Genomic DNA, 113,426 nt, shown 5'->3' with positions numbered 1-113,426 from the left:
TGTCCTTCGTCCAGGGGAAGCCGAACCCCGGGTCCCTCCGGGTGTTCCGGCGCCCTCGGTGTGAGAGCGATGGCGGCCCTTGGCGTTGTCACACTCTAACGCGTATTGCCGGTAGGTGTTCGACAATGCCGACCGATGGACGGGAGTCTCGCTTCGGCGTCACGCGTGCGTCAAGAGTTCCGTTATCGAAAGCACGATCGTTATTGATCGCCACGGGTTATCGGTCTCCGCGCGGGAGGACCGGCGGACCGCAGGGGTGAATGTCCGTTTCAGGGTAGAGCGAGGGCCGGAACGCCACCCGGCGTCCCGGCCCCGTCCGCGTCTTCGCGTCTTCGCGTTCCCGCGCCTCCGTGCCTCAGAACCGCCCGGCGCCCAGGTCCCGCGACACCGCACGGGCGCAGTCCCGCACCGCCGCGATCAGCTCCGGCCGCAGCGCTCCCTCTTCGTCGGACCGGCACAGCCGCTCCACGGCGCCGGTGATGCCGACCGCGCCGACCGGCATGCGGCGCCGGTCGTGGATGGGGGCGGCGATGGACGCGACGCCCTCCCAGGTCTCCTCCACGTCGGCCGCGTAGCCACGCGCGCGCGTGATGTCGAGGACGTGCTCGAACCCGTCCGGCTCGCAGACGGTCCGGTCGGTGAACGCCTTGCGCTCGGCCTCCAGTGCCTCGCTGTGCGCGACCGGGTCGTACGCCGACAGGACCTTGCCCAGGGCGGTGGAGTGCAGCGGCTGCATGGCCCCGATCTCCAGGACCTGCCGGCTGTCGTCGGGCCGGAAGACGTGGTGGACGATCAGCACGCCCTGCTGGTGCAGGACGCCGAGGTGGACGCTCTCGCCGCTGGAGCGGGCGAGGTCGTCCGTCCATACCAGGGCGCGCGCCCGCAGCTCGTGCACGTCGAGGTAGGTCGTGCCCAGGCGCAGCAGCTCGGCGCCCAGCTGGTAGCGCCCCGAGGTCTCGTCCTGCTCCACGAAGCCCTCCTGCTGGAGGGTGCGCAGGATGCCGTGGGCGGTGCCCTTGGCCAGGCCCAGCGACGAGGCGATGTCCGACAGGCCGAGCCGCCGCTCGCCGCCCGCGAGCAGGCGCAGCATCGCGGCCGCCCGCTCGAGCGACTGGATGTTCCGTGCCATCGACGTACTGCCTCCGTCCCCTTCGACTGCCGACCTCGGCGTCGCTGACGTCGTTCGGCAATGCCGAACACTACCGGTCCATGCCGACCTCCCGCTAATGGTCGGCGGGCAACTGTTGCACTCGGACCGCGTCCCGCAGGGACCCAGGGCGCCCCTCCGCCCCGCCGGTCCCGGCGGCGGACGGGGTCACGGGGTTCGCCCCTTCGGACGCCGGCGTCACCCCCTGGGGGAGGGCATCCGGCCCTCCGTCCCCGTCCGTCTCGTGGACGCCCGGGCCGCCGGTCCCGACTCCCGGCTACCCTGGCGGCGTGCGTTCTCTCCGGGGACGTCCTCGACGAGGGCACCGGGAAACGCAAAGCCGACAGCCGTCGCATCCTAGGGAGCCCCTTCATGGCCTCGTCGCCGTCCACCCCGTCCGCCGACACCCGGACCCGCGTGTCCGCCCTCCGCGAGGCGCTCGCCACCCGTGTGGTGGTCGCCGACGGGGCGATGGGCACCATGCTCCAGGCGCAGAACCCCTCGCTCGACGACTTCCAGCAGCTGGAAGGGTGCAACGAGGTCCTGAACCTGACCCGGCCCGACATCGTCCGCTCGGTGCACGAGGAGTACTTCGCCGCCGGCGTCGACTGCGTGGAGACCAACACCTTCGGCGCGAACCACTCCGCCCTCGGCGAGTACGACATCCCCGAGCGCGTCCACGAGCTGTCCGAGGCCGGCGCCCGGGTCGCCCGCGAGGTCGCCGACGAGTTCGCCGCCCGCGACGGCCGGCAGCGCTGGGTGCTGGGCTCCATGGGACCCGGCACCAAGCTCCCCACCCTCGGCCACGCCCCGTACACCACCCTGCGCGACGCCTACCAGCGCAACGCCGAGGGCCTGGTCGCCGGCGGCGCCGACGCCCTGCTGGTGGAGACCACCCAGGACCTGCTGCAGACCAAGGCCTCCGTGCTCGGCGCCCGGCGCGCGCTGGACGCCCTGGGCCTCGACCTGCCCGTGATCGTGTCGGTGACCGTCGAGACCACCGGCACCATGCTCCTCGGCTCGGAGATCGGCGCCGCGCTCACCGCGCTGGAGCCGCTCGGCATCGACATGATCGGCCTGAACTGCGCCACCGGCCCGGCCGAGATGAGCGAGCACCTGCGCTACCTGGCCCGGCACTCCCGCATCCCGCTGTCCTGCATGCCCAACGCCGGCCTGCCCGTCCTCGGCAAGGACGGCGCCCACTACCCGCTGAGCGCCCCCGAGCTGGCCGACGCGCAGGAGACCTTCGTCCGCGAGTACGGCCTGTCCCTGGTCGGCGGCTGCTGCGGCACCACCCCCGAGCACCTGCGGCAGGTCGTCGAGCGCGTCCGCGGCCTCGCCCCGGCCGAGCGCGACCCGCGCCCCGAGCCCGGCGCCGCCTCCCTCTACCAGACCGTGCCCTTCCGCCAGGACACCTCCTACCTGGCCATCGGCGAGCGCACCAACGCCAACGGCTCGAAGAAGTTCCGCGAGGCCATGCTGGCCGGCCGCTGGGACGACTGCGTGGAGATGGCCCGCGACCAGATCCGCGAGGGCGCGCACATGCTCGACCTGTGCGTGGACTACGTCGGCCGGGACGGCGTCGCCGACATGGAGGAGCTGGCCGGACGGTTCGCGACCGCCTCGACGCTGCCGATCGTGCTGGACTCCACCGAGGTCGACGTCCTGCGGGCCGGGCTGGAGAAGCTCGGCGGCCGCGCGGTGATCAACTCGGTGAACTACGAGGACGGCGCCGGACCCGATTCCCGCTTCGCCAAGGTCGCGCGGCTGGCCCGGGAGCACGGCGCCGCGCTCATCGCGCTGACCATCGACGAGGAGGGCCAGGCCCGCACCGCCGAGAAGAAGGTCGAGATCGCCGAGCGGCTGATCGAGGACCTGACGACGAACTGGGGCATCCACGAGTCGGACATCCTCGTCGACTGCCTCACCTTCACCATCTGTACCGGCCAGGAGGAGTCCCGCAAGGACGGTGTGGCCACCATCGAGGGCATCCGCGAGCTGAAGAAGCGGCACCCGGACGTGCAGACCACGCTCGGCCTGTCCAACATCTCCTTCGGTCTCAACCCGGCCGCACGCATCCTGCTCAACTCCGTCTTCCTGGACGAGTGCGTCAAGGCGGGCCTGGACTCGGCGATCGTGCACGCCTCCAAGATCCTGCCGATCGCCCGCTTCGACGAGGAGCAGGTCACCACCGCCCTCGACCTGATCTACGACCGCCGACGCGAGGGCTACGACCCGCTGCAGAAGCTGATGCAGCTCTTCGAGGGCGCCACCGCCAAGTCGCTGAAGGCGTCCAAGGCCGAGGAACTGGCCGCCCTCCCGCTGGAGGAGCGCCTCAAGCGCCGCATCATCGACGGTGAGAAGAACGGCCTCGAACAGGACCTGGACGACGCCCTGAAGGAGCGCCCGGCCCTCGACATCGTCAACGAGACCCTCCTGGACGGCATGAAGGTCGTCGGCGAGCTCTTCGGCTCCGGCCAGATGCAGCTGCCGTTCGTCCTCCAGTCCGCCGAGGTCATGAAGACCGCGGTGGCCCACCTGGAGCCGCACATGGAGAAGACCGACGACGAGGGCAAGGGCACGATCGTGCTGGCCACCGTGCGCGGCGACGTCCACGACATCGGCAAGAACCTCGTCGACATCATCCTGTCCAACAACGGCTACACCGTCGTCAACCTCGGCATCAAGCAGCCGGTCTCCGCGATCCTGGAGGCCGCCGACGAGCACAAGGCCGACGTCATCGGCATGTCCGGGCTCCTGGTCAAGTCCACGGTGATCATGAAGGAGAACCTGGAGGAGCTCAACCAGCGGGGTCTGGCCGCCGACTATCCCGTCATCCTCGGCGGCGCCGCCCTCACCAGGGCGTACGTCGAGCAGGACCTGCACGAGATCTACGACGGCGAGGTCCGCTACGCCCGCGACGCCTTCGAGGGCCTGCGCCTGATGGACGCCCTGATCGGCATCAAGCGGGGCGTGCCCGGCGCCAAGCTGCCCGAGCTGCGGCAGCGCCGCGTGCGGGCCGCCGCCGTCGAGATCGAGGAGCGGCCCGAGGAGGGCCACGTCCGCTCCGACGTCGCCACCGACAACCCCGTCCCCACCCCGCCCTTCCAGGGCACCCGCGTCGTCAAGGGCATCCAGCTCAAGGAGTACGCCTCCTGGCTCGACGAGGGCGCCCTCTTCAAGGGCCAGTGGGGGCTGAAGCAGGCCCGCACCGGCGAGGGACCCTCGTACGAGGAGCTCGTCGAGACCGAGGGCCGGCCCCGGCTGCGCGGTCTGCTGGACCGGCTCCAGACGGAGAACCTGCTGGAGGCGGCCGTGGTCTACGGCTACTTCCCGTGCGTCTCCAAGGACGACGACCTGATCGTCCTGGACGAGGCCGGCAACGAGCGCACCCGCTTCACCTTCCCCCGCCAGCGGCGCGGCCGGGGCCTGTGCCTGGCCGACTTCTTCCGTCCGGAGGAGTCCGGCGAGACCGACGTCGTCGGCTTCCAGGTCGTCACCGTCGGCTCCCGCATCGGCGAGGAGACGGCCCGGATGTTCCAGGCCAACGCCTACCGCGACTACCTGGAGCTGCACGGCCTGTCCGTCCAGCTCGCCGAGGCCCTCGCCGAGTACTGGCACGCGCGCGTGCGCTCCGAACTCGGCTTCGCGGGCGAGGACCCGGCCGAGATGGAGGACATGTTCGCCCTGAAGTACCGGGGCGCCCGCTTCTCCCTCGGTTACGGGGCCTGCCCCGACCTGGAGGACCGCGCCAAGATCGCCGACCTGCTCCGGCCGGAGCGCATCGGCGTCCACCTGTCGGAGGAGTTCCAGCTCCACCCCGAGCAGTCCACCGACGCCATCGTCATCCACCACCCGGAGGCCAAGTACTTCAACGCCCGCTGAGGCCGGTACGGACCCCGCCCGAACCGCTTCGAGCGCCACACCAGGCGTTCTGATCCCGTGCGACGTACACTGGTCGGTCCACTGCAGGCCGGTTCCCTTCGTGGGAACCGGCCTGATCGTCCCTCAAGGAGGTACGTGGATGACCAGTACGGTCCCCGCGCTCGGAACCCGTACGGCCGAAGGCTCCGCCCTGCAGGCGGTGCTCCTCGACATGGACGGCACCCTGGTGGACACCGAGGGTTTCTGGTGGGACGTCGAGAAGGAGGTCTTCGCCTCCCTCGGCCACCCCCTCGACGACTCCTGGCGCCACGTGGTGGTCGGCGGTCCCATGACCCGCAGTGCGGGCTTCCTCATCGAGGCCACCGGTGCCGACATCTCGCTCGCCGAACTCAGCGTGCTGCTCAACGACGGCTTCGAGGAGCGCATCGGACGCACCCTGCCGCTCATGCCGGGCGCGGCCCGGCTGCTCGCGGAGCTGTCCGAGCACGAGGTCCCGGCCGCCCTGGTCTCCGCCTCGCACCGGCGCATCATCGACCGCGTCCTGGCCTCGCTCGGCCGTGACCACTTCGCGCTCACCGTCGCCGGCGACGAGGTGCCGCGCACCAAGCCCCACCCCGACCCCTACCTGGCCGCCGCCGCCGGACTCGGCGTGGACCCGGCCCGGTGCGCCGTCGTCGAGGACACCGCGACCGGAGTCGCCGCCGCGGAGGCCGCCGGCTGCCACGTCGTGGCCGTCCCCTCGGTCGCCCCCATCACCCCGGCCGCCCGGCGCACCGTGGTGCGGTCGCTGGAAGAGGTCGACCTGGCCTTCCTGCGCGGCCTGATCACGTACGTGGGCTGAGCCCCCCGCGCAGCGTGCGGAGCCGTCACCCGGGACGACGTGCCGGAGTGTCCCCCCGGCCGGGGCCGGGAGCCGCACACCGGGCGGGAAGCGGCCGCCGCGACGACCGGATCCCGGCAGCCGCCGAACCCGCCCACCTGTGACGTTCGCCACCTCGACAGGGGTCGACAGGCGGGTGCGGCTGTGCTGAAGCATGCCGGGAGAACGTTGTCGGCGCGCCCATGTGTCCCGATTGGTGAAGCGCTGCACTAATCCTTCCACTGTCGGGTTTTCGGTGTGTCCACGCCCGGTTTCGCTCTGTGATGAGCACTCAACTCCGGGGGCTGCGGGCCCCCCTGCGGGCGCGGACTAATCTCGTCGCGAGAACCTCAGCCACTACCCCGTGATCGGCCTGCGACACCCCTGTATGCCGCATGCACGGACCCGACAGCTCTGGAGAAACTCGAGCATGAACCGCAAGACTTTGGTGCTGCCGGCCGTCGTCGGCCTGCTCGCCCCGGTACTCGTCGCCTGCGGCGGGTCCGACGGCGGCAGCGGCGGCGGGGACGCGGTCGTCGTCGGCACCACGGACCGGTTCACCGCCTCGAAGGAGGCTCCCGCGCCCCTCGACCCGGCGTACGCCTACGACGTCGGCGCCTGGAACATCCTGCGTCAGACCGTGCAGACCCTGATGGTCCAGCCGCGCGGCGACGGCGAACCCGTCCCCGAGGCGGCGGAGAAGTGCGGATTCACCGACACCGGCAACGAGCGCTACGCCTGCACCCTGCGTGACGGCCTCACGTTCGCCAACGGCGACCCGGTCACCGCGGCCGACGTGAAGTACTCGATCGAACGCGCGCTCTCCCTCAAGGCCGCCACCGGCGTGTTCTCGCTGCTGTCCACCGTCGACACCGTGGAGACCCAGGGCGACCGCGAGGTCATCTTCCACCTCAACAGCGCCGACGCCACCTTCCCGTTCAAGCTGTCGACCCCGGTCGCCGGCATCGTCAACCCGGACGACTACGAGAAGGGCAGCCTGCGCGACGGCTTCGAGGTGGACGGCTCCGGCCCGTACACCATGAAGCCCGAGGTCAAGGACGGCGAACTGGCCAAGGCCGTGTTCACCAAGAACCCCCGTTACAAGGGGAGTCTCAAGGTGAACAACGACAAGGCCGAGATAGTCTCCTTCGCCGACGCCGAGACCATGGGCGCCGCGCTGGAGAAGGGCGACATCGACCTGATGACCCGCGCGATGACGCCGGACCAGGTCCGGAAGCTCACCAACGAGACGGGCGGCGACGTCGACATCGTCGAGGTGGCCGGTCTCGAGATCCGCTACCTGGGCTTCAACACCGACGCCCCGACCGTGAAGGACAAGGCCGTCCGCAAGGCGATGGCCCAGCTCGTCAACCGCAGCGAGCTCGTCTCCGCGGTCTACGGCTCCCAGGCCGAGCCGCTGTACTCGATGGTTCCGGCCAGCATCACCGGCCACTCCAACTCGTTCTTCAACAGGTACGGCGAGCCGAGCGTGAGCAAGGCCAAGGCGCTGCTGGAGTCCGCGGACATCAGCACGCCGGTGAAGCTGACGATGCACTACACCACCGACCACTACGGTGCCGCGACCAAGCAGGAGTTCGAACAGCTGCAGAAGCAGCTGAACGACAGCGGGCTGTTCGACGTCGACATCGAGGGCACCCCCTGGAAGGTGTTCAACCCGGCCGAACTGAAGGGCGAGTACGACGTCTTCGGCATGGGCTGGTTCCCGGACTTCCCGGACGCCGACAGCTTCCTGGCACCGTTCCTCGACAAGGACAACGCCCTCAACTCGCCGTACACGAACGCCGAGATCATCAACAACCTGATCCCGAAGTCCCGGCGTGAGGCCGACCGCCTGTCCGCCGTCGACAGCCTGACCCGGATGCAGGACATCATCGCCGACGACGTCCCGCTGATCCCCCTGTGGCAGGGCAAGCAGTACGTCGCCTCCCGCGACGACGTCACCGGCATCGCCTACGCCCTCAACTCCGCCTCCTCGCTGCAGCTGTGGGAGCTGGCCCGCGGTGTGAGCGGCTGACGCACCCGGCGGCCGACCGCCGTACGACACGAAGGGCGCCCTCTTCCCGGGAAGAGGGCGCCCTTCGTGTCGCGGTGGCGGACGGACCGGGGCCTACTGCGCGCCGGGGCGCACCAGTCCGCTCTCGTACGCGTACACCGCGGCCTGCACCCGGTCGCGCAGCCCGAGCTTGGTCAGCACGTGCCCGACGTGCGTCTTGACGGTGGTCTCGCTGACGAACAGGTCGGCGGCGATCTCCGCGTTGGACAGACCACGCGCCACCAGCTTCAGGACCTCCACCTCGCGGTCGGTCAGCGTGTGCAGCGTGTCCGGCACCGGCTCGTCACCGGAGGGCAGGTGGGTGGCGTACTTGTCGAGCAGCCGCCTGGTGATGCTCGGCGCGAGCATCGCCTCGCCGTTCGCCACCACGCGGATCGCCTGCACCAGTTCGTTGGCCGGGGCGTCCTTCAGCAGGAACCCGCTGGCACCCGCCTTCAGCGCCTCCACCACGTACTCGTCGAGGTCGAAGGTGGTCAGCACCAGCACCTTGGCCGGACCGTCCCGCTCCGGGCCGGTGATCTGCCGGGTCGCCTCCACGCCGTCCATCCGCGGCATGCGGATGTCCATCAGCACCACGTCGGGCTGCAACGCCCGCACCTGGTCGAGGGCCTGGAGGCCGTCTCCGGCCTCGCCGACGACCGCGAGGTCCTGCTCCGCCTCCAGGATCATCCGGAAGCCCGTGCGCAGCAGCGGCTGGTCGTCGACCAGTAGGACACGGATGGCCACGTAAGTCTCCTTCGCTAGTCCGGCCCCATTCTGCCCTGCTCGGTGGTGCCCGGTCCGGCCGCCCTCACCGGCAGCGGGTAGGGCGGGGGAGTGCCGCCGAACTCCGGGCAGCGCGCCTGGTGGTCGCACCAGCCGCACAGCTTGCTGGGACGCGGCCGCCAGTCACCGGTCTCGGTCGCCAGCCGGATGGCCTCCCACAGGGCCAGCAGCTTGCGCTCGACCCGCTCCAGGTCGGCGAGGACCGGGTCGTACGTGAGCACGTCACCGCTGCCGAGGTAGACGAGCTGAAGGCGCCGCGGGACGACCTTCTTCAGCCGCCACACCACCAGCGCGTAGAACTTCATCTGGAACAACGCGTCCTCGGCGTACTGCGGCCGGGGCGCCTTGCCCGTCTTGTAGTCGACGATCCGCACCTCGCCGGTGGGGGCCACGTCGACCCGGTCGATGATGCCGCGCAGCCGCAGCCCGGAGTCCAGCTCGGCCTCGACGAACAGTTCCCGCTCGGCGGGCTCCAGCCGGCTCGGGTCCTCCAGGGTGAACCACCGCTCGACGAGCCGCTCCGCCTCGGCGAGCCACTGCGCCATCCGCTCGCCCTCCGGGTCGTCCGCGAACAGCTCCCCGAGCTCGGGCCTGGTCTCCCGCAGCCGGTCCCACTGCCCGGGGAGCAGCGCCTTGGCCCGCGGCGGCGTGCGCTCGGCCGCCGGCGCGTCGAAGAGCCGCTCGAGCACCGCGTGCACCAAGGTGCCCCTGGTCGCCGCCTCGCTGGGCTTCTCCGGCAGCCGGTCGATCACCCGGAACCGGTACAGCAGCGGGCACCGCATGAAGTCGCCGGCCCGTGACGGCGACAGCGAGGCGGGGGCCACGGCGGCGGGCACGGGCGGCGGTGAGCCGGTGGTGCCCGGCGCGTCCCCGGCCGCTCCTGCTGCCTCCGCCGCGGCCGCCGGCGCCGGGGCGCGGCCGCCGGCGTCCTCCGCGGCGCCCTCGATGCTCGTCTCCATGCCCACAGACCTTACGGCCCGCCACTGACAGTGACCCGGTCGCGGCCGTGGCCCGTGCGACGGACGGGGAAGCACAGGGTGCCGGGGCGGAACGGGCCGCGACGGCCGCATACCATCGACATCAGACCCTCCCGCACGACAGGCGCGGGAAACGCTTCGAACGAGGGGACACCGTGGACGTGAGCGGCGGGAGCGGGCACCCGCGGTCCGGCAACGACGAGTCGGCCGATCCCCACGCGGGATCCCCGCCCCCGGACCCCGGACACCCGGAGCCCACGGCTGCCGACACGCCCGGGGAACAACCCGCGGGACAGCCCCGGAGCACGGAGGAAGGCCCCGCGGGGCGGTCACCGACGGTGAGCGAGGACAGCGGGGGGCAAGCGGACCCCTCGGGGGCGGAGCCCCGGGAGCGGCTCCCCGCCGAGGACGCCGCCGCGCGCGACGAGTCGGGGGACGGGACGGGGAAGGGCACCCCGCACGAGCCCGCACCGCAGCCCCCGCCGCCCGGTCACCACGGCCACGCCCGGACCGGGGCCCGCACCGGCGGCAGCCCGGGGCGGCCGCCCCGGCGCCCCCCTGAGCCCGGGGGCGGACTGCTGATGGGGCGGCCCTTCGGCGTGCCCGTGTACGTCGCGCCCAGCTGGTTCCTCGTGGCCGCCCTGATCACCTGGGTGTTCGGCGGCCAGCTCGACCGGGTCCTGCCCGAGCTCGGCGCCGCGCGCTACCTGGTCTCCCTCTTCTTCGCGGTCGCCTTCTACGCCTCCGTCCTCGTCCACGAACTGGCCCACACCGTCGCCGCCCTCCGCTTCAAGCTCCCGGTCCGCCGCATCCAGCTCCAGTTCTTCGGGGGCGTCTCCGAGATCGAGAAGGAGGCCGAGACCCCCGGCCGCGAGTTCGTGCTGGCCTTCGTCGGCCCACTGCTCTCCCTCGTCCTCGCCGGCGTCTTCTACCTCGCCCTGCTCCCCGTCGAGCCGGGCACCGTCCCCGGCGTCCTGCTGGCCGGCCTGATGATCTCCAACCTCATCGTGGCCGTCTTCAACCTCCTCCCCGGCCTCCCCCTGGACGGCGGCCGGATGCTCCGCGCCGTCGTCTGGAAGATCACCGGCAAGCCCATGAGCGGCACGGTCGCCGCCGCCTGGATCGGCCGGGCGCTCGCCGTCTCGGTCCTGATCGGACTGCCGTGGCTCACCCAGTCCGGAGCGCTCGGCTCCGAGGCCGTGGACAACGTCGGCATGGACACCGTGATGGACGCCCTGCTCGCCGCCATCCTGGCCGCGATCATCTGGACCGGCGCCGGCAACAGCCTGCGCATGGCCCGCCTGCGCGAGCACCTGCCCGAGCTGCGCGCCCGCGCCCTCACCCGGCGCGCGGTCCCCGTCCCCCCCGACACCCCGCTCTCCGAGGCCCTGCGCCGCGCCAACGCCTCCGGAGCCCGCGCCCTGGTCGTCGTCGACACCGAGGGCAGGCCGGTCTCCCTGGTCCGCGAGGCCGCCATCGTCGGCGTACCCGAGCACCGCCGCCCCTGGGTCCCGGTCAGCGGGCTCGCGCAGGACCTCACCGACGGCATGCGCGTCTCGGCCGAGCTGTCGGGCGAGGAACTCCTCGACGCGCTGCGGGCGGCCCCGGCCACCGAGTACCTGGTGGTCGAGGAGACCGGCGAGATCTACGGCGTCCTGTCCGCGGCCGACGTCGAGCGCGCCTTCGTCAAAGCCATGGCCCGGCCCAGCTGACCGCGCCCCGGACGGGCGCGGGGGACCGCGCCGGCGACCGCACACGGCCCGCACCGCCGCCCCCTCACGCCGCCGGTAAAGCGCCCGGCGGGGAACCGGTAGGCTGGTCACATGTCCGAACCGACCGGTGCCGCCCGCAGGCGCGGGCCCTTCAAGGTCGGGGACCAGGTTCAGCTGACCGACCCCAAGGGCCGCCACTACACGTTCACGCTCGAGGCCGGGAAGAACTTCCACACCCACAAGGGTTCCTTCCCGCACGACGAACTGATCGGTGCTCCCGAGGGCAGCGTTGTCCGCACCACCGGTAACGTCGCCTACCTCGCGCTGCGCCCCCTGCTCCCCGACTACGTCCTGTCCATGCCCCGCGGGGCAGCCGTCGTCTACCCGAAGGACGCGGGGCAGATCCTCGCCTTCGCCGACATCTTCCCCGGCGCGCGCGTCGTCGAGGCCGGCGTCGGCTCCGGCTCGCTCAGCAGCTTCCTGCTCCGCGCCATCGGCGACCAGGGGATGCTGCACTCCTACGAGCGCCGCGAGGACTTCGCGGAGATCGCCCGCCAGAACGTGGAGCGCTACTTCGGCGGCCCGCACCCCGCCTGGCAGCTCACCGTCGGCGACCTCCAGGACAACCTGTCCGACACCGACGTCGACCGGGTCATCCTCGACATGCTCGCCCCCTGGGAGTGCCTGGAGGCCGTCTCCAAGGCGCTCGTGCCCGGCGGCATCCTGTGCTGCTACGTCGCGACCACCACCCAGCTCGCGCGGACCGTCGAGTCCATCCGTGAGATCGGCTGCTTCAACGAGCCGACCTCCTGGGAGACGATGATCCGCAACTGGCACGTCGAGGGCCTGGCCGTCCGCCCGGACCACCGGATGATCGGCCACACCGGCTTCCTGCTCACCGCCCGCCGTCTCGCCGACGGCGTCGAGCCGCCCATGCGCCGCCGCCGCCCCGCCAAGGGCGCCTACGGCGAGGACTACGACGGCCCCAACGCCGGCGGAGGCGCCGGCCGCTGAGGCTGTTCGTACCGCCCGCAACGCACAGGCGCCGTGGTGGAGTTCCCGGGCATCCTGGGGAACTCCACCACGGCGCCGCCGCGTTGACGGATCACCGGCCGGAACCGTGACCCGGAACCGTGACCCGGGACCATGATCGGGGCCGTGGTCCGGGGCCGCGGCCCGGCGCGGAGCCAGGACGAGTACCCACCCCGCCGTTCCCCCGCACTGTGACGTGTGGCACGATGCTGGCCACCCCCACCGGCACAGCCCTCACAGGAGACACTCCTCGTGCAGCACCCCGCCGTTCCGGACCTGTCGCACACGCACACCCGGCCCATCCACTGGGTCGCCACCGCCACCGCTCTCGCCGGAGTCGTGGCCCTCTCCTCGGTCCTGCAGCCGGACGCCGCGACAGCGGCCCAGGCCGCCGGGCCCGGAACGAGGACCGCCCCGGCGCACGGCGCGCCGCCCGACCCGGCGGCCGTCGCGTTCCCCCTGGAATGCGGTCCGGTCGAGGCCGTGGTGAAGAAGAAGGCGTCCGGCGACCTCGACGGCGACGGCCGGCCCGAGACGGTGGCCGTCGTGCACTGCGACGCGCCCATGGGCACCCCGCCCGACGGTGTCTACGTCATCACCCGGGACACCGGCAGCGGCAAGTCCCGTGTGGTGGCCACCCTGGTGGACCCTGGGGAACGCCGGAACGTCACCGACTTCGCGGTGCGCGGCGGCGCCGTCCTCGCCACGCTCCTCGGCTACTCGTCGGCCGACGTGCCCAGTTGCTGCCCGGACGTCACCGACGACGTGAAGTGGCAGTGGAAGAACGGCGCGTTCGTCCGCGACACGCCGTCCCAGGCCCGAACCGTCTGAACGACGACCCGGCGAGGGGTGTGTCCCGGCACACATCGGTCACTGTGCGTCCCGTTCACATCACAGTTCGGTCACTCTGCGTCCGGACCGTAGATCTCGGTCCTGTCCGAAACGCGACGTACATGGATGCACTCGCCCGGACACTCCTTCGCCGAGTCGACCACGTCCGTCAGGAGCGGCAGGGGCACGGGCGTTGTCGCGCCCCTGGCCTGCAGGAGCTCGTCGTCCGCGCCCTTGACGTAGGCCAGACCGTCGATGTCCAGCTCGAACACCTCGGGCGCGTACTGCGCGCAGATGCCGTCGCCGGTACACAGGTCCTGGTCGATCCAGACCTCGAGGGCCTCGCCGTCGACTCCGGCCTCCTGCTGCACACTCATTGCTTCCTGCCGTTTCCTGCGTCGAACCGGTCGGGAATCCGGCCAGCTCTGACGGGTGTTGAACGCTTCGACCCTACCCCCGCCGGGGTTCCCGTCACGTTCGATGGGTATTCCCCTGGCGTGAGGGAGAGCGCAAGGGTGAAGATCGGACACACCCCGACAGTCTTTGTGATCTAGGGGTTTCAATCGACACCCACCCAGGTAGGGTCTGGAAGCGTCCAGCTCCCCTTGGAGGAGGTGAGGACCGTGGCAGCCAATGACGACGACATGAACCGCGGCATCCGCCCGGGACGCGGGTCCGAGGACCCGGCCGGGCAGGTGGCCTATCTTGAGCAGGAGATCGCCGTCCTGCGACGCAAGCTCGCCGACTCTCCGCGGCACACGAGAATTCTCGAAGAGCGGATCGTCGAGCTGCAGACCAACCTGGCCGGCGTGTCCGCCCAGAACGAGCGACTCGCCAGCACGCTCCGCGAGGCCCGCGACCAGATCGTGGCCCTCAAGGAGGAGGTCGACCGGCTGGCGCAGCCACCGGCCGGCTTCGGCGTCTTCCTGCAGGCCAACGAGGACGGCACCGCCGACATCTTCACCGGCGGCCGTAAGCTCCGGGTGAACGTCAGCCCGAGCGTCGAGCTCGACGAGCTCCGGCGTGGCCAGGAAGTGATGCTCAACGAAGCCCTCAACGTGGTCGAGGCCATGGAGTACGAGAGCGTCGGCGACATCGTCACCCTCAAGGAGATCCTCGAGGACGGCGAGCGCGCCCTCGTGCTCGGGCACACCGACGAGGAACGCGTGGTCCGGCTCGCCGAGCCACTGCGGGGCGTCACCATCCGGCCCGGCGACGCCCTCCTGCTCGAACCCCGCTCCGGATACGTCTACGAGGTCGTGCCCAAGAGCGAGGTCGAGGAACTCGTCCTCGAAGAGGTCCCCGACATCGGCTACGAGCAGATCGGCGGCCTCGGCGGACAGATCGAGGCCATCCGCGACGCGGTCGAGCTCCCTTATCTCTACCCCGACCTGTTCCGGGAGCACGAGCTGCGTCCGCCCAAGGGCGTCCTGCTCTACGGGCCCCCCGGATGCGGAAAGACGCTCATCGCCAAGGCCGTCGCCAATTCTCTGGCGAAGAAGGTCGCCGAGGTGACCGGCCAGGCCGCCGGCAAGAGCTTCTTCCTCAACATCAAGGGCCCCGAGCTCCTCAACAAGTACGTCGGTGAGACCGAGCGGCAGATCCGCCTCGTCTTCCAGCGTGCACGGGAGAAGGCCAGCGAGGGCACCCCCGTCATCGTCTTCTTCGACGAGATGGAGTCCCTCTTCCGCACCCGCGGCTCAGGTGTCAGCTCGGACGTGGAGAACACCATCGTCCCGCAGCTGCTCGCCGAGATCGACGGCGTGGAGGGCCTGCAGAACGTGGTCGTGATCGGCGCCTCCAACCGCGAGGACATGATCGACCCCGCCATCCTGCGGCCCGGCCGGCTCGACGTGAAGATCAAGATCGAACGTCCGGACGCCGAAGCGGCCAAGGACATCTTCGGCAAGTACCTCACCGAGCGCCTCCCGCTCCACGAGGACGACCTCAGGGAGCACGACAAGGACAAGGCGGCCACCGTCCAGAGCATGATCCAGACGGCGGTGGAACAGATGTACGCCGAATCCGAGGAGAACCGCTTCCTGGAAGTCACCTACGCCAACGGCGACAAGGAAGTCCTCTATTTCAAGGACTTCAATTCCGGCGCCATGATCGAGAACATCGTCGGACGCGCCAAGAAGATGGCGATCAAGGACTTCCTGGAGAAGAACCAGAAGGGCCTTCGCGTCTCCCACCTCCTCCAGGCATGCGTGGACGAGTTCAAGGAGAACGAGGACCTGCCCAACACCACCAACCCGGACGACTGGGCCCGCATCTCCGGAAAGAAGGGCGAGCGGATCGTCTACATCCGTACGCTGGTCACCGGAAAGCAGGGCGCGGACACCGGACGCTCCATCGACACGGTGGCGAACACCGGTCAGTACCTGTAAAAGGCAGGGCGGCTGCGGGTGCCCTCAGTGGGTACCCGCAGCCGACTGTTTTTCGGGGCCACGGCTGGAGCAAGGCAATGACGCAAATGATCTCCCCACCAGCGCAAAGGCGTTCTAGGCTCTTCCGTACCGCCGAGTCGCGCAGTGCGGGGACGGGCACCGCACACGCACCGGAGCGCCACGTGAGCGGCGCCCACGACCGAGGGCGCCGCCGGGCAAGGAGGGCCGCATGACCGTACGGCGAGTAATGGGCATCGAGACGGAGTACGGGATCTCCGTCCCCGGTCACCCCAACGCCAATGCCATGCTCACCTCGTCCCAGATCGTCAACGCCTACGCGGCGGCGATGCACCGGGCCCGCCGGGCCCGCTGGGACTTCGAGGAGGAGAACCCGCTGCGGGACGCGCGAGGCTTCGACCTCGCCCGCGAGGCAGCGGACTCCAGCCAGCTCACCGACGAGGACATCGGTCTGGCCAACGTCATCCTCACCAACGGAGCACGGCTCTACGTCGACCACGCCCACCCCGAGTACAGCGCTCCCGAGGTCACCAACCCGCGGGACGCCGTGCTGTGGGACAAGGCCGGCGAGCGCATCATGGCCGAGGCCGCCGAGCGGGCAGCCCAGCTGCCCGGCGCCCAGCCGATCCACCTCTACAAGAACAACACCGACAACAAGGGCGCCTCCTACGGCACGCACGAGAACTACCTGATGAAGCGGGAGACCGCCTTCTCGGACATCGTGCGCCACCTGACGCCCTTCTTCGTCTCCCGCCAGGTCGTCACCGGCGCCGGCCGCGTCGGCATCGGCCAGGACGGACACGAACACGGCTTCCAGCTCAGCCAGCGCGCCGACTACTTCGAGGTCGAGGTCGGCCTGGAGACGACGCTGAAGCGGCCCATCATCAACACGCGCGACGAGCCGCACGCGGACGCGGAGAAGTGGCGTCGGCTGCACGTGATCATCGGCGACGCGAACCTGTCGGAGATCTCGACGTACCTCAAGCTGGGCACCACCGCCCTGGTCCTGTCGATGATCGAGGACGGCTTCATCGCCGTCGACCTCGCCGTCGACCAGCCCGTACGCACCCTCCACCAGGTCTCGCACGACCCGACGCTGAAGCGGCTGGTCACGTTGCGCAGCGGCCGGACACTGACCGCGGTGCAGCTCCAGATGGAGTACTACGAGCTGGCCCGCAAGTACGTCGAGGAGCGGTACGGGGCGGACGCCGACGAGCAGACCAAGGACGTCCTGGGCCGCTGGGAGGACACCCTCAACCGGCTCGAGAACGACCCGATGAGCCTCGCGGGCGAGCTGGACTGGGTCGCCAAGCGGGAGCTCATGGAGGGCTACCGGCGCAGGGACGACCTGGACTGGGACGCGGCCCGGCTGCACCTCGTCGACCTCCAGTACGCCGACGTACGGCCCGACAAGGGCCTGTACAACCGCCTCGTGGACCGCGGCCGCATCAAGCGGCTGCTGGACGAGACGGAGGTCGAGCGGGCCCGTACGAAGCCTCCGGAGGACACCCGGGCGTACTTCCGCGGGCGCTGCCTGGAGCAGTACGCGGACGACGTCGCGGCGGCCTCCTGGGACTCGGTGATCTTCGACCTGCCGGGGCGGGACTCCCTCCAGCGGGTGCCGACCCTGGAACCGCTTCGCGGAACGCGTAATCACGTCAAGGAGCTCCTGGACCGCTGCCGCACCGCGGACGACCTGGTCAGGGTCCTGTCCGGCGGGTGACGGCGCGGAGCGGGTACACGGAGAGGACCGCCGGACGGGGTGAAAGCCACCCGGTCCGGGAACCATCGAGATGGCCCTCGCACGTTGGAGAAACTGCGGGGCCGATGTCGGACCCGGCTTGTAGGGTCTGATCTTGACCGAGCAACTGTGTCGGGCGAACCGAGCGGGGTGAGGGTTATGGCGACCAAGGACACCGGCGGCGGGCAGCAGAAGGCCACGCGTTCCACCGAGGAGGTCGAGGAGCAGGCGCAGGACGCGCAGGCATCCGAGGACCTCAAGGAGCGCCAGGAGAAGCTGAGCGACGACGTGGACTCCGTCCTGGACGAGATCGACGACGTCCTCGAGGAGAACGCCGAGGACTTCGTGCGCTCCTTCGTGCAGAAGGGCGGCCAGTAGGCCTGGGCCTGTCCCTCCCCTCGTCGCGCAGGCCCGGGGGACGGACGAGCAGAACGTGAGATGTCGCGCGCGGTGCGGGTCACGCCCGTGCCGCGCGCGGCTCGCAACGGGGGGCCAAGGTGTTCGTTCCGTGGTTCCCGCCGAGTATGTGGATCACCGCCGCAGGGCGGGTAGGGTCCGTGGCATAGCTGACGCATACGTGGAAGGAATCGCGTGGAAGCCAACACTCGTAGCACCGGGCGTCTACCAGCTGCCTTCCTGACGCCTGGGTCCTCTTCGTTCATGGACTTCCTGGGAGAGCACCAGCCCGAGCTGCTCCCGGGCAACCGGCAGCTGCCGCCGGTGCAGGGTGTGGTCGAGGCGCCGCACGGCACCACGATCGTGGCCGTGACGTTCCCCGGCGGTGTCGTGCTCGCCGGTGACCGGCGGGCCACCATGGGCAACATGATCGCGCAGCGCGACATCGAGAAGGTCTTCCCGGCGGACGAGTACTCGGCGGTGGGGATCGCCGGCACGGCGGGGCTGGCCGTGGAGATGGTGAAGCTGTTCCAGCTGGAGCTGGAGCACTTCGAGAAGGTCGAGGGCGCGCAGCTGTCCCTGGAGGGCAAGGCGAACCGCCTGTCGACGATGATCCGCTCGAATCTGGGCATGGCGATGCAGGGGCTGGCCGTGGTGCCGCTGTTCGCCGGGTACGACGTGGACCGCGGCACGGGGCGCATCTTCTCCTACGACGTGACGGGCGGCCGTTCCGAGGAGCGGTACTTCGCGGCCACGGGATCCGGGTCGATCTTCGCGCGCGGAGCGATGAAGAAGCTCTTCCGCGAGGACCTGACCGAGGACGAGGCCACGACGCTCGTGGTCCAGGCGCTGTACGACGCGGCGGACGACGACTCGGCGACCGGTGGTCCCGACGTCGCGCGCCGGATCTATCCGATCATCACTGTGATCACCGAGGACGGCTTCCGCCGGCTGACCGAGGACGAGAGTTCGCGGCTGGCCCGCTCGGTCCTGGACCGACGGCTCGAGCAGCCCGACGGCCCGCGGGCCGCGCTGCTGTAGCGGAGGCGTTCGTGTTGTCAGGCGGTCCAGTGACTTCGACAGAAAGGGACGGATAACCGGTGTCGACGCCGTTCTATGTCTCACCTCAGCAGGCGATGGCCGACCGGGCGGAGTACGCCCGCAAGGGCATCGCGCGTGGCCGCAGCCTGGTCGTGCTGCAGTACGCCGACGGCATTGTGTTCGTCGGCGAGAACCCGTCCCGTGCGCTGCACAAGTTCAGCGAGATCTACGACCGGATCGGCTTCGCCGCGGCCGGTAAGTACAACGAGTACGAGAACCTGCGCATCGGCGGTGTGCGCTATGCCGACCTGCGTGGTTACACGTACGACCGGGACGACGTGACGGCCCGAGGGCTGGCCAACGTCTACGCCCAGACCCTGGGCACGATCTTCTCCAGCTCGGCCGAGAAGCCGTACGAGGTGGAGCTGGTCGTCGCCGAGGTCGGGGAGAGTCCCGAGGGCGACCAGATCTACCGGCTGCCGCACGACGGCTCGATCGTGGACGAGCACGGCTCGGTCGCGGTCGGGGGCAACGCGGAGCAGATCAGCGGGTACCTGGACCAGCGGCACCGGGACGGCATGACGCTGGCCGAGGCGCTGAAGCTGGCGGTGCAGGCGCTGTCCCGCGACACGAACGGCAGCGAGCGGGAGATTCCGGCGGAGCGGCTGGAGGTCGCTGTCCTGGACCGTACGCGGCCGCAGAAGCGGAAGTTCAAGCGCATCGTGGGCGGCCAGCTGTCGCGGCTCCTGGACGGGGGAGCGAGCGGGGCCGCGTCCGCGGTGGCGACCGAGGACGAGGACGGGGCGGAGGAGTAGGTTCGCGGCCTCGTCGCCGTCGGCCGCCGCGGGATGTCAGACGCCTGCGGCGGCCTGTGCGGCTTCGGTGGGGGTGCGGGGTGCCTGCGGCGCCCGTGCGGGTTCGGTGGGGGTGCGCGTAGCGCCTTCGGTGGTCTTGTGGGTCGGGGCCGCGCCGGGGGGTGTCCGTCCTCGGAACGGCGCGGAATCGGGTACTGACCAGCAGACGGGGCGTTGACGCGCCAACCGCTGCGGGCGGACACCCCCCGACACGTCCCCTTCCCGCCGTACGCGACTGACCCGCCGTCCCCACTCAGCTACGGGCAGCCGCCATCCGCCGCCGTCCCGGCTGCGGGCAGTCGCCATGCGCTGCCGTCCCGACTGCGGGCAGCCGCCATACGCCGCCGTTCCGGCTGCGGGCAGTCGTGCCTCCCCCAGTGGCTGAACGGTCTGGGCGGTACCCCCGGGGCGGCACGGGTGGGCGGTGGGGGTCCCCCCGCTCGAGCGAAGCCGAGAGTGGGGGAGGCACCCCGAAAGCGCCGGGTGCGTGAACCCACCCCCGGCCCACACCCACGCCGGGTGACCTGGTGGCGCCAGACCGCGCCCGCGCGCCGGGCGTGCTGGTGAAGCCGGGCCGCGTGGCCGATCCGCGCCGCTCACCGCGGTGGCGCCGTGGAGCCCCGCACGACCAGGTTCACCGGGATGTCGCCGCCCTCGGGCTCCCGGCCCTCCAGCACCGCCAGCAGCGCCCGCATCCCCCGTTCGCCGAACAGCTCCGCGTCCAGGCGGACCGTCGTCAGCTCGGGGTCGACGGCGGTGGCCAGGCCGAGGTCGTCCAGGCCCGTGACCGAGAGGTCGTCGGGGATGCGGAGCCCCGCGCGGCGGGCCGCCTTGTACGCGCCGACCGCCAGCTTGTCGTCGTCGCAGACCAGCGCCGTCGGGCGGGGGCCGGGGGCCGCGAGCGCCGCCTCCGTGGCGGTCAGCGCGTCCTCGATCGAGATCGCCGCCCTCGTGGTGCGCAGTGTGGTGCCGGGGACGGCGTCCAGCCGTGCCGCGAGCTCGCGTGCGCGGACCTCGAACGTCCAGGACGGGACGTCCGCCGCGAGGTGGAGGAAGTGGCGATGGCCCAGCAGCAGAAGGTGCTCCGCGATCTGGCGGACGGCGTCCGCGATGTCCAGGTTGACCGTCGCCGCGCCCAGGCTGCCCTCCGGGTCGCTGTCCAGCATGACCAGCGGGAGCTGGTCGCCGCGGATGGCGGTGAGCGCGTCGGCCGCCATGGAGGACGCGATGACGCCGTCCAGGGCGGCCTGGGCGGAGGCGAAGGGGTCCCGGGCGGGCCCGATGCCCTCGGGGGAGGGGTAGAGGACCACTCCGAAGCCGTGCTCGGCGGCGACGCGTGCGGCGCCGGTGTAGACGCCGGCGAAGAACTCGGTGGTCAGCGCGGGGACGACCAGCAGGACCGTGCGGGTGCGGCCCAGGCGGAGGTTGCGGGCGGCGAGGTTGGGGCGATAGCCGAGCGCGTGGGCGGCCTCGCGGACGCGCTGGGCGGTGGGTTCCGACACCCGGCCGCGCCACTTGTCGCCGAGGACCAGGGAGACCGCGGCCTGGGAGACGCCGGCGGCCTGGGCTACGTCCCGGCTGGTGGGGCGGGTACTGCCTCGTGCCACCGTTCGCCTGCGCTTTCGTCTGGACTCGTGAACAGGCGACATGGTACGTATGACCATGGAAGTTATACGTAAAACCTCACCGAGGTCTCATGCGAAGGGGGTGGGTCGTGGTCGCCGGTTACCTGGACATCCTCCGGGCGCGGCATGCCGTACGGCTGCTCGTCGGCACGCTCGTGGGGCGGTTGCCCAACGCCACCGCGGCGATCGCGATCGTGCTGTTCGTACGGGCCGAGGGCGGCTCGTACAGCCTCGCGGGCGCCCTGGCCGCCGTGTACGGCGTCGCCAACGCCGTCGGGCAGCCCGTACTGGGACGACTCGTCGATCTGTACGGGCAGCCCCGGGTGCAGCTGCCGGCCGCCGTGCTGTCGGGGCTGGCCATGACGGTCTTCGCGTTCGCCGGTACCGGACCGGCGGCGCTCGCGTACGGGTCCGTGGGGGCCGCGGGGCTGTTCACGCCCCCGCTGGAGGGCGGGCTGCGGGCGCTGTGGCCGAGTGTGCTCCGCGAGGAGGGCCAGGTGCACACGGCGTACGCCATGGACGCCGTGGCGCAGGAGGTCATGTTCACCGTCGGGCCGCTGCTCGTGACGGTGTGCGTGTCGCTGTGGTCGCCGCTGGTCGCGCTGCTCGTGCTGAACGCGGTGGGTGTGCTGGGCGCCCTGTCCGTGGTCGTGTCGCCCCCCTCGCGCGCGTGGCGGTCCGCCCCGCGCGAGGCGCACTGGCTGGGCGCGCTGCGTTCGCCCGGGCTGCTGGCGCTGCTGGGGGCGTTCCTGTTCATCGGGATGGCGCTCGGCTCCATCACCGTGGCCTCCGTGCCCTACGCGGACGACCACGGCGGCGACGCCGTCTACGGCTGGCTGATGGCCGCCCTCGGGCTCGGCGCGCTGGTCGGCGGGACCGTCTACGGAGCCCGGCAGTGGGCCGGTGACCCCGCGCGGCGACTGCGGTCCCTGGTGGCGCTTCTGGCGGTCTGTTACCTGCCGCTGATGCTGATGCCGGGTGCGTTCGCCATGGTGGTGCTGACCGCGGTCGCGGGTGTCTTCCTGGCGCCGTGCATCGCCTGCGCGTTCGTCCTGGTGGACCGGCACGCGCCGCGGGGCACGGTGACGGAGGCGTTCTCCTGGCTGGTGACGACGTTCACCGTGGGTGCCTCGGTGGGTACGGGTCTCGCCGGGCCGGTCGTCGAGGCGGGCGGGGCGCTGTGGGGCTTCGCCGTGCCCGGGGCGGCAGGCGTCGTGTCGCTGCTCGTGCTGGCGTGCACGGGACGGGTCCTCGCAGTTCCCGCCCCGGCGGCGGTGGTTGCGGCTTCATCGGAAAATGATCCGAACCGTGCCGTCGAACCCCGTTTCAGTTCGGGTCATCAGGCGTAATGTTCAGTCATGGACCGCCGCATTTTCGGGCTGGAGAACGAGTACGGCGTCACGTGCACGTTCAGGGGACAGCGCCGCCTGTCGCCTGACGAGGTGGCGCGGTACCTCTTCCGCCGTGTCGTGTCATGGGGCCGCAGCAGCAATGTCTTTCTGCGCAACGGGGCCCGCCTCTATCTCGACGTGGGATCACATCCGGAATACGCGACACCCGAATGTGACAACGTGATCGAACTCGTCACCCACGACAAGGCGGGCGAGCGCATTCTCGAAGGACTCCTGGTGGACGCCGAACGACGCCTGCACGAGGAGGGAATCGCGGGCGACGTCTACCTCTTCAAGAACAACACCGACTCCGCGGGAAACTCCTACGGCTGCCACGAGAACTACCTGGTGGCCCGGCACGGGGAGTTCTCCCGGCTCGCGGACATCCTCATCCCGTTCCTGGTGACGAGGCAGCTGCTCTGCGGCGCCGGCAAGGTGCTGCAGACGCCGCGCGGAGCCGTGTACTGCGTCAGTCAGCGGGCCGAGCACATCTGGGAGGGGGTCTCCTCGGCGACCACCCGTTCGCGGCCGATCATCAACACCCGCGACGAGCCGCACGCCGACGCCGAGCGCTACCGGCGTCTGCACGTCATCGTGGGCGACTCCAACATGTCCGAGACGACCATGCTGCTCAAGGTCGGCGCCACCGACCTGGTGCTGCGCATGATCGAGGCGGGCACGGTGATGCGCGACCTCACCCTGGAGAATCCGATCCGGGCGATCCGCGAGGTCAGCCACGACATCACCGGGCGGCGCAAGGTGCGCCTGGCCAGCGGCCGGGAGGCGTCCGCGCTGGAGGTGCAGCGGGAGTACTACGAGAAGGCCGTGGACTTCTGCGAGCGCCGCGGCATCCGCACCGGCACCGTCGAGCGGGTGCTGGAGCTGTGGGGCCGCACGCTGGACGCGATCGAGACCGAGGACCTCGACCGCATCGGCACCGAGATCGACTGGGTCATGAAGTACAAGCTCCTGGAGCGCTACCGGGCCAAGCACAACATGACCATGTCCCACCCCCGGGTCGCGCAGATAGACCTCGCCTACCACGACATCCACCGTCGTCGTGGCCTGTACTACCTGCTCGAGAAGAAGGGCCAGGCCGCCCGGGTCGCCAACGACTTGAAGATCTTCGAGGGCAAGTCCGTTCCGCCGCAGACCACTCGGGCCCGGCTGCGCGGCGACTTCATCCGGCGGGCCCAGGAGCAGCGCCGGGACTTCACCGTCGACTGGGTCCACCTCAAGCTCAACGACCAGGCGCAGCGCACCGTGTTGTGCAAGGACCCCTTCCGTTCGGTGGACGACCGGGTGGAGAAGCTGATCGCCGGAATGTGATCCGGACGACCGAGAAGGCGTTCCGCACCCCGAGGGGTGTGGAACGCCACACGGGCACCGTACGTTATCCGTACGGTGCCCTTCTCACGCCGTAGAGTTGCGCGCACGCCAGCAGACAAGATCGACCGATACCGATTACGAGGCCCCCACCGTGCGCCGACGCTCACTCCTCATCGCTGTTCCCGCCGGACTGGTCACACTCGCCGCGTGCGGCGACGAGGACTCCGGCTCGAGCAAGGCCAGCGACAGCGCGACGCCCCAGGCGTCGGCCACGTCCACGCCGCCGGCCCCGAAGATCGTCGACGGCCCGCTGCCGGCGATCACGGCGGGCACGAAGTTCGGTGAGAAGCCGACGGTGGCCAAGGGCAGCGGCGAGCCTTCCAAGGACCTCGCGGTGAAGACGGTGATCGCCGGCGGCGGCAGGGCGGTCGCCGAGAACGACTTCCTGGTGGCGGACTACCTGGGCCAGATCTGGGACAGCGCGAAGGTCTTCGACAACTCCTACGACCGCAAGACCCCGATCGTCATCCAGCTGGCGCAGGGCAGCATCATCGACGGCTGGCGGTACGCGCTCACGGGCAAGAAGGCCGGCAGCCGCGTCGAGTTCTCCGTCCCGCCCAAGTGGGGGTACGGCGAGCAGGGCAACGAGCAGGGGGGCATCAAGGGCACCGACACCCTGGTGTTCGTGGTCGACGTGAAGGACACCTTCAACGCCAAGAGCTCCGCCAAGGGCAAGGAGGTCCCGCAGGACGACGCGGCGCTGCCCAAGGTCGGCACCGGCACCGACGGCTCCGCCCCGTCCATCGAGGTGCCCGACGCCGACGCGCCGAAGAAGCTCGTGGCGACCTACGTCATCGAGGGCGACGGGCCCGAGGTGGGCGCGCAGGACACCGTGCTCGTCCAGTACAAGGGCGTGCTGTGGAAGGGCGGCAAGGAGTTCGACTCGACGTACAGCAGGAAGCAGCTGACGTCCTTCTCGCTCCAGCAGGTCGTCAAGGGCTGGGCGCAGGGCCTGACCGGCAAGAAGGTCGGCAGCCGCGTCCTGATCGTCATCCCGCCGGACCTGGGGTACGGCGACAACCCGCCGCAGGGCAGCGGCATCGAGAAGGACTCCACGCTGGTCTTCTCGGTCGACATCCTCGCGACGATGTGACCCGCGGGGATGTAAGACTTGGACGTTGCCTTCCGACAGACAAGCAGGAGCTAGACACGTGAGCATCGACAAGCCCGAGATCGACTTCCCGGGCGGCGAGCCCCCGGCGGACCTCGAGATCAAGGACATCTGGGAGGGCGACGGCCCGGTCGCCGAGGCCGGTCAGACCGTGACCGTCCACTACGTGGGCGTGGCCTTCAGCACGGGCGAGGAGTTCGACGCCAGCTGGAACCGCGGTACGCCGTTCCGCTTCCCGCTCGGTGGCGGCCGTGTCATCAAGGGCTGGGACCAGGGCGTGCAGGGCATGAAGGTCGGCGGCCGCCGCCAGCTGACCATCCCCGCCCACCTCGCCTACGGCAACCAGAGCCCGACCCCGGCCATCCAGCCCGGCGAGACGCTGATCTTCGTGGTCGACCTTCTCGGGGTCTGATCGCAGTCCGACCGGAATCCGTTGGAAGCCGGTCACCTGGGGTCCATGCCCGTCCGGGCATGGACCCTCGGCTTTTGCCGCGCCACCGCGGGGCGGTACGGTCATCCGTCGTAAGCACCATAGGGAGAAGGGCGTCGATGGCCATTGCCAAGGCCGAGCGGCTGATGAACCTGGCACTGTGTCTGCTCGGGACACGGCGGCCACTCAGCAAGCGCGAGCTGCGTGACTCCATCGAGGCCTACCTCGAGGCGGGGTCCGACGACTCCTTCAACCGCATGTTCGAACGGGACAAGGACGACCTGCGGGAACTCGGCCTGGTGATCGAGACCGTCGAGGGCCTCGACGGCGAGATCGGCTACCTGGCCCGCCGTGACAGCAACCGGCTGCCGCCCATCACCCTGGACGCCGAGGAGGCCGCCGCTCTCGGGCTCGCCGCCAAGGTCTGGCAGCAGGCCAGGCTCGCCGGCGCCGCCAGCGGCGCGCTGCAGAAGCTGCGGGCGGCCGGGCTGCCCGAGGACGTCGACCCCTACGAGGCGCACAGCGCGCTCGAGCCGCGCATCCCCGTGCACGAGGCCGCCTTCGAACCGCTGATGCTGGCCTGCCGCGACCGCCGCCCGGTCCTCTTCGAGTACCGCAAGGCCAACGCCGCGCAGCCCGAGCCCCGGCACGTCGAGCCGTGGGCCCTGGAGTGCTGGCGCGGCCACTGGTACCTGGCCGGGTTCGACCGCGACCGCGGCGCGGAGCGGGTCTTCCGGCTGTCGCGGATCACCGGCAAGGTGCGCTCGCGCGGAGCGCGGTTCACCGCGCCCGTGCCCGACGTCGTCACCGTCCGTGAGACGGTGGCGAGCTGGGCGGGGGAGACCGCCGACCGCTCCGCGCTGATCCGGCTGCGTGCGGGCGCGGGCTACCCCCTTCGGGCGAAGGCCACCGCCGTGCGGGAACACGGTGACGGCTGGGACGAGTTGGAGATTCCGTACGGGCACGGCCTGGACGCCTGGCTGGTGGAGTTCGGACCGGACGTGGTGGTCCTGGAGCCCGCGGAGCTGCGTGCGGACGTGGTGGACCGGCTGCGCGCCGTGGCCAAGGGCTGAGGGGGAACGGACAACACAGTGGCAGGCAAACCGGTCAGGACCGTGAACGCCATCGACCAGACCCGACGGATGCTGTCCCTGGTGACGTATCTGCGCGAGCGTCCCGGCGCCCGTGTCGAGGACGTCGCGCGCGCCTTCGGCATCACCGAGGACGAGCTGGTCTCCGACCTCGACGTGCTGCCCATGTGCGGCACCAGCTTCCGCGGCGGCGATCTGCTCGACATCGACACCGACGGCGAGCGCATCTGGTGGCACAACCCCGCGGCCCTGGGCGCGGACGCGGCCGAGCCGCTGCGGCTCGCCGCCGACGAGGCCACCGCGCTGCTCGTCGCCGCCCGTGCCGTGGCGACCCTGCCCGGGCTGCGCGAGGGTGACCGGCAAGCGCTGCTGAGGGCGACCGCCAAGGTGGAGGCCGCGGCCGGCGAGGCGGCGGGCGCCAGCTCGCGCCTGTCCGTCACCTTCGAGTCCGAGGGCGGTGTCTTCGCCGACGTCGACCGGGCGATCTCCGAGCGCCGGCGCCTGTGGATCCGCTACTACTCGCCGGCGCGCGACGAGCTCACCGAGCGCGAGATCGACCCCATCCGCCTCGTCAGCGTCGGGCACACCTACGTGGAGGCCTGGTGCCGCCGCTCCGAGGCGCGGCGCACCTTCCGGCTCGACCGGGTCGCCGAGATCCGGATCCTGGACGAGCCGGCCGCGCCGCCGGAGGTGGAGCTGCGGGACCTGTCCGAGGCGCTGGTGCAGCCGGCCGCCGAGGACCCCGAGGTCGTCGTGGAGGTCGGCCCGGGCGGACGCTGGGTCGCCGAGTACTACCCGCACGACAGCGCGCAGGAGCTGCCGGAGGGCGGCCTGCGCATCACCCTGCGCACGCCCGACCCGGCGTCCCTGCGGCGGCTGGCGCTCCGGCTCGGGCGCGACGGCCGGATCGTGTCCCCGCCCGAGCTCGCCGACAGCGCCCGGCAGGCCGCCCGCGAGGCGCTCGCGGCGTACGAGGGGACCGGGGCCGACGCGGCGCCGGCGCAGGGGCCCGCGGTGCCCGACGCGCCGGGCGCCGGGTCCGACGGGCGGGGGCGGGGACGGTGAGCGAGGCGGCCGGGCCCGGCCGGCAGGGCATGACGGCGGCGTCCGCGTTCGCCGGTATGAGACGCGTCTCCCCGGTCGTCTTCAGGGCCGGCTGCCCCGACTGCCGGGGCCGCTTCGAACTCTCGGCGAGCGCTCTGCGCCTGGCCATCGGCGCCACGAGCCGCACCACCTTCTACTCGTTCACCTGCCCCGAGTGCGGGTCGGCCGTCCGCAAGCCCGCGGGGGAGCGGATCGTGGAGCTGCTCACCGGCGGCGGGGTCAGGACCCTGCGGCTGCACTCCACCGTATGACCGGCCGGTGTTCACGAGCAGTCCGCGGGACGGTCTAGGCTCGGCGTCATGTTCTGGCCGATGTTCGCGGTTGCCGTGGGTTTCCTGGGTCTTGTCGTTCTCGCGGTGTTCGCCGTACGGGTGTTCGTGGAGGCACAGCGCCTGGGCCGGCAGGTGACGGACTCGGCGTCCCGGATCGGCCGGGCCGCCGCGGACCTGGAGCGCGCGGCCCAGAGCGCCGCCCGCTCCGTGGACGCCCTGTGAGACCGGCCGCATTTCAGGAGTGGTCCGGTGGACTCCCGTGAGCCGCGCCCCGGGCGGCTCCGCCCTGTCACCGTGCGGGTTCAGGGAGGTACGCTGCTGATCGCGGTCCGGAAAACGAGGCCCGGACGCGGACGGGAGTACGCACGGGGATTGCCTCACGTTTACCCCTGAGCGTTACGATCGCTGCGCAACACGGTCGGTCGGACACCTGTCCGACGGGTCGGACAGCACCCCACCCAGCCGCCTCGGTGAGAAGGTAAAGACTTATGGGAAGGCTCGGACCTACCGAGATCATTCTTATTCTCGTCGTCATCATCCTGTTGTTCGGCGCGAAGAAGCTCCCGGACATGGCACGCTCGCTCGGCAAGTCCGCGCGCATCCTCAAGTCCGAGGCGAAGGCGATGAAGGACGAGAACAAGTCCGCCGCCCCCGCCGATCCGCCGAACCCCGAGCAGGCCGCGACGCAGCGCACCATCCAGGCCGCCCCCGGCGACGTGACCAGCTCCCGCCCGGTCACCGAGCCGACGGACACGACCAAGCGCTGACGCAGGGCCGGTGGCGACCGGCCCGCCGCACGAGATGAGGATGTGGGTTGCTCAAGTCTGCCCGCAAGAAAGAAAAGGATCCCGAGGGGCGGATGCCCCTCGTGGAGCACCTGCGCGAGCTGCGCAACCGGCTCGCGAAAGGCATGCTGGCGATCACCGTCGTCACCGTGGTGGCCGCCTTCTACAGCCAGCAGCTGATGACCTTCCTCATGGACCCCGTGCCGCGTTGTACCGACGGCCTCGGGGAGTCCACCGGCGGCGCCTGCGCGGTCATCGCCTACACCGACCTGCTGTCGCCCTTCACCACGACGGTGAAGGTGTGCCTGATGGCGGGCATCATCATCTCCAGCCCGGTCTGGCTCTACCAGCTCTGGGCGTTCGTGGCGCCGGGTCTGCACCAGCACGAGCGGAAGTACACGTACTGGTTCGTGGCGGCGGCCGTACCCCTCTTCCTGGGCGGTGGCTGGCTCGCGTACACGATCATGCCCGTCAGCATGCGCGTGCTGCTGGGGATCACGCCGGACGGTTCGGCCAACATCCTGCCGATGGACAAGATCCTGGACTTCATCGTCCGGATGATCCTGATCTTCGGCGGTGCCTTCGAGCTGCCCTTGGTGCTCGTCATGCTCAACGCCGCCGGTGTCGTCACCGGGCGCAGGATGGCCGGCTGGTGGCGCGGCATCGTGATGGGCGTCTTCATCTTCGGTGCCGTGGCGACGCCCACCACCGACCCCGTCGGCATGATCGCGCTCGCGGGACCGATCGTCGTCCTGTACTTCCTGGCGGTCGGGTTCTCCGTGCTCAACGACAAGCGCCGGCGCCTCGCCGACCCCGACGCCGGACTCGACGACGACGAGGCGTCGCCGCTCGACCTCACACCGGAGCCGGTCGACGAGGTCGAACCCGTGACGGCGACGCGGGCCCTGCCCCAGCAGGCGGGCGGTGGCGTCGACGGCGCCCCGCAGGCCCGGTACAACGGCTACGACGACGTCACCTGAGCCGGCCGACGGCGGAGGGCGGCGGCACGGGTGAGGGGCCGGACGGTGATCCGTCCGGCCCCTCACCCGTGCCGCCCCCGGGACGCGCGTCACCTCGCGGGCGTCACGGCGGTGCCCGGGCCGGGGTCGGATAAAGATCGTCCTGTTGTCGGTGGGGCCCGGTACGCTCGAAAGTACGATGACAGAGGATCTCTCACCGGCCGAGCGGTACGCGGCAGCCCGTCAGCGCGCTGCCGAGCAGGCCACCGCGCTCGCGTCCTTCCGCGAGATGTACGACTTCGGCCTCGACCCCTTCCAGATCGAGGCCTGCCAGGCACTCGAGGCCGGCAAGGGCGTGCTGGTCGCGGCGCCCACCGGCTCCGGCAAGACGATCGTCGGCGAGTTCGCCGTCCACCTCGCCCTCCGGCAGGGCAAGAAGTGCTTCTACACGACACCCATCAAGGCCCTGTCGAACCAGAAGTACGCCGACCTGTGCCGCCGCTACGGTGCCGACAAGGTGGGCCTGCTCACCGGCGACAACAGCGTGAACTCCGACGCCCCGGTGGTCGTGATGACCACCGAGGTCCTGCGGAACATGCTGTACGCCGGCTCGCAGACCCTCCTCGGCCTCGGCTACGTGGTGATGGACGAGGTGCACTACCTCTCCGACCGCTTCCGCGGCGCCGTGTGGGAGGAAGTGATCATCCACCTCCCCGAGTCGGTGACCCTGGTGTCGCTGTCGGCGACCGTGTCGAACGCCGAGGAGTTCGGCGACTGGCTGGACACGGTGCGCGGCGACACCCAGGTGATCGTCTCCGAGCACCGTCCGGTGCCGCTGTTCCAGCACGTGCTGGCCGGGCGCCGCATGTACGACCTGTTCGAGGAGGGCGAGGGCCACAAGAAGGCCGTCAACCCCGACCTCATGCGCATGGCGCGCATGGAGGCGACCCGTCCCTCGTACCAGGACCGCCGCCGCGGCCGGCACATGCGCGAGGCCGACCGCGAGCGCGAGCGCCGGCAGCGCTCCCGCATCTGGACGCCGGGCCGGCCCGAGGTCATCGAGCGGCTCGACGCCGAGGGCCTGCTGCCCGCGATCACCTTCATCTTCAGCCGGGCCGCCTGCGAGTCCGCCGTCCAGCAGTGCCTGTACGCCGGACTGCGGCTCAACGACGACGAGGCGCGCGCCAAGGTGCGCGCCCTCGTCGAGGAGCGCACCGCCTCCATCCCCACCGAGGACCTGCACGTCCTGGGCTACTACGAGTGGTTGGAGGGCCTGGAGCGGGGCATCGCCGCCCACCACGCGGGCATGCTGCCGACGTTCAAGGAGGTCGTCGAGGAGCTGTTCGTGCGCGGTCTGGTCAAGGCCGTCTTCGCCACCGAGACCCTCGCCCTCGGCATCAACATGCCCGCCCGTTCGGTGGTGCTGGAGAAGCTGGTCAAGTGGAACGGCGAGCAGCACGCCGACATCACCCCCGGCGAGTACACGCAGCTCACCGGCCGGGCCGGCCGGCGCGGCATCGACGTCGAGGGGCACGCCGTCGTGCTGTGGCAGCGCGGCATGAGCCCCGAGCACCTCGCCGGTCTCGCCGGCACGCGCACGTACCCGCTGCGCTCCAGCTTCCGGCCGTCGTACAACATGGCGGTCAACCTGGTCGAGCAGTTCGGCCGGCACCGGTCGCGGGAGCTGCTGGAGACCTCCTTCGCGCAGTTCCAGGCCGACAAGTCGGTCGTCGGCATCTCCCGGCAGGTCCAGCGCAACGAGGAGGGGCTGGAGGGCTACAAGGCCTCCATGACCTGCCACCTCGGCGACTTCGACGAGTACGCGCGGCTGCGCCGCGAGCTGAAGGACCGCGAGACCGAGCTGGCCCGGCAGGGCGCGGCCCAGCGGCGCGCCGAGGCCGCCGTGGCGCTGGAGAAGCTGAAGCCGGGCGACGTCATCCACGTGCCGACGGGCAAGTACGCCGGTCTCGCCCTGGTGCTGGACCCGGGCCTGCCCGCCGGGCGCACCAACGGCCACCGCGGCTTCGAGCACCACGACGGGCCGCGCCCGCTGGTGCTCACCGCCGAGCGGCAGGTCAAGCGGCTGGCGTCGATGGACTTCCCGGTGCCGGTCGAGGCGCTGGAGCGGATGCGGATCCCGAAGTCCTTCAACCCGCGCTCCCCGCAGTCCCGCCGGGACCTCGCCTCCGCGCTGCGCACCAAGGCGGGGCACATCCCGCCGGAGCGGGCCCGCAAGAAGCGGTCCCAGGCGGCCGACGACCGGGAGATCGCGCGGCTGCGCAAGGCCATCCGCGCCCATCCCTGCCACGGCTGCGACGAGCGCGAGGACCACGCGCGCTGGGCCGAGCGCTACCACCGGCTGCTGCGCGACACCTCGCAGCTGGAGCGCCGGATCGAGGGGCGGACGAACACCATCGCCCGCACCTTCGACCGCATCGTCGCCCTGCTGACCGAGATGGACTACCTGCGCGGCGACGAGGTCACCGAGCACGGCAAGCGGCTCGCCCGGCTCTACGGCGAACTGGACCTGCTCGCCAGCGAGTGCCTGCGCGAGGGCGTCTGGGAGGGGCTCTCCCCGGCCGAACTCGCCGCCTGCGTCTCGGCGCTGGTCTACGAGTCGCGGGTCGCCGACGACGCGATGGCGCCGAAGGTGCCCTCCGGCAAGGCCAAGGCCGCGCTCGGCGAGACGGTGCGCATCTGGGGACGGCTGGACGCCCTGGAGGAGGAGTTCCGGATCAGCCAGACCGAGGGCGTGGGCCAGCGCGAACCCGACCTCGGCTTCGCCTGGGCCGCGCACGAGTGGGCGTCCGGCAAGGGCCTCGACGAGGTGCTGCGCGAGGCGGAGATGCCGGCCGGTGACTTCGTGCGCTGGTGCAAGCAGGTCATCGACGTCCTCGGCCAGATCGCGGCGGCCGCGCCCCGCGAGGGCTCGACGGTCCCGAAGAACGCGCGCAAGGCGGTCGACGGGCTGCTGCGCGGAGTGGTCGCCTACTCGTCCGTGGGCTGACCCGTCCCCCCCCGGCCCGGCAGGGCGCGGACCTCGGCACACGGGGTGGCCCGCGCACTGCCGGGCCTCCGTGCGTTCCGGGGCGCCGCCGTGACGCCCCTCGTCACGGCGGGTGTCCTTCGCGCACCCGGACGTGATCACTCCAGGTGTTCGACCAACTCCCCAGCGTGCAAATGGGCTTGAGGCTACCCCAGCCCCCGCACCCGTTTCAGGTGCTTGCCGGATATGACACGGCGATGATCCGCTCGGACTAAGCTCGCCCGCAGCGCACCGGGTTGAGATGAATTCGCGCGCTTGTTCCCAACATGCCGAATGTCCCGGCCATTCCCGGACATACCCCCCTGCAAGCTCCCCCATCCCCGCCGATTCGTTTTCAGAGGGCCTACATGGTGAGTGTCGATTCCCCTCCAGGACGCCGTGAACTTCCGTACGCGCGCACGCTGTTGCTCCCCGCCGTACTGATGGCCGCGGCGTCCGGGGCCGCCGTCGCCCTGGTGGCGGAACCGGCCCGGCTCGCCGTCGGCTGGTGCGGTGCCGTAGCCACACTGCTGGTGGTCGCGACGGCGGCCGAAGCGGCGCGCCGGGGCCGCACCCTGCGGGACGTGCGCGCCGAACACGCCCGTCACAGCGCGTACCTGGAACGGCGGGTGGTGGGCCACCACGAGGAGATGGCCCGCATCGGCGGAGAGATCCTGCCCGCCGCGCTGCACTACATGCGCCGGGGGAACACCCCCGACGAAGTGATGAGGCACCTGCACGAACTCGACGCCTCCTACGCCGATCTCGGCGAACCCCAGCGTCACCTCATCCGCACGGTGTGCGCGGTCATCGACCACCAGGACGCCATGCGCGAGTCCGCCGAGCGCTCCTTCGTCGACATCGCCCGCCGTGTCCAGGCGATCGTCCACCAGCAGAACAAGGAACTGCGCGAGATGGAGGAGGACCACGGCCGCAACCCCGAGGTCTTCGACGACCTCCTGCGCATCGACCACGGCACCGCGCTGATCGGCCGACTCGCCGACTCCGTCTCCGTCATCGGCGGCGGCCGTCCCGGACGCCAGTGGCCCGCCCCGGTCGCGCTCTACAGCGTGCTGCGCGGAGCCATGTCCCGGATCCTGGAGTACAGCCGGATCAACCTGGCCTCCATCGCCAAGGTCAACATCAAGGGCACCGCGGTCGAGCCGGTCATCCACGCCGCCGCGGAACTCCTCGACAACGCCACCCGCTACTCACCGCCCGGATCCAAGGTGCACGTCACCGCGACCGAGGTGCAGAGCGGCGTGTGCATCGAGATCGAGGACGCCGGCGTCAGCCTCAGCGAGGAGTCCCGCGCCCGCATCGAGGGCCTGCTCGAGGACGCCAAGCGCGGCACGGACGTGCAGGACCTCAGCCAGCACCCGCGCCTCGGCCTGTCCGTCGTCGGCCGGCTGTGCACCCAGTACGGCATGGACGTCTCGCTGCGGGCCTCCGCGTACGGCGGAGTCCGCGCCATCCTCATCGTGCCCAGCACGATGACGACCACCGAGCCCGGCGTCGGACTCGCCCACGGCATCGGCGCGACCTCGATCCCCACCCCGGGCCCCGACGCCCTCCCCGGGCCCCGGCGCAGGCCCAAGAAGCGCCGCCCCACCAGCCCGCGCGTCCCGGCCGCGGTCTCGCTCGAGGACGACGTCCCCGAGGTCACCGAGTGGACGGCGGGCGGCCTCCCGCAGCGTCGCAGCCGGGTCAGGACGCCGCTCAGCCAGCGGCTCGCCGAGCAGGCGGTCTGGGAGCGCGAGGAGGCCGAGCGCGAGGCCCGCGAGGCCGCCGAGCGGACCCGGAACGGCATCCCGGCCGTCCCCGAGCCCGAACCGGCCGAGGCGACCCCGCCGGGGCAGTGGGTCGCGGCCTTCTGGGAGGGCCTCAAACAGCATCCCGGCCTGACCCAGGCCCACCAGCAGTCCAGCAACCAGCCGGCCAGCGCCCCGGCCGACGACGAGGGGAACCTCAAGTGATCGAGCAGCAAGGCAAGTACGACTGGATGCTCAGGGACCTCTACGACGGCGTCCCGGGCATCGAGATGATCGTGGTGCTCTCCGCCGACGGCCTGCGCATCGCCCGCTACTCCGGCGACCCGGACGCCGCCGACCGGGTCGCCGCGGCCTGCGCGGGCCTGCAGAGCCTCGCGGGCGCCGTCGCCCAGGAGATCCCCACCAGCGACGGTGAGATGAAGATGGTCATCATCGAGATGAACGGCGGCTACTTCTACCTGATGGCCGCCGGTCCCAACGCCTACCTCGCCGTGCTCTCCGACGTCCGCTGCGAGCCCGGCCGGATGAGCCTCAGCATGGCCGACCTCGTCGCCCGCATCGGACCCCATCTGACCACTCCCGCGCGGCGCAACGGGCAGACCGTATGACTCCTCCGCAACGCCAGAGGCGAACTCCCGGGCAGGAGCCGTCCGCGGCGGGACCGCCGTCCGAGGAAGGCGAACTCCGCAACCCCGAGCGGCTCTTCGTCATCGGCGGGGACGGAGGCGGCGAGCGCGCCGACATCGACCTGGTCACGCTGATCGTGGCCCGCGCCGACCCGCCGGTGTCCGCCACGCCGGAACAGGCGGCCCTGCTGCGGCTGTGCGCCGCGCCTCTGTCCGTAGCCGAGCTGTCGGCCTACCTGAGCCTGCCGTTCAGTGTGGTGACCGTGCTGCTCACCGACCTGCTGACGGCGGAACTGGTGCAGGCCCGCGCCCCGATCGTCCGGCAGAAGGTCGCCGACCGATCCCTCCTCGAAGCGGTGATGCATGGACTTCAAAAGCTCTGACACCATTCCGGGCCCACGGACGGAGGACCGGCTGCCGCACACGGCCGAGGCCGCCGTGAAGATCGTCATCGTGGGCGGTTTCGGGGTCGGCAAGACCACCATGGTCGGCTCGGTCAGCGAGATCAGACCGCTGACCACGGAGGAGACGATGACCCAGGCGGGCATCGGCGTGGACGACAACTACGGCTCCCCCTCCAAGACCGCCACCACCGTCGCCATGGACTTCGGCCGCATCAGCATCACCGACCAGCTGGTGCTGTACCTGTTCGGCACGCCCGGCCAGGAGCGCTTCTGGTTCCTGTGGAACGGCCTGTTCGAGGGCGCGCTCGGCGCGGTGGTCCTGGTGGACACCCGCCGGCTCGAGGTCAGCTTCGACGTCATGGGGCGGCTGGAGGAACGCGGCGTGCCCTTCGTCGTCGCCGTCAACTCCTTCCCGGACGCGCCCCGTCACCCGGTCGCCGAGCTGCGCGCCGCGCTCGACCTGCCCGAGGAGATCCCCATCCTCGACTGCGACGTGCGGCGCCGGGCCTCCAGCCGGGACGTCCTGATGACGCTGATGCGCTTCCTGCACTCCCTCGCCGTCAAGGGCGCGCTCACCTGACCCCGCCCCCCTCTTCGACTTCCCGACCTTCTCCGCGGAGCGACACTGTGACGCCTGAACGCCACGCCCCGACCGCAACCGGCGGCCCCCTGCCCGGACCGCCCCCCGGCTGCCCCGCGCACGGCACCGGTCCGGGCGGACTGCACCGCCTCAACGAGGCGGACGACCCGGACGAGCTCTACGAACGGCTGCGCGGCCGGTACGGACCGGTGGCGCCGGTGCTGCTCCACGACGACGTGCCGATGTGGGTGGTCCTCGGGCACGCCGAGAACCTGCACATGGTGAGCACCCCCGCCCAGTTCTCCCGCGACAGCCGCATCTGGACCCCGCTCAACGAGGGCATGGTCAAGCCGGACCACCCGCTCATGCCGCACATCGCCTGGCAGCCGATCTGTTCGCACGCCGAGGGCGACGAGCACAAGCGGCTGCGCGGCGCGGTCACCGGGGCCATGTCCACGATCGACTACCGGGGGCTGCGCCGGCACATCACGCGGCACACCCAGCGCCTCGTCAACCGGTTCTGCGAGGAGGGCCGCGCCGACCTCGTCGGCCAGTTCGCCGAGCACCTGCCGATGGGCGTGATGTGCGAACTCCTCGGCATGCCGCACGAGTACAACGACCGGATGGTGGAGGCCGCCCGCGACACGCTCAAGGGCACCGAGACCGCCATCGCCAGCCACGCCTACGTCATGGACGCCCTGGGGCGGCTCAGCGTCGCGCGCCGGGCCCGGCCCGAGAACGACATCGCCAGTCACCTCGTCACCCACCCGGCCGGACTCACCGACGACGAGGTCAGGGAACATCTGCGACTGGTCCTGCTCGCCGCCTACGAGGCGACCGTCAACCTCATCGGCAACGTGCTGCGCGTGGTGCTCACCGACCCTGGCTTCCGCGCCCAGCTCAGCGGCGGCCAGATGACGGTGCCCGAGGCGGTCGAGCAGTCCCTGTGGGACGAACCGCCGTTCAGCACGGTCTTCGCCTACTTCGCCAAGCAGGACACGGAACTGGGCGGCCAGCGCATCCGGGCGGGCGACGGACTGCTGTTCGGCATCGCGCCGGGCAACGTCGACCCGCGCATCCGCCCCGACCTGGACGCGAGCATGCGGGGCAACCGCTCCCACCTCGCCTTCGGCGGGGGCCCGCACGAGTGCCCCGGCCAGGACATCGGACGCGCCATCGCGGACGCCGGCATCGACGCGCTGCTGATGCGGCTGCCGGACGTACGGCTCGACTGCGACGAGGACGAACTCGGCTGGCGGTCGTCGATCGCGTCGCGCCACCTGGTGGAACTGCCGGTGCGGTTCGAACCGCGGCCGCAGCAGGACGTGACCCAGCGGCCGAGCCACACCGACGTCCCGCAACAGCGCGCCGCCTGGCACATCGGCGCCCCGCCGCCGTCACCGGAACCCGCGCCCACCGCTCCCACGGCGACGGCCGTGTCCGCCGTCCCCGCGGCGCCGCCCGAGCCGTCGGCGCCGGCCCGCCCCCAGGGAATCCGGCAGCGCTTCCTGCTCTGGTGGCGCGGCTACTGACGGCCGGCCCACTCCTCGTACGCCGCCCACGCCCCGAGGGTCCGTCCGCTCAGGAACCGGTGCGCGCGCCCCGTGACCGGGTCGGTGAACGCCAGCTCCCGCGCCAGCAGTTGCAGCGGGCGCCGGAAGTCACCGGCCGGCACGGGCGGGGTCACCTCGGGGTAGAGGGGATCGCCGAGGACCGGCACGCCGAGCGCGTTCATGTGCACGCGCAGCTGGTGGGTCTGCCCGGTGGCGGGCACCAGCCGGTACCGCCCCAGCGCCGGCGCGCCCGCCGGGCCCGGGCCGCGGTGCTCGACCAGCTCGACGCGGCTCACGGCGTTCGGCTCGCCCTCGACCTCGCGGGCGGCCAGGACCCCGCGTTCCTTCACGATCCGGCTGCGCACGGTCCGGGGCAGGGGGAGCGCGGGGTCGTACGGCGCGAGGGCCTCGTACTCCTTGCGCACCCGCCGGTCGCGGAACAGCGTCTGGTAGGCGCCGCGTTCCCCGGGGCGGACCGTGAACAGCACCAGTCCGGCGGTGAGCCGGTCCAGGCGGTGCGCGGCGCCGAGCGCGGGGAGGTCCAGCTCGCGCCGGAGCCGGGCGAGCGCGGTCTCGGTGACGTGGACGCCGCGCGGGGTGGTGGCCAGGAAGTGCGGCTTGTCGGCGACGACGATGTGCTCGTCGCGGTACACGACCTCCAGCGGGAAGGGCACCGGCGTCTCCGGCGCGAGTTCGCGGTGGAACCAGACGTACATCCCGGGTTCGTACGGGGCGTCCGCCGCCACCGCCCGTCCGTCGGCCCCGACGATCCGGCCCGCGTCGAACATGCCGTCGACCGTGCCGGCGCCCGCGCCGGACAGCCGTTCCACCAGGTGCTCGCGGACCGTGGCCCAGGGCCCGGCGGCCGGCAGCCGCACCCGCACCGGGTCCACCCCGTGGCGCTGGGGGAGGGGCGAGGGCGGGGGAGGCGTACGGCGTCTCATCGGGTGCCAGCGTACGAGGCGGGGGAGGACAGCGGAAAACCGGTGGTCCGCGCACCGGCGGCGCGGGCAGGATGCCGGACATGCCCTACCTGACGAGTCCCGTCCTCGCGCCCGGCACCCTCTCCTCCGTCCCGCAGCCCGTGATCCCCGCCGGTGACGGACTGGTCCTGCGTCCGTGGCGCATGGAGGACGCGCCCGCCGTCCATGCCGCCTTCCAGGACCCGGCGATGCACCAGTGGCACATCCGCGCCGCCGACTCCGAGGAGGAGGTGCGCGGCTGGATCGCCGAGTGGCAGCGGGCCTGGGAGCAGGAGCGGAGGCCGCAGTGGGCGGTCGCCGACGCGGCGACCGGCCGGCTCCACGGCCGCGTGGCGCTGCGGGAGGTGGTCCTCGGCGACGGGGTCGCCGAGGTCGCCTACTGGACCACGGCCGCCGCCCGCGGCCGGGGCGTCGCCACGCGCGCCACGACCGCGCTCGCCCGCTGGGCCCTGGACGAGATCGGCTTCCAGCGGCTGGAGCTGCTGCACTCCGTGGCCAACGAGGCGTCGTGCCGCGTCGCGCGCAAGAGCGGGTTCGCCCTGGAGGGCACCAAGCGGCGGGCCCTGCGGCACCCGGACGGCTGGCACGACATGCACCTGCACGCGCGCGTGCACGGCGACTGAGGCGGGGCGGCCCGGACGCCGCACGCCGGGGCGCGCGGGGCGGGGGGCCGTCGCGAAGCCGGACCGGCGGGGTGCCGCGTGCGGCGCCCGGCGCGCTGGGGTGGTCGCGCCCGCGTGAGGGCCGCCGCACCGCGCCCGGGACCGGACCCCTCACCGGTCCGGCGCCACGGCCGGCGCGGCGCGCCGTACCGTGCCGGGCGCCCGAGGCTTCCGGAGGGCCGTGCCGCGCTCGGCGGCGCCCCCGCCTACGCGGCCGGCGCGCCCTCCTGCTCCGCCTCGACGCGGGCGTTCCACTCCCGCTTGGACGCCTGCCAGCCGTCCTCGTCGTGGCCGAGGCGCCAGTAGCCGGAGATGGACAGGTCCTCGCGCGGGATCTCCCGCTCCACCCGCAGCAGCCTGCGCAGCTCCTTCACGCAGCCCGCCTCGCCGTGCACGAACGCGTGCACCCGGCCCGCGGGGAAGTCCAGGCCGCGCACGGCCTCGACCAGGGCCCGGCCCACCGGACGGTCGCCGCGGTGCAGCCAGACGACCTCCACGTCCGAGTCGATCTTCTGCTCCTCCTGGGGTCCCTCGACCTCGACGAAGGCGAACGCACGGGCGCCGTCGGGCAGCGACTCCAGGGACCGGGCGATCGCGGGCAGGGCGCTCTCGTCGCCGGCGAGCAGGTGCCAGTCGGCGGCCGGATCGGGGGCGTAGGCGCCGCCGGGACCCATGAAGCGGACGGTCTCGCCCGGCCGGACGCGCTTCGCCCAGGGTCCGGCCAGCCCCTCGTCACCGTGGATCACGAAGTCCAGGGTCAGCTCGCGGTGCTCGGCGTCCCACTGGCGCACCGTGTAGGTCCGGGTCACCGGCCACTGCTCGCGCGGGAACTCCTCGCGGATCCGCTCCATGTCGAAGGGCTCCGGGTAGGTCACGCCCCCGGCGGGGAACAGCAGCTTCACGTAGTGGTCGGTGCAGGTGTCCGCGGAGAACGCGGAGAGTCCCTCACCGCCGAGGACCACGCGCTGCATGTGCGGGGTCAGCCGCTCGGTGCGGACGACCTGTGCGGTGTGCGGCTTGCGCGGCCTGCGGCCCGGACGCTCTGCCATGACGGCCTCCCAGTCCCTGAGTTAGGTTTACCTAAGTTAGCACTCCTGTCCCAGTCGGGACCTCATGGCCTCAGGCTCCACGAGTCCCCCGGCGCAGGGTACGGTTTCCCCTCCTCCGGATACTGATTCCGGGCGCGGGCATCGCCCGCCTCGACGGTGCGGCTCAGGCGGTGAGCGTCGTCAGCAGCCGTTCCAGGGATCCGCCCAGACCCCAGCGGGCCGCGAGGCCCTCCAGCGCGGCCCCGTCGCGCGGGGTGTGCGGCAGTGCGGTGGGGACGTCCGGCAGCGGGACGTCGTCGGCGACCCGGACGACCTTGGGGGCGACCGCGAGGTACGGCCGGGCCTCGGTCAGCCGCTTGCGCTGCGAGGGCGTGAGCTTCGCCGCCGGGTCGTCGACCGCCGCGAGGATCCCGGCGAGGTCCCCGAACCCGGCGAGCAGCTTGGCGGCCGTCTTCTCGCCGATGCCGGCCACGCCCGGCAGGCCGTCGCTCGGGTCGCCGCGCAGCAGTGCCAGATCGGCGTACCCGCGGCCGTCGACGCCGTACTTCTCGCGCAGCACCGCCTCGTCGGTGAGCTGGAGCGTGCCGACGCCCTTGAGCGGGTAGAGCACGCGCACGCCGCGGGCGTCGTCGACGAGCTGGTAGAGGTCGCGGTCGCCGGTGACGATGTCCACCGGTCCCTCGGCGCGGGCGGTGTACGTGCCGATCACGTCGTCCGCCTCGTACCCGGGCACGCCGACGCGGGCGATGCCGAGCGCGTCGAGGACGGCCTCGATGACCGGCACCTGGGGGGACAGCGTGTCGGGCACCTCCTCGGCGTCCGGGCCCGCCGGGCGTTCCTCGGCGACGCGGTGCGCCTTGTAGGAGGGGATCAGCTCCACCCGCCAGTGCGGGCGCCAGTCGGCGTCCATGCAGGCCACCAGGTGCTCGGGACGGTGGTCCTTCACCAGGCGGTCGATGAAGTCGAGGAGTCCGCGCACGGCGTTCACCGGCGTGCCGTCGGGGGCCTTCACGGAGTCCGGCACGCCGAAGTAGGCGCGGAAGTAGAGGGAGGCGGTGTCGAGAAGCATCAGTCGTCCGGTCACGCCTCGCATCATGCCGCAGGTCACGCGGACGGGCGGTGGAGATCGTGTGAGCCGGATCACTCATGTGTTTGGGTCGGGGCGATCAGGGCAGGCGCGCAGCCGGGTCGTAGCTGGTTGATTCATTCAACTGTTAGTCAGGCTTCGTATCCCTGTCCCTGCCCCCGAGCCAAGAGGTAAGCGTGTCAGCGAGGCTAGAGGCGGAGCACCTGTACAAGGTGTTCGGCAGAAAACCGGATCAGGCGGTCGAACGGCTGCGGGAGTCGGCCGACCGGGAGGAGCTGCGCGCCGACGGCATCACGGCCGCGGTCATCGACGCCTCCTTCACCGTGGAGCCCGGAGAGATCTTCGTGGTCATGGGGCTGTCCGGATCCGGCAAGTCCACGCTGTTGCGCATGCTCAACGGCCTGCTGGAACCGACCGCCGGGCACGTCCGCTTCGGCGGGCAGGACCTCACCGAGATCAGCGAGCGACAGCTGCGCGAGGTCCGCTCCAAGAAGATCAGCATGGTCTTCCAGCACTTCGCGCTCTTCCCCCACCGCAGCGTCCGTGACAACGCCGCCTACGGCCTCGAAGTGCAGGGCGTGCCCCGCGCCGAGCGCGAACGCCGCGCCGACGAGGCGCTCGCCCTGTGCGGCCTGGCCGGCTGGGAGAAGTCGTGGCCGGACGAGCTGTCCGGCGGCATGCAGCAGCGCGTCGGCCTGGCCCGCGCGCTCGCCACCGACGCCGACCTGCTGCTGATGGACGAGTCGTTCAGCGCCCTGGACCCGCTGATCCGCCGCGACATGCAGGACCAGCTGATCGAGCTGCAGAAGACCCTGAAGAAGACCATCGTCTTCATCACCCACGACCTCAACGAGGCCATGCGCCTGGGCGACCGCATCGCCGTCATGCGCGACGGCCGCATCGTGCAGATAGGCACCGCGCAGGACATCCTCATGCGCCCCGCCAACGACTACGTCGCCTCCTTCACCCAGGACGTCGACCGCTCCCGCGTGCTCACCGCCGGCTCCGTCATGGACACCGACCTGAGCGGCGACGAGGCCGACTGCGACTGCGAGACGGCCACGCCCGACACGCCGTTCACCGAGCTGTGCGCGATCAGCGCCCGGGTGTCGCACCCGGTGGCGGTCCTCGACGCCGACGACCGGCTCGTCGGGGTCGTCCCGGCCCGGCGGCTCGTCGCCTTCCTGGGCGAGGAGCAGGCCGGGGCCGGTGCCTGCGCCACGCAGCGCGAGAAGGGCCCGGAGAAGGTGATGTCCCGTGCCTAGGATCCCGCTCGGCGACTGGGTCAACAGCGCGGTCGACTGGCTGCTCGCGCACGTCGCGTGGCTCTTCGACTTCTTCAAGACGGTCTTCACCGGCACCTACGACGGCATCAACGCCGTCCTGCAGGCCCCCGAACCGCTGCTGCTCGTCGGCATCTTCGCGGTCATCGCCTTCTGGCTGCGCGGCACGGTCGCCGGTGTCCTCACGTTCCTGGGATTCGCGTTCATCGTCTCCATGGAGCTGTGGGAGAACGCGATGATCACCCTGGCGCTGGTCCTCGTCGCCACGATCATCGCCCTGGTCGTCTCGGTGCCCGTGGGCATCTGGGCGGCCCGCTCCGACCGCGTCAGCGGCCTCGTCCGGCCCGTGCTGGACTTCATGCAGACGCTGCCCGCGATGATCTACCTCATCCCGGCGATCCTGTTCTTCGGCACCGGCGCCTCCGCGGGCATCGTCGCCACCCTGATCTTCGCGCTCGCCCCGGGCGTGCGCATGACCGAGCTGGGCATCCGGCAGGTCGACAAGGAACTGGTCGAGGCCGCCGAGGCCTTCGGCACCACGCCCCGCAACACCCTGCTGCGCGTCCAGCTCCCGCTGGCCCTGCCCACGGTGATGGCGGGCGTCAACCAGGTCATCATGCTCGGCCTGTCCATGGCCGCGATCGCCGGCATGGTCGGCACCGGCGGCCTCGGCGGCGACGTCAACGAGGCCATCGGCCAGCTCAACGTGGGCCTCGGCTCCGAGGCCGGCGTCGCCATCGTCATCCTGGCGATCTACCTGGACCGCATGACCAGCGCCCTGGGCACCCAGGTCTCCCCGCTCGGCCGCCGCGCCGCCGCCAAGGCCCGCAGCATGCGGGGCATGAAGATCTGGTCCTACCGGCCCCACCCCAAGGTCGCCGCCGTCGGCGTCGTCGTCCTCGCGCTGGTGGCCGGCGGCATGGGCGTCTTCGGCGGGAGCGGCGACGACGCCCCCGCCGTGGCCGCCGGCAAGAACGTCGGCCAGGGCAAGAAGGTCAGCATCGGCTACATCCCCTGGGACGAGGGCGTCGCCTCCACCTTCCTGTGGAAGGAGGTCCTCGAGCAGCGCGGCTTCCAGGTCGAGGTCAAGCAGTTCGAGGCCGGACCGCTGTACACCTCGCTCGCCCAGGGCAGCATCGACTTCCAGACCGACGCCTGGCTGCCGACGACGCACGAGCAGTACTGGAAGAAGTACAGCGAGCAGCTCGACGACCTCGGCGCCTGGTACGACCGGACGTCCCTGGAGCTGTCCGTCCCGGCGTACATGAAGGACATCGACTCCCTCGAGGACCTCAAGGGCAAGGCCGGCCTCTTCGGCGGCAGGATCACCGGCATCGAGGCCAGCGCCGGCGAGATGGCCCTGCTGAAGAGCAAGGTCCTCAAGGAGTACGGCCTGGACAAGGAGTACAAGGTCGTCGACAGCTCCACCCCGGCGATGCTGGCCGAGCTCAAGCGCGCCTACGCCAGGCAGGAGCCGATCGTCACCACGCTCTGGTCGCCGCACTGGGCGTACAACGACTACGACCTGAAGAAGCTCAAGGACCCGAAGGGCGCCTGGGGCGAGGGCGACGGCGTGCACACGCTGTCCCGCAAGGGATTCGCGGACGACAACCCGGTCGTCGGCACGTGGCTGAAGGACTTCTCGATGACCGAGAAGCAGCTCACCAGCCTGGAGGCCGAGATCAACAAGGCCGGCAAGGGCGGCCAGCAGGACGCCGTCCGCGCCTGGCTGAAGGCCGACCCCGGCATCGTCGACGAGCTGGCCCCGGTCTCCTCCGGGTCCGGCGCCACCCCGCCCGAGGCCGAGCGCGCCGTGGACGTCGCCTGGTTCCCCTGGGACGAGGACGTCGCCGTCACCCATCTCTGGAAGAACGTCCTGGAGCGGCGCGGCTACAAGCTGAACCTCAAGCAGATGGACGTCGGCCCGGTCTACACCGGCCTGGCCTCCGGCGACATCGACCTCAACTTCGACGCCTGGCTGCCGCACGCCCAGAAGAACTACTGGGACAAGAACAAGGACAAGCTCACCGACCTGGGCACCTGGTACCAGCCGACCTCCCTGGAGATCGCCGTCCCCTCGTACGTGAAGGACGTCAAGTCCCTCGCGGACCTCAAGGGCAAGGCCGACCTCTTCGACGGGAAGATCATCGGCATCGAGCCCGGCACCGGCGAGATGCAGCTGCTCAAGGACGAGGTCATGCCGGGCTACGGCCTGGACGAGGAGTACGAGGTCGTCGACGGCTCCACCCCGGCGATGCTGGCCGAGCTCAAGCGGGCCTACGCCAAGCACGAGCCCGTCGCCGTCGTCCTGTGGTCACCGCACTGGGCGTACAGCGAGTACGGGCTGACCAAGCTGAAGGACCCCAGGAAGGCCTTCGGCGAGGGCAACACGATCCGCACCATCTCCAGCAAGGCGTTCCCCGGCCAGTATCCGCAGCTCACCGAGTGGATCAAGAACTTCCGCATGAGCGAGGACGAGCTCGGCAGCCTGGAGGCCGAGATCAAGAACCGCGGCCAGGGCCACGAGGAGCAGGCGGTGGCCGCCTGGCTCGAGGAGCACCCGGACATGGTCGGGCGGATGACACCGCAGTAGTACGGCTTCCCGTACCCGACGTCCCCGAGGGGTGGGTCTCCGCGCTCGACAAGAGCGCGGAGACCCACCCCTCGGGTCGTTCCCGCCGGAACACGGATAGGATCCGGACAACCACGGAGCGCCATGCCACCACCCGATCCCGGCGGTGAGGGCGGAGCGGACCGGCGGGAACACGCAGAGCCGCCTGCGCCTTGAACCGGTAAGGCGCCCGTCGTACGGAGCGGGCGGCTCGTCGCGTGGCGAGAACCGTGAGGTCCCGGCCACCGCGCCGTGACAGCGATGTGACGGCCGCATGAAACGGTTTGCCGAACATGCGTAGGGTGCAGAGAACTCCTCGGGAGGACGGCGTCCCGGCACGGGACGGCGGTACGACGGCGACGGGCGAAGGAGGGAGCCGGAGCGATGGGCGACCACAAAGACCAGCAACTCCGGGTGGGCGCGGCCGTACGGCGGCGGCGCCGGACCCTGGAACTCACGCTCGCCGTCGTCGCCGAGCGCAGCGGCCTGTCCGTGCCCTTCCTGAGCCAGATCGAGAACGACCGGGCCCGCCCCAGCCGGAGCTCCCTGGAGAAGGTGGCCGACGCCCTGCGCACCACCGCCGTGGAGCTGCTCGCCGCGGCCGATCCCGCGTGCAGCGTGGACGTGGTCCGGGCCGAGGACCCCGATCCCGGGTTCACGCCCAAGGTGCGGTCCCTGGTGCGCGGACACCACCAGATGCACGCCTCGGAGTTCACCGGCGACCACGACGCGGGCCGGGAACTGCAGTACCGCAACGACCAGTTGATGTTCGTCGCCGAGGGCGCCGTGGAGATCGAGGCCGAGGGGCGCGCCTACCGGCTGGGACGCGGCGACACCCTGTACCTGACCGGCGGGGTGCGGCACCGCTGGCGGGCGACGGTGCCCGACACGCGGCTGATCGTCGTCGCCGTCGCCGAGCACATCGAGGCCGTACGGCACCGGCCGCGCCGGTGAGGCCGCGGTGAGGGTCGTCTCCCTGGTGCCGTCCCTGACGGAGTCCGTGGCCCGCACGCTCCCCGGCGCCCTGGTCGGCGCCACCGACTGGTGCACGCACCCGGCCGGCCTCGAGGTCGCCCGGATCGGCGGCACCAAGAACCCGGACGTCGAGCGGATCCTCGCCCTCGCCCCCGACCTGGTGCTCGCCAACGAGGAGGAGAACCGGACCCCCGACCTGGACGCCCTGCGCGCGGGCGGCGCCGAGGTCCTGGTCACCGAGGTGCGCACCGTCGCGCAGGCCCTCGCGGAGCTGGCCCGGGTCCTGACGGCCTGCGGTGCGCCGTCCCGGCCCCGGTGGCTGGACGCGGCCCGGGAGGCCTGGTCGTCCCTGCCCGTCCCGGAGCAGCGCGCCACGGCCGTCGTACCGGTCTGGCGCCGGCCCTGGATGGTGCTGGGCCGCGACACCTTTGCCGGTGACGTGCTCGCCCGCCTCGGCGTCGATCACCTGTACGCCGGTCACGCCGAGCGCTATCCGAAGGTCCCGGTGGAGGAACTGAGGGCGGCCCGCCCGGACGTCGTGGTGCTGCCGGACGAGCCGTACCGCTTCACCGCCGACGACGGACCCGAGGCCTTCCCCGGCCTGCCCTGCGCCCTCGTCGACGGGCGGTGCCTCACGTGGTACGGGCCGTCACTGGCCGAGGCGCCCCGGCTGCTGGGCGCGGCCCTGCGAGCAGCACGCCGCTGACCAGGCCGCGCGCGGTGTGCGCGGCGGCGACGGCCCAGGCGGCGAGAAGCAGGGCGTACAGGACGGCGGTGAGCACGTCGTAGGCGGCGAGACCGGTGTGCCGGGCGAGCGCCTCGCAACCGGTGACACAGGTGCCCACCGGGAAGGTGAACGACCACCACGTCATCGAGAAGCGCATGCCCCGGCGCCGGGCCCGCACGACGTGCGCGGCGGCGAGGGCCAGCCACATCAGCGCGAAGCCCGTCACCGGAACGCCGTACAGGACGGCGGACACGGCGAACCCCTCGGCGTACGGGCCGGGCAGGACACCGGGAGCCAGGTCCGCGAACGCGCCCGCGGCGGTCGTGGACTGCCCGAGCGGACCCAGCACCAGGAACAGCGACGGGGTGAGCGCGAGCGGCAGCGGACCGCCCGTGATCAGCCTGCCGAAGATCACCGGGAGTGTCATCAGGGTCGCGAGCAGGCTCAGCCCGAACATCGCGACGCAGGCGAGCAGCAGCGTCTGGCGGGGCTGCCCCGGCGGCAGGTGCGGGACCAGCAGCGGGCCGACGGCCGCGGACACCATCGGCGCGACGAGCGGCAGCAGCCACACGGGGCTCGCCTGGCCCGGCTCTGTCCGGTGCCGCACGGCCATCAGGTACGGGACGGCGACGGCCGCCGCGAGCCCGATCGCCGTCCCCGCCGTGAACAGCACGGCGTCGAGGGCGACGGCCGCCGGCTCGCCGGTCCAGTCCCGGCCCACGGTCACGGCGCCGCCGCCGACCGCCAGCAGGGCCATGGCCAGGCAGCCGTAGAAGGGGGCGGCGGACGGATCCAGCAGATGGGCGCGGGCCTGGTCGCGGTGGTGCCGCCAGTGCAGGGACCGGGCCACGAGCAGGGCCGTCAGCAGGACGAGGGACAGCGCCCAGACGGCGGTGCAGAGGGCGCGCAGACCGGGCACGTGCCAGGGGAGCGCGGCCCCCGCGGTGCCGACGACGGAGGTGCCCATGACGCACGCGTACCAGTTCGGGCCGAGGTGGCGGACGGCCGGGACGCGCCGTACCGGGGCGGAGGCGGGGGACAGGGGCTGGGCTGCGGTGACCATGATCCTACGGTCTCGGCGCCCGAAGTCCCCGACCAGGGACCATGCTCCTATGAGGACATAAGCTGGGGTTATGAGCAGCAGGAGTGTCAGGGGCAACGGGGAGGGCGGACCGGGCGAGCCGGGGCGGCACGTGGCGGCCTCGCTGTCGCACCGGGTGCCGGACCTCGGTGCCATGGAGCTGCTGCTGGCGGTGGCTCGGCTGGGCAGTCTCGGCGGGGCCGCGCGCGAGCTGGGCATCACCCAGCCGGCCGCCAGCAGCCGCATCCGCTCGATGGAGCGCCAGTTGGGAGTGGCCCTGGTGGACCGCTCGCCGCGCGGCTCCCGGCTCACCGACGCCGGCGCACTGGTCACGGACTGGGCGCGCCGGATCGTGGAGGCGGCCGAGGCCTTCGACGCGGGCGCGCAGGCGCTGCGGGACCGGAGGGACTCGCGGCTGCGGGTGGCGGCGAGCATGACCATCGCCGAGTACCTGCTGCCGGGCTGGCTGGTCGCCCTGCGCGGCCAGCTGCCGGGCACCGCCGTGTCGCTGCTCGCCGGGAACTCCGCGGCCGTGGCGGAGCGGCTGCTCGCCGACGAGGCCGACCTCGGGTTCGTGGAGGGCGTGAGCGTCCCGGCGGGCCTGGACTCCGCCGTCATCGCCCACGACCGCCTGATCGTCGTGGCGGCCCCCGCCCATCCGTGGGCGCGCCGACGCCGCCCCCTGGCCGCCGAGGAGCTGGCGGCGACCCCGTTGATCCTGCGGGAGGAGGGATCGGGCACCCGGCAGGTCCTGGACGCGGCCCTGGGCGGGCTGGCCCGTCCCCTGATCGAGCTGTCGTCGACCACCGCGGTGAAGGCCGCCGCCGTCAGCGGCGCCGGTCCGGCGGTCCTCAGCGAACTCGCCGTCGGCGAGGAGCTCACGACGCGGCGCCTGGTCAGTGTGCCCGTGGCGGACGTCGCCCTGGCGCGCGACCTGCGCGCCGTCTGGCCGACGGGCCACCGTCCGACGGGACCGGCGCGGCAGCTGCTGTCGCTGACCCGGGGGTGAGCCCGGCGGGGCGGGGCCGCGGGCGCGGCTCGTCCGACCGGAGCCCCGGCCCGTGGGCCCGGCGCCGCCCGGGGCACGGAAGGGGGGATGCGGGACGGCTCCGCGGGGCGTGAGGTGTGCCCGCGTGGGCGCGCGCCGGTGCCGCGGGCGGGGCCGGCGGTGCGCGGGAGCGGGCCGGGCACGGTCGGGGGCCGGCCCGCTCAGCCGGTCCCTTCCGGTCCCGCCGCGTCCACCAGGGCCCGCATCACCCGCGGGTCCTCGCCCATCTCCGGATGCCACTGCACGCCCAGGGCCCAGCCGTCGGCGGGCGGCAGCTCGATCGCCTCCACCGTTCCGTCCGCCGCGTGCGCCGAGACGGTCAGGCCCGTGCCGAGCCGGTCCACCGCCTGGTGGTGATACGTCGGCACGAACGTCTCCTCCGGCACGATCCCGGCGTACCGCGTCCCCGGCACCGGCGTGACCGGGTGGCCGCCGAACACGCCCACCGCCTCCGCGTGGCCCTCGATGTGCTGCACGAGCGTGCCGCCCAGGGCGACGTTCAGCAGCTGCATGCCCCGGCAGACGCCCAGCAGCGGGACGCGTGCCGCGAGGGCCGCCCCGATGAGCGCGAGCTCCCACGCGTCGCGGACGCGTGCGGGCGGACCGGTGCGCGGGTCGGGCTCGGCGCCGTAGCGGGCCGGCTCCACGTCGGGGCCGCCCGCGACGACCAGGCCGTCGAGGCGGGCGACGGTGGCGGCGGCGTGCTCCGGCGCGTCCGGCGGGAGCATGGCGGCCAGCCCGCCCGCCCGCTGCACGAGCCGCGGGTACCCGGCGGGAAGCAGCGCCGCCTCCAGCTCCCACACGCCCCAGCGCGCCCAGGACTCCAGGTACGTGCTGACGCCGATCAGCGGCCTGTCCGCCATCCGACCTCCCGCAAAAGGACCGTTCCCATACCTTTGCAGACCGGGCCGGTCCCACGACACCCCGCGGGGCGGAGCCTCACGCCAGGAACCCGCGCAGCAGCGCGGCCGTTCCCGCGCAGTGCTCCCGCATGATCTCCCGCGCCCCGTCCGCGTCCCCGTCGAGCACGGCCTCCACGAGCGCGGTGTGCTGCCGCTGGGAGTGCTCCAGGTTGCGCACCAGCAGCGGGATGCAGTCCAGCAGGCCGTTCACGCTCGCCCGTACGGCCGCGTACTGCGTGGCCAGCGTCGGCGAGCCGCACAGCTCCGCGAGGGCGAGGTGCAGCAGCGTGTCCCGTCGCCGGTACTCCGCAGGCGGGGCGTCGCGCGTGGCGTCCAGCGCCGCGCGCAGCCGCGCCGCCCGCCCGCCCGTCAGCCCGTGCGCGGCGCACAGCCCGGCCGCGCCCACCTCCAGCACCTCCCGGAAGCGCAGCACGTCCTCCAGGTCCACCCCGGCCACCCGGCGCCGCAGCTCGTCCTCGCCGCCGGTGTCCGGGCGCGGCAGCACGAACGTACCGCCGTACCGGCCGCGCCGGGCCTCCAGCAGCCCCTGGCCCTGGAGCACCTTCAGGACCTCGCGCAGCGTCACCCGGCTGACCCCCAGCCGCTCCGCCAGCTCGCGCTCCGCCGGCAGCCGGCCGCCCGCCGGCACCAGACCCAGACGGACCACCTGGAGGATCTGCTCCAGCGCCTCCTCGAAGCCGTTGCCGGCCCGCACCGGCCGCAGCACCGGCGTGAACCGGTCCGGCACGCTCCCCCCGTTCCCCTCCGGCATACGGCCGCGCCCCCTTCCCAAGCAATGGTTCCCGCCCATACCTTATGGGTCCCGGTCAAAAGGAGGCCCCTCCGTGGCAGACCGCACACCCCCGCTCGAGGTCGAGGAACTGCGCGCCCTGGTCGCGGGAGGTGACATCGACACCGTCGTCCTGGCCTTCCCCGACATGCAGGGGCGCCTGCAGGGCAAGCGGTTCGCCGCGCGGTTCTTCCTCGACGAGGTCCTCGCCCACGGCACCGAGGGCTGCAACTACCTCCTCGCCGTCGACACCGACATGAACACCGTCGACGGGTACGCGATGTCCTCCTGGGACCGCGGCTACGGCGACTTCGCGATGCGCGCCGACCCCGCCACCCTGCGCCGTCTGCCCTGGCACGAGGGCACGGCCCTGGTCGTCGCCGACCTCGCCTGGGACGACGGCTCCCCGGTGTCCGCCGCGCCCCGCCAGATCCTGCGCCGCCAGCTGGACCGCCTCGCCGCGCACGGCTGGAGCGCCCGGGTCGGCACGGAGCTGGAGTTCATCGTCTTCCGGGACACCTACGAACAGGCCTGGGACGCGGACTACCGCGCCCTGACCCCGGTCAACCAGTACAACATCGACTACTCGGTGCTCGGCACCGGCCGCATCGAGCCCCTGCTGCGCCGCATCCGCAACGAGATGGCCGGCGCCGGCCTCACCGTCGAGTCCGCCAAGGGCGAGTGCAACCCGGGCCAGCACGAGATCGCCTTCCGCTACGACGAGGCCCTCGTCACCTGCGACCAGCACGCCGTCTACAAGACCGGCGCGAAGGAGATCGCCGCCCAGGAGGGCATGTCGCTCACCTTCATGGCCAAGTACAACGAGCGCGAGGGCAACTCCTGCCACATCCACCTCTCCCTCGCCGACGCCGACGGGAACAGCGTCATGCCCGGCGACCGGGAGGGCGGCATGTCCGACGTCATGCGGCACTTCCTCGCCGGACAGCTCGCGGCGCTGCGCGAGTTCTCGCTGCTCTACGCCCCGAACATCAACAGCTACAAGCGCTTCCAGCCCGGCTCGTTCGCCCCGACCGCCGTCGCCTGGGGTCACGACAACCGCACCTGCGCCCTGCGCGTCGTCGGCCACGGCCGCTCCCTGCGCTTCGAGAACCGGCTCCCCGGCGGCGACGTCAACCCGTACCTCGCGGTGGCCGGCATGGTCGCGGCCGGCCTGCACGGCGTCGAACAGCGCCTGGAGCTGCCCGAGCCCTGCCCGGGCAACGCCTACGCCGCCGGTTTCGCGCACGTCCCGACCACCCTGCGCGAGGCCGCCGGACTGTGGGAGGACAGCGCCCTCGCCGAGGCCGCCTTCGGGGACGAGGTCGTCGCCCACTACCGCAACATGGCGCGCGTCGAACAGGACGCCTTCGACGCCGCGGTCACGGACTGGGAGCTGCGCCGCTCCTTCGAACGCCTGTGAGGTCACCGTTGTCCGACGTGCCCGACGTATCCGATGCATCCGACGTGCTGCGGGTGCTGAACCCCGCCACCGAAGAGGTCCTCGCGACCGTCCCCGCCGCAGGTGCCGCCGACGTGGACGCCGCCGTCGCACGGGCCGCACGGGCACAGACGGCCTGGGCGGCGGCCGCGCCCGGCGACCGGGCCCGGCTGCTGCGCCGGTTCGCCGCCGCCGTCGACGGGCACCTGGAGGAACTCGCCCTGCTGGAGGTGCGGGAGGCCGGGCACACCATCGGCAACGCCCGCTGGGAAGCGGGCAACGTGCGCGACCTGCTCGACTACGCCGCCGGGGGAGTGGAGCGGCTCACCGGACGGCAGATCCCGGTCGCCGGGGGGCTCGACGTCACGATCCTCGAACCGCTCGGCGTCGTCGGCGTCATCGCGCCCTGGAACTTCCCGATGCCGATCGCCGCCTGGGGCACGGCCCCCGCCCTCGCGGCCGGCAACGCGGTCCTCCTCAAGCCCGCCGAGACGACCCCGCTGACCGCCCTGCGCCTGGCCGAACTGGCCCTGGAGGCCGGACTGCCGCAGGACCTGTTCCAGGTGCTGCCGGGCCACGGGCCGGTCGCGGGCGACGCGCTGGTCGGCCACCCTGGCGTGGCGAAGATCGTCTTCACCGGGTCGACGGCCGTCGGCCGGCAGGTGGCGGCCAAGGGCGCGGCCCTCCTCAAGCCCGTCACCCTCGAACTCGGCGGCAAGAGCCCCAACATCGTCTTCGCCGACGCCGACCTGGAGGCCGCCGCGGCCGCCGCCCCCCTGTCCTTCCTCGACAACGCCGGCCAGGACTGCTGCGCCCGCACCCGCATCCTCGTCCAACGCGGCGTCCACGACCGCTTCCTCGGCCTCCTCGCCCCCGCGATCGAGTCCGTCCGCGTCGGCGACCCGGCCGACGAGGGCACCGACATGGGACCGCTGATCTCCCGCGCCCAGCTCGACCGCGTCCGCTCCTACGTCCCCGACGGCGCGGACGGCGTCCGCGGCAGGGCACCCGAGGGCGGCCCCGGCTTCTGGTTCCCGCCCACCGTCCTCACCGGCGTCGACCCGCGGGCACGCGTGGCCGTCGAGGAGGTCTTCGGGCCCGTCGCCGTCGTCCTGCCCTTCGAGGACGAGGCCGACGCGATCCGCCTGGCCAACGCCACCGACTACGGCCTGTCCGGCTCGGTCTGGACCCGGGACGTCGGCCGCGCCCTGCGCGTGTCGGGCGCCGTGCGCGCCGGGAACCTGTCCGTCAACTCCCACTCCAGCGTCCGCTACTGGACGCCGTTCGGCGGTGTCAAGCAGTCCGGGCTGGGCCGCGAGCTGGGCCCCGACGCGCTGACCGCCTTCACCGAGACCAAGAACGTCTTCCTCAGCAACGTCCCGTCGAGCACGGAGGGCCCCGCACAGTGACCGAAGCCACCGAAGCCGCCGAGGGCGTCGTCTGCCGCAGGCTCGTCGGCCGTACCGCCGTCGTCACCGGAGCCGGCAGCGGCATCGGCCTCGCATCCGCCCGCCGCCTCGCCTCCGAGGGGGCGCACGTCGTCTGCGGCGACGTGGACGAGGCCCGGGGCGAGGCGGCGGCCGAGGAGACCGGCGGCCTCTTCGTCCGGACCGACGTCACCGACCCCGAGCAGGTCGAAGCGCTGTTCGCGGCGGCGTACGACACCTACGGCAGCGTCGACGTCGCCTTCAACAACGCCGGCATCTCCCCGCCCGACGACGACTCCATCCTGGAGACCGGCCTGGAGGCGTGGAAACGCGTCCAGGAGGTCAACCTCACCTCCGTCTACCTGTGCTGCAGGGCGGCCATCCCCCACATGCGGCGCCAGGGCCGGGGCTCGATCATCAACACCGCGTCCTTCGTCGCGCGCATGGGCGCCGCCACCAGCCAGATCTCGTACACGGCCTCCAAGGGCGGCGTCCTCGCCATGTCCCGGGAGCTGGGCGTGCAGTTCGCCCGGGAGGGCATCCGGGTCAACGCCCTGTGCCCCGGCCCGGTCGACACCCCGCTGCTCCGGGAGCTGTTCGCCAAGGACCCGGAGCGGGCGGCGCGCCGGCTCGTCCACATCCCCCTCGGCCGCTTCGCCGAGGCCGAGGAGATCGCCGCCGCCGTCGCGTTCCTGGCCAGCGACGACTCCTCCTTCGTCAACGCCACCGACTTCCTGGTGGACGGCGGGATCTCCGGGGCGTACGTCACACCGCTGTAGGCCGCCCGTGCCCTCGTCCTACAGTGCCGGGATGAGCATGACGCCTCCGCCCGGCTGGTACCGCGACCCGTCGGCCCCGCACCGGGAACGCTGGTGGGACGGCACCGCCTGGACCGAACACCGGCGCGCGCCCGAGGGCTTCGGAGCGCCCGTGCCACCGGCCGTGCCGCCGGCCACGGGCGGCGGTCCGGGGCGGCGCCCGGCCGGCGGCGGCCGGAGCGCGAAGGCCGCCGCCCTCACCGCCGCCGCGGCGGTCCTGGCGGCGGCGATCGCCACGGGCGTCGTCCTCCTCGGCGAGGACGACGACAACGGCCCGCAGGCCCGGACCCCGCCGGCCGCGGCGACCTCCGCGACCTCGGCGGACCCCGCGCCGCGGACCGCGTCACCACCCCCCTCTCCGTCCCCCTCCGAGCCCTCCGCGGACGACCCCGCCGTCGTCGAGGACCAGCTCAACGGCATCACCTTCCCGCTGCCGGCCGGCTGGGTGCGCCCGCAGCACGTCCCCGGGGACGACGTCGTGATGACCACGGACGGCACCTACGACTGCCCCGGCGACGGCGGCGTGTGCCGGCACGGCCTCGTCATCTCCCGCACGGTCACCGCGACCGCCGAGAGCTCCCCCAAGGCCCTCGCCGAGCAGGACATCGAGGACGCCGTCGACGACGCCTACGACCGCGACGCGCTCGGCGGCGAGCCCTTCGGCGGCGTCGAGTCCCACGAGGCCGTCGCGTCCGGACCGGTCGCGGTCGCCGGACGCGCCGGGTACTACGTGCGCCGGCGGGTGACGACGGCCGAGGGCCCCGGTGGCTACGTGCAGTCGATGGTGTTCCCCTCCACCGTCGGCACCGGGTCCCCGGTCCTCGTCCGCTACGTCTTCGACGCCGGCGAGGACGGACCGCCGCTCGCCGACATGGACCGGATCACCAAGGGGATCCGGCCCGTCGGCGACGCGGACACAGGCGGCGGCGTGGGCAGCGGCATCGGCCCCTCGGCCTGACCTACAGGTAGGTGCGGCCCTCGCCCCGGTACGTCGGCACCGTCGCCGTGACCGCGTCCCCCTCCACCAGGTGCAGCGCGTCGAACCGCTCGCACAGCTCACCGGCCTTGGCGTGCCGGAACCACACCTTGTCGCCGACGAGCAGGTCGTCCGCGGGCGAGCCCAGCAGCGGCGTCTGCACCTCGCCGGCGCCCTCCTGGGGGTCGTAGCGCAGTCCCTCGGGCAGGTACGGCACCGGGAGCCGGTCGGCGCCGGCCGCGCCGGAGGCCGGATAGCCGCCGCCGAGCACGGTCACCACCCCGACGCCGGGGCGCCGCACCACGGGCTGGGCGAACAGGGCCGCCGGACGCCCGCTGAACGACGTGTAGTTGTCGAACAGCCGCGGCACGTACAGCCCGGACCCGGCGGCGATCTCGGTCACCGCGTCCTCCGCGGCGGTGTGCTGCACGCTGCCCGTGCCACCGCCGTTGACGAACTCCAGGCCCGGCACCACGGCCCGCACCGCCCGCACCACCGCGGCGCGCCGCTCGGCGAGTTCACGCCGGGCGGCGGCCTGCATCAGCCGCACCGCCCGCGACCGCAGCGGCCGCCCCGCCACCGCGTCCCCGACCCCGGCGACATGTCCCTCGTACGCCATGACGCCGACGACCTCGAACCCCGGCCGCCGGGCCACCGCCCGGGCGAGGTCGGCGACCTGCGCGGGGGAGTGCAGCGGGGACCGCCGCGCCCCCACCCGCACCCGCCCGCCCAGCAGCCGCAGCGAGGTGTCCAGCTCCAGGCAGACCCGCACCACTTCCCGGCCGCCGTCCCGGGCCGCGTCGATGAACCGCAGCTGCGCCGGGTCGTCGATCATCACGGTGACGGCGGAGGCCAGCTTGGGGTCGGAGGCCAGCTCCGCGTACCCGGCGCGGTCCGCGGACGGATAGGCGAGCAGCACGTCCTCGAACCCGGAGCGCGCCAGCCACAGGGACTCGGCCAGCGTGAAGGACATGATCCCCGCGAACCCGTCCCGGGCCAGGACGCGTTCGAGCAGGGCACGGCAGCGTACGGACTTGCTGGCGACCCGGACCGGCTTCCCGCCGGCCCGGCGGACCAGGTCGTCCGCGTTGGCGTCGAAAGCCTCCAGGTCCACGATCGCCACGGGGGCGTCCAGATGGGCGGTGGCCCGGTCGTAACGGGCCCGGTCGGCGGCGCGCGCAGTCATGGACGCAGCCTGCCAGACGGGATTACCGCAGGGTAGGGGGACGTTCCGGGCCAATGCCACGAGCGCGCGGACCGGTTCCCCTCCGGGCGGGGGCACGCCGTAGAGTGACGCGCACGCACGGCGGAGCGGCCCGGGCGGCAGGGCCCCGGGCCCGCGCCGGGATGGCGGCCCGCCCGTGCGGGTATGCGTGCCCGGGACGGCCAGTCCGCTCCGGGCCCGGGCAGGAGAAGGCCGGCCCGCGCCGGAGACCGGCCCGGGCCCGAGGAAACGGGGGGTGCATGAGCACGGAAGCACGCCGCGCCTCCCTCCCCCCACGCCCCTCGGCCCCGCCCCCCGGCGACGCAGCCCAGCCGCTTCCCCCGCCGCGCCCCGCCACACCGCCGGCCACCGGCGCCCCCCGCCCCCCGAGCGTGCCGCCGGCCGCCGACGCCACGTCACCGGGCCCCGGGGCCCCACGCCGCCCCGGGGAGCCGCCGCGCCCGGACACCGCGCCGTCCGGCGACCAGCCGGCGCCCCGCGGCGCCCGGCACGACGCGGGCGCACCGACCGGCCCCGGCACAGCGGCGCGCTCCGGCACCTCGCCGGGCCCGGGGGCACCCCGCCGTCCCGCCGCGCCGCCGCGTCCCGACGTCCCCCCGGCCACGGGCACCCGCCCTGGGCGGGGCATCTCGCCGGGACCCGGCCCCGCGCCGGACGCGGGCCCGCCTGCCCGCCCCGGCACGCCGCACGACGCGGGCGCACCGCCCCGCCCCGGCACGCCGCAGGCGCCGGGCGGTGCCTCCACGCCCCCGCCGCCGCGTGCCACCGCCCGCTTCCCGGACGCCCCGCCGGCCGTCGGCCGTGACGGCGCCGCGGCCGAAGGGCCGCGGGGGCGTGCCGTACCGCCGGAAGGCCGTCCCGCGGGCGCTCCCGCGGAAACCCCGTCGGAGACGACCACGCGCCTGCGCCCGGTCCCGGCGCGGCCCGAGCCGCACGCCCCCGACCCGGCCCTGTCGTGGGGCACCGCCTCCGGGCCGCGGCCGCTCGTGTCGTTCGCCGAACCCGAGGGGTACGACGAGCACGCCCGGCCGCGCCCGCTCGGCGGGCGCCTGCGGCCCCGGGCCGTCGCCGCGGCCGTCTGCCTGGTGCTCGGGGCCGGCCTCGTCACCGGCGCCCTCACCGGCAGCTGGCTCGCCGGGGACCCCGGCGACGCCGACGCGCGCAGCGCCTTCGCCGCCGCCGGGGACCTGTGGCACAGCGTCCCGGTCGACCAGCTCTTCCCGCCCACCGTGCAGGGGCAGGGCGCCGGCCCCGGCGGCGCCGACCGCACCTGGACCCGCATCGCCGTCGCCCCGGACAGCGGCTGCGCGGACGCCTTCGACCCGCTGCTGGCCAAGGCACTCGCCCCGGTCGGCTGCGCACGCCTGCTGCGCGCCACCTACACCGACGCCACCCAGAGCCACGTCACCACCGTCGGCCTGCTCTTCACCAAGGCCGACGCCGCCGCCATGACCTCGCTGGCGAGCCGGTTCGAGAAGGAGGGCCTGGCCCGGCGCGCCGACCTCGTGCCGCTGCCCCACGCCGCCGGGGACACCGCCGCCGCAGGCTTCGACGCGGACGCGCGCGCCTCGTGGACCGTCTCCGTCCTCACCGACGCCCCCGTCGTCGTCTACGCCGTCTCCGGCTGGGCCGACGGCCGCACCGTCGACCGGCCCGAACCCGCGGAGGAGGCCATGGAGACCGGCGCCACCTCCGCCCCGGCCCAGGCCGGCCTCGGCCACGAGGCGCAGGGTCTCGCCGACCGCGTCGAACGCGCCCTGCGCAAGAACGTCGGCACCGCCACGGAGCAGCCCTCGTGACCACCGCCACCCGCCGGACCGGCGGCGCCCTGGCCGTCCTCCTCGCCGCCGCCCTCGTCCTCGCCCCGGCGCCCGCCGCGCACGCCGACGGCATCCGCGCCAGACAGTGGGCCCTCGACGCCCTGCACACCGACGAGGCGTGGCGCACCACCAAGGGCGCGGGCGTCACCGTCGCCGTCCTGGACACCGGCGTCGAGGCCGACCACCCCGACCTGGCCGGGAACGTCCTCACCGGCACCGACCTGGTCGGCTTCGGCGCGAGCGAGGGCGACCGGGCCTGGGCCCGGCACGGCACCGCCATGGCCGGGATCATCGCCGGTCACGGCCACGGCCCCGGCAACGCCGAGGGCGTCATGGGCATCGCGCCCGAGGCCAGGATCCTCCCCGTCCGCGTGATCCTCGAGGACGGCGACCCCGCCCGCGCCAAGGCCCGCAAGACCCGCGGCAGCGCCCTCGCCGAGGGCATCCGCTGGGCGGCCGACCACGGCGCCGACGTCATCAACCTCTCCCTCGGCGACGACTCCGCCTCCGCCCACCCCGAACCCGCCGAGGACGAGGCCGTCCAGTACGCCCTGAAGAAGGGCGTGGTCGTCGTCGCCTCGGCCGGCAACGGCGGCGAGAAGGGCGACCACGTCTCCTACCCGGCCGCCTACCCGGGCGTCATCGCCGCGACCGCCGTCGACCGCTTCGGCACCCGGGCCTCCTTCTCCACCCGCCGCTGGTACGCCACGGTCAGCGCCCCCGGCGTCGACGTGATCATCGCCGACCCGGACCACCGCTACTACGAGGGCTGGGGCACCAGCGCCGCCTCCGCGTTCGTCTCCGGCGCCGCCGCCCTGGTCAGGTCGGCCCACCCGGACCTCACCCCCGCCCAGGTCAAGAAGCTCCTGGAGGACACGGCCCGCAACGCCCCCGCCGACGGGCGCGACGACTCCCGTGGCTTCGGCTTCGTCGACCCCGCCGCCGCCATCGAGGCCGCCGGACGCCTGAAGCCGCGGGGACTGGACCCGGCGGCCTACGGCGAGAAGTACTTCGGCTCCGGACCGGACGCCCCCGCCTCCCACGACGACCCCTCGGCCTGGGCGGTCCCGCTGGCCGGCGGCGCGGGCGGCGTCCTGATCGTCGCGTCCGTCGTCCTGTGGCGCGGCCGCCGCGCACGCTACGGCGACTTCTGATCCCCGGCCGCGCCGTCCCCGTCGGCCGCCCGCCCGCCGTCCGCGCCGGCGAACACCGACACCGCCGCCCGCGCCGCCGCCTCGGTGAGCGAGATGCCCTCCGCCCGGGTCGCGCTGCCCCGCGAGACCACCGCCACCAGGCGGTCGTGGCCGCCGGACGTCACCCGCCCGATGCTGTTGACCACCCACAGTCCGGTGGTGCTGCGCCGCAGCCAGCCGTTCTTCAGCGCCCACGCACCGCCGGTGCCGTCGGCCGCAGCCGACACGCCCCACCGCTGGTCCTCGGCGATCCGCCCCATCAGCACCCGCAGATACGTCCGCGAGGCCTCGCTCAGCGCGGAGCCCTCCGACTCGAACACCTGCCGCAGCAGCATGACCTGGTCGGCGGCCGTCGTCCGGGTCAGTCCCCACAGCGGCCCGTCGCCGCCCTCGGTCGCGGTGAGACCGAAGCGCTCGTTCGCGGCGTCGAGCCCCTCCGCCGCCCCGATCGCCTGCCACAGCGCCGTCGTCGCGTCGTTGTCGCTGTTCTCGATCATGTCGACGGCGTACGCCTTCTCCCCGGCGGTCGGCGTCCGCCCCGCGTCCTGGGCCCGCAGCAGCAGCGCCGCCAGGATGTCGACCTTGACGATGCTCGCGGTGTCGAAGACGCCCGAGCCGTACGCGGCGCCCTCCCCGGACTCCGGGTCGAGCACCGCCACCGACACCTCGGCGCCGTCCGGCACGGACACCGCCTCCATCGCCGCCGCCGGCAGCGCGTCCCGGTCCACGGCCGTCCTCGTCGCGCTCTCCACCGGCGCCTCCCCCTCCGCGCTCGCCGACGCCGCCGACGGCAGGGCGCCCGCGTCCGGACGCGCCCGCGCCGTCACGTACACCGTCCCGGCGGCGGTGGCGCCCAGCACGGTGACCGCGGCGAGGGCGGCGCAGAACAGGGCGCGGCGCCGGGACGGGCGGGCGCGACGGCGCCGCCGGACTCCGGAGGACTCCATGTCCGCGATGCTCGGGGCGGCGGCTGTGCGTACCGTCGGACGGAGGTGAAGCGCGGCTCAGAGATCCCTGAGAGGCCGGTGAGGACCGCCCACCGCCCCCCGATAGGGTCGGGGACCGTGGCGAACAAGAACATTCCCGACCCCGGCTTCTCCGACGACGACGGCTCCGCCGACCCCCGGCTGAGCGCGGCGCTCGCCGCCTGGGCCGAGGACCGCACCGCCCTGGCGCCCGTGCTGGAGGCGCTCAAGGGCGCCCGGCTGCTCGTGCCCGTCGTGGCCGTCCTCGGGGAGGTCGAGGAGGACGAGAACGGACTGCGCCGCGAGAAGACCAGCGACATGGCCGTACCGACCCTGAAGGCCGAGGGCCGCACCGCCCTGCCCGCCTTCACCTCCACCGACTCGCTCGCCCGCTGGGACCCCGAGGCCCGGCCCGTCGCCGTACCGCTGCACCAGGCCCTGCAGGCCGCCGCCCACGAGAAGGCGGACGCGGTCGTGCTGGACATGGCCGGACCGGTGCCGTTCGAGCTGAGCGGGGCGGCCCTGCTGGCGCTCGCCGAGGGACGTACGACGACCGATCCGCTCGCCGATCCGGCGGTCGTCGAGGCCGTACGCGGTGCCGTGGCCGCCGAGCCCGCCGTCCTGCGCGCCCACCTCGGACCGGGACGGGCGGACGGCACCCTGGCGCTGGTCCTCGATCCCGCCGCGGCACCGGCCGAGGCCGCCCGCGCCGTCGCCGGTCGGCTGGCCGCCGACGAGACGCTGAGGGCCCGCCTGGTGCGCGGCCTCGACCTGGCGCTGCTGCCGGCCGGGGCGACGCCTCCGGGCGAGCCCTTGTACGTGCGGGGTTAGCTCAGCCGTAGACGGCTCCGGTGTACTTCTCGCCCGGGCCCTGGCCCGGCTCGTCCGGCACCAGCGACGCCTCGCGGAACGCCAGCTGGAGCGACTTCAGCCCGTCGCGCAGCGGCGCCGCGTGGAACGAGCTGATCTCGGTCGTGCTCGCGTCCAGCAGGCCGGCCAGCGCGTGCACCAGCTTGCGCGCCTCGTCCAGGTCCTTGTGGGCGTCGCCCTCCTCGGTCAGACCGAGCTTCACGGCGGCGGCGCTCATCAGATTGACGGCGACCGTCACGATCACCTCGACCGCGGGAACCTCCGCGATGTCGCGGGTCATGGCGTCGAAGTCGGGCGTCTCAGGAGGGGTCTCACTCATGCCGCTCACGATAGGCGCAGGAAGGGGCGGGGCCCCACTCGGTCTCGGTTAGCCCTTCCCCTGCCGAGCTGCTAACCTTGTGTAACGACCGGTCGGACACGCACGCCCCACGGCGGCGGGCCCGGCCCACAAGTGGAGGCTTTCGAACTCCCACCTGACCGTCCCCCGGGACGGCGGGTCACCGGTCAGGCGGTCCCGTCCCCACGGCGGCGACCGGCCCGAAATCGCGCCCCGCGACCATCGCGGCGGTGCTCCGGTAGCAGTTCGAGGAGCCCCGCCTGTGATCGTCCGGGGCATTTTTTGTGCGCCGGCGCGGTTAGGTCTAACGAATACAGACGTTACGCGGCCGTCCGCCAGACCGCCGCGTGGTGCTACCGAGGAGGATCCATCAGCGCCGAGCCCCGCATCAACGACCGGATTCGCGTTCCCGAGGTGCGACTTGTCGGTCCCAGCGGCGAGCAGGTCGGGATTGTCCCGCTTGCCAAGGCCCTGGAGCTTGCGCAGGAGTACGACCTCGACCTCGTGGAGGTCGCGGCGAACGCCCGTCCGCCCGTGTGCAAGCTCATGGACTACGGGAAGTTCAAGTACGAGTCGGCCATGAAGGCCCGTGAGGCGCGCAAGAACCAGGCGCACACGGTCATCAAGGAGATGAAGCTCCGGCCGAAGATCGACCCGCACGACTATGACACCAAGAAGGGTCACGTCGTCCGGTTCCTCAAGCAGGGCGACAAGGTCAAGATCACGATCATGTTCCGTGGTCGCGAGCAGTCCCGGCCGGAGCTCGGCTACCGACTGCTGCAGCGTCTCGCGGAGGACGTGGCCGACCTCGGGTTCGTGGAGTCGAATCCGAAGCAGGACGGCCGCAACATGATCATGGTCCTCGGTCCGCACAAGAAGAAGACCGAGGCGATGGCCGAGGCTCGCCAGGCGCAGGAAGCCCGCAAGGCGGAGGCGAAGGCCAACCCCGGCAAGTCGCAGAACGCCGCGGACGCCGACGCCGTGAACGCCGAGGCTCCGGCCGAGGCTTCCGCCGAGGCGTGACCCCGGGGGACGCGAGTCCCCAGGACGTAACCGATACAAGAGCGACGCTCCACCGTGCCCGGTTCTCACGACCGGGCACCGGAGCGCCACGACGAGGAGATAACGGCGCTATGCCGAAGAACAAGTCGCACAGCGGTGCCAGCAAGCGCTTCAAGATCACCGGCTCCGGCAAGGTGCTCCGCGAGCGCGCCGGCAAGCGCCACCTGCTCGAGCACAAGTCGTCCCGCGTGACGCGTCGCCTCACCGGCAACGCCGAGATGGCCCCGGGCGACGCCGCGAAGATCAAGAAGCTTCTCGGCAAGTGACGTACGGGCGCCACTGAGCGCCGTACGGCAGGACCGGGACCCAATCGATACCGGGCCGCGTGAGGACAACCGCGGCCCCGCTACAAGGAGTTAACAAGTGGCACGCGTCAAGCGGGCAGTCAACGCCCACAAGAAGCGCCGGGCGATCCTCGAGCAGGCCTCCGGCTACCGCGGTCAGCGTTCGCGCCTGTACCGCAAGGCCAAGGAGCAGGTCACCCACTCGCTGGTCTACAACTACAACGACCGCAAGAAGCGCAAGGGTGACTTCCGCCAGCTGTGGATCCAGCGCATCAACGCCGCTGCCCGCGCCAACGGCATCACGTACAACCGCTTCATCCAGGGTCTGAAGGCCGCCAACGTCGAGGTGGACCGCAAGATCCTCGCCGAGCTGGCCGTCAACGACGCCGGTGCGTTCGCCGCGCTGGTCGAGGTCGCCCAGAAGGCGCTGCCGAGCGACGTCAACGCGCCGAAGGCCGCGTGACGCTGCGCCGGCTCTGAGCCGACGTCGAAGGACCCGCAGGCTTCCAGCCTGCGGGTCCTTCGATTGCCGCCCGGGCCGTCGTTCGGCCGCGGGTTTCGTCGTGGCCGGTCGCGCAGTTCCCCGCGCCCCTGAGGGGCGCGTTGTCGTCCGCGTCGATCCAACTGTGAAGGTGAGCAGAGAGTGCGTCCCGCCTCCCCCGAGCTGATCTCCCCCCGTTCCCCCCGTGTCGCCGCCGCGCGGCGGCTGGCGAAGCGGAACTTCCGGGGGAAGGAGCGGCTGTTCCTGGCCGAGGGACCGCAGGCGGTGCGGGAGGCCGCCGTGCACGGGGGCACCCTGGTCGAGGTGTTCGCCACCGTCGAGGCCGCCGAGCGGTACGCCGACATCATCGGCGCCGCCCGCGACACCGGCGCGCGGGTGCACCTCGCCGCCGAAGCGGTGATCGAGGACGTCTCCACCACCGTCACCCCCCAGGGCCTGGTCGGGGTCTGCCGCTTCGTGGACACCCCCTTCGACGACGTCCTCGCCGCCCGCCCCAAGCTCGTCGCCGTCCTCGCCCACGTCCGCGACCCCGGCAACGCGGGCACCGTGCTGCGCTGCGCCGACGCCGCCGGCGCCGAGGCCGTCGTCCTCACCGACGCCTCCGTCGACCTGTACAACCCCAAGGCCGTGCGCGCCTCCGTCGGCTCCCTGTTCCACCTGCCGGTCGCCGTCGGCGTCCCCGTCGAGCGGGCCGTGGCCGGGTTGCGCGACGCCGGCGTACGGGTCCTGGCCGCCGACGGCGCGGGCGAGGACGACCTGGACGCCGAGCTGGACGCCGGCACCATGGGCGGGCCCACGGCCTGGGTCTTCGGCAACGAGGCCTGGGGGCTGCCGGAGGAGACCCGCGCCCTCGCCGACGCCGTCGTGCGCGTCCCGATCCACGGGAAGGCCGAGAGTCTGAACCTCGCCACCGCCGCCGCCGTATGTCTCTACGCGTCCGCGCGTGCACAGCGCGCCGCCGGAGGGTGCCGCTCCGTCACCGAGAGCTAGTAGGGTGACCAGCTCGGGGACCCCCAGACCGGCTGAGAGGTGGGGTACGGGGATATGAGCGTCGGCACGGGCAGCGCACCGGGAGCACACCGGACGGGGCGTCCTCCCGCGCCGCGCCGGCCCGAGGACCCCGCCGGCCTAGGCGTCGGCCCCGACGAACTGCCCGACGGCCTCGTCGTCGCGGACGAGCACGGGCGGGTGATCTGCTTCAACGCGGCCGCGGCCCGCATCACCGCCGTCCCCGCGGCCGACGCCCTCGGGCAGCGGCTCGACGAGGCCCTGCCGCTGGAGGACCTCGACGGCCGCCGCTGGTGGCAGCTGACCGACCCCTACGGCGGGCTCGCCATCCGCGTCGGCCAGCCCGAGCGCAACCTGCTGCTCCCCGGCGGCCGTGAGGTCCTCGTCTCCGCCCGCTACGTCCGCGCCGGACGCACCGGCCCCGTCCACCGCGTCGTCGTCACCCTGCGCGACACCGAGGCCCGCCGCCGCACCGAGCGCAGCCACGCCGAGCTGATCGCCACCGTCGCCCACGAACTGCGCTCCCCGCTCACCTCCGTCAAGGGCTTCACGGCGACGCTGCTGGCCAAGTGGGAGCGGTTCACCGACGACCAGAAGCGGCTGATGCTGGAGACCGTCGACGCCGACGCCGACCGGGTCACCCGGCTCATCGCCGAACTGCTGGACATCTCGCGGATCGACTCGGGCCGGCTGGAGGTGCGCCGCCAGCCCGTCGACATCGGTGCCGCCGTCGGCCGCCACATCCAGGCCTACGTCGCCGCCGGGCAGCCGGCCGACCGCTTCCTGCTCCGCCTCGGCCGGCCGCTGCCCGCCCTGTGGGCCGACCCCGACAAGATCGACCAGGTGCTCAGCAACCTCATCGAAAATGCGGTGCGGCACGGCGAGGGAACCGTCACCATCGACATCACGCCCGCGGCGTCCCCCCGCGAAGAGGAGGACGCCGGCACGTCGGTCACGGTGAGCGACGAGGGGCCCGGCATCCCGGAGGAGTCCATGAACCGCGTCTTCACCCGCTTCTGGCGGGGCAGCAAGCGCGGTGGCACCGGCCTCGGGCTCTACATCGTCAAGGGCATCGTCGAGGCCCACGGCGGCACCATCACGGTCGGCCGCGCCCCCGGCGGCGGCGCCGAGTTCCGATTTACGTTGCCCGTGGCGGCTCCCGCGTATCTCACCTGAGACGGCCCGGGACCCCCACGGGCGCATCCGCCCTTCTCCACCCCGTTAGACTCGGCCTTTGGCACCTTTGTGTCCCGCAGACGGAGACGCCCAGAGCGAGACGCTTCGTCCACGAGCCGGTGACGGGGACCATCAGCCAGCCAATCGGAAGCACGGGAAGAGATGTCGGCACCGAATAAGTCGTACGACCCTGTCGAGGTCGAGGCGTTGAAACCGGAAGAGATCGAGCGCATGCGGGACGAGGCGCTCGCCGCCTTCGCCGCCGCGGACTCCCTCGACGCGCTCCAGGAGGCCAAGGTCGCCCACACCGGCGGCACCTCCCCGCTGTCGCTGGCCAACCGCGAGATCGGCGCCCTGCCCCCGCACGCCAAGGCCGAGGCCGGCAAGCGCGTCGGCATGGCCCGCGGCGCCGTGAACAAGGCGCTGGCCGCCCGCCAGGAGGAGCTGGAGGCCGAGCGCGACGCGCGCGTGCTGGTCGAGGAGGCCGTGGACGTCACGCTGCCCCACGACCGCGTACCGGCCGGCGCCCGCCACCCGCTCACCACGCTCTCCGAGCGCATCGAGGACATCTTCGTGGCCATGGGCTACGAGGTCGCCGAGGGCCCCGAGGCCGAGGCCGAGTGGTTCAACTTCGACGCCCTGAACATCGGCCCGGACCACCCGGCCCGCGGCGAGGCCGACACGTTCTTCGTCGAGGGCCCGAAGGGCGGCACCGGGTCCGGCGTCGTGCTGCGCACCCACACCTCGCCCGTGCAGATCCGCTCCGCGCTCACCCGTGAGCTGCCGGTCTACGTGATCTGCCCCGGCCGCGTGTACCGCACCGACGAGCTGGACGCCACGCACACCCCCGTCTTCCACCAGGTCGAGCTGCTCGCCATCGACGAGGGCCTGACCATGGCGGACCTCAAGGGCACCCTGGACCACATGGTCCAGTCACTGTTCGGGGCGGAGATGAAGACCCGGCTGCGGCCGAACTTCTTCCCCTTCACCGAGCCGTCCGCCGAGATGGACATGCTCTGCTACGTCTGCAAGGGCGCGTCCGTCGGCAACCCCGACCGGCCCTGCCGCACCTGCTCCAGCGAAGGCTGGATCGAGCTCGGCGGCTGCGGCATGGTCAACCCGCGGGTGCTCGTCGCCTGCGGCGTCGACCCGGAGAAGTACAGCGGCTTCGCCTTCGGGTTCGGCATCGAGCGGATGCTGATGTTCCGCCACAACGTCGAGGACATGCGAGACATGGTCGAGGGTGACGTCCGGTTCACCCGGCCGTTCGGGATGGAGATCTGATGCGGGTCCCGCTTTCCTGGCTGCGGGAGTACGTCGACCTGCCGGCCACCGAGACCGGCCGCGACGTGCAGGCCAAGCTGATTTCGGCCGGCCTCGAGGTCGAGACCGTCGAGCACCTGGGCGCCGACCTCAAGGGCCCCCTCGTCGTCGGCCAGGTGCTGACCATCGAGGAGCTGGAGGGCTTCAAAAAGCCGATCCGCTTCTGCACCGTCGACGTCGGGCAGGCCAACGGCACCGGCGAGCCCCAGGAGATCGTCTGCGGCGCCCGCAACTTCGCCGTCGGCGACAAGGTCGTCGTGGTCCTCCCCGGCGCCACCCTGCCGGGCGGCTTCTCGATCTCCGCGCGCAAGACGTACGGCAAGACGTCCCACGGCATGATCTGCTCCAGCGACGAACTGGGCATGGGCGACGACGGCACGCACGGCATCATCGTGCTGCCGCCGGAGACCGAGGTCGGCAAGGACGCCATCGAGCTGCTGGAGCTGGTCGACGAGGTCCTGGACATCGCCGTCACCGCCAACCGCGGCGACTGCCTGTCCATCCGCGGCGTCGCCCGCGAGACCGCCATCGCCTACGGCCTGCCGCTGCGCGACCCGGCCCTCCTCGACGTGCCCGGGCCGAACGCCTACGGCTACCCCGTGAAGATCGCCGACCCCACGGGCTGCGACCGCTTCACCGCCCGCACGGTCACCGGCCTCAGCCCCGAGGCGCGCTCCCCGATCTGGCTCCAGCGGCGTCTGCAGAAGGTCGGCATGCGCCCGATCTCGCTCGCCGTCGACGTCACCAACTACGTGATGATGGAGCTGGGCCAGCCCCTGCACGCCTACGACCGGAGCCTGGTCCAGGGCACCATCGGCGTGCGCCGGGCCGAGGAGGGCGAGAAGATCGTCACCCTCGACGGCGTCGAGCGGACGCTGCACGCCGAGGACCTGGTCATCACCGACGACCGCGGTCCGATCGGCCTCGCCGGCGTCATGGGCGGCGCCGACACGGAGATCGCCGACCACGGCGCCGCCGAGAACGGGGGCACCGCGACGAGTGACGTGGTCATCGAGGCCGCCCACTTCGACCAGGTCGCCATCGCGCGCACCGCCCGCCGCCACAAGTTGTCCTCCGAGGCGTCCCGCCGCTTCGAGCGCGGCGTCGACCCGCAGGCCGCGGCCGCCGCCGCCCAGCGCACCGTCGACCTGCTCGTGCTCCTCGCGGGCGGCACCGCCGAGGCCGGCGTCACCGAGATCAGCGCGCCCTCCGCGCCGCGCACCATCGCCATGCCCGCCGACCACCCGGACAAGGTGGCGGGCGTGACGTACGGCCGTGAGACCGTCGTACGCCGCCTCCAGGAGGTCGGCTGCGACGTGTACGGGCAGGACGAGCTGATCGTCACCGCCCCGTCCTGGCGGCCCGACCTCACCGACCCGAACGACCTGGCCGAAGAGGTCATCCGCCTGGAGGGCTACGAGAACCTGCCCTCCACGCTGCCCCGTCCCCCGGCGGGCCGCGGCCTGACCGCCCGGCAGCGGCTGCACCGCCGCGTCGGCCGGGCGCTGGCCGGTGCCGGTTACGTCGAGGCGCCGAACTACCCGTTCGTCAGCGAGCAGGTCTTCGACCAGCTCGGTCTGGACGCCGAGGACCCGGCCCGCCGCGTGGTCAAGCTGGTCAACCCGCTCAGCGACGAGGAGCCCGCGCTGCGGACCTCGCTGCTGCCGGGCCTGCTCGGCGCGCTGCGCCGCAACGACGGCCGGGGCAGCCACGACCTCGCCCTCTTCGAGACGGGCCTGGTCTTCCAGCCGCGCGACGAGCAGCGTGTCGCCGTCGACCTGCCCGTCGACCGGCGCCCCGGCGAGGAGGACCTCGCCGCGCTGGACGCCGCGCTGCCCGACCAGCCCCGGCACGTCGCCGTCGTCCTCACGGGCGCCCGCGAGCAGGCCGGCTGGTGGGGCCCGGGCCGCCCGGCCGACTGGGCCGACGCGGTCGAGGCCGCCCGCACCGTCGCCCGCGAGGCCGGGGCCGGACTGGGCATCCGCAAGGGCCAGTACGGTCCCTGGCACCCGGGCCGCTGCGCCGAGCTGTTCGTCACCGTGGACGGCGAGGAGCGCGTCATCGGCCACGCCGGCGAACTGCACCCGCGGGTCGTGAAGACCCTGGGTCTGCCCGCGCGCACCTGCGCGATGGAGCTGGACCTCGACGCCCTGGAGCGGGTCGGCGACGACACCCCGCAGGCGCCGGGCATCTCCACGTTCCCGGTCGCCACGCAGGACGTCGCCCTGGTCGTCGACGCGTTCGTCCCGGCCGGCGAGGTCGAGGCCGCACTGCGCGAGGGCGCGGGCGAACTGCTGGAGTCCATCCGGCTGTTCGACGTCTACGACAACGCCGAGCAGCTCGGCGAGGGCCGCAAGTCCCTCGCGTACGCGCTGCGCTTTCGCGCGGGGGACCGGACGCTGACGGTCGACGAGGCCTCCGCGGCCCGCGACGCGGCGGTGGCCCTCGCGGGCGAGCGGGTCGGAGCGGTGCTGCGCAGCTAGCGGTGCGCCCGAGGGGCGGGGGGCTTCTGCCGGCCGGCGGCTGACCGCGCAGTTCCCCGCGCCCCTCCTCGGCGTGACTGCGACGCCCCTCAGGAGGCCCGCGCCTCTCGACGGGCGCCGCGCGGACGGACTCGAGGGGCGCGGGGAACCGCGCGAGCGAACACGACGCACCCGCGGACGACAACGCACCGCGATCCTCCACGTAACCGGCGGAGCCAGTCGCACCGCCGGGCCGGCGGAGCCGTCCGCCCCGCCACGGAATGTCGGGCAGGCAGCCGGGCGGACGGCGTGGAACGGGCCGCCGAACTTGTACGAGGGGGAGCCGGCGGCCCGGCCGGCCTCTTTCGAGGCAGTTCAGTCAACCGGCCCGGGGACTTCCCGCGACAGCGCGCGCACGGCGCGGGTTCGCGTACTCCGTTCACACCCCGTGTGAAGGCCGACGCACTACGCTGTCGGCACCGAATCACCCGGGGGGCATCATGCAGCCCAACACCCTGCTCGACGCGATCCTGGACGAGGCGGGGGTCTCGCACGCGGGACTGGCCGCCCACGTCAACCAGGCGGGACGGACGCGCGGGCTCTCGCTGCGGTACGAACACACCGCGGTCGCCCGGTGGCTGAAGGGACAGCGGCCGCGCGGCCAGGTACCCGACCTGATCTGCGAGGTGCTCGCGGCCCGGCTGCACCGGCCCGTCACCCTCGACGACATCGGCCTCGGCGTGTCCGGCGAGCCGGCCGCCCCGCACACCGGGTCGCTGTCCGGGTTCGTGGAGCGGGCGACCGCCCTGTGGCGCTCCGACCAGCAGCAGCGCCCGCACATCCTGGGCGCGCCCGCCCTCACCGGCACGCCCGCCGTGATGCCGGTGTGGGAGTGGGAGAACCCGCCCGAGGACGTCGACGTCTCCCGCGGCGGCCGGCACCGGGTCACCGCGGCCGACCTGGAGACATTGCGCTCGGCCCGCACCCACTACGAGCAGATGTACCGCAAGGCCGGCGGCATCGCGACGCGCGCCCGGATCGTCGGCTTCCTCAACGCGGAGGCCGCCCCGCTGCTGCGCGGCGGCTACACCGACGCCACCGGCCGCCAGCTCCACCGGGCCACCGGCGGCCTGGTCGCGGTCGCCGGCATCTGCGCGTACGACTCCGACGCGCACGGCCTCGCCCAGCGCTACTTCCACCAGGCGCTCCGCCTCGCGAAGGCCAGCGGCGACCGGGGGCTCGGCGCGTACGTCATCGCGCTGCTGGTCAACCAGGCGCTGTTCCTGCGGGAGTACCGCCAGGCCGTCGCCTTCGCCGAGGCGGCCCTGCGCACCGCGGGCCGGCACATCACCCCGGCGCTCGCCTCCGACCTGTACGCGATGCAGGCCAAGGCGTACGCGCACCTCGGCGACGGCACCGGCGCCCTGTCCTGCATCCGCCGGGCCGAACAGGCCGCCGAACGCATCCGGCGCGGCTACGAACCCGACGAGACCGGCTATGTCCAGCCCGGCCTGGTCAACGTCCAGGTGGCCGAGGCGCTGCTCAGCCTCGGCGACCTCGCGGCGGCCGGGGAGCACGCCGCGGAGGCCGTCGACAGCCCGGCGCACGACCGGGGCCGCGTGCACCGGCTCGCCATGCTCAGCACGATCGAACTGCGCCGGGGCAACGCCGACAAGGCGGTCGCCACCGCCGTGCAGATGGCGGAACAGGCCCGCGGGATGGAGTCCCAGCGCCTGCGCGACAGACTGCGCGCGGTGCGCGAGCACCTGGTGCGCAGCGGGTGCGCCGGCACGGCCGAGGCCGCCGAACTCATCGACGGGGCACTGCGCGTACCGCTCTAGCCCGCCCGCCCTCCCGGGGTGCTGCGCCCGCCGCTGCGCCGTGAGCGGTTGCCGTGCGCCTGCTGCCGGGCTGCTCCGGCTGCGATATTGCCACCTACTCAAGAAAGGTGGCAGAACCGTGCAGTGGACGAAACAGAACGAACAAAACGTGTACGCAAATCGCTGGTTCAGCGTCAATCTCGCCGATGTCGAACTACCGGACGGCCGGCACCTCGACCACTTCCTCATACGGATGCGCCCCGTGGCCGTCGCCACGATCGTCAACGAGGCGAACGAGGTCCTCCTGCTGTGGCGGCACCGGTTCATCACCGACAGCTGGGGCTGGGAACTCGCGGCCGGCGTCGTCGAGGACGGCGAGGACGTCGCGGTGGCGGCGGCCAGGGAACTGGAGGAGGAGACCGGCTGGCGGCCGGGACCGCTGCGCCACCTCATGAGCGTGGAGCCGTCCAACGGGCTCACCGACGCCCGGCACCACATCTACTGGGCCGACGAGGGCGAGTACGCCGGACACCCCGTGGACGACTTCGAGTCGGACCGCCGGGAATGGGTGCCCCTCAAACTCGTCCCCGACCTGGTCGCCCGCGGAGAGGTCCCGGCCGCCAACATGGCGGCCGCGTTACTCCTGCTGCACCACCTGCGGCCCGGACAGGACGCCCTGCAGTGAACTCCGGCGCCGTCCGTGCCCCGCCGCGCCGCTCAGCGTCCGAACGCCTGCCAGAGGGCCACCACGAGCGCGCCCACGGCCGTGACCGCGGTGACCGCCGGCAGCGGCCAGCGGGCGTGTTCCAGGGTCACGAGCCGGGTGCTCAGCTCGTCCAGGTCCTTGGCGGTCTCCTCGGTGCGATGGCTGAGCAGCGCCAGCCCGCCCTCCACGCGGGCGTAGGCGACATCGAGGCGGCGCCGTAACTCTGCGAGTTCTCCAGGGACGGCGGGGTGCTCGGGATCGGCGGTCACGAATCCGCTCCTTTCGTGGTCGAACGGGGGTCGAATCACATCCTTGCAATGCGCATGATGAGTCAACTCGCCTGGTGGGCGCGTGGGGAGAGTGTGTGTACGGCATATGCGTGCCCGGCGCGCACACGGGGTGCGAACGCCGCGGGCCCGGCACCGCACCGGGTGCCGGGCCCGCGAAGCGGTCACTCGGCGTGGTCGACGACAGAGGGCGACCGGTGCCCGGTACGGCCGTGTGAGAAAACCCCCGGCGATCACTGTTCCGCCGTCGCGTCATCCGGGCTACAGTGTGCTGCCCGCTCGAACATGGGGCCCCGGCCCAGCGCCGAGCGCGGTGAAGACCCCATGCCCCAGGCGGTGTCGGCCACCCCCGGCCGACGGCTCGGGGCCGGGTGAGAGTATGCAGGGGAGCAGCCCGGCCCGTGAGCGATCGGCAACTCCCCGCATGAGGCGTGCCGTGACGCCGTCACCGGGGAAACCAGTCCGAAGGCGTCCCCGCCTCGTGGCCCCGCACGGTCCGGCAGCCAACACCCGCGGTCGAGGTCGTCGACCGTGGCACTGCGGGTTGTCATCTTGCCGTGCGACACCGTCCTGGAGAACTGAGTGCGAATAAGGAAATCCGCCGAGCAGAAGGCGGCCGGTGCTCGCCGGGCCCCTCGTGACCCCCAGGGGCGCGGCGGTCGGATCTTCGTCCTGGACGGGCTGAGGCTCTGCGCGGCGCTGATGGTCGTCCTCTACCACTACGTCGCCTTCGGCGTGGGCTGGGAAGGCTCACAGGCTCGGCTCTTCCCGGTCATCTTCCGGCCGTCCGCCTACGGATGGCTCGGCGTCGAACTGTTCTTCATGATCAGCGGCTTCGTCATCTGCATGAGCTCGTGGGGGCGGAGCCTCTCCCACTTCTTCACCTCCCGTGTGATCCGGCTCTACCCCGCCTACTGGCTCGGGATCATCGTGACCACTGCCGTGGTCTTCCTCATGCCCGGCGGTATCGCGCCGCTGCCGTGGCGTGACGTGCTGGTCAACATGACCATGCTGCAGCGGCCCATGGGCATCAAGGACGTGGAGGGGGTCTACTGGACCCTCTGGGCGGAACTGCGTTTCTATCTGCTGTTCGCCCTCGTGGTGTGGCGCGGCGTCACCTACCGGCGGGTGGTCGTCTTCTGCTGTGTCTGGGCGACCGCCGCCGCGGTGGCGACACGGAGCGAAGCCAGTCCGTTCAGCGATCTGATGATGGCGCAGGACTGCTGGTACTTCATCGCGGGGCTGGCCTTCTACCTGATGTACCGCTTCGGGCAGAACCTGCTGCTGTGGGGCATGATCGCCTTCTGCTTCGCCATGGGCAACTACACCGCGATGCCGACGTGGCGCAGGACCCTTGAGCATGTCGGGCACAACATCCCCAGCTGGGGCGTACCGGTCGTGCTCACGGTGTTCTTCGTGCTGATGGCGGGCGTGGCCCTGAACTGGTTCCGCCGGATCACCTGGCGCTGGCTGCCCACCGCCGGCGCGCTCACCTATCCGCTGTACCTCCTCCACGAGTCCATCGGCTGGGAAGTGTTCCGCCGCTTCCAGTACGACGTCGACCACTGGGCTCTGCTCGGTGTGACGGTGGCGGGCATGCTCCTGCTCTCGTACCTGGTGCACAAGTGGGTGGAGAAGCCGGTCTCCAAACGGCTCAAGGTCGCCTTGGTCGCCGCCTTCGCCCAGATCCGGGCGGAGGGGGACGCGAAGCCCCAGCAGACGTCCGCTCAGGGCGGACCGGTACCGCAGGGGTTCGGCCCCGCGAACTCCGGACCGTTCGTCCCGGCCGCCGATGCCACCGGGCTCCAGGCCACGGCGGCCCACTACGGTCCGGCCGACCGTCGGTGACCTGAGTCGCGGATGCCCCGAGGCGAAGCACCGCCTCACGAGACGAAGTGGCCCCGCCCTCCTGAGAGGGCGGGGCCACTTCGTCGCATGCGCCGCGTCAGCCGTACGTGTAGAACCCCGAGCCGGTCTTGCGGCCGAGCCGGCCCGCGTCGACCATGCGCTGGAGCAGCGGGGGAGCGGCGTACAGCGGCTCCTTGTACTCCTCGTACATCGAGTAGGCGACCGAGGCGACCGTGTCCAGGCCGATCAGGTCGGACAGCTTGAGCGGGCCCATCGGGTGGGCGCAGCCCATCTCCATGCCGTTGTCGATGTCCTCGCGGCTGGCGATGCCCGACTCGAACATCCGGATCGCGGACAGCAGGTACGGGATCAGCAGCGCGTTGACCACGAAGCCGGAGCGGTCCTGGGCGCGGATGGAGTGCTTGCCCAGCACCTTCTCCGTGAAGAGCTGCGCCCGGCTGAGCGTGCCCTCGGAGGTGGTGAGGGCCGGGATCAGCTCCACGAGCTGCTGCACCGGGGCCGGGTTGAAGAAGTGGATGCCGACGACGTGGTCCGGCCGCGAGGTGGCGACCGCCAGCTTCACCAGCGGGATCGAGGAGGTGTTGGAGGCCAGGATCGCGTCCGGCCGGGTCACGACCTGGTCGAGCACCTGGAAGATCTCGGTCTTGACCTGCTCGTTCTCGACGACGGCCTCGATCACCAGGTCACGGTCGGCGAACTCGCCCAGGTCGGTGGTGAAGCTCAGGCGCGCCTGCGTCGCCTCCAGCTCCTCCTCGGTGATCTTGCCGCGCTCCGCGGCCTTGGTGAGGGAGTTGAACAGCCGGGTCCGGCCGATCTCCAGGGCCTCGCCGGTGGTCTCGGCGACCTTCACCTCCAGGCCGGAGCGGGCGCACACCTCGGCGATGCCCGCCCCCATCTGACCGCAGCCCACCACGCCGACGCGTGCGATATCTCCCGAGATGCCGGTCACATCGTCCCTTTCGCTGACTCCACGGCTGAGGCAGGCCCACCGGGGTCCCCGGCGCCTGCTCCGATCGTGCACGTTACCCCCGAAGTGCCGCGGATCCGTCGCCCGGGTCGTGCATGCTGAGGTTCCGTGCACGATCCGTGACGGACTGGAAGCGCAGCGTTGTGGAGGTCTTCCATGGGCCGTGTCTCGCGTCGGGCCTTCGCGGTGGCCGCGTTGTCGGCGCTCGCCCTGGCGCCCGCGCCCGCGTCCGCCGCGCCGGCGGCGCCCGCGCCACCGGCGCCACCGGGACGGCCCGGGCGCGTCCGCCGCGCCGCGACGGAGATGCGGGGCATGTGGCTGGCCACGGTGAACAACCGCGACTGGCCCACCCGGGCCGGTCTGCGGGCGTCCGAGCAGCGGGCCGAACTCGTCGAGCACCTCGACACGGCCGTCCGCCACGGCCTGAACACGGTGATCTTCCAGGTGCGGCCCACGGCCGACGCGCTGTGGCCGTCGGCGTACGAGCCGTGGTCGCAGTACCTGTCCGGCAGCCAGGGCAGGGACCCGGGCTGGGACCCGCTGGGCACGGCCGTGCGGGAGGCCCACGCCCGCGGGCTGGAGCTGCACGCCTGGTTCAACCCGTACCGGGTCGCCCTGCACGACGACCCGTCCCGCCTCGTGCCCGCGCACCCGGCCCGCCGGAACCCCGGCTGGGTGGTGCCGTACGGCGGCAAGCTCTACTACGACCCGGGTCTGCCCGAGGTCCGCGCCTTCGTGCAGGACGCGATGATGGACGCGGTGGAGAAGTACGCCGTGGACGGCGTCCACTTCGACGACTACTTCTACCCGTACCCGGTGGCGGGCCGGGCCTTCGACGACGACGGGACGTACCGCGCCCACGGCGGCGGCTTCTCCACCAGGGCCGCCTGGCGGCGGGACAACATCGACCGGCTGGTGCGCGAGACGGCGGCCCGCGTCAAGGAGGTCCGGCCCACCGCGCGCTTCGGGGTCAGCCCCTTCGGGGTGTGGCGCAACGCGGCCACCGACGAGCGCGGCTCGCGGACGACCGCGGGCGTCCAGACCTACGACGACCTGTACGCGGACACCCGCACGTGGGTGCGCGAGGGCTGGATCGACTACGTCGTCCCGCAGCTGTACTGGAACATCGGCCTGCCCGCCGCCGACTACGCGAAGCTGCTGTCGTGGTGGGCGGAGGTGGCCCGGGGCAGCCGGACGCGGCTGTACGTGGGCGAGGCGCTGTACAAGGCCGGTGACCCGGCGCAGCCCGCCGCGTGGCAGGACCGGGAGGAACTCTCCCGGCACCTCGCGCTGGCCGCGGACCACCCGGAGGTGCGCGGGCACGTCTTCTTCGCCGCGAAGGACGTCATGGACGACCGGATCGGGGCGATGGCGCGGGTGGCCGCCGACCACTACCAGCAGCCCGCGGACACCCCGCGCTGAGCTAGATCCGCATCTCCCTGTGCCGGATCTCGGTGTCGGGGCCGGGCGAGCACACGCCTTCGTGCCCGTCCTCGAACCGGACCCGGTACGGCGGAGTGCCTTCCTTGCCCATCACTTCCACTATCTCGCCGACCTTGTCGTGCTCACCGACCACCCGGCCGTGCTGCACCAGCTGGTCGCCCTTCATCGCGTGCATCTGTGAGGCCTCCTCACGTGTGTGCCGCACGTGTCTGCCGCTCAGCCCCGTGATCGCTGCGTGACCGCGATGCACACCAGCACGGCGGCCGCCGTCAGCGGGGCGGCCACCGTCAGGTGTTCGCCCAGGAGAAGTACCGACCACACCAGTGTGAGCAGCGGCTGGGCCAGCTGCAACTGGCTGGCCTTCGGCACGCCGATGGCCGCCATGCCCCGGTACCAGACGACCAGGCCGAGGAACTGCGAGCCCGCCGCCACCCACAGCAGCCCGGCCACGCCGTGCGCGGTCAGGCGCACGGGCTCGTGCGCGAGGGCCAGCGCGGTGGCGGGCACGGTGAGCGGCAGGCACAGCACCAGCGCCCAGCCGATGACCTGCCAGCCCGGCATCACCCGGGCCAGCCGGCCGCCCTCGGTGTAGCCGGCCGCGCACACCAGCAGCGCGCCGAAGAGGTAGGCGTCGGCCGTGGTCAGGGCGCCGCCGCTCTGCTGCACGGTGAACGCCACCACGGCCGCCGCACCCGCCAGCGCCGCGGTCCAGAAGGTGCGCGAGGGACGGGTGCCGGTGCGCAGCGCGGACAGCAGCGCGGTGGTCAGCGGGAGCAGGCCGACCACGACGGCCGCGTGCGCGGTGGTCGAGGTCCGCAGCGCGAGCGTGGTCAGCAGGGGGAAGCCGAGGACCACTCCCGCGGCGACCACGGCGAGGCCGGGCCAGTGCCGCCGCCCGGGCGGCGGCACGCGCAGCGCGAGCAGACAGCCCCCGGCGATCAGCGCGGCGAGGACGCTGCGCACGGCCACCAGCGACCAGGGGCCGAAGCCCTCCAGCCCCCAGGCGGTGGCGGGGAAGGTGAGCGAGAACGCGACGACGCCGAGCGCCGCCGCCAGGGTGCCGGAGGACGTCCCGCCGGATGCCGTGGCCGGACCGCCGACCGCTATCCTCGGCGACGTAGTAGCGCTACTCTGTACTCTCATGCAAGAGCGTAGCAGCGTCGCTGAACTGGCGGAACGCCTGCGAAGGGAGCTCGACCGCTACTCCCCAGGTGGAAAGCTCCCCTCCAGTCGTGCCCTCGTCGACCGCTTCCGGGTGAGCCCGGTGACCGTCTCCCGGGCCCTGGCTCAACTGGCCGCCGAGGGCCTGGTGGTGACCCGGCCCGGCGCGGGGGCCTTCCGGGCGCCCTCGCGGCCCGGCACCGCTCCGGCCGGGGACACCTCCTGGCAGGAGGTCGCGCTCAGTGCCGACGGCGCGGCCGACCTCGTGCCGCGCTCGGTGGACGCCTCCGGCGTCCTGGTCTCGCTGGCCGCTCCGCCGCCCGGTGTCGTCGAGTTCAACGGCGGCTACCTGCACCCCTCGCTCCAGCCGGAGCGGGCCATGGCGGCGGCGCTGTCCCGGGCCGGCCGCCGCCCCGGCGCGTGGGGCCGCCCGCCGATGGAGGGACTGCCGGAACTGCGGGAGTGGTTCGCCCGCAGCATCGGCGGCGCGGTCACGGCCGCCGAGGTCCTCGTCACCTCGGGCGGACAGTCGGCGCTCACCACCGCCCTGCGCGCCCTCGCCCCGCCCGGCGCGCCCGTCCTGGTGGAGTCGCCGACGTACCCCGGCATGCTGGCCATCGCGCGGGCCGCCGGCCTGCGCCCGGTACCGGTCCCCGTCGACGCGGACGGCGTGAGGCCGGCCCTGCTCGCCGACGCCTTCCGGGCGACCGGCGCCCGCGTCTTCGTCTGCCAGCCCCTCTTCCAGAACCCGACCGGCGCCGTGCTCGCCCCCGGGCGGCGCGGCGAGGTGCTGCGCATCGCCCGCGAGGCCGGCGCCTTCGTCGTCGAGGACGACTTCGTACGGCGGCTCGTGCACGAGGACGCGGGGCCCCTGCCGCGTCCGCTGGCCGCCGACGACCCGGACGGCGTCGTCGTGCACGTCTGCTCGCTGACCAAGGCGACCTCGCCGAGCTTCCGGGTGAGCGCCCTGGCCGCGCGCGGCCCCGTGCTGGAGCGGCTGCGGGCCATCCAGGTCGTCGACACCTTCTTCGTGCCCCGTCCCCTCCAGGAGGCGGCGCTCGAACTCGTCGGCTCGCCCGCCTGGCCGCGCCATCTGCGCGCCGTCGCCGCCGAGCTGAAGGCCCGCCGCGACGCGATGACGTCCGCGCTGCGCCTGCGCCTGCCCGAGTTCGCCCTGGCCCACGTCCCGTCCGGCGGCTACCACCTGTGGCCGCGCCTGCCCGACGGCACGGGGGAGGCGGCCCTCACCGCGGCCGCCCTGCGCGCGGGCGTCGCGGTCACGCCGGGCCGCCCCTACTTCAGCGCCGAACCCCCGGCCGCCCATCTGCGGCTGAGCTTCGCCGCGGTGGCCGGGACGGGCGAGATCGCGGAAGGGGTACGGAGGCTGAGCACGGCCTGGGCCGAAGTGCGCGAGCAGGCCGGGGCGCGCGGATAACCGGTCGACGCGGTCCGTGTGCCGCTGCGATCATCCCGGCATGACCGACGCGCCGCGCCTGCCCGAGGGGTACGAGATCTCCACCGACCCGGACCGGATCGACGCCGGGCGCGTGCACCGGTGGCTGTCCACCGACGCGTACTGGGCGCTCGGCCGGACCCGCGAGAAGCAGGAGCGGGCCATCGCCGGCTCGCTCAACTTCGGGGTGTACGAGGCGGCGTCGGGGGAGCAGGTGGCGTACGCCCGCGTCATCACCGACCGGGCGACCTTCGCCTGGCTGTGCGACGTGTACGTCGACCCCTCGGTGCGCGGCAAGGCCCTCGGCACCGCCCTGGTCGGCGCGGTGCGCGAGCACCTGAGGCCGTACGGGCTGCGCCGCATCCTGCTCGCCACGCACGACGCGCACGGCGTCTACGAGAAGCTCGGCTTCACCGTGCTGGACCGTCCCGACCAGTGGATGACGTTCGCCTTCGGCCGGTGAGGCGCCAAAGCGGGAGCCGGCGGCGGTGGACGCCCGGCTCGCCGGCCCGCAGGGCGGGGAGACGCCGCCCGCCCTCGTCGTCCGCGCCGGCGGCCGGCCGGCCGTCACCCGCGTGAACGACCCCGTGGGTCAACGCACCCGGCCCTCGCGCGTGTAGTCGGTGGTCAGCAGCAGGTCCTTGGCCGGGCCGCCCACGCGCCACACCGTCCGCCAGCGGTCCGGGCCCCGGACGGTGAACTCGCCGCGGTAGAGGTCGGCCGCGCAGGGGTGGTCGGCCACGTGACGGCCCGACGTCAGGTCCAGGTCGTGGAAGGGCCGGCCGTCCGCGAAGCGCACGCGGGCCGTGCCCGGCGCGCCGCCCGGCTCGTAGCGCAGCGTCCGCTCGGCGGGACGGGCCACGCCCCGCCAGGTGAAGGCGCCGGACTCGTGACCGCGCAGACCGCCGTTCCCGCACGTCTCGAACACGGTCGTCCCCTCGAAGCGGCCGGTGTCGCCGCTCGCGAGGTCCCGCACCGACCGCTCCGTGCGCCACCGCCCCGCCAGGTACGCCAGTACGTCCGGTACCGGCCAGAACTCGCCCATCCCGTGCTGCTCCCCGTCCCACGCATTGCTGCGCGACCCATTGACGCGCTTGCGTCCCCTCCCTATGTTGCCGTTCGAAGTGCTGACCATTGACCGATATCTCGAACATTCCCTAGTGAGAGCCGCGGAGTATCCATGTCACGCACCCGCCTGAGACTCGGTCTCGGCGCCACCGCCCTCCTGACCGCCACGGCCCTGCTGCCGTCCCCCGCCCACGCGGAAGCCGTCACCGACTACACGATCACCGTCGACCCGGCCGCCCCCGGTGCCACGATCGACGACACGATGTACGGCGTCTTCTACGAGGACATCAACCGCGCCGCCGACGGGGGCCTGTACGCCGAGCTGGTCCAGAACCGTTCCTTCGAGTACTCCACCGCCGACAACGGCTCGTACACGCCGCTCACCGCCTGGTCGGCCGACGGCGCGGCCGAGGTGGTGGACGACGAGGGCAGGCTGAACGAGCGCAACCGCAACTACCTCTCCCTGGCCGCCGGTTCGTCGGTCACCAATTCCGGCTACAACACCGGCGTCCGCGTCGAGAAGGGCAAGACGTACGACTTCTCGGTGTGGGCCCGCGCCGAGAGCGGCACCACCCTCACCGTCTCCCTCCGGGACAGCGCGGGCACGCTGGCCAAGGTGCGCCAGGTGGCGGTCAGGGGGAAATGGCGCAAGTACACCGCCACCTTCACCGCGACCCGCACCAGCAACCGCGGCCGCCTCGCCGTCACCACCACCGCACCCGCCGCCCTCGACATGGTGTCCCTCTTCCCCCGCGACACCTACAAGGGACAGCCCAACGGTCTGCGCAAGGACCTCGCCGAGAAGATCGAGGCCCTGCGCCCGGGCTTCCTGCGCTTCCCCGGCGGCTGCCTGGTCAACACCGGCTCCATGGAGGACTACAGCGCCGCCTCCGGCTGGCAGCGCAAGCGCTCCTACCAGTGGAAGGACACCATCGGGCCGGTCGAGGAGCGCGCCACCAACGCCAACTTCTGGGGCTACAACCAGAGCTACGGCCTCGGCTACTACGAGTACTTCCGCTTCGCCGAGGACATCGGCGCCATGCCGCTGCCCGTCGTGCCCGCCCTGGTCACCGGCTGCGGCCAGAACAAGGCCGTCGACGACGAGGCGCTGCTGAAACGGCACATCCAGGACACCCTGGACCTCATCGAGTTCGCCAACGGGCCCGTGACCTCCCCCTGGGGCAAGAAGCGCGCCGAGATGGGCCACCCCAAGCCCTTCCACCTCACCCACCTCGAGGTCGGCAACGAGGAGAACCTCCCCGAGGAGTTCTTCGCCCGCTTCGAGAAGTTCCGCGCCGCCGTCGAGGCGGAGCACCCCGACGTCACCGTCGTCTCCAACTCCGGTCCCGACGACTCCGGCTCCACCTTCGACACCGCCTGGCAGCTCAACCGCGACGCCGGCGTCGACATGGTCGACGAGCACTACTACAACAGCCCCGAGTGGTTCCTGCAGAACAACGACCGCTACGACTCGTACGACAGGAAGGGCCCGAAGGTCTTCCTCGGCGAGTACGCCTCCCAGGGCAACACCTGGAAGAACGCCCTCTCCGAAGCCGCGTTCATGACCGGCCTGGAGCGCAACGCCGACGTCGTCAAGCTCGCCTCCTACGCCCCGCTGCTCGCCAACGAGGACTACGTGCAGTGGCGCCCGGACCTGATCTGGTTCAACAACCGCGCCTCCTGGAACTCGGCCAACTACGAGGTCCAGAAGCTGTTCATGAACAACACCGGCGACCGCGTCGTCCCCTCGGCGGCCACCGGCACACCGGCCGTCAGCGGCCCCATCACCGGTGCCGTCGGCCTGTCGACCTGGGCGACCAGCGCGGCCTACGACGACGTGAAGGTCACCTCCGCCGACGGCGGGACCCTGCTGTCCGACGACTTCTCCGGCGACGCCTCGCAGTGGAAGCACGGCGGCGCCGGGAACTGGACCCTCCAGGACGGCCAGTACGTCCAGACCGACGCCGCCGCCGAGAACACCCTGGTCACGGCGGGCGACCCGGCCTGGCAGAACTACGACCTGCACGTGAAGGCCACCAAGAAGTCCGGCAAGGAGGGCTTCCTCGTCGCCTTCGGCGTCAAGGACACCGGCACCTACTACTGGTGGAACCTGGGCGGCTGGAACAACACCCGGTCCGCCGTCGAGAAGGCCTCGGGCGGCGGCAAGTCGACGCTCCTGTCGAAGGCCGGGTCGATCGAGACGGGCCGCGCCTACGACATCGACATCAGGGTGCGGGGCCGCCAGGTCACCCTCTACCTCGACGGCAGGGAGTGGGGAAGCTTCACCGACGACAAGCCGGCCGAGCCGTTCCGTCAGATCGTCACGGAGGACACGCGGACCGGCGAGCTGATCGTCAAGGTCGTCAACGCCCAGGACGCGGCGGCCCGCACGGCCGTCGACCTCGGCGGCGCCAAGGTCGCCGCCAGGGCACGGGTCACCACCCTGGCGGCCGACCAGGACGCGGTGAACACCGAGACGGACACCCCGGTGACCCCGGTGACGTCGACCTTCTCGGGGGTGTCGGGCAGGTTCACCTACACCTTCCCGGCGAATTCGGTGACGTTCCTGCGGATCAAGCAGCGGTGACCCCGGGGCTCCGGGCCGCGCGGTCACCCCACGGGTGCCGCGCGGTCACCGTCCCTCGCGGCGCCCGGACCGGCCGCGTCCCCCGGGGCGCCGCGGAGGCCGGGGTGCCGTCGAGCCGGTGAACGGCGGCAGGGTTTCGATCCGCTCGTCCGGCACGACCGTCGACGTGATCCGTTCCGGCGCGGCCCGGGCCGGGGTGAGCGGGTGGCCGGGGAAGTGCGCGTCCCCCGCCGCGTCGTCGGCCACGTGGCGCGGAAGCCCGCCGGTCACCTCGGGTGCGTAGGGGTGGGGACGGAAGCGGTCGGCCGGCCCCGCCCGCGCCCTCACGGCCGCCTGCCGCGCCCGGCCGTCGGTCCCTCCGCCGCCCCCGCCTCCAGCACCGTGCTGCACGCGGCCTTCGGCACCGTCCACCACCCGAGGAACACCTGCCCGTGTCCGTTCGGCCGCGGCACCTCGGTCAGCTGCCGGGCCGCCGGCGCGCAGAGGCCCGGGCGCACCCCTTCCTCGTCACCACGTTGCATAAACGTGCATCGAAACGTATAGTCATGCCATCCAGGAGGAGGGTTTTCCATGGCGGTACGTGCGGCGGTGGCCGGAGCGAGCGGGTACGCGGGCGGAGAGCTGCTGCGTCTGCTCCTCGCGCACCCCGAGATCGAGATCGGCGCCCTGACCGGCAACTCCAACGCCGGTCAGAGGCTCGGCGCGCTGCAGCCGCACCTGCTGCCGCTGGCCGACCGCGTCCTGGAGGCGACGACGCCCGAGGCGCTCGCCGGGCACGACGTCGTGTTCCTCGCGCTGCCGCACGGCCAGTCCGCCGCCGTCGCCGAGCAGCTCGGACCGGACGTGCTGGTCGTGGACATGGGCGCCGACTTCCGGCTGGAGGACGCCGCCGACTGGGAGAAGTTCTACGGCTCCCCGCACGCCGGCACCTGGCCCTACGGCCTGCCCGAACTGCCGGGTCGCCGCGCCGCGCTGGAGGGGTCCAAGCGCATCGCGGTGCCCGGTTGCTACCCGACCGCCGTGTCGCTGGCGCTCTTCCCGGCCTACGCCGCCGGCCTCGCCGAGCCCGAGGCCGTGATCGTCGCCGCCTCCGGCACCTCCGGCGCGGGCAAGGCGGCCAAACCCCACCTGCTGGGCAGCGAGGTCATGGGCTCCATGTCGCCCTACGGCGTCGGCGGCGGCCACCGGCACACCCCCGAGATGATCCAGAACCTCGGCGCGGTCGCCGGCGAGCCGGTCTCCGTCTCCTTCACGCCCACCCTCGCGCCGATGCCCCGCGGCATCCTCGCCACGTGCAGCGCCAGGGCGAAGGACGGGGTGAGCGCCGAATCCGTCCGCGCGGCCTACGAGAAGGCCTTCGCCGACGAGCCCTTCGTGCACCTGCTCCCCGAGGGGCAGTGGCCCGCGACCGCCTCCGTGTACGGCTCGAACGCCGTCCAGGTGCAGGTCGCCCACGACGCCGCCGCGGGCCGCGTCATCGCCATCAGCGCCATCGACAACCTGACCAAGGGCACCGCGGGCGGTGCCGTCCAGAGCATGAACATCGCCCTGGGTCTCGACGAGACCACCGGACTGACGACGATCGGAGTTGCGCCGTGAGTGTGACGGCAGCAAAGGGATTCACGGCGGCGGGCATCGCCGCCGGGATCAAGGAGAACGGCAACCCCGACCTGGCCCTCGTGGTCAACACCGGCCCCCGTCGCGCCGCCGCGGGCGTCTTCACCTCCAACCGCGTCAAGGCCGCACCGGTCCTGTGGTCCGAGCAGGTGCTCAGGAGCGGCGAGCTGACCGCCGTCGTCCTCAACTCCGGCGGCGCCAACGCCTGCACCGGCCCCCAGGGCTTCCAGGACACCCACGCCACCGCCGAGAAGGCGGCCGAGGTGCTCGGGACGGGCGCGGGCGAGATCGCCGTCTGCTCGACGGGCCTCATCGGCGTCCTGCTGCCCATGGACAAGCTGCTCCCGGGCGTCGAGACCGCCGCCGGACAGCTGTCCGAGCACGGCGGCGAGAAGGCCGCCATCGCCATCAAGACCACCGACACCGTGCACAAGACGTCCGTGGTGACCAAGGACGGCTGGACCGTCGGCGGCATGGCCAAGGGCGCCGGCATGCTCGCCCCGGGCCTCGCCACCATGCTCGTCGTCCTCACCACGGACGCCGACCTGGACGCCGGGGCGCTCGACCGGGCCCTGCGCGCCGCCACCCGCGTCACCTTCGACCGGGTCGACTCCGACGGCTGCATGTCCACCAACGACACCGTGCTGCTGCTCGCCTCCGGCGCCTCCGGCGTCACCCCCGAGTACGCGGAGTTCGCCGAGGCCGTCCGGACCGTCTGCGACGACCTCGGGCAGCAGCTCATCCGGGACGCCGAGGGTGCCAGCAAGGACATCAAGGTGGAGGTCGTGAACGCCGCGACCGAGGAGGACGCCGTCCAGGTGGGCCGCACCATCGCCCGCAACAACCTCCTCAAGTGCGCCATCCACGGCGAGGACCCCAACTGGGGCCGCGTGCTCTCCGCCATCGGCACCACGTCCGCCGCCTTCGAGCCCGACCGGCTCAACGTCGCCATCAACGGCGTCTGGGTCTGCAAGAACGGCGGCGTCGGCGAGGACCGCGAACTGGTCGACATGCGCTACCGCGAGGTCCACATCGTCGCCGACCTCGCCGCCGGCGACGCCACCGCGACGATCTGGACCAACGACCTCACCGCCGACTACGTCCACGAGAACAGCGCGTACTCCTCATGAGCACCACTCGCAAGCACACCGCCCTCCCGAAGGCGCAGATCCTCATCGAGGCGCTGCCGTGGCTGGTCCGGCACAACGGCAAGACCGTCGTCATCAAGTTCGGCGGCAACGCCATGGTCGACGAGGACCTGAAGGCCGCGTTCGCCCAGGACGTCGTCTTCCTGCACCACGCCGGCCTCAAGCCCGTCGTCGTGCACGGCGGCGGCCCCCAGATCAGCGCCGCCCTCGACAAGCACGGCATCGTCAGCGAGTTCAAGGCCGGCCTGCGCGTCACCACCGAGGACGCCATGGACGTCGTACGGATGGTGCTGGCAGGGCAGGTGCAGCGCGAGCTGGTCGGGCTGCTCAACCAGCACGGCCCGCTCGCCGTCGGCCTCACCGGCGAGGACGCGCACACCATCACCGCCACCAAGCACCAGCCCGAGATCGACGGCGAGCCGGTCGACATCGGACGGGTCGGGGAGATCACCCGGATCGACACCGGCGCCATCGAGGCCCTGCTCGCCGACGGCCGCATCCCGGTCGTCTCGTCGGTCGCCCGTTCCCAGGACGATCACCATGTCTACAACGTCAATGCTGATACGGCGGCTGCGGCACTCGCTGCGGCGCTCGGCGCCGAGACTCTCATGGTCCTCACCGACGTCGAGGGCCTCTACGAGGACTGGCCGGACTCCGACGAGGTGATCAGCCGCCTCACCGCGTCCCAGCTCGAGAAACTGCTGCCCGAGCTGTCCAGCGGCATGGTGCCGAAGATGGAGGGCTGCCTGCACGCCGTACGCAACGGCGTCACCACCGCCCGCGTCATCGACGGCCGGGTCCAGCACTCGATCCTGCTGGAGATCTTCACCGACGAGGGCATCGGCACCATGGTCGTGCCGGACGAACAGGGGGAGTCGTGAGCAACGAGGAACTGACCGCGCGGTGGCAGGGCGCGCTCATGAACAACTACGGCACGCCCCGCCTGCCCCTGGTGCGCGGGGAGGGCTCCCGGCTCTGGGACGCCGACGGCAACGAGTACCTCGACTTCGTCGGCGGCATCGCCGTCAACGCCCTCGGCCACGCCCACCCGGCGGTCGTCGACGCGGTGAGCCGGCAGATCGCCTCCCTCGGCCACGTCTCCAACCTGTTCGTCGCCGAGCCGCCCGTCGCGCTCGCCGAACGGCTGCTCCAGCACTTCGGCCGCGACGGCAAGGTGTTCTTCTGCAACTCCGGCGCCGAGGCCAACGAGGGCGCCTTCAAGATCGGCCGGCTCACCGGACGGCCGCACATGGTCGCCACCGACGGCGGCTTCCACGGCCGCACCATGGGCGCCCTGGCGCTGACCGGGCAGCCCGGCAAGCAGGAGCCCTTCCTGCCGCTGCCCGGTGACGTCACGCACGTCCCGTACGGCGACGCCCAGGCGCTGGCCGCCGCGGTCACCGGGGACACCGCCCTGGTGATCATCGAGCCGGTCCAGGGCGAGAACGGGGTCGTCGTCCCGCCGCCCGGCTACCTGAAGGCGGCGCGGGCCATCACCGCGGCCACCGGTGCCCTGCTGGTGCTGGACGAGGTGCAGACCGGCATCGGCCGGACCGGGCACTGGTTCGAGTACCAGGCCCACGAGGGCGTCCTGCCGGACGTCGTCACGCTCGCGAAGGGCCTCGGCGGCGGACTGCCGCTGGGCGCGACGGTCGCCTTCGGGCGCGCCGCCGATCTCCTCCGGCCCGGCCAGCACGGCACGACCTTCGGCGGCAACCCCGTCGCCTGCGCCGCCGGCCTCGCCGTCCTCGACACCATCGCGGGCGAGGGACTGCTGGACAACGTCAAGCGGCAGGGCGAGAGACTCCGCGGCGGGATCGAGTCCCTCGGCCACCCACTGGTTGCCCACGTCCGGGGCGCCGGACTGCTCCTGGGTATCGTGCTCACCGAGCCGCTCGCGCCCACGGTGCAGCAGGCGGCCCAGGACGCCGGGATCCTCGTGAACGCGCCCGCGCCCGATGTCGTACGGCTGATGCCCGCGCTGAATCTCGGCGACGACGCGGTGGACGCGTTCCTGGGGGCGCTGCCCGGCATCCTTGACCAGGCCCACGAGGCCCACGGGGACGGACGATCCGGAGAATGAGACGACGATGAGCCAGGCGCAGGAGCACGAGCAGACCAACGGGCCTGCCGTACCGCAGACCCGCACCGCACGCCACCGCCGGATCGTGGACATCCTCAACCGGCAGGCGGTGCGCTCGCAGAGCCAGCTGGCGAAGCTGCTCGCCGACGACGGGCTGACCGTCACGCAGGCGACGCTCTCCCGGGACCTGGACGAGCTGAACGCGGTGAAGATCCGCAACACCGACGGCGACCTCATCTACGCGGTGCCCAGCGAGGGCGGTTTCCGCACCCCGCGGGCCCCGCTCGGGGAGTCGGCGAAGGAGGAGCGGATGCGGCGGCTCTCCGCGGAGCTGCTGATCTCCGCGGAGGCGTCCGCGAACCTCGTGGTCCTGCGGACCCCTCCGGGGGCGGCGCAGTTCCTCGCGTCGGCGATCGACCAGGCGGAGCTGCACGACATCCTGGGGACGATCGCGGGTGACGACACGCTGCTGCTGATCAGCCGGGATCCGGACGGCGGTCAGGCGCTCGCGGACCATCTGCTGCGGCTGGCGCAGAACGGGCACTGACCCGCGTGCGCCTCCCGGCCGGCGGGCGGAGAATGAAGATGTGATCTTCCGGAGCCGGGGCGCAATCCCCTGGCGTCGGCCGGCCGTACACAGAGGTGTGGCGTGTTACGGATCCCCGGTGGACCACCTTTCGGACGAAGCCCTGCTGTCCGGGCTGTCCACCGGGGACCAGGAACTCGCCGTCGCCTTCGTACGGAGGTTCCAGCACAGGGTCTTCGGTGTCGCCATGGCCGTCACCGGTGATCCGCAGCTCGCCGAGGACATCGCCCAGCAGACGTTCGAGCGGGCGTGGCGTCATGCGCAGATCTACGACTCGCGCCGCGGGTCGGTCACGACCTGGCTGACGACCATCGCGCACAACCTCGCCATCGACGCCGTCCGCGCCCGGCGGACGGAGGCGGTGGCGCCCGAGGACCTCGAAGTGCTCCTGGGCGTCGTCACCGAGACCCCCGAGCGGTGGGCGCTGGCCGACGAGGCCTCGTCCCAGCTCCGGGCCGCCCTGGCGCGGCTGCCGCGGGAACAGGCGCGCGCCCTGGTGATGGCGGGTGTCTACGGAATGACGGCCCAGCAGATCGCCGACTGGGAGAAGATCCCGCTGGGCACCGCCAAGACGCGGATCAGGGCGGCGATGGGCAAACTGCGGACCACGCTCGCGGCTCCGAAGCGAGGCGACCATGTCCAGTGAGGTGACCTGCGGGAAGCTGCGGGAGATCGGCGCCGAACTGGCGCTGGGCGTGCTGTCCGGCCGCGAGCGGGCCGTGGCCGTCGCGCACCTGGACCGGTGCGCGCGCTGCCGCGAGTACGTCGAGCACCTGACCCTCGTCGGCGATCGGCTGATCGGGCTGCTGCCGGGCCGTGAGCCGCCGCTCGGCTTCGAGACGCGGGTGGCGCGCGCCCTGGCCCAGGACGCGGCGGTGTACGAGCGGCGCCCGCGCGAGAGCGGCCCCGCGCGCACGGGCCTGCGCGGCCGCGCCCGGCAGGCCCGGCTGCGGCTCGCCTCGGTGGCGGTCGCGTTCGCCGTCGCCTTCGGGGCCGCCGGATGGGGGATCGGCACCGTCGTCGAGGAGGCCCTGGCCCCGCCCCCACCGGCCGTCGGGACCGAGACCGTGATGGTCGGCGACCTGACCTCGGCCGGGGCCGGGGACCGGCCCGCCGGCGAGGTCTACGCCCAGCCCGGGAGTCCCGGCTGGGTCTTCATGTCCGTCGACCTGGCGGGCCCCGGCAGCGCGTACACCGGCAGGGTCACCTGTCTCCTCGAGCGCTCCGACGGCACGACGTTCAAGCTCGGCGACTTCCCGGTGCGCGACGGTCGCGGTGCGTGGGGCGTGTCGGCCCCCGTCGACCCCGCCGCCCTGTCCGGTGCCCGACTGACCTCCTCGGACGGCACGGTCCTCGCCACGGCCCCGCTGGAGACCGGCCAGATCCGAACCGGCGAGACGTGACCCCGTCGGCCCGCCACGGGCTCAGCCACCGGGCCGCCGCGCGCCGGGCGGGGCGGGGCCGAGGGCGGCGGACAGTTCGGGGACGGTGGGGCGGGCCGGCGGGTCGGGGCGCAGGCAGGCGTCGACGGCCGTGGCGAGGGCGGCCGGCAGGCGCCGGCGCGAGCCGACCGACGGAGCGGACCGTTCCAGCTGGGGGCAGCGCTCGTCGCCCGGGCTCTCGGTGCCGGAGGTGTACGGGCCGGCGCCCCCGCCGGGCCCGCTCCCGGTCCCCGGGGTGCCGAACGGCAGCTCGCCGCAGGCGACCTCGAACAGGGTGACACCGATGCCCCACACGTCGGCGGCGGCCGTCAGATGCCCGCCCCGGGCCTGCTCGGGGGCCAGGTAGCAGAACGTTCCCAACCCCGCGGGAGCCGGACCGGGAGGCCGTGCGACGCTCAGGTCCAGCACCTTGGCGTGACCGCGGTCCACCACCACGTTGGACGGCTTGAGGTCCAGGTGCAGCAGGCCCCGGCGGTGGAGGTAGTGGACCGCGGAGCACAGCTGGACCCCGAGGAGCGCCACGTCGGCGGCGGACGGCCGGTGCCGCAGCCGCCGCACCAGGTGGGACAGCGTCTCGCCGGTCAGCGTCTCCAGCACCACGAGCGGCTCGGGAGACTCGAAGGTCTCGTAGCCGCGGACCAGGTGGGGGTGGGTGAACTCCCGCAGCCACCGGCCCTCCCGCAGCAGCCGCTCGCGCAGCCGCTCCTCGCCACGCCGGTCGGGACGCACCACCTTGATCACACACCGGCAGTCCCGTTCCTCGCTCCAGGCGTCGTAGACGTCCAGCCAGCCGGTGCGGGTCAGGTGCGCCAGGATCCCGTAGCCCGGGACCGGTCGCGTGCCCGGGGCCAGGGCCGGGGCCGGCCGGACGGGAGAGACGCTCATGACGCCACCCTCCCCGGGGACGGGACCGCGTCCAGGGCGTTCAGCCGGTGCAGCCGGGCGTAGGCGCCGCCGAACCCGACCAGCTCGTCGTGGGTGCCCTGCTCGGCCACCCGGCCCTGGTCCAGGACGACGATGCGCGTGGCGTCCCGGACGGTCAGCAGGTTGTGGGAGATGACGACGGTCGTCCGCCCGGCCATGAGCCTGCGCAGCGGGCCGGTGATCCGCCGGGCCGACCGGGCGTCGAGTCCGGTGGTCGGTTCGTCGAGCAGCAGCACGGGTGCGTCCCGGATCATCGCGCGGGCGATGGCCAGCCGCTGGCACTGCCCGCCGGACAGCGTCCGGCCGCGCTGGCCGACCAGCGTGTCGTAGCCCTCCGGGAGCCGCTCGACGAACTCGTGCGCGTCCGCGGCGCGCGCCGCCGCGACGACCTCCGCCTCCGTCGCCCCGGGCCTGCCGTAGGCGATGTTCTCCCGCACGGTGCCGTGGAAGACGAGCGTCTCCTGCAGCACCACCGCGACGCTGTCCCGTACGTCGGACAGGGCGAGTTCCCGCAGGTCCGTCCCGTCGAGGCGGACCGCTCCCCGGTCGGGGTCGTAGAAGCGCAGCTGCAGCTTCGCGGCCGTCGACTTGCCGGCCCCGCTGGCCCCGACCAGCGCCAGCGTCTGACCGGGCGCCACCCGGAAGGACACGTCCGACAGGGCCCAGGACGCGGCTCCGGGGTAGCGGAACCAGACGCCGTCGAACTCCACCTCGCCCCGCGCCCGGCCGGTGCGCCGGGCGCCCGCGGCCTCGACGACCTGCGGCCGCTGGTCCAGCAGCTCGATGATCCGTTCGGCCGAGGCGGAGGCCGCGTAGAAGGCCGTGCCGAGGTGGGACAGGCCGCGGACCGGACTGTAGAGCTTGCCGATCAGCGCCAGGAAAACCAGCAGGCCGCCCAGCGTCAGCTGTCCCTGGGCCAGCTTCCAGGTGCCGAGTCCCATCACCGCGAGACCGCCGGACACCTCGATGATCTGCACGACCGGTCCGTAGACGGCGCGGATCCGCGCCGACGCCATGGCCGCCCGGAACCTGCCGGCGTTCTCCCTCTCGAACCGGCGCTCCTCCCAGCCCTGCCGGTTGTACGCCTGCACCAGGGCGACGTTGCCCAGCGACTCCTCGGCGATCGCGCTGATCGAGCCGCTGCGCCGCCTGCGCTCTCGCGAGGCCGCCTTGACCAGCCGCGAGAAGTGACGGGCGGACGCCCAGAACAGCGGCACGATGGCGAGGGAGAGCAGGGTCAGGTCCCAACGCAGGTGGAACAGCAGACCGAGGAAGACGCCCAGGCGGATCACGTAGTAGAGGACGTCCGCGACCCCCGACAGCAAGAACGTCTCGACCGCGTCGACGTCGCCGGTGACCCGCGACAGCACGTCACCGAGCCGCCGGCGTTCGAAGAAGCCGAGCGACAGTCCCTGCACGTGCCGGAACACGTCGGAGCGCAGGGAGAGCAGGAAACGTTCGCCGACCCAGGTGGACGTCACGTCGTCGCCGAAGCCCAGGACGCCGGAGCAGAGGACGAGCCCCAGATAGGCCGGTGCGATCCACAGGAACGGACGCAGGTCCCGGGGGACGAGCACGTCGTCCACGACGATCTTGAAGAGCCAGATCTCGGCCGCGTCGACGGCGGGGCCGGCCAGGCTGAAGAGGGCGAGCGGGACGAGCCAGCGGCGGCCGCCGCGGGTGTAGGGCCAGAACCGCCGGAACACCTCGCGCAGGGGGACCGGGGGCGCGCCGGCGACCACGGCGTCGGAGGTCTCGCCCACCGACAGCAGACGCCGCAGGACCCGCGCCATGGCATGTGTTCCTCGGAGATCGGCGGCGAAGCGGACCGGGTCCTCCGGTCACCGGCCCGCTCAGCCTTCGGATGCGGTCAGTAGCCGTTGTGCCCGTGGCCGTCGCCGTGGCCGTGCCCGTGTCCGTGGCGGTCGCCGTGGTCGTGGCGGTCGCCGTGGTCGTGGCGGTGACCGTGCCGCGAGCTGTCGTCGTGCGACGTGTCGCGGCCGCGGTCGTGGCCCTTGGCCGGCATGAGGCTGCTGAAGATGGCCATGTGTTCCTCCTGGAAATCGCTGCACTGGGGGTACGTCTCAGAGCGGCGGTCGGATCGCGTTCCGGGCAAAAATGCCGAAACAAGACTTTCAGCCGAGCAGCTCCGCCAGCCCTCCGGTGCACCGCACCTCGTCCCCCGAGGTCGTCAGCAGCCCTTCCACCCCGTCCAGCGACTCCAGCCACAGCAGCCCCTCCCGCGACCCCATCGCGAACGCCGCCGTCGCCCAGCAGTCCGCCCACGTCAGCCGCGGCCCCACCACCCTCACCGCCACCAGGTCCGTCACCGCGGACCGCCCGGTGCGCGGATCGACGATGTGCGCCCCCCGCTCCGCCGTGCCGGACGTCGCGACGGCCAGCTCCGTCGCCCCGGCGGCGGAGACGACGGCCGCGAGCCCGCCCGGCCGCAGCGGATCCGCCACCCCCACCCGCCACGGCCTCCGCGCCCCCGGCGCCCCGAGCACCTGCACGTCCCCGCCCCCGTTGACGCTGACGCCGCTCGCTCCCGCCCCCGCGACGAGCCGGGCCGCACGCTCGGCCGCCCAGCCCTTGACGATCTCCGTCGGGTCGAGCCGCCCCCGGTACGACGGGCTGAACCAGCCGCCGCTCACCCGCTCCGCCTCCGCCGCCAGCTCCAGCACCTCGCCCACCTCGGGCACGCACCGGGCGGCGGTCGGCTCGCCGCGCGCCAGCCGGGAGACCTGGCTGTCCTCCCGGTAGGTGCTGAACACCCCGTCCACCCGGTGCAGTCCGGCGACCGCCTCGTCCAGCGCCGCCCGTACGGCCGCCGGTTCCCCGCCGCGGACGTCGAAGGAGAAGACGGTCCCCGTCGTCTCCACCGTCCGACGCACCGCGGCGGGAGCCCGTGCGGGTCCGGCCACCGTGTCAGTCACCGGCCTCGTCCAGCGCCGACTGCAGGGACCGCCGGTACCCGGCGCTGGTATAGGTCGCCCCGGAGACGGCGTCGATGTCGGCGTCGCCGGCCGCCAGAGCCGCCTGGTCGAGGCGGGGCACGGCGTCGGCGGTGATCCGGTCGCTGCGTCCGCCCGCGGGCGCCCGGACGGCCTCGGCCGCGGTGATCCTGCCGCCGCTGAGGGTGATCCGGACCCGCACGGGCCCGTACCGGGTGCCGGCCGCGTCGCCGGTGACCGTACCGGCGCCCGTGCCCCGTCCCCCCTGCGGCGGCCGCGCGGCCACGGGCGGCGCGGTGCCGCCCGCCGCCGTGGCGGAACCCGGGTCGGACGCGGGCTTCAGCGACAGCAGCAGCACGATGCCGGACGCGGTCGCCGCGCCGGCGAGCACGGCCCGCCGGACGGGGTGGTTCTTCCTCATCTGAGCCGAGCTCCTGGTGTCCGTCGCTCACATCGCGAACGACTCGTGGTGGATACGGCGGGCGGGGACCCCCGCGCCGCGCAGTGCCTCGTACACCGACCGGGCGAAACCGGGCGGCCCGCACAGGAAGACGTCGTGGCGGTCGAGGTCCGGGATCTTGCGGCTCAGGTTCTCGGCGGAGAGGTCCGGCCGTTCCCCGCCCGGGCCGTTGACCGCGTACATCAGCCGGGCCCCGCGCTCGTCGGCGATCCGGGCCAGCTCGCCCCACAGCGCGAGGTCCCGGGTGCTGGTGGCCCGGTAGAGCAGGGTGATGTCGCCGGAGGCGCCCGGCAGCGTCTCGAACAGCGCCCGCATCGGCGTGATCCCGACCCCGCCGGCGATCAGCAGCACCTTGCCGCGGCTGCGGCGCCGGGCGGTCAGGGCGCCGTACGGGCCCTCCGCCCACACCCGGGTGCCGGGGGCCAGCTCGCGCAGCCGGGCGCTGTGGTCGCCGATCGCCTTCACGGTGATCCGCAGCGTGTCCGGACGCGGCGCCGCCGACAACGAGTACGGGTGGGAGCTGAACCGCATGCCCGGCGCGAGGAACCGCCAGCGGAGGAACTGCCCGGCCTCCGCGCCCATCCGGTGCAGCCGGCGTCCGCCGATCAGCACCGACACGATCCCGGGCGTCTCCTCGATCACCGCCTCGACGCGCAGCCGGTGCCGCAGGTTCAGCCGGACCGGGGTCAGGATCCGGTACCGGAGCACGAGCGCGCTCACCGTCCCGTACAGCGCGTACCAGGCGGTCTTCGCGACCGGTTCGACGGCGAAGTCGTTGCCGGTGGTCAGCTGGTGCCAGAAGGTCAGGAACACCGCCGCGTACGTCAGCAGGTGCACGTGGTACCAGGCGTCGTACGGGACGCGGCGGCGGACCGGGCCGGCGGACAGCAGGCCGATGGCGACCAGCAGCCCGGTGCCGACGGCGGCCTTCCCCATGTCGGGCAGCTGGTTCACGGAGTCGGCCGTCCGCCGGACGATGTCGCCGAGCCCCTTGCCGGCCTGCGCCGCGTGGCCCCACATGACCAGGAAGACGTGGGCGAGGACCAGGCAGAGCGTATAGCGGCCGGTCATGGCGTGCCAGCGGGCCACCCGGCCGGAGCCCACCCGCCGTTCCAGCGCGGGCACGCGGGCCGCCTGGAGCACCACCAGCGCCATGAGGTACCCGGCGAGCAGTCCGGTGATCCGGCCCGCGTCGAGGATCCTTCCGGTGCCGTCGGTGATGGCGGGCGTGTTGCGCCACCACAGCCACAACACGCCCGCCCCGCCCGCCCACACGGCGAGCAGCAGGGGGACGGCCGGGGAGCGGCGCGGGCGGATGCGCCGCGTCGTCTGGCGGCGGGCGGCGCGGCCGCCGGCGAGCGTGGTGGTCACGGTTCCTCCGTGGGGACTCGGCCCTTGGCCCACGGATACGCACCGCACCGCCCGGACGTTCAGCCCCCGCGGGCATTCAGTAGCGGGTCACCGCGGTCGCCCCGCCCGGCGTGCCGATCGCGATGTGCGGCCGGGCCCCCGGGTCGGCCCACCGCAGGATCCGGCGCATCGCGTCCGCCGGCACCGACACGCAGCCGGCCGTCGCCCCGCTCCCGTCCACGTGCAGGAAGATGCCCGCGCCGCGCCCGCGCACCGGGCGCTCGTAGTTGAAGCCGATGACCATGGCGTACGCGTACTGCGTGCCGTACGTGATCAGGTGCTCGGACTCGGCGGCGGCGCAGTCGGCCGGACGGGGTTCGGTCCAGCGGTTGTAAGCGCGGGAACCGCCGTCCTGGCACCACCAGGAGTCCTCGCGCACCGGACGGTAGGGGTACGCCGTCCCGCGCGGCGCGGCCCGGACGCCGAAGGCGTACGGCAGGTCGTACAGGCCGGTCGGGGTGGTGTTCGTGCCCTGGACGCGCGTCTCCCCGTCCGCCAGTCCCCCCGCCCCGAAACGGGCGGGTGCCGAACCCGTCCTCACCCATCGGCCGCCCCTGCGGTCCCACCAGGCGACGGTGCCCGTGGTCGAGCCGGTGTCCGGGGCGAGGGCGGTGATCAGCTGGCTGCCGCCGCCGGTGTCCGCCATCCGGGCCGGCAGCGGCCGGGGCGCGGGCCCGGAGGCGGGCGCGGCGCCCGGGACGAGGGCGGACAGGGCGAGGAGGGCGGCGACGGCACCGGGGCGCATGGCTCAGACCGTAGACGGGGGCAGCGGCAACGGCAGCCCGGGAAGGCCGTCCAGGCTCGTGAGGGCGGCGACGGCACCGGGGCGCATGGCTCAGACCGTAGACGGGGGCAGCGGCAACGGCAGCCCGGGAAGGCCGTCCAGGCTCGTCGCGATGTGCTCCTTCTTGGTGAAGTACGCGCTGAGCGAGACGTCGTCCTCGCGCGCGAACCGTTTGCCGTGCAGGTCCCGGTCGTTCTCGTACGCCATGAAGGGGACGCCGTAGCCGCAGGTGTCGCGGATGAGCTCGGCGGTCACGACGATGATCGCGCGCAGCCCGTGCCGGCCGGTGTCGATGCCGGGGAAGCGGGCCAGCAGCTCCGGGAAGCGCGGGTCGTCGCGGAAGACCGGCTCCCCGCGCCCGTGCACCCGCACGATGTTCGGCGGTCCCTGGAAGGCGCACCACATGAGGGTGATCCGCCCGTTCTCCCGCAGATGGGCGATGGTCTCGGCGTTGGAGCCCGCGAAGTCGAGGTAGGCCACGGTGAGTTCGTCGAGCACGGCGAAGGAGCCCGTGAGTCCCTTGGGGGAGAGGTTGACCGTCCCGTCGGCGGTCAGGGGAGCGGTGGCGGTGAAGAAGAGGGGCTGGGCCTCGATGAAGGTGCGGAGCCGGCCGTCTATGCGCTCATAGGTCTTTCCCATGTCTAACGATTATGGGACCGCGCGGTGCGGCGCGTCCCGCGGATCTGCGAGATTGACGAATCATGCAGTCTTCTGCATACTCATGCAGGCCAGTGATTGCACGGTGAGGAGCGACACGAGTGAGCAGCAACAACGGTGACGTACGGCTCTGGGGCGGCCGTTTCGCCGACGGTCCCGCCGAGGCCCTGGCGAAGCTGTCCGCGTCCGTCCACTTCGACTGGCGCCTCGCCCCCTACGACATCGCCGGCTCGCGTGCCCACGCGCGCGTGCTGCACAAGGCGGGACTGCTCACCGAGGACGAGCTGTCCCGCATGATCGACGGCCTCGACCGGCTCGAAGCCGACGTGGCCTCCGGCGTGTTCGTGGGCACCATCGCCGACGAGGACGTCCACACGGCCCTGGAGCGCGGCCTGCTGGAGCGGCTCGGCCCCGACCTCGGCGGCAAGCTGCGCGCCGGGCGGTCCCGCAACGACCAGGTCGCCACCCTCTTCCGGATGTACCTGCGCGACCACGCCCGCGTCGTCGGCGGCCTGATCGCCGACCTCCAGGACGCCCTGATCGGCCTCGCCGAGGCCCACCCGGACGTGGCGATGCCCGGCCGCACCCACCTCCAGCACGCCCAGCCGGTGCTCTTCGCCCACCACGTCCTCGCCCACGTCCAGGCGCTGTCCCGGGACGCGGAGCGGCTGCGCCAGTGGGACGAGCGGACGGCCGTGTCGCCGTACGGCTCGGGAGCGCTCGCGGGCAGCAGCCTCGGCCTCGACCCGGAGGCGGTCGCCCGCGACCTCGGCTTCGAGCGCGGCAGCGCCGGCAACTCCATCGACGGCACGGCCTCCCGCGACTTCGTCGCCGAGTTCGCCTTCATCACCGCGATGATCGGCGTGAACGTCTCCCGCATCGCCGAGGAGATCATCATCTGGAACACGAAGGAGTTCTCCTTCGTGACCCTGCACGACGCCTTCTCCACCGGCTCGTCGATCATGCCGCAGAAGAAGAACCCGGACATCGCCGAGCTGGCCCGCGGCAAGTCCGGCCGCCTGATCGGCAACCTGACCGGTCTGATGGCCACCCTCAAGGCCCTCCCGCTCGCGTACAACCGCGACCTCCAGGAGGACAAGGAGCCGGTCTTCGACTCCATCGACCAGCTGGAGGTCCTGCTGCCGGCCTTCACCGGCATGATGGCCACCCTCACCGTGCACCGCGAGCGCATGGAGGAGCTGGCCCCGGCCGGGTTCTCGCTCGCCACCGACATCGCCGAGTGGCTGGTCAGGCAGGGCGTGCCGTTCCGGGTCGCGCACGAGGTGGCCGGCGAGTGCGTGAAGGTCGCCGAGGCGGAGGGCAAGGAGCTGGACGAGCTGACGGACGAGCAGTTCGCGAAGATCTCCGCGCACCTGACCCCCGAGGTCCGCTCGGTGCTCGACGTCCCCGGCGCCCTCGCCTCCCGCAGCGGCCGCGGCGGCACGGCGCCCGGCGCGGTCGCCGTGCAGCTCGCCGAGGTGAAGGCGGACGTGGCCGGCCAGCACGCCTGGGCGAACGCCAGGAAGTAGCAGCCGGTGTGCCCGAGGGGCATCGCGGTTACGTTGGTCGGCAGGAGCACGAGCCGACCGAACGGAGCCCGCGATGCCCTTCGCCCGTCTCGCGACCGCGACGACGCCCACCTGTCACATGGGCCTGGGCCTCGCCGCCGTCGGCCGTCCCGGCTACATCAACCTCGGCAGAGAGCGCGACCTCGGAGAGGACCGCAGCGTCGAGGCGCTGCGCGAGCGCACCCACGACCTTCTCGACGCCGCCTACGCGCAGGGCGTGCGCTACTTCGACGCGGCCCGCTCCTACGGGCGGTCGGAGGAGTTCCTCGCCGCCTGGCTGCGGGAGCGTCCCGACGCGGACGACGTCGTCGTGGGCAGCAAGTGGGGCTACACCTACACCGCCGACTGGTCCGCCGACGCCGAGCAGCACGAGGTCAAGGACCACGGCGTCGCCACGTACGAGCGCCAGCGCGCCGAGACCGACGCCCTCCTCGGCGACCGGCTCGACCTGTACCAGATCCACTCCCTCACCCCCGACAGTCCGGCCCTCACCGACAAGGAGCTCCACGCCGAGCTCGCCGAGGCCGCCGCGCGGGGCGTCACCGTCGGCTTCTCCACCAGCGGTCCCGCCCAGGCCGACGCCGTCCGCGCCGCGCTCGCCGTGACCGTCGACGGCGAGCCCCTCTTCCGCACCGTCCAGGCGACGTACAACGCGCTGGAGACCTCCGTCGGGCCCGCGCTGGCCGAGGCGCACGACGCGGGGCTCACGGTGATCGTCAAGGAGGGCATGGCCAACGGGCGCCTCGCCGAGCCGCACGCGCCGGACGTCCTGCGGGCCGTGGCCGAGGAGACGACCCTGGGCTGCGACGCGGTCGCCCTCGCGCTGGTCCTGCGGCAGCCCTGGACCGGTGTGGTCCTCTCCGGCGCCGCGACCGTGGCCCAGCTCGGCTCGAACCTGCACGCCGCCGTCGTCGACCTCGACGACGACCAGGTGGCACGCCTCGCCACCCTCGCCGAGGACCCGTGCGCCTACTGGGAGCGGCGCGGCCGGCTGCCCTGGCACTGAGCGGGTCCCGGCCCGTGCGACCGCCCGCGGCGGCCGGTGCCCGGCTGCCCGGTGGTGAGTCGCACACGCCCACGATGAGACATCAATGTCTCACATGGGTTACTGTTGTCTCATGGCCGTCGATCGAGAACAGGTACTGCGCAGCGCCGCGGCCCTGCTGACCCGCAGAGCCACCGCGACCATGGACGAGGTCGCGAGGGCCGCCGGGATCAGCCGGGCCACGCTGCACCGCCACTTCGCCGGGCGCGACGCCCTCGTCCGCGCCCTGGAGGCGCTCGGCATCGCCGAGTGCGAGGCGGCCCTGGACGCGGCCCGCCCGGACGACGGTCCCGCCGCGGAGGCGGTGCGCCGGCTCGTACGGGAGATGGAACCCGCCGCGGGCCTGCTCGCCTTCCTCTACACCGAGAACCAGCTGTTCGAGGGCGAGCGGCAGAACGAGGGCTGGGCCCGCATCGACGCCCGGCTCACCGAGCTGTTCCGCCGGGGCCAGGAGAGCGGCGAGTTCCGCATCGACCTCACCCCGGCCTGGCTCACCGAGGCGCTCTACGGCCTGCTGGCCTCCGGCGCCTGGGCGGTGACCGAGGGCCGCGTGGCCCGCAACGACTTCACCCGCATGATCGTCGAGCTGCTGCTCGGCGGCGCACTTCGGAGAGAGTGAACCATGACCCGCACCCTGCAGTCGGCGCAGTCGACCGAGGCGGTGAAGCGCCCCGGCCGCTGGCTGGCGCTGTCCGTCCTCGTGCTGGCCGTGCTGCTGGTGGCCGTCGACGCGACCGTCCTCGGTCTCGCCACCCCCTACATCAGCGAGGACCTCGCCCCCTCCGGCACCCAGCTGCTGTGGATCGGCGACGTCTACTCCTTCGTCATCGCCGGCCTGCTGGTCTCCATGGGCAGCCTCGGCGACCGCATCGGCCGCAAGCGGATCCTGCTCCTGGGCGCCACGGCGTTCGGCGCGGTGTCCGTGCTCAACGCCTACGCGCACACCCCCGAGGTGCTGATCCTCGCCCGGGCCCTGCTCGGCGTCGCGGGCGCCACGCTCATGCCCGCCACCCTCGCCCTGATCCGCAACATCTTCCACGACCCGCGCGAACGCAGCCTCGCCGTCGGCATCTGGGGCGCCACGGCCTCCGCCGGCATGGCGGTCGGCCCGATCGTGGGCGGTTTCCTGCTGGAGCACTTCTGGTGGGGCTCGGTCTTCCTGATCAACCTGCCCGTGATGGCCGTCCTGGTCCTCGTCGGCGTCAAGCTGCTCCCCGAGTCCCGCAACCCCGCCCCCGGCCCGTGGGACCTGGCCAGCGTCCTCCTCTCCCTGATCGGCATGGTCGGCGTCGTCTACGCCGTCAAGGAGGCCGCCGCGCACGGCTTCGCGTGGGCCCCGCTCGCGGCGGGCCTGCTGGGCGCCGCCGCGCTGTACGGCTTCGTCCGCCGCCAGCTGACCATGCCGGTCCCGCTGCTCGACATGCGGCTGTTCCGCAGCCGCGGCTTCAGCGGCGCGGTGCTGGCCGACCTGCTGACCGTCCTCGGCCTGTCCGGACTGGTGTTCTTCCTCTCCCAGTACCTGCAACTCGTACAGGGCAGGCGCCCGTTCGAGGCGGGGCTCGCCGAACTGCCCGCAGCGATCGGCGCGGTGGTGGCCGGTCTGGTCGCGGGCCGCGCGGCCCGGCGCTTCTCCGTGCGCGCCGTGGTCTCCGGCGGGCTCGCCGCCGTCGGCCTCGCCCTCGCCACGCTCACCCTCCTCGACCAGCACACCGGCTACCCGCTGCTCGGCGGGGCCCTGCTGGTGGTCGGCGTCGGCGCCGGCTTCTCGTTCACCGTCACCGCCGACGTGATCCTCTCCAGTGTCCCGGGGGAGCAGGCCGGCGCCGCCTCCGCGGTCTCCGAGACGGCCTACGAGCTCGGCGCCGCCCTCGGCATCGCGCTCCTCGGCTCCATCGTGACCGGCGTCTACCGGGGCTTCACCGGCCCGCCCGGCACCCCGGAGGCGGCTCACGAGTCGCTCGGCGGTGCGGTCGAGGCCGCCTCCGGGATGCCCGAGCACACGGCCGGCGCCCTGCTGGACGCCGCCCGCCAGTCCTTCGTGGACGGGCTGACGCTCGCCTCGGGCATCGGCGCCCTGGTGCTGCTGGCCGCCGCCGGCGCGGCCTGGTACCTGCTGCGCGGCCAGCGCCTGGAGGACGGGGCCGGGCACCCGTGACCGTGCGCACGCGCCGAGGGCGGGCCACCGATCCGGTGGCCCGCCCTCGGCACGTGTGTCAGCGCGGTGTCACGCCGCCTTCGCCTTGCTGGCGTACATGTCCACGTACTCCTGGCCGGAGAGCCGCATGACCTCGGTCATCACGGAGTCGGTCACGGCCCGCAGGACGTAGCGGTCGCGGTCCATGCCCTCGTAGCGGGAGAACTCCATCGCCTCGCCGAAGCGGACCGTGACCTTGCCCGGCCGGGGCAGGCCCGCGCCGCCCGGCTGGAGCTTGTCGGTGCCGATCATCGCGAACGGGACGACGGGGGCGCCGGTCATCAGGGTGAGGCGGGCGATGCCGGTGCGGCCGCGGTACAGACGGCCGTCGGGGGAGCGGGTGCCCTCCGGGTAGATGCCGAAGATCCTGCCCTCCTCCAGCACCCGGCGTCCGGTCATCAGCGCCGCGACCCCGCCCCGGCCGCCGTCCCGGTCGACCGGGATCATGCCGACGCCGGTGAAGAACCAGGCCATCAGCCGGCCCTTGAGGCCCTTGCCGGTGACGTACTCGTCCTTGCCGATGAAGACGACCTGCCGGTCGCAGACCAGCGGGAGGATCATCGAGTCGATGAAGGTGAGGTGGTTGCCGGCCAGGATGACCGGGCCGTCGCCCGGAATGTTCTCCACGCCCTCCACCTGGGGGCGGAACATCAGGCGCATGATCGGGCCGAGCACTGCCTTGATGAGCGCGAAGCGGGACAACGGGTCCTCCGGCGTCGGGGATGCGGTATGAGTCTGTGCAGGTGAGGACATTACTCGCGGCCCCGGGGGTCGCGCACGTCGGGTTCACCGAGCCCTCGCCCGGTGTTGACGCGTGTTCACCTGCGGTGCCGTGGTGTTGCGCGGCCGTGACGCGGACGGCGGGGTGTGAGGCAACTCGCGTCCGCGGGGGAGGATCCGCCCGCGGGGGCTCGCCGCTCTCGCCGTGCCACGCCGTCCTGGTCCGAGGGGACCGGCGTCGTTGCTCCTCGGGCGCGGACACCGCCCGGATCGAAGCACGCGCGACGCGCGGACCGCGTGAGGCGCGCCGTCACAGCCGCTTCACCGGCCCCTTCTTCCCGCGGCCGCGGGACCCGTCGGGCAGCGCCACGACGAGCCGCGGCCACCGACCGCGTACCCCGGTCCGGCGCCGCCAAGCCGACGGTTCGTCAGACGTCCCGCCCCGCCCGCCCCTCCGCCCCCGCCCGACATCCCGGGTCACCCGCGTGTTCCGCACGCGGTCTCCCGCTCGTCATGTACGCGCCCCTACGATCGGCCCGCAGTGACGGTCGACGGCGGGAGGTACCGATGGGAACGCAGGGGTCGGACGAGCGGGCGGGCGGAACCGGACGGCGGGCGCTTCTCGGCGCGGCGGTGCTGGGCGCGGGCGGAGCCGTACTGGGCCTTTCCGGCGCGGCGGGAGCCGCCGACGCCCGGCACGGCGGCGGGCAGGGCGGGCTGAAGGGCCTGCCCGTCCCGACGGTCATCGGCCACCGCGGCGCCAGCGGCTACCGCCCCGAACACACCCTCGGCGCCTACGAACTGGCACTGGACATGGGCGCCGACATCGTCGAGGCCGGTGACCTCGTCCCCACCAAGGACGGTCATCTCGTCTGCCGTCACGAACCGGAGATCGGCGGCACCACGGACGTCGCCGACCACCCCGAGTTCGCCGGCCGCAGGCGCACCAAGCAGCTCGACGGCGTCTCCACCACCGGCTGGTTCACCGAGGACTTCACGCTCGCCGAGCTCAAGACGCTCCGCGCCACCGAGCGCATCCCGGCCAACCGTCCCCACAACACCCTCTACGACGGGCGCTGGGAGATCCCCACCTTCGAAGAGGTGCTCCGCTGGCAGGACGAGCAGACCCGCAGGCGCGGCAGGCAGGTCTGGATCTACCCCGAGCTCAAGCACCCCACCTACTTCCGCAAGCTGGGCCTCGGCACCGAGGAGCGCCTGGCCCGGCTGCTGCGCAGGCACGGCAAGGACAAGAAGAACTCGCCCGTCATCATCCAGTCCTTCGAGCCGACCAGCATCCAGCGGATGAACGGGCTCGTCGGCAACCCGCTCGCCGTCCTGCTGTCCGGAGCGAAGAGCCGTCCCTGGGACTTCGTCGAGACCGGCGACCCGCGCACGGTCGCCGACCTGATCACGCCCGCGGGCCTGAGGGAGATCGCCTCCTACGCCCAGGGCATCGGACCCACCCTGGACCTGATCATCCCGAAGGACGCGGCCGGCAGGCTCACCGAGCCCACCACCCTGGTGCGCGACGCCCACCGGGCCGGACTGATCCTGCACCCGTACACCATGCGCAACGAGAACCCCTTCCTGCCCGCGGACTTCCGCAAGGGCTCGGAGCCCGACGCCTACGGCGACGCCTTCGGGGCCTTCCGGACGTACTTCGCCACCGGCATCGACGGCGTCTTCACCGACAACCCGGACACCGGCGTGCTGGCCCGCGAGGACTTCGTCAACCGCTGAGCGTCACCACACCGGTTGGAGTGACATGCGGCCGCCCGGGGCAACCACCGCCCGGGCGGCCGCGTCGCACTGCATATGACGCACGACCTGGTCGCCACCCTGCGCCCCCTCCTCGCCGCGGAGGTCTCGGCCGAGACATATGCCGGCGGTACCGAGCCCGGAGACCTGGAGCAGGCGGTGTGGCTGCGCCTCCTGGAGCGCCTGGAGACCGACGGCCCGCCCCGCGATCCCCACCGCTGGCTGCGCAGCGCCGTCCGCCTCGAGGTCCGCCGCACCCGCCGCGCGGCCCGGGCCGAGCGGCCGTACGAGACCGAACCCGCCGACGCCGCCGAACGCGGGCCCGAACAGCTCGCCCTCACCGCGGCCCGCCACCGCGCCCTGCGCGACGCCGTGCGCCGGCTGCCCGGCCGCTGCCCCCGTCTGATGGAGGCGCTGCTGTCCCCGAAGGACCTCACATACCGGGAGATCGCGGGGGAGTTGGGTATCTCACAGGGCAGCCTTGGACCGGAACGCTCCAGATGTCTGGGATGTCTTCGCCGATTACTGACGCCGGAGGTTGCGGCCCGCTGAGGACGGGGATAGGAGTGGGGGACCACAGGTGATCAGGTGAGCGGGAGGCATGCGCACATGGGCATGAGCGTGACCATCTCGGCGGCGACCGGGCAGGATGCCGAGCAGATCTTCCGACTGCAGTACCTCTGCTTCCAGAGGGAGGCGGCGCTGTACGGCAACTACCGCATCGACCCGCTCGTCCAGACCCTCGACTCCGTGCGCGAAGAGGTCGCCGGCGACTGCGTCTTCGTGGCGCGGCTCGGCGACGAGGTCATCGGCTCGGTGCGGGGCCGGGTGACCGAGGACGGTGCCGCGTCCATCGGCAAGCTGTGCGTCCACCCCCGCCTCCAGGGCCACGGCATCGGCGCCCGTCTGCTGCGGGCCGCCGAGTCCGCCCTCGTCGAGGAGCGCGGCGCCACGCGCTTCCGCCTGCACACCGGTCACCGCAGCGAGGGAAACCTGCGTCTGTACCGGCGGGTCGGCTACGAGACGGTGGGGACGGCCGAGGGCGCGGACGGCGTCCCGATGATCGTCCTGGAGAAGCCGGCGGAGACGTACGCGACGACGGCGTGAGCCGCGGGCGGGCCCGGGCCGCCCGACGGTCTCAGGCGGCGTCCCCGTGGTGCGCGCCCTTGCGCAGCCAGTACAGCGCGGACAGCGGCAGGAGCACCGGGATGAAGACGTAGCCCATGCCGAAGTCGGACCACACGGTCGCGTCGGGGAACACCGACGGCTCGGCCAGGGTCCATGTGCCCACCGCCAGCACGCCCACCAGCTCGGCGGCGCAGCAGACCCGCGCCGCCCTGCGGGCCGTCTCCCCGCCGCGCACGAGGGTGTAGGTGATGAAGCCGTAGACGACGCCGGCGACGGCCGACAGCGTGTAGGCGAGCGGTGCCCGGTCGAAATCGGTGGCGATCTGGTACGCGGACCGCGACACGGCGCCGACGACCATCACCCCGTACAGCCACACCAGCAGGATCCCGGGCCCGCCGATCAATCGGGCACGGGCCGGCTCGTCCTCGGTCGCCGTCATCTCAGCCTCCCCAGATGTCGTACAGCCGCACTTCGAGGACGGCGAGGACCACACCGCCGGCGGCGACCGTCACCGAGCCCCAGCGGGTGCGTTCGGCCAGCGACATGAACCCCGCCGCCGGGACGCAGGCGAAGGCGCCCAGCAGGTAGGACACGAAGATCGTCGTGCCCTGCTCCGGCTTCTCGCCCCGCGCCAACTGCACGATCCCGACCGCCAGCTGGATCAGCGCCAGCACCGAGACCGCGGCCATGCCGATGAAGTGCCAGTCCTTCGTCGGCTGGTCACGGTAGGCGGCCCAGCCGCACCAGGCGGCGAGCAGCAGCGCGGCGACTGCGGTCACCAGCGTCAGGGCGTCAAGCATGGCAGCGACCCTATTACGCCCCGAGGAGCCCTTCGCGCGCGGCCCCGCCCGTGACGCGGGCGGGGCCGCGCGCGGGATCACGGCCGTCCGGCCCGCGGGCCGGGCCGCACGGGCGGACGGTGGCCGGGCCGCCGACGCGGCCACCGTGGCGTTGGCCACAACCCGGCGGCCGCCGGACCCGGCGCCGTTCCGGCGGCCGGCGGTCTCCCGGCCCCGTCCGTGCTGGTCACCGACGGCGTGGTGGCGGTCCTCTCCCGGCACCGGTCCGCGCCCCCGGGACCGGCCACCGTCCACCGCTGTCCAGCATCCGGACAGCGGTGTCCGCTCAGAACCACCGGTCTGCTTTACTGATCGCATGAGCACCACGAGCGACCGCACCCCTGCGACCGAGGCGACGACGACGCCCGGTGCTCGTTGTATGTGCCGAATGTGCGCCTTCTAGAGGGCCCCCGCACCACCTGAGCCTCGCGCCCCGAAGCGAGTGCCGGCTCGTGTCCGCCGCCGCGCCCCGCGCACGCGACCGAGCCACGCCCCGCGCACACGTTCTCCCCGGTTTCGCCGCCATCGCGCACCGCCGCCGCGAGAACCGTGCCGCGTTCCGAAGGTCCCGCGAGAACCCCGAAGAACAACGCCCCCGTGCCGGCGCACACACCCGCGCCGCGCACTCGACAGTGACGGAAACCACGTGATCACCACATCAGGCCTCACGAAGGTCTACCGGTCGCACCGCGGCCGTGAGGTCACCGCCCTGGACGGCGTCGACCTGCACGTCCGCGAGGGCGAGGTGTTCGGCGTCATCGGCCAGTCCGGCGCCGGCAAGTCCTCGCTCATCCGCTGCGTCAACCTCCTGGAGCGTCCCACCTCCGGCACGGTCACCGTCGCCGGCCAGGACCTCACCGCGCTGGCCGGACGCGGGCCGCGCGCCGGCCGGGAGCTGCGGCAGGCGCGCAGCCGTATCGGCATGGTGTTCCAGCACTTCAACCTGCTGTCCACGCGGACCGTGCAGGACAACGTCGAGCTGCCGCTGGAGATCCTCGGCAGGTCCGGGAAGGAACGTTCCCGCAAGGCGCTGGAACTGCTCGACCTGGTCGGTCTCGCCGACAAGGCCAAGTCCTACCCCGCCCAGCTCTCCGGCGGCCAGAAGCAGCGCGTCGGCATCGCCCGCGCCCTGGCCGGCGACCCCAAGGTGCTGCTGTCCGACGAGGCCACCAGCGCGCTCGACCCGGAGACCACCCGCTCCATCCTCCGGCTGCTGCGCGACCTCAACCGCGAGCTCGGCCTGACCGTGCTGCTCATCACCCACGAGATGGACGTCGTCAAGAGCGTCTGCGACTCGGCCGCCCTCATGGACCGGGGCCGCGTCGTCGAGTCCGGCACGGTCGGCGAACTCCTCGCGACCCCGGGCTCCGAGCTGGCCGCCGCCCTCTTCCCGGTCGGCGGCGAGGCGTCGGGGGACGACCGCACCGTCCTCGACGTCACCTTCCACGGCGAGGCCGCCACCCAGCCCGTCATCTCCCAGCTGTCCCGCACCTACAACATCGATATATCGATCCTCGGTGCCGCCATCGACACCGTCGGCGGCCTCCAGATCGGCCGGATGCGCATCGAACTCCCCGGCCGCTACGAGGACAACGTCGTGCCCGTCGGCTTCCTGCGCGAACAGGGCCTCCAGATCGACGTGGTGAACGCGGAACCGTCCCTTCTGGTGAAGGAAGGTGCCAAGTGACCTGGTCCGAGATGCAGCCCCTGCTGGAGCAGGCGTCCTGGGAGACCCTGATCATGGTCGGCTGGTCCACCGCGATCGCCGTCGCCGTCGGACTCCCGCTCGGCGTGCTCCTCGTCCTCACCGACAAGGGCGGCCTGCTGCAGAACGTCGTGGTCAACAAGGTCATCGGCCAGATCGTGAACATCGGCCGCTCGATGCCGTTCATCATCCTCATGGTCGCGCTGATGAGCTTCACCCGCTGGGTCACCGGCACGACCATCGGCAGCGAGGCCGCGATCGTGCCGCTCGCCATCGGCGGCATCCCCTTCTTCGCGCGGCTCGTCGAGACGTCCGTCCGCGAGGTCGACGGAGGGCTGGTCGAGGCCGTCCAGTCCATGGGCGGCAACACCTGGACCATCGTCCGCAAGGTCCTGGTCCCCGAGGCGCTCCCGTCGCTCATCGCCGGCACCACGACCACGGTCATCGCCCTCATCGGCTACTCGGCCATGGCCGGCACCGTCGGCGGCGGCGGCCTCGGCGACCTCGCCGTCCGCTACGGCTACCAGCGCTTCGAGACCGGCCTGATGTGGGTCACCGTCGCGCTCCTCGCCGTCGCCATCTCGCTCATCCAGTTCGCCGGCGACTACGCGGCCCGCACCCTGCACCGCCGCGGCGGACGCGGGGGCGCCGCGCCCAGGCTCCGGCTGCTCAAGGCCGAGGAACCCGCGGCGGCCGACGTGAGCAAGGTCGCCTGACACCCCGAAGGCGCCCCGCACTCCCGCCCGTCGCCCACCCCCCCAACGTCGGCGCTTCGCGCCGGTGCCCCTTGACCCAAGGGGTCGCACCACCTCAGGAAAGGCACTTTTCGTGCGTAACACCGCCAAGATCACCACCGCCGTCCTCGCCGCCGGAGCCCTCACCCTCGGGCTCTCCGCCTGCGGCTCGGACAAGGACTCCTCCGACGCCTCCGGCCCGCTGGTCGTGGCCGCGACGCCCGTCCCGCACGCCGAGATCCTCACCTACGTCAAGGACAACCTGGCGAAGAAGGCGGGCCTCGACCTGGAGGTCAAGGAGTTCACCGACTACGTCACGCCGAACACGGCGACGGAGGACGGCTCGGTGGGCGCCAACTACTTCCAGACCGAGCCCTACCTCGCGGACTTCAACAAGAAGAACGGCACCCACCTGAAGTCCGTCGCCTCGGTGCACCTGGAGCCGCTCGGCCTCTACTCCAAGAAGGCCGACAAGGCCGGTGACCTGAAGAACGGCGCGACCATCGCCCTCCCCAACGACACGGTCACCGAGGCCCGCGCCCTGCAGCTGCTCGCCTCCCAGGGCCTGATCACCCTGAAGGACGGCGTGGGCAACTCGGCCACCACCGCCGACATCACCGAGAACCCGAAGGACTTCGAGTTCAAGGAGCTGGAGGCGGCGCAGACCCCGCGTTCCCTGAACGACGTCGACGCGGCGGTCATCAACGGCAACTACGCCCTGGAGGCCGACCTCAAGCCGGCCAAGGACGCCCTCGTCCTGGAGTCCGCCAAGGACAACCCGAACGTCAACCTCCTCGTCGTCAAGGAGGGCCAGGAGGACGACCCGCGGGTCCAGAAGCTCGCGAAGCTCCTCACCTCGCCCGAGGTCAAGAAGTTCATCGAGGACAACTACGCCGGGTCCGTGCTCCCCTCCTTCTGAGCCGAGCCCCGCGCCGCGCACCGGGTCCGCCCCCTCCCGAGGGGAGTGGGACCCGGTGGTGCGGCCCGGTGCTTTCATGCTGCATGCTGGGCAGCTCAGCAGGTCTGACGGTCACACAGGTTACGGAGCGGCGCATGACGAGCACCTTCCCCAACATCTCCATCAGCACGGAGCGGTTGGTGCTGCGCCCCCTCGACGAGGACGACGTCCCCGCCCTCGCGGCGATGATGAACGACGAGCAGGTCGCCGCCTGGACCCACGTCCCGCATCCCTTCACCGAACAGGGCGCCCGCACCTGGATCACCGAGTACGCCCCCGCCGAACGCACCGCCGGCCGCGGGCTCGACCTGGCCGTCACCGAGTTCCTCACCCAGCGCCTGGTCGGCGTCGTCCAGCTGACCAGGACCGACTGGCACGTGCGGTCCACCGAGCTGTCGTACATCGTCGCCCCCTGGGCCCGCGGCGAGGGCTACGCCTCCGAGGCCGCGCTCGCCACCGCCCAGTGGCTGTTCGGCGACCAGAAGTTCGAGCGCATCGAGCTGCGCACCGCTGCCGACAACACCGCCTCCCAGCAGGTCGCCCAGAAGATCGGCTGCATCAGCGAGGGCGTCCTGCGCAACGCCTGCATAGCGCGGATGCGCACCGACGACGGCACCTGGACCGACGTACGCACCGACTTCATCGTGTGGAGCCTGCTGCCCGAGGACATCGAGGGCGCGGCGGAGCACCTGGCCGACCGTGAGGGTTTCACCACCTTCACCGACTGGAACTGACCTGGGGGACGGCGGCGTCACCACCACGTCCCGAGGCCGCACCAGGTACCCTCACGGAGCCCGCCCACGAGCGGATTCCGCGACACGACCTGCGAAGACCCCTGGAGACTGACGACGATGGCCGACCGGGTCACGGTGATCGGCTGGGACGGTTCGCCGCTGACCGCCGCGGCACGCGCAGCCCTGGGCGCCGCCACGCTGGTGGCCGGTGCCGCCCATCACCTCGCGCTCCCCGAGGTGCCGCCCGCCGCCGAACGCATCCGGCTCGGCAGCGTGGCCCTCGCCGCCCGCCGCATCGCCGCCCACCGGGGCACGGCGGTCGTCCTCGCCGACGGCGACCCCGGATTCTTCGGCGTCGTCCGCACCCTGCGCGCGCCCGAGTTCGGCCTGGAGGTCGAGGTCGACCCGGCCGTCTCCTCCGTCGCCGCCGCCTTCGCCCGCGCCGGCATGCCCTGGGACGACGCCCATGTGGTGGTCGCCCATCCCCGTACGCTGCGACGCGCCGTGAACGTATGCCGGGCCCACACCAAGGTCGCGGTCCTCACCTCTCCGGGCGCCGGCCCCGCCGAACTCGGCCTGCTGATGGAGGGCGTCCACCGCACCTTCGTCATCTGCGAGGAGCTCGGCACCGCCCGCGAGCAGGTCACCGTCGTCACCTCCGACAAGGCCGCCGACCACACCTGGCGCGACCCGAACGTCGTCATCGTCGTCGGAGGCGTCGCCGCCCCGGGCGCCGTGGCCGACGGGGGCGGCTGGATCGCGGGACGCGACCCCGCCGCCGGGCCGCGCGGCTGGTCGCTGCCCGCAGAGGCGTACGGCGGCGAACTCGGCGAGGGCGAGACGGACCTGCTGCGCACGGCCCAGCTCGCCCGGCTCGGACCGCGCCTCGGCGACCTCGTGTGGGACATCGGCTGCGGCAGCGGGGCCTTCGCCACCGAGGCGGCGCGCGGCGGCGCCGCGGTCATCGCCGTCGACCGGGACCCGGACGCCTGCGCCCGCACCGAGACCACCGCACGGCACTTCGGCGTCCAGCTCCAGACCGTGCACGGCACCGCCCCGCACATCCTGGAGAACCTCCCCGAACCGGACGTCGTCCGCGTCGGCGGCGGGGGAGCGGCCGTCGTCTCCGCGGTCGCCGACCGCCGCCCGCAGCGCATCGTCGCCCACGCGGCGACCCGCGACGCGGCCGAACTGGTGGGCAGGGACCTGTCGGAGCACGGCTACCGCGTCGAGTGCGCCCTGATCCAGTCCGTCGGACTCGACACCCGCGCCTGGACGGAGACGGAGCGGAGCGTCGCTTTCCTGCTCACAGGGGTATTGCCCGACCGCGCCCCGTGATCGGATCGTCGTACCGCGCGAGGTAGGCTGGCGGATTGTTGTACCGCACTCGGACACCGGACGCTTCGTCGTCCAATGTCCTGAAAACCCGCCAGTTCCGGGTGGTGTGTGGTAGGGCAGAACCGGAGGACGCGCAACGTGGCGCAGTCCACAGCGGGCCGTCGCGGATCAAGCTGTCGTGACGGGGGAACGACCGCGACAATGCCACTCAATGGCTTTGTCGTCTTTTCCGGCGGGTCGTTCGTGCCGCTGGGCACGCACGCTCGTTCTTCACTACGGGGCGGTCGGTGCGCCGTCCCGGGTGAGCTGGTCGTAGAAGCACTAACCGATGGGCGAGGGGTTACGCATGACCGACACCGGCCAGATCCCGGGCGAGGGGCTGCCGGAGAACGCAGGCATGGTGGAGCAGCCGGGCGTCCCCGCATCCGGCGCGTACACCTACCTCTCCGAAACCACCGCCGAGGACGAGGACCTGTTGCTGCTGCCGGGCGCGCAGAGCGCCTGGGGCAACGAGGTCGCGCCGCCCGCGCCGGAGCCGGTCGTCGAGACCGTGCACCAGCCGGGCCCGCACGAGACGTCCGGCCGTGACAGCGGCTCGGTCGACCTCGGCGGCGTCCGCCTGCCGGAACCGGCCGCGGAGCGCACGGCCGCGCCGGCCCCGCCGCGCCGGCCCCTGCACCTCGGTCCGCCGATCCCCGACGCCTCCGCGAGCCCCGTCCGTTCCCTCGCCGACCGGGGCCCCGCCGACGTGCCGGTGCGGCACGCCGGCCCGCCGACCGTCGGCCCCGAGTACCTCGACGTCCCCCAGGCCGCCGCGGCGCCCGCGCGGGAGGCGGCGCCCTGGGGCGCGCAGGCGGCCCCGTCGAGCGCGGGGGCGGCGACTGCGGAAACGGTTGTTCCGGTACCGGACCAGCGTCCCGAGCCGGTGGGCGCGGCCCAGGCACTCGTCACCCGCGTGGCGACGGAGGCCGTGGCGGCGACCGGCGGCGTCCCGGCGCCGGCGGAGGCCGGCGAGGCGGGTCCCCCGGCCGTGGCCGCCGCCGGACCCGGAGCCGAGCCGGACGCGCAGGCAGCGGCCCGCGACGCGGCCGTGCCGGACGACCGGACGGCCCACGCGACGGGGGCCGCGCCCACCGCCGACGGCGGACACGAGCCCCCGGCCGCGGGAGCGCCCGAGACGTACGGCACGCCGGCGCTCGGCACGGACGGTGCGTCCGAGGCCGGTGGCGTGCCGGGAGCGGAGGCCGCGCAGCAGCCGCCCGCGCAGGAACCCGACGCCGTGCCGGGACCGGCTGACGCACCGGCCCCCGAGGGGGTCGCTCCCGGGTCCGTGCCGGTCGCCGAGGTCCCCGAGGC

General features: G+C 72.8%; 105 protein-coding genes and 2 pseudogenes. 75 read left to right on the top strand and 32 right to left on the bottom strand.

Translation table 11 applies throughout. The features are described 5' to 3' along the window. Nucleotides 1–355: 355 nt before the first annotated feature. Complete coding sequence (locus tag ACZ4V6_RS15535) at nt 356–1,129, bottom strand: IclR family transcriptional regulator (protein WP_467827036.1); 774 nt, start codon at nt 1,127–1,129, stop codon at nt 356–358. Between the two features lie 390 nt (nt 1,130–1,519). Here ACZ4V6_RS15535 and metH point away from each other — a divergent pair, with 390 nt between their 5' ends. From metH to ACZ4V6_RS15520, 3 genes are all read left to right on the top strand, one after another. Further along, entirely contained in the window at nt 1,520–5,032 is a 3,513-nt protein-coding gene (metH, locus tag ACZ4V6_RS15530; protein WP_467827034.1) for a methionine synthase, read from the top strand. A gap of 139 nt (nt 5,033–5,171) precedes the next feature. Beyond that, nucleotides 5,172–5,873: an HAD family hydrolase gene (locus ACZ4V6_RS15525; protein ID WP_467827032.1), complete on the top strand. Its 702-nt coding sequence runs from the start codon at nt 5,172–5,174 to the stop codon at nt 5,871–5,873. 448 nt (nt 5,874–6,321) lie between these two features. Further along, complete coding sequence (locus ACZ4V6_RS15520) at nt 6,322–7,926, top strand: ABC transporter substrate-binding protein (RefSeq protein WP_467827029.1); 1,605 nt, start codon at nt 6,322–6,324, stop codon at nt 7,924–7,926. Between the two features lie 93 nt (nt 7,927–8,019). Here ACZ4V6_RS15520 and ACZ4V6_RS15515 read toward each other — a convergent pair whose 3' ends face one another. Both ACZ4V6_RS15515 and ACZ4V6_RS15510 read right to left on the bottom strand, forming a co-directional pair. Then, nucleotides 8,020–8,691 (bottom strand): response regulator, encoded by a 672-nt coding sequence (locus ACZ4V6_RS15515; protein ID WP_003977171.1) that lies wholly within the window; start codon nt 8,689–8,691, stop codon nt 8,020–8,022. Between the two features lie 14 nt (nt 8,692–8,705). Then, entirely contained in the window at nt 8,706–9,689 is a 984-nt protein-coding gene (locus ACZ4V6_RS15510) for a RecB family exonuclease (RefSeq protein ID WP_467827026.1), read from the bottom strand. A 173-nt stretch (nt 9,690–9,862) separates the two neighbouring features. On the opposite strand from ACZ4V6_RS15510, the gene ACZ4V6_RS15505 reads away from it, so the two are divergent. The 3 genes from ACZ4V6_RS15505 to ACZ4V6_RS15495 all read left to right on the top strand — a co-directional run bounded on the left by ACZ4V6_RS15505 (nt 9,863) and on the right by ACZ4V6_RS15495 (nt 13,282). Beyond that, nucleotides 9,863–11,419, top strand: a complete 1,557-nt coding sequence (locus ACZ4V6_RS15505) for a site-2 protease family protein (RefSeq protein ID WP_467827024.1) — start codon at nt 9,863–9,865, stop codon at nt 11,417–11,419. A gap of 111 nt (nt 11,420–11,530) precedes the next feature. Further along, entirely contained in the window at nt 11,531–12,433 is a 903-nt protein-coding gene (locus ACZ4V6_RS15500; RefSeq protein ID WP_403530745.1) for a tRNA (adenine-N1)-methyltransferase, read from the top strand. Nucleotides 12,434–12,703: 270 nt separating this feature from the next. Next, complete coding sequence (locus tag ACZ4V6_RS15495; protein WP_467827021.1) at nt 12,704–13,282, top strand: hypothetical protein; 579 nt, start codon at nt 12,704–12,706, stop codon at nt 13,280–13,282. Between the two features lie 71 nt (nt 13,283–13,353). Here the strand turns inward: ACZ4V6_RS15495 and ACZ4V6_RS15490 are convergent, their stop codons facing one another. Further along, complete coding sequence (locus ACZ4V6_RS15490; RefSeq protein WP_467827019.1) at nt 13,354–13,659, bottom strand: ferredoxin; 306 nt, start codon at nt 13,657–13,659, stop codon at nt 13,354–13,356. A gap of 246 nt (nt 13,660–13,905) precedes the next feature. Here ACZ4V6_RS15490 and arc point away from each other — a divergent pair, with 246 nt between their 5' ends. The 6 genes and pseudogenes from arc (at nt 13,906) to prcA (ending at nt 19,683) form a co-directional block, all read left to right on the top strand. Further along, complete coding sequence (gene arc / locus ACZ4V6_RS15485; RefSeq protein WP_467827016.1) at nt 13,906–15,672, top strand: proteasome ATPase; 1,767 nt, start codon at nt 13,906–13,908, stop codon at nt 15,670–15,672. Nucleotides 15,673–15,901: 229 nt separating this feature from the next. After that, complete coding sequence (gene dop / locus ACZ4V6_RS15480; RefSeq protein ID WP_375603588.1) at nt 15,902–17,413, top strand: depupylase/deamidase Dop; 1,512 nt, start codon at nt 15,902–15,904, stop codon at nt 17,411–17,413. A gap of 177 nt (nt 17,414–17,590) precedes the next feature. Then, nucleotides 17,591–17,809 carry a ubiquitin-like protein Pup gene (locus ACZ4V6_RS15475; RefSeq protein ID WP_016325855.1) on the top strand — a complete coding sequence of 73 codons (219 nt, stop codon included), beginning with the start codon at nt 17,591–17,593 and terminating at the stop codon, nt 17,807–17,809. 136 nt (nt 17,810–17,945) lie between these two features. Next, nucleotides 17,946–18,071 (top strand): annotated as a pseudogene (locus ACZ4V6_RS15470) (endonuclease VII domain-containing protein); the annotation flags it as partial. Continuing rightward, complete coding sequence (gene prcB, locus ACZ4V6_RS15465) at nt 18,023–18,868, top strand: proteasome subunit beta (protein ID WP_467827014.1); 846 nt, start codon at nt 18,023–18,025, stop codon at nt 18,866–18,868. The pseudogene ACZ4V6_RS15470 and the gene prcB, both read left to right, overlap by 49 nt. A 59-nt stretch (nt 18,869–18,927) precedes the next feature. Further along, on the top strand, nt 18,928–19,683 hold the full coding sequence (gene prcA / locus ACZ4V6_RS15460) for a proteasome subunit alpha (protein ID WP_467827011.1): 756 nt from the start codon (nt 18,928–18,930) through the stop codon (nt 19,681–19,683). Nucleotides 19,684–20,318: 635 nt separating this feature from the next. Here prcA and ACZ4V6_RS15455 read toward each other — a convergent pair. Beyond that, nucleotides 20,319–21,329 (bottom strand): LacI family DNA-binding transcriptional regulator, encoded by a 1,011-nt coding sequence (locus ACZ4V6_RS15455; protein WP_467827009.1) that lies wholly within the window; start codon nt 21,327–21,329, stop codon nt 20,319–20,321. A 107-nt stretch (nt 21,330–21,436) separates the two neighbouring features. On the opposite strand from ACZ4V6_RS15455, the gene ACZ4V6_RS15450 reads away from it, so the two are divergent. The 16 genes from ACZ4V6_RS15450 (at nt 21,437) to ACZ4V6_RS15375 (ending at nt 37,818) form a co-directional block, all read left to right on the top strand. Continuing rightward, nucleotides 21,437–22,696, top strand: a complete 1,260-nt coding sequence (locus tag ACZ4V6_RS15450) for an MFS transporter (protein ID WP_467827390.1) — start codon at nt 21,437–21,439, stop codon at nt 22,694–22,696. A 9-nt stretch (nt 22,697–22,705) separates the two neighbouring features. Beyond that, nucleotides 22,706–24,067, top strand: coding sequence for a Pup--protein ligase (gene pafA, locus ACZ4V6_RS15445; protein ID WP_467827007.1), 1,362 nt, complete (start codon nt 22,706–22,708; stop codon nt 24,065–24,067). Between the two features lie 151 nt (nt 24,068–24,218). Continuing rightward, complete coding sequence (locus tag ACZ4V6_RS15440) at nt 24,219–25,220, top strand: FKBP-type peptidyl-prolyl cis-trans isomerase (protein ID WP_467827004.1); 1,002 nt, start codon at nt 24,219–24,221, stop codon at nt 25,218–25,220. Nucleotides 25,221–25,278: 58 nt separating this feature from the next. After that, nucleotides 25,279–25,650, top strand: a complete 372-nt coding sequence (locus tag ACZ4V6_RS15435) for an FKBP-type peptidyl-prolyl cis-trans isomerase (protein WP_161163603.1) — start codon at nt 25,279–25,281, stop codon at nt 25,648–25,650. Nucleotides 25,651–25,787: 137 nt separating this feature from the next. Further along, the gene (locus ACZ4V6_RS15430; protein WP_467827002.1) at nt 25,788–26,741 is read left to right on the top strand and encodes a helix-turn-helix transcriptional regulator; all 954 of its coding nucleotides are present in this window, start codon (nt 25,788–25,790) and stop codon (nt 26,739–26,741) included. A gap of 18 nt (nt 26,742–26,759) precedes the next feature. Further along, nucleotides 26,760–27,824, top strand: coding sequence for a helix-turn-helix transcriptional regulator (locus ACZ4V6_RS15425; RefSeq protein WP_467826999.1), 1,065 nt, complete (start codon nt 26,760–26,762; stop codon nt 27,822–27,824). Between the two features lie 29 nt (nt 27,825–27,853). Then, on the top strand, nt 27,854–28,114 hold the full coding sequence (locus ACZ4V6_RS15420) for a hypothetical protein (protein WP_467827387.1): 261 nt from the start codon (nt 27,854–27,856) through the stop codon (nt 28,112–28,114). A gap of 48 nt (nt 28,115–28,162) precedes the next feature. Then, nucleotides 28,163–28,357: a hypothetical protein gene (locus ACZ4V6_RS15415; protein WP_467826997.1), complete on the top strand. Its 195-nt coding sequence runs from the start codon at nt 28,163–28,165 to the stop codon at nt 28,355–28,357. Nucleotides 28,358–28,623: 266 nt separating this feature from the next. After that, a complete protein-coding gene (tatA, locus tag ACZ4V6_RS15410) occupies nt 28,624–28,902 on the top strand; it encodes a Sec-independent protein translocase subunit TatA (protein WP_225636670.1) in 279 nt (92 codons plus the stop codon). A gap of 92 nt (nt 28,903–28,994) precedes the next feature. Next, a complete protein-coding gene (gene tatC, locus ACZ4V6_RS15405; RefSeq protein WP_467826995.1) occupies nt 28,995–29,900 on the top strand; it encodes a twin-arginine translocase subunit TatC in 906 nt (301 codons plus the stop codon). A gap of 178 nt (nt 29,901–30,078) precedes the next feature. Continuing rightward, nucleotides 30,079–32,886 (top strand): DEAD/DEAH box helicase, encoded by a 2,808-nt coding sequence (locus ACZ4V6_RS15400; protein ID WP_467826992.1) that lies wholly within the window; start codon nt 30,079–30,081, stop codon nt 32,884–32,886. A gap of 386 nt (nt 32,887–33,272) precedes the next feature. Then, nucleotides 33,273–34,880 carry a sensor histidine kinase gene (locus ACZ4V6_RS15395; RefSeq protein WP_467826990.1) on the top strand — a complete coding sequence of 536 codons (1,608 nt, stop codon included), beginning with the start codon at nt 33,273–33,275 and terminating at the stop codon, nt 34,878–34,880. A 26-nt stretch (nt 34,881–34,906) separates the two neighbouring features. Further along, entirely contained in the window at nt 34,907–35,284 is a 378-nt protein-coding gene (locus tag ACZ4V6_RS15390; RefSeq protein ID WP_467827385.1) for a roadblock/LC7 domain-containing protein, read from the top strand. Further along, nucleotides 35,281–35,685 carry a DUF742 domain-containing protein gene (locus ACZ4V6_RS15385; RefSeq protein ID WP_467826987.1) on the top strand — a complete coding sequence of 135 codons (405 nt, stop codon included), beginning with the start codon at nt 35,281–35,283 and terminating at the stop codon, nt 35,683–35,685. Before ACZ4V6_RS15390 ends, ACZ4V6_RS15385 begins: the two co-directional genes overlap by 4 nt. Beyond that, nucleotides 35,666–36,286, top strand: a complete 621-nt coding sequence (locus tag ACZ4V6_RS15380; RefSeq protein ID WP_467826985.1) for a GTP-binding protein — start codon at nt 35,666–35,668, stop codon at nt 36,284–36,286. The genes ACZ4V6_RS15385 and ACZ4V6_RS15380 overlap by 20 nt, the downstream gene beginning before the upstream one ends. Nucleotides 36,287–36,333: 47 nt before the next feature. Continuing rightward, entirely contained in the window at nt 36,334–37,818 is a 1,485-nt protein-coding gene (locus ACZ4V6_RS15375) for a cytochrome P450 (protein ID WP_467826983.1), read from the top strand. Here the strand turns inward: ACZ4V6_RS15375 and ACZ4V6_RS15370 are convergent. Next, nucleotides 37,812–38,783, bottom strand: coding sequence for an RluA family pseudouridine synthase (locus ACZ4V6_RS15370; protein WP_467826981.1), 972 nt, complete (start codon nt 38,781–38,783; stop codon nt 37,812–37,814). The genes ACZ4V6_RS15375 and ACZ4V6_RS15370 overlap by 7 nt on opposite strands. 80 nt (nt 38,784–38,863) lie before the next feature. Between ACZ4V6_RS15370 and ACZ4V6_RS15365 the strand changes: the two genes are divergently transcribed. After that, nucleotides 38,864–39,445: a GNAT family N-acetyltransferase gene (locus tag ACZ4V6_RS15365; RefSeq protein ID WP_467826978.1), complete on the top strand. Its 582-nt coding sequence runs from the start codon at nt 38,864–38,866 to the stop codon at nt 39,443–39,445. A gap of 245 nt (nt 39,446–39,690) precedes the next feature. On the opposite strand, the gene ACZ4V6_RS15360 is transcribed toward ACZ4V6_RS15365, so the two are convergent. Next, the gene (locus ACZ4V6_RS15360; protein WP_467826975.1) at nt 39,691–40,533 is read right to left on the bottom strand and encodes a siderophore-interacting protein; all 843 of its coding nucleotides are present in this window, start codon (nt 40,531–40,533) and stop codon (nt 39,691–39,693) included. A 163-nt stretch (nt 40,534–40,696) separates the two neighbouring features. Continuing rightward, entirely contained in the window at nt 40,697–41,602 is a 906-nt protein-coding gene (locus ACZ4V6_RS15355; RefSeq protein WP_467827383.1) for a 5'-3' exonuclease, read from the bottom strand. 194 nt (nt 41,603–41,796) lie between these two features. On the opposite strand from ACZ4V6_RS15355, the gene ACZ4V6_RS15350 reads away from it, so the two are divergent. From ACZ4V6_RS15350 to ACZ4V6_RS15335, 4 genes are all read left to right on the top strand, one after another. After that, entirely contained in the window at nt 41,797–42,885 is a 1,089-nt protein-coding gene (locus ACZ4V6_RS15350; RefSeq protein ID WP_467826972.1) for a quaternary amine ABC transporter ATP-binding protein, read from the top strand. Then, nucleotides 42,878–45,496: an ABC transporter permease/substrate binding protein gene (locus tag ACZ4V6_RS15345; protein ID WP_467826970.1), complete on the top strand. Its 2,619-nt coding sequence runs from the start codon at nt 42,878–42,880 to the stop codon at nt 45,494–45,496. Before ACZ4V6_RS15350 ends, ACZ4V6_RS15345 begins: the two co-directional genes overlap by 8 nt. A gap of 402 nt (nt 45,497–45,898) precedes the next feature. Further along, complete coding sequence (locus ACZ4V6_RS15340) at nt 45,899–46,468, top strand: helix-turn-helix domain-containing protein (RefSeq protein WP_467826967.1); 570 nt, start codon at nt 45,899–45,901, stop codon at nt 46,466–46,468. A 7-nt stretch (nt 46,469–46,475) separates the two neighbouring features. Further along, nucleotides 46,476–47,195, top strand: coding sequence for a helical backbone metal receptor (locus ACZ4V6_RS15335; protein WP_467826964.1), 720 nt, complete (start codon nt 46,476–46,478; stop codon nt 47,193–47,195). Here ACZ4V6_RS15335 and ACZ4V6_RS15330 read toward each other — a convergent pair. Beyond that, nucleotides 47,122–48,279 (bottom strand): TDT family transporter, encoded by a 1,158-nt coding sequence (locus tag ACZ4V6_RS15330; protein ID WP_467826961.1) that lies wholly within the window; start codon nt 48,277–48,279, stop codon nt 47,122–47,124. The genes ACZ4V6_RS15335 and ACZ4V6_RS15330 overlap by 74 nt on opposite strands. A 70-nt stretch (nt 48,280–48,349) precedes the next feature. On the opposite strand from ACZ4V6_RS15330, the gene ACZ4V6_RS15325 reads away from it, so the two are divergent. Next, complete coding sequence (locus ACZ4V6_RS15325; RefSeq protein WP_467826958.1) at nt 48,350–49,306, top strand: LysR family transcriptional regulator; 957 nt, start codon at nt 48,350–48,352, stop codon at nt 49,304–49,306. 200 nt (nt 49,307–49,506) lie between these two features. Here the strand turns inward: ACZ4V6_RS15325 and ACZ4V6_RS15320 are convergent, their stop codons facing one another. Together ACZ4V6_RS15320 and ACZ4V6_RS15315 are read right to left on the bottom strand one after the other, a co-directional pair. Continuing rightward, nucleotides 49,507–50,208, bottom strand: a complete 702-nt coding sequence (locus ACZ4V6_RS15320; protein ID WP_467826955.1) for a gamma-glutamyl-gamma-aminobutyrate hydrolase family protein — start codon at nt 50,206–50,208, stop codon at nt 49,507–49,509. Between the two features lie 76 nt (nt 50,209–50,284). Continuing rightward, on the bottom strand, nt 50,285–51,019 hold the full coding sequence (locus ACZ4V6_RS15315) for a FadR/GntR family transcriptional regulator (protein WP_467826952.1): 735 nt from the start codon (nt 51,017–51,019) through the stop codon (nt 50,285–50,287). A 73-nt stretch (nt 51,020–51,092) separates the two neighbouring features. On the opposite strand from ACZ4V6_RS15315, the gene ACZ4V6_RS15310 reads away from it, so the two are divergent. From ACZ4V6_RS15310 to ACZ4V6_RS15295, 4 genes are read left to right on the top strand one after another with little or no spacing between them, the layout of a single operon-like run. Next, nucleotides 51,093–52,457 carry a glutamine synthetase family protein gene (locus ACZ4V6_RS15310; protein WP_467826949.1) on the top strand — a complete coding sequence of 455 codons (1,365 nt, stop codon included), beginning with the start codon at nt 51,093–51,095 and terminating at the stop codon, nt 52,455–52,457. 17 nt (nt 52,458–52,474) lie between these two features. Continuing rightward, entirely contained in the window at nt 52,475–53,884 is a 1,410-nt protein-coding gene (locus ACZ4V6_RS15305) for an aldehyde dehydrogenase family protein (protein ID WP_467826945.1), read from the top strand. Continuing rightward, nucleotides 53,881–54,681, top strand: coding sequence for a 3-oxoacyl-ACP reductase (locus tag ACZ4V6_RS15300; RefSeq protein ID WP_467826943.1), 801 nt, complete (start codon nt 53,881–53,883; stop codon nt 54,679–54,681). The genes ACZ4V6_RS15305 and ACZ4V6_RS15300 overlap by 4 nt, the downstream gene beginning before the upstream one ends. A gap of 37 nt (nt 54,682–54,718) precedes the next feature. Next, complete coding sequence (locus ACZ4V6_RS15295) at nt 54,719–55,678, top strand: DUF2510 domain-containing protein (RefSeq protein WP_467827381.1); 960 nt, start codon at nt 54,719–54,721, stop codon at nt 55,676–55,678. Between the two features lies 1 nt (nt 55,679). On the opposite strand, the gene ACZ4V6_RS15290 is transcribed toward ACZ4V6_RS15295, so the two are convergent. After that, a complete protein-coding gene (locus tag ACZ4V6_RS15290) occupies nt 55,680–56,882 on the bottom strand; it encodes an amino acid deaminase/aldolase (protein WP_467826940.1) in 1,203 nt (400 codons plus the stop codon). 1,025 nt (nt 56,883–57,907) lie between these two features. On the opposite strand from ACZ4V6_RS15290, the gene ACZ4V6_RS15285 reads away from it, so the two are divergent. Beyond that, entirely contained in the window at nt 57,908–58,720 is an 813-nt protein-coding gene (locus ACZ4V6_RS15285; RefSeq protein ID WP_467826938.1) for a hypothetical protein, read from the top strand. Further along, nucleotides 58,717–59,895, top strand: a complete 1,179-nt coding sequence (gene mycP / locus ACZ4V6_RS15280; protein ID WP_467826935.1) for a type VII secretion-associated serine protease mycosin — start codon at nt 58,717–58,719, stop codon at nt 59,893–59,895. The genes ACZ4V6_RS15285 and mycP overlap by 4 nt, the downstream gene beginning before the upstream one ends. Here mycP and ACZ4V6_RS15275 read toward each other — a convergent pair. Then, nucleotides 59,880–60,881 carry a serine hydrolase gene (locus ACZ4V6_RS15275; RefSeq protein ID WP_467826933.1) on the bottom strand — a complete coding sequence of 334 codons (1,002 nt, stop codon included), beginning with the start codon at nt 60,879–60,881 and terminating at the stop codon, nt 59,880–59,882. The two genes, mycP and ACZ4V6_RS15275, sit on opposite strands and share 16 nt — an antisense overlap. A 117-nt stretch (nt 60,882–60,998) precedes the next feature. Here ACZ4V6_RS15275 and ACZ4V6_RS15270 point away from each other — a divergent pair, with 117 nt between their 5' ends. Beyond that, nucleotides 60,999–61,730, top strand: a complete 732-nt coding sequence (locus ACZ4V6_RS15270; RefSeq protein ID WP_467826930.1) for an SseB family protein — start codon at nt 60,999–61,001, stop codon at nt 61,728–61,730. 1 nt (nt 61,731) lies between these two features. Here the strand turns inward: ACZ4V6_RS15270 and ACZ4V6_RS15265 are convergent, their stop codons facing one another. Further along, nucleotides 61,732–62,088: a DUF1844 domain-containing protein gene (locus tag ACZ4V6_RS15265; RefSeq protein ID WP_467826927.1), complete on the bottom strand. Its 357-nt coding sequence runs from the start codon at nt 62,086–62,088 to the stop codon at nt 61,732–61,734. A gap of 387 nt (nt 62,089–62,475) precedes the next feature. On the opposite strand from ACZ4V6_RS15265, the gene infC reads away from it, so the two are divergent. The 9 genes from infC to ACZ4V6_RS15220 all read left to right on the top strand — a co-directional run bounded on the left by infC (nt 62,476) and on the right by ACZ4V6_RS15220 (nt 72,428). Further along, nucleotides 62,476–63,129 carry a translation initiation factor IF-3 gene (infC, locus tag ACZ4V6_RS15260; RefSeq protein WP_077800758.1) on the top strand — a complete coding sequence of 218 codons (654 nt, stop codon included), beginning with the start codon at nt 62,476–62,478 and terminating at the stop codon, nt 63,127–63,129. Nucleotides 63,130–63,239: 110 nt separating this feature from the next. After that, nucleotides 63,240–63,434 (top strand): 50S ribosomal protein L35, encoded by a 195-nt coding sequence (gene rpmI, locus ACZ4V6_RS15255; RefSeq protein ID WP_003977225.1) that lies wholly within the window; start codon nt 63,240–63,242, stop codon nt 63,432–63,434. 97 nt (nt 63,435–63,531) lie between these two features. Next, nucleotides 63,532–63,915, top strand: a complete 384-nt coding sequence (gene rplT, locus ACZ4V6_RS15250; protein ID WP_004002577.1) for a 50S ribosomal protein L20 — start codon at nt 63,532–63,534, stop codon at nt 63,913–63,915. A 180-nt stretch (nt 63,916–64,095) separates the two neighbouring features. Further along, nucleotides 64,096–64,944: a TrmH family RNA methyltransferase gene (locus tag ACZ4V6_RS15245; protein WP_467826924.1), complete on the top strand. Its 849-nt coding sequence runs from the start codon at nt 64,096–64,098 to the stop codon at nt 64,942–64,944. Nucleotides 64,945–64,998: 54 nt separating this feature from the next. Continuing rightward, a complete protein-coding gene (locus ACZ4V6_RS15240) occupies nt 64,999–66,138 on the top strand; it encodes a sensor histidine kinase (RefSeq protein WP_467826921.1) in 1,140 nt (379 codons plus the stop codon). A gap of 162 nt (nt 66,139–66,300) precedes the next feature. Beyond that, entirely contained in the window at nt 66,301–67,422 is a 1,122-nt protein-coding gene (gene pheS, locus ACZ4V6_RS15235; protein ID WP_467826919.1) for a phenylalanine--tRNA ligase subunit alpha, read from the top strand. Continuing rightward, nucleotides 67,422–69,944: a phenylalanine--tRNA ligase subunit beta gene (gene pheT / locus ACZ4V6_RS15230; RefSeq protein WP_467826917.1), complete on the top strand. Its 2,523-nt coding sequence runs from the start codon at nt 67,422–67,424 to the stop codon at nt 69,942–69,944. Before pheS ends, pheT begins: the two co-directional genes overlap by 1 nt. Nucleotides 69,945–70,423: 479 nt before the next feature. Next, a complete protein-coding gene (locus tag ACZ4V6_RS15225) occupies nt 70,424–71,764 on the top strand; it encodes a transcriptional regulator (RefSeq protein ID WP_467826915.1) in 1,341 nt (446 codons plus the stop codon). A 118-nt stretch (nt 71,765–71,882) separates the two neighbouring features. Beyond that, a complete protein-coding gene (locus tag ACZ4V6_RS15220) occupies nt 71,883–72,428 on the top strand; it encodes an NUDIX hydrolase (protein WP_467826912.1) in 546 nt (181 codons plus the stop codon). Nucleotides 72,429–72,460: 32 nt separating this feature from the next. Here the strand turns inward: ACZ4V6_RS15220 and ACZ4V6_RS15215 are convergent, their stop codons facing one another. Further along, a complete protein-coding gene (locus tag ACZ4V6_RS15215) occupies nt 72,461–72,718 on the bottom strand; it encodes a hypothetical protein (protein WP_189230550.1) in 258 nt (85 codons plus the stop codon). 600 nt (nt 72,719–73,318) lie between these two features. Here ACZ4V6_RS15215 and ACZ4V6_RS15210 point away from each other — a divergent pair. Then, nucleotides 73,319–74,584 (top strand): acyltransferase family protein, encoded by a 1,266-nt coding sequence (locus ACZ4V6_RS15210; protein ID WP_467826909.1) that lies wholly within the window; start codon nt 73,319–73,321, stop codon nt 74,582–74,584. Between the two features lie 97 nt (nt 74,585–74,681). Here the strand turns inward: ACZ4V6_RS15210 and ACZ4V6_RS15205 are convergent, their stop codons facing one another. Then, on the bottom strand, nt 74,682–75,554 hold the full coding sequence (locus ACZ4V6_RS15205) for a 3-hydroxybutyryl-CoA dehydrogenase (protein ID WP_467826908.1): 873 nt from the start codon (nt 75,552–75,554) through the stop codon (nt 74,682–74,684). Between the two features lie 174 nt (nt 75,555–75,728). Here ACZ4V6_RS15205 and ACZ4V6_RS15200 point away from each other — a divergent pair, with 174 nt between their 5' ends. Further along, entirely contained in the window at nt 75,729–76,994 is a 1,266-nt protein-coding gene (locus ACZ4V6_RS15200; RefSeq protein WP_467826905.1) for a glycoside hydrolase family 10-like protein, read from the top strand. A gap of 1 nt (nt 76,995) precedes the next feature. On the opposite strand, the gene ACZ4V6_RS15195 is transcribed toward ACZ4V6_RS15200, so the two are convergent. After that, nucleotides 76,996–77,190: a DUF1918 domain-containing protein gene (locus ACZ4V6_RS15195; protein WP_189230552.1), complete on the bottom strand. Its 195-nt coding sequence runs from the start codon at nt 77,188–77,190 to the stop codon at nt 76,996–76,998. A gap of 41 nt (nt 77,191–77,231) precedes the next feature. Continuing rightward, on the bottom strand, nt 77,232–78,158 hold the full coding sequence (locus ACZ4V6_RS15190) for a DMT family transporter (RefSeq protein ID WP_467826902.1): 927 nt from the start codon (nt 78,156–78,158) through the stop codon (nt 77,232–77,234). Between ACZ4V6_RS15190 and ACZ4V6_RS15185 the strand changes: the two genes are divergently transcribed. After that, nucleotides 78,157–79,611, top strand: a complete 1,455-nt coding sequence (locus ACZ4V6_RS15185) for an aminotransferase-like domain-containing protein (RefSeq protein WP_467826899.1) — start codon at nt 78,157–78,159, stop codon at nt 79,609–79,611. The genes ACZ4V6_RS15190 and ACZ4V6_RS15185 overlap by 2 nt on opposite strands. 40 nt (nt 79,612–79,651) lie before the next feature. Then, complete coding sequence (locus tag ACZ4V6_RS15180; protein ID WP_467826897.1) at nt 79,652–80,092, top strand: GNAT family N-acetyltransferase; 441 nt, start codon at nt 79,652–79,654, stop codon at nt 80,090–80,092. A 129-nt stretch (nt 80,093–80,221) separates the two neighbouring features. On the opposite strand, the gene ACZ4V6_RS15175 is transcribed toward ACZ4V6_RS15180, so the two are convergent. Beyond that, the gene (locus ACZ4V6_RS15175) at nt 80,222–80,674 is read right to left on the bottom strand and encodes a DUF6314 family protein (RefSeq protein ID WP_467826894.1); all 453 of its coding nucleotides are present in this window, start codon (nt 80,672–80,674) and stop codon (nt 80,222–80,224) included. A gap of 135 nt (nt 80,675–80,809) precedes the next feature. Here ACZ4V6_RS15175 and ACZ4V6_RS15170 point away from each other — a divergent pair, with 135 nt between their 5' ends. After that, on the top strand, nt 80,810–83,284 hold the full coding sequence (locus ACZ4V6_RS15170; RefSeq protein ID WP_467826891.1) for an alpha-L-arabinofuranosidase C-terminal domain-containing protein: 2,475 nt from the start codon (nt 80,810–80,812) through the stop codon (nt 83,282–83,284). A gap of 45 nt (nt 83,285–83,329) precedes the next feature. On the opposite strand, the gene ACZ4V6_RS15165 is transcribed toward ACZ4V6_RS15170, so the two are convergent. Continuing rightward, nucleotides 83,330–83,554 carry a hypothetical protein gene (locus ACZ4V6_RS15165; protein ID WP_467826889.1) on the bottom strand — a complete coding sequence of 75 codons (225 nt, stop codon included), beginning with the start codon at nt 83,552–83,554 and terminating at the stop codon, nt 83,330–83,332. A gap of 53 nt (nt 83,555–83,607) precedes the next feature. Next, entirely contained in the window at nt 83,608–83,805 is a 198-nt protein-coding gene (locus tag ACZ4V6_RS15160) for a hypothetical protein (RefSeq protein WP_467826887.1), read from the bottom strand. 49 nt (nt 83,806–83,854) lie between these two features. Between ACZ4V6_RS15160 and argC the strand changes: the two genes are divergently transcribed. The 7 genes from argC to ACZ4V6_RS15125 all read left to right on the top strand — a co-directional run bounded on the left by argC (nt 83,855) and on the right by ACZ4V6_RS15125 (nt 90,121). After that, complete coding sequence (gene argC, locus ACZ4V6_RS15155; protein WP_467826885.1) at nt 83,855–84,883, top strand: N-acetyl-gamma-glutamyl-phosphate reductase; 1,029 nt, start codon at nt 83,855–83,857, stop codon at nt 84,881–84,883. Next, on the top strand, nt 84,880–86,031 hold the full coding sequence (gene argJ, locus ACZ4V6_RS15150) for a bifunctional glutamate N-acetyltransferase/amino-acid acetyltransferase ArgJ (protein WP_467826883.1): 1,152 nt from the start codon (nt 84,880–84,882) through the stop codon (nt 86,029–86,031). Before argC ends, argJ begins: the two co-directional genes overlap by 4 nt. After that, nucleotides 86,028–86,930, top strand: coding sequence for an acetylglutamate kinase (argB, locus tag ACZ4V6_RS15145; protein WP_467826881.1), 903 nt, complete (start codon nt 86,028–86,030; stop codon nt 86,928–86,930). The genes argJ and argB overlap by 4 nt, the downstream gene beginning before the upstream one ends. Then, nucleotides 86,927–88,132: an acetylornithine transaminase gene (locus tag ACZ4V6_RS15140; RefSeq protein ID WP_467826879.1), complete on the top strand. Its 1,206-nt coding sequence runs from the start codon at nt 86,927–86,929 to the stop codon at nt 88,130–88,132. Before argB ends, ACZ4V6_RS15140 begins: the two co-directional genes overlap by 4 nt. A 7-nt stretch (nt 88,133–88,139) precedes the next feature. Next, on the top strand, nt 88,140–88,679 hold the full coding sequence (locus ACZ4V6_RS15135; protein ID WP_467826876.1) for an arginine repressor: 540 nt from the start codon (nt 88,140–88,142) through the stop codon (nt 88,677–88,679). A gap of 118 nt (nt 88,680–88,797) precedes the next feature. After that, entirely contained in the window at nt 88,798–89,364 is a 567-nt protein-coding gene (locus ACZ4V6_RS15130) for an RNA polymerase sigma factor (protein ID WP_467826874.1), read from the top strand. After that, on the top strand, nt 89,354–90,121 hold the full coding sequence (locus ACZ4V6_RS15125; protein ID WP_467826872.1) for a hypothetical protein: 768 nt from the start codon (nt 89,354–89,356) through the stop codon (nt 90,119–90,121). Before ACZ4V6_RS15130 ends, ACZ4V6_RS15125 begins: the two co-directional genes overlap by 11 nt. A gap of 21 nt (nt 90,122–90,142) precedes the next feature. Here the strand turns inward: ACZ4V6_RS15125 and ACZ4V6_RS15120 are convergent, their stop codons facing one another. The 8 genes from ACZ4V6_RS15120 to ACZ4V6_RS15085 form a co-directional block, all read right to left on the bottom strand. Then, nucleotides 90,143–91,045 carry a serine/threonine-protein kinase gene (locus tag ACZ4V6_RS15120; protein ID WP_467826870.1) on the bottom strand — a complete coding sequence of 301 codons (903 nt, stop codon included), beginning with the start codon at nt 91,043–91,045 and terminating at the stop codon, nt 90,143–90,145. Beyond that, nucleotides 91,042–92,877 carry an ABC transporter ATP-binding protein gene (locus ACZ4V6_RS15115; RefSeq protein WP_467826867.1) on the bottom strand — a complete coding sequence of 612 codons (1,836 nt, stop codon included), beginning with the start codon at nt 92,875–92,877 and terminating at the stop codon, nt 91,042–91,044. The genes ACZ4V6_RS15120 and ACZ4V6_RS15115 overlap by 4 nt, the downstream gene beginning before the upstream one ends. A gap of 77 nt (nt 92,878–92,954) precedes the next feature. Continuing rightward, the gene (locus tag ACZ4V6_RS15110) at nt 92,955–93,131 is read right to left on the bottom strand and encodes a hypothetical protein (RefSeq protein WP_467826865.1); all 177 of its coding nucleotides are present in this window, start codon (nt 93,129–93,131) and stop codon (nt 92,955–92,957) included. Between the two features lie 88 nt (nt 93,132–93,219). Next, the gene (locus ACZ4V6_RS15105; protein ID WP_467827379.1) at nt 93,220–94,008 is read right to left on the bottom strand and encodes an FAD:protein FMN transferase; all 789 of its coding nucleotides are present in this window, start codon (nt 94,006–94,008) and stop codon (nt 93,220–93,222) included. 4 nt (nt 94,009–94,012) lie between these two features. Then, complete coding sequence (locus ACZ4V6_RS15100; RefSeq protein ID WP_467826863.1) at nt 94,013–94,459, bottom strand: FMN-binding protein; 447 nt, start codon at nt 94,457–94,459, stop codon at nt 94,013–94,015. Nucleotides 94,460–94,486: 27 nt separating this feature from the next. Then, a complete protein-coding gene (locus ACZ4V6_RS15095; protein WP_467826861.1) occupies nt 94,487–95,869 on the bottom strand; it encodes a ferredoxin reductase family protein in 1,383 nt (460 codons plus the stop codon). A 76-nt stretch (nt 95,870–95,945) separates the two neighbouring features. Continuing rightward, entirely contained in the window at nt 95,946–96,653 is a 708-nt protein-coding gene (locus tag ACZ4V6_RS15090) for a L,D-transpeptidase family protein (RefSeq protein WP_467826859.1), read from the bottom strand. Nucleotides 96,654–96,743: 90 nt separating this feature from the next. Then, complete coding sequence (locus ACZ4V6_RS15085) at nt 96,744–97,331, bottom strand: pyridoxamine 5'-phosphate oxidase family protein (protein WP_467826856.1); 588 nt, start codon at nt 97,329–97,331, stop codon at nt 96,744–96,746. 119 nt (nt 97,332–97,450) lie between these two features. Between ACZ4V6_RS15085 and argH the strand changes: the two genes are divergently transcribed. The 4 genes from argH to ACZ4V6_RS15065 all read left to right on the top strand — a co-directional run bounded on the left by argH (nt 97,451) and on the right by ACZ4V6_RS15065 (nt 102,117). Beyond that, complete coding sequence (gene argH, locus ACZ4V6_RS15080) at nt 97,451–98,878, top strand: argininosuccinate lyase (RefSeq protein WP_467826854.1); 1,428 nt, start codon at nt 97,451–97,453, stop codon at nt 98,876–98,878. Between the two features lie 73 nt (nt 98,879–98,951). Further along, on the top strand, nt 98,952–99,923 hold the full coding sequence (locus ACZ4V6_RS15075) for an aldo/keto reductase (RefSeq protein WP_467826852.1): 972 nt from the start codon (nt 98,952–98,954) through the stop codon (nt 99,921–99,923). A 112-nt stretch (nt 99,924–100,035) separates the two neighbouring features. Next, nucleotides 100,036–100,581: a TetR/AcrR family transcriptional regulator gene (locus ACZ4V6_RS15070; protein ID WP_467826849.1), complete on the top strand. Its 546-nt coding sequence runs from the start codon at nt 100,036–100,038 to the stop codon at nt 100,579–100,581. A gap of 3 nt (nt 100,582–100,584) precedes the next feature. Beyond that, nucleotides 100,585–102,117, top strand: coding sequence for an MFS transporter (locus ACZ4V6_RS15065; protein WP_467826847.1), 1,533 nt, complete (start codon nt 100,585–100,587; stop codon nt 102,115–102,117). Nucleotides 102,118–102,186: 69 nt separating this feature from the next. On the opposite strand, the gene ACZ4V6_RS15060 is transcribed toward ACZ4V6_RS15065, so the two are convergent. Beyond that, the gene (locus ACZ4V6_RS15060) at nt 102,187–102,858 is read right to left on the bottom strand and encodes a lysophospholipid acyltransferase family protein (RefSeq protein WP_239770016.1); all 672 of its coding nucleotides are present in this window, start codon (nt 102,856–102,858) and stop codon (nt 102,187–102,189) included. A gap of 585 nt (nt 102,859–103,443) precedes the next feature. On the opposite strand from ACZ4V6_RS15060, the gene ACZ4V6_RS15055 reads away from it, so the two are divergent. The 3 genes from ACZ4V6_RS15055 to ACZ4V6_RS15045 all read left to right on the top strand — a co-directional run bounded on the left by ACZ4V6_RS15055 (nt 103,444) and on the right by ACZ4V6_RS15045 (nt 105,741). Then, nucleotides 103,444–104,616, top strand: a complete 1,173-nt coding sequence (locus ACZ4V6_RS15055) for a glycerophosphodiester phosphodiesterase (protein WP_467826845.1) — start codon at nt 103,444–103,446, stop codon at nt 104,614–104,616. A 75-nt stretch (nt 104,617–104,691) separates the two neighbouring features. Then, on the top strand, nt 104,692–105,186 hold the full coding sequence (locus ACZ4V6_RS15050) for a sigma-70 family RNA polymerase sigma factor (RefSeq protein WP_467826843.1): 495 nt from the start codon (nt 104,692–104,694) through the stop codon (nt 105,184–105,186). Between the two features lie 57 nt (nt 105,187–105,243). Further along, nucleotides 105,244–105,741 carry a GNAT family N-acetyltransferase gene (locus ACZ4V6_RS15045; RefSeq protein WP_467827377.1) on the top strand — a complete coding sequence of 166 codons (498 nt, stop codon included), beginning with the start codon at nt 105,244–105,246 and terminating at the stop codon, nt 105,739–105,741. A 31-nt stretch (nt 105,742–105,772) separates the two neighbouring features. Here the strand turns inward: ACZ4V6_RS15045 and ACZ4V6_RS15040 are convergent, their stop codons facing one another. Further along, entirely contained in the window at nt 105,773–106,201 is a 429-nt protein-coding gene (locus tag ACZ4V6_RS15040; RefSeq protein WP_467826841.1) for a hypothetical protein, read from the bottom strand. 1 nt (nt 106,202) lies between these two features. Continuing rightward, entirely contained in the window at nt 106,203–106,562 is a 360-nt protein-coding gene (locus tag ACZ4V6_RS15035) for a hypothetical protein (RefSeq protein ID WP_467826840.1), read from the bottom strand. 685 nt (nt 106,563–107,247) lie between these two features. Here ACZ4V6_RS15035 and ACZ4V6_RS15030 point away from each other — a divergent pair. From ACZ4V6_RS15030 to ACZ4V6_RS15005, 6 genes and pseudogenes are all read left to right on the top strand, one after another. Continuing rightward, complete coding sequence (locus ACZ4V6_RS15030) at nt 107,248–108,288, top strand: methionine ABC transporter ATP-binding protein (RefSeq protein ID WP_467826837.1); 1,041 nt, start codon at nt 107,248–107,250, stop codon at nt 108,286–108,288. Then, nucleotides 108,285–109,022: a methionine ABC transporter permease gene (locus ACZ4V6_RS15025; RefSeq protein WP_467826834.1), complete on the top strand. Its 738-nt coding sequence runs from the start codon at nt 108,285–108,287 to the stop codon at nt 109,020–109,022. The genes ACZ4V6_RS15030 and ACZ4V6_RS15025 overlap by 4 nt, the downstream gene beginning before the upstream one ends. Before the next feature lie 112 nt (nt 109,023–109,134). Further along, nucleotides 109,135–109,959, top strand: coding sequence for a MetQ/NlpA family ABC transporter substrate-binding protein (locus tag ACZ4V6_RS15020; RefSeq protein ID WP_467826831.1), 825 nt, complete (start codon nt 109,135–109,137; stop codon nt 109,957–109,959). A 134-nt stretch (nt 109,960–110,093) separates the two neighbouring features. After that, nucleotides 110,094–110,732 (top strand): GNAT family N-acetyltransferase, encoded by a 639-nt coding sequence (locus tag ACZ4V6_RS15015; RefSeq protein WP_467826828.1) that lies wholly within the window; start codon nt 110,094–110,096, stop codon nt 110,730–110,732. A 117-nt stretch (nt 110,733–110,849) separates the two neighbouring features. Next, complete coding sequence (gene cbiE / locus ACZ4V6_RS15010) at nt 110,850–112,070, top strand: precorrin-6y C5,15-methyltransferase (decarboxylating) subunit CbiE (RefSeq protein ID WP_467826826.1); 1,221 nt, start codon at nt 110,850–110,852, stop codon at nt 112,068–112,070. Nucleotides 112,071–112,416: 346 nt separating this feature from the next. After that, nucleotides 112,417–113,426 (top strand): annotated as a pseudogene (locus ACZ4V6_RS15005) (nicotinate-nucleotide--dimethylbenzimidazole phosphoribosyltransferase); the annotation flags it as partial.

The organism is Streptomyces sp. NPDC029152 (genome assembly GCF_055564355.1).
This window is presented reverse-complemented; position numbering and strand designations above follow the sequence as displayed.

Coding starts and splice junctions, on each gene's coding strand:
- ACZ4V6_RS15490 (WP_467827019.1), bottom strand. CDS start 13,659: ATGAGTGTGCAGCAGGAGGCCGGAGTCGACGGCGAGGCCCTCGAGGTC.
- ACZ4V6_RS15075 (WP_467826852.1), top strand. CDS start 98,952: ATGCCCTTCGCCCGTCTCGCGACCGCGACGACGCCCACCTGTCACATG.
- argB (WP_467826881.1), top strand. CDS start 86,028: ATGAGCACCACTCGCAAGCACACCGCCCTCCCGAAGGCGCAGATCCTC.
- ACZ4V6_RS15295 (WP_467827381.1), top strand. CDS start 54,719: ATGACGCCTCCGCCCGGCTGGTACCGCGACCCGTCGGCCCCGCACCGG.
- ACZ4V6_RS15240 (WP_467826921.1), top strand. CDS start 64,999: ATGAGCGTCGGCACGGGCAGCGCACCGGGAGCACACCGGACGGGGCGT.
- ACZ4V6_RS15100 (WP_467826863.1), bottom strand. CDS start 94,459: ATGAGGAAGAACCACCCCGTCCGGCGGGCCGTGCTCGCCGGCGCGGCG.
- ACZ4V6_RS15395 (WP_467826990.1), top strand. CDS start 33,273: ATGGTGAGTGTCGATTCCCCTCCAGGACGCCGTGAACTTCCGTACGCG.
- ACZ4V6_RS15110 (WP_467826865.1), bottom strand. CDS start 93,131: ATGGCCATCTTCAGCAGCCTCATGCCGGCCAAGGGCCACGACCGCGGC.
- ACZ4V6_RS15385 (WP_467826987.1), top strand. CDS start 35,281: ATGACTCCTCCGCAACGCCAGAGGCGAACTCCCGGGCAGGAGCCGTCC.
- ACZ4V6_RS15180 (WP_467826897.1), top strand. CDS start 79,652: ATGACCGACGCGCCGCGCCTGCCCGAGGGGTACGAGATCTCCACCGAC.
- ACZ4V6_RS15045 (WP_467827377.1), top strand. CDS start 105,244: ATGGGCATGAGCGTGACCATCTCGGCGGCGACCGGGCAGGATGCCGAG.
- dop (WP_375603588.1), top strand. CDS start 15,902: ATGACCGTACGGCGAGTAATGGGCATCGAGACGGAGTACGGGATCTCC.
- ACZ4V6_RS15170 (WP_467826891.1), top strand. CDS start 80,810: ATGTCACGCACCCGCCTGAGACTCGGTCTCGGCGCCACCGCCCTCCTG.
- ACZ4V6_RS15290 (WP_467826940.1), bottom strand. CDS start 56,882: ATGACTGCGCGCGCCGCCGACCGGGCCCGTTACGACCGGGCCACCGCC.
- ACZ4V6_RS15195 (WP_189230552.1), bottom strand. CDS start 77,190: ATGCACGCGATGAAGGGCGACCAGCTGGTGCAGCACGGCCGGGTGGTC.
- ACZ4V6_RS15390 (WP_467827385.1), top strand. CDS start 34,907: ATGCTCAGGGACCTCTACGACGGCGTCCCGGGCATCGAGATGATCGTG.
- ACZ4V6_RS15090 (WP_467826859.1), bottom strand. CDS start 96,653: ATGCGCCCCGGTGCCGTCGCCGCCCTCCTCGCCCTGTCCGCCCTCGTC.
- ACZ4V6_RS15070 (WP_467826849.1), top strand. CDS start 100,036: ATGGCCGTCGATCGAGAACAGGTACTGCGCAGCGCCGCGGCCCTGCTG.
- ACZ4V6_RS15135 (WP_467826876.1), top strand. CDS start 88,140: ATGAGCCAGGCGCAGGAGCACGAGCAGACCAACGGGCCTGCCGTACCG.
- argC (WP_467826885.1), top strand. CDS start 83,855: ATGGCGGTACGTGCGGCGGTGGCCGGAGCGAGCGGGTACGCGGGCGGA.
- ACZ4V6_RS15315 (WP_467826952.1), bottom strand. CDS start 51,019: ATGCCGGAGGGGAACGGGGGGAGCGTGCCGGACCGGTTCACGCCGGTG.
- ACZ4V6_RS15085 (WP_467826856.1), bottom strand. CDS start 97,331: ATGGGAAAGACCTATGAGCGCATAGACGGCCGGCTCCGCACCTTCATC.
- ACZ4V6_RS15430 (WP_467827002.1), top strand. CDS start 25,788: ATGGCCATTGCCAAGGCCGAGCGGCTGATGAACCTGGCACTGTGTCTG.
- ACZ4V6_RS15050 (WP_467826843.1), top strand. CDS start 104,692: ATGACGCACGACCTGGTCGCCACCCTGCGCCCCCTCCTCGCCGCGGAG.
- ACZ4V6_RS15325 (WP_467826958.1), top strand. CDS start 48,350: ATGAGCAGCAGGAGTGTCAGGGGCAACGGGGAGGGCGGACCGGGCGAG.
- ACZ4V6_RS15500 (WP_403530745.1), top strand. CDS start 11,531: ATGTCCGAACCGACCGGTGCCGCCCGCAGGCGCGGGCCCTTCAAGGTC.
- ACZ4V6_RS15415 (WP_467826997.1), top strand. CDS start 28,163: ATGTTCTGGCCGATGTTCGCGGTTGCCGTGGGTTTCCTGGGTCTTGTC.
- pheS (WP_467826919.1), top strand. CDS start 66,301: ATGTCGGCACCGAATAAGTCGTACGACCCTGTCGAGGTCGAGGCGTTG.
- ACZ4V6_RS15475 (WP_016325855.1), top strand. CDS start 17,591: ATGGCGACCAAGGACACCGGCGGCGGGCAGCAGAAGGCCACGCGTTCC.
- ACZ4V6_RS15040 (WP_467826841.1), bottom strand. CDS start 106,201: ATGACGGCGACCGAGGACGAGCCGGCCCGTGCCCGATTGATCGGCGGG.
- ACZ4V6_RS15525 (WP_467827032.1), top strand. CDS start 5,172: ATGACCAGTACGGTCCCCGCGCTCGGAACCCGTACGGCCGAAGGCTCC.
- ACZ4V6_RS15225 (WP_467826915.1), top strand. CDS start 70,424: ATGCAGCCCAACACCCTGCTCGACGCGATCCTGGACGAGGCGGGGGTC.
- rpmI (WP_003977225.1), top strand. CDS start 63,240: ATGCCGAAGAACAAGTCGCACAGCGGTGCCAGCAAGCGCTTCAAGATC.
- ACZ4V6_RS15015 (WP_467826828.1), top strand. CDS start 110,094: ATGACGAGCACCTTCCCCAACATCTCCATCAGCACGGAGCGGTTGGTG.
- ACZ4V6_RS15420 (WP_467827387.1), top strand. CDS start 27,854: ATGACGGCGGCGTCCGCGTTCGCCGGTATGAGACGCGTCTCCCCGGTC.
- ACZ4V6_RS15265 (WP_467826927.1), bottom strand. CDS start 62,088: ATGAGTGAGACCCCTCCTGAGACGCCCGACTTCGACGCCATGACCCGC.
- ACZ4V6_RS15360 (WP_467826975.1), bottom strand. CDS start 40,533: ATGGCAGAGCGTCCGGGCCGCAGGCCGCGCAAGCCGCACACCGCACAG.
- ACZ4V6_RS15065 (WP_467826847.1), top strand. CDS start 100,585: ATGACCCGCACCCTGCAGTCGGCGCAGTCGACCGAGGCGGTGAAGCGC.
- ACZ4V6_RS15190 (WP_467826902.1), bottom strand. CDS start 78,158: ATGAGAGTACAGAGTAGCGCTACTACGTCGCCGAGGATAGCGGTCGGC.
- ACZ4V6_RS15160 (WP_467826887.1), bottom strand. CDS start 83,805: ATGCAACGTGGTGACGAGGAAGGGGTGCGCCCGGGCCTCTGCGCGCCG.
- ACZ4V6_RS15125 (WP_467826872.1), top strand. CDS start 89,354: ATGTCCAGTGAGGTGACCTGCGGGAAGCTGCGGGAGATCGGCGCCGAA.
- tatA (WP_225636670.1), top strand. CDS start 28,624: ATGGGAAGGCTCGGACCTACCGAGATCATTCTTATTCTCGTCGTCATC.
- ACZ4V6_RS15175 (WP_467826894.1), bottom strand. CDS start 80,674: ATGGGCGAGTTCTGGCCGGTACCGGACGTACTGGCGTACCTGGCGGGG.
- ACZ4V6_RS15520 (WP_467827029.1), top strand. CDS start 6,322: ATGAACCGCAAGACTTTGGTGCTGCCGGCCGTCGTCGGCCTGCTCGCC.
- metH (WP_467827034.1), top strand. CDS start 1,520: ATGGCCTCGTCGCCGTCCACCCCGTCCGCCGACACCCGGACCCGCGTG.
- pheT (WP_467826917.1), top strand. CDS start 67,422: ATGCGGGTCCCGCTTTCCTGGCTGCGGGAGTACGTCGACCTGCCGGCC.
- ACZ4V6_RS15035 (WP_467826840.1), bottom strand. CDS start 106,562: ATGCTTGACGCCCTGACGCTGGTGACCGCAGTCGCCGCGCTGCTGCTC.
- ACZ4V6_RS15535 (WP_467827036.1), bottom strand. CDS start 1,129: ATGGCACGGAACATCCAGTCGCTCGAGCGGGCGGCCGCGATGCTGCGC.
- ACZ4V6_RS15320 (WP_467826955.1), bottom strand. CDS start 50,208: ATGGCGGACAGGCCGCTGATCGGCGTCAGCACGTACCTGGAGTCCTGG.
- ACZ4V6_RS15340 (WP_467826967.1), top strand. CDS start 45,899: ATGGGCGACCACAAAGACCAGCAACTCCGGGTGGGCGCGGCCGTACGG.
- ACZ4V6_RS15365 (WP_467826978.1), top strand. CDS start 38,864: ATGCCCTACCTGACGAGTCCCGTCCTCGCGCCCGGCACCCTCTCCTCC.
- ACZ4V6_RS15120 (WP_467826870.1), bottom strand. CDS start 91,045: ATGAGCGTCTCTCCCGTCCGGCCGGCCCCGGCCCTGGCCCCGGGCACG.
- ACZ4V6_RS15275 (WP_467826933.1), bottom strand. CDS start 60,881: ATGGAGTCCTCCGGAGTCCGGCGGCGCCGTCGCGCCCGCCCGTCCCGG.
- ACZ4V6_RS15380 (WP_467826985.1), top strand. CDS start 35,666: ATGGACTTCAAAAGCTCTGACACCATTCCGGGCCCACGGACGGAGGAC.
- cbiE (WP_467826826.1), top strand. CDS start 110,850: ATGGCCGACCGGGTCACGGTGATCGGCTGGGACGGTTCGCCGCTGACC.
- ACZ4V6_RS15355 (WP_467827383.1), bottom strand. CDS start 41,602: ATGCTTCTCGACACCGCCTCCCTCTACTTCCGCGCCTACTTCGGCGTG.
- ACZ4V6_RS15370 (WP_467826981.1), bottom strand. CDS start 38,783: ATGAGACGCCGTACGCCTCCCCCGCCCTCGCCCCTCCCCCAGCGCCAC.
- ACZ4V6_RS15115 (WP_467826867.1), bottom strand. CDS start 92,877: ATGGCGCGGGTCCTGCGGCGTCTGCTGTCGGTGGGCGAGACCTCCGAC.
- pafA (WP_467827007.1), top strand. CDS start 22,706: ATGGACCGCCGCATTTTCGGGCTGGAGAACGAGTACGGCGTCACGTGC.
- ACZ4V6_RS15400 (WP_467826992.1), top strand. CDS start 30,079: ATGACAGAGGATCTCTCACCGGCCGAGCGGTACGCGGCAGCCCGTCAG.
- ACZ4V6_RS15330 (WP_467826961.1), bottom strand. CDS start 48,279: ATGGTCACCGCAGCCCAGCCCCTGTCCCCCGCCTCCGCCCCGGTACGG.
- ACZ4V6_RS15185 (WP_467826899.1), top strand. CDS start 78,157: ATGCAAGAGCGTAGCAGCGTCGCTGAACTGGCGGAACGCCTGCGAAGG.
- ACZ4V6_RS15200 (WP_467826905.1), top strand. CDS start 75,729: ATGGGCCGTGTCTCGCGTCGGGCCTTCGCGGTGGCCGCGTTGTCGGCG.
- ACZ4V6_RS15510 (WP_467827026.1), bottom strand. CDS start 9,689: ATGGAGACGAGCATCGAGGGCGCCGCGGAGGACGCCGGCGGCCGCGCC.
- ACZ4V6_RS15055 (WP_467826845.1), top strand. CDS start 103,444: ATGGGAACGCAGGGGTCGGACGAGCGGGCGGGCGGAACCGGACGGCGG.
- tatC (WP_467826995.1), top strand. CDS start 28,995: ATGCCCCTCGTGGAGCACCTGCGCGAGCTGCGCAACCGGCTCGCGAAA.